The organism is Bacillus cihuensis (assembly GCF_000504145.1).
Classification (GTDB): Bacteria; Bacillota; Bacilli; order Bacillales; family DSM-1321; genus Peribacillus; species Peribacillus huizhouensis.
Genome location: NZ_KI632495.1, coordinates 659,765 through 775,107 on the forward strand (window position 1 = coordinate 659,765; position 115,343 = coordinate 775,107).

108 protein-coding genes, 14 pseudogenes and 2 riboswitches are annotated in these 115,343 nt (G+C 35.1%); of the genes and pseudogenes, 19 read left to right on the forward strand and 103 right to left on the reverse strand.

Going from position 1 to position 115,343, the window contains the following annotated elements; translation table 11 throughout:
- Positions 1 to 718: 718 nt before the first annotated feature.
- From V179_RS0109055 to V179_RS0109075, 5 genes are all read right to left on the reverse strand, one after another.
- Complete coding sequence (locus V179_RS0109055; RefSeq protein WP_028391163.1) at positions 719 to 1,879, reverse strand: MFS transporter; 1,161 nt, start codon at positions 1,877 to 1,879, stop codon at positions 719 to 721.
- A gap of 780 nt (positions 1,880 to 2,659) precedes the next feature.
- Positions 2,660 to 3,214, reverse strand: a complete 555-nt coding sequence (locus V179_RS0109060; RefSeq protein ID WP_028391164.1) for a GNAT family N-acetyltransferase — start codon at positions 3,212 to 3,214, stop codon at positions 2,660 to 2,662.
- A gap of 185 nt (positions 3,215 to 3,399) precedes the next feature.
- Positions 3,400 to 4,095 carry a hypothetical protein gene (locus V179_RS27575; RefSeq protein WP_051404901.1) on the reverse strand — a complete coding sequence of 232 codons (696 nt, stop codon included), beginning with the start codon at positions 4,093 to 4,095 and terminating at the stop codon, positions 3,400 to 3,402.
- 468 nt (positions 4,096 to 4,563) lie between these two features.
- Positions 4,564 to 5,586: a DUF2262 domain-containing protein gene (locus V179_RS0109070; protein ID WP_028391165.1), complete on the reverse strand. Its 1,023-nt coding sequence runs from the start codon at positions 5,584 to 5,586 to the stop codon at positions 4,564 to 4,566.
- 557 nt (positions 5,587 to 6,143) lie between these two features.
- Positions 6,144 to 6,638: a DinB family protein gene (locus tag V179_RS0109075; RefSeq protein ID WP_028391166.1), complete on the reverse strand. Its 495-nt coding sequence runs from the start codon at positions 6,636 to 6,638 to the stop codon at positions 6,144 to 6,146.
- 490 nt (positions 6,639 to 7,128) lie between these two features.
- Here V179_RS0109075 and V179_RS0109080 point away from each other — a divergent pair, with 490 nt between their 5' ends.
- On the forward strand, positions 7,129 to 8,322 hold the full coding sequence (locus V179_RS0109080; protein WP_028391167.1) for a cytochrome P450 family protein: 1,194 nt from the start codon (positions 7,129 to 7,131) through the stop codon (positions 8,320 to 8,322).
- Positions 8,323 to 8,830: 508 nt separating this feature from the next.
- On the opposite strand, the gene V179_RS0109085 is transcribed toward V179_RS0109080, so the two are convergent.
- From V179_RS0109085 to V179_RS0109115, 6 genes and pseudogenes are all read right to left on the reverse strand, one after another.
- Positions 8,831 to 10,003 carry an MFS transporter gene (locus tag V179_RS0109085; RefSeq protein ID WP_028391168.1) on the reverse strand — a complete coding sequence of 391 codons (1,173 nt, stop codon included), beginning with the start codon at positions 10,001 to 10,003 and terminating at the stop codon, positions 8,831 to 8,833.
- Positions 10,004 to 10,024: 21 nt separating this feature from the next.
- Positions 10,025 to 10,414: a MerR family transcriptional regulator gene (locus V179_RS0109090; protein WP_028391169.1), complete on the reverse strand. Its 390-nt coding sequence runs from the start codon at positions 10,412 to 10,414 to the stop codon at positions 10,025 to 10,027.
- Between the two features lie 384 nt (positions 10,415 to 10,798).
- On the reverse strand, positions 10,799 to 11,581 hold the full coding sequence (locus tag V179_RS0109095; RefSeq protein WP_028391170.1) for an alpha/beta fold hydrolase: 783 nt from the start codon (positions 11,579 to 11,581) through the stop codon (positions 10,799 to 10,801).
- 286 nt (positions 11,582 to 11,867) lie between these two features.
- A pseudogene (locus V179_RS29950) lies at positions 11,868 to 11,993 on the reverse strand (HU family DNA-binding protein); the annotation flags it as partial.
- A gap of 74 nt (positions 11,994 to 12,067) precedes the next feature.
- On the reverse strand, positions 12,068 to 12,958 hold the full coding sequence (locus V179_RS0109105; protein ID WP_028391171.1) for a hypothetical protein: 891 nt from the start codon (positions 12,956 to 12,958) through the stop codon (positions 12,068 to 12,070).
- Positions 12,959 to 13,593: 635 nt separating this feature from the next.
- On the reverse strand, positions 13,594 to 14,031 hold the full coding sequence (locus tag V179_RS0109115; protein WP_028391172.1) for a VOC family protein: 438 nt from the start codon (positions 14,029 to 14,031) through the stop codon (positions 13,594 to 13,596).
- Between the two features lie 529 nt (positions 14,032 to 14,560).
- Here V179_RS0109115 and V179_RS32390 point away from each other — a divergent pair.
- Together V179_RS32390 and V179_RS31670 are read left to right on the forward strand one after the other, a co-directional pair.
- Positions 14,561 to 14,687 (forward strand): annotated as a pseudogene (locus tag V179_RS32390) (IS110 family transposase); the annotation flags it as partial.
- A 3-nt stretch (positions 14,688 to 14,690) separates the two neighbouring features.
- On the forward strand, positions 14,691 to 14,981 hold the full coding sequence (locus V179_RS31670) for a hypothetical protein (RefSeq protein ID WP_028391174.1): 291 nt from the start codon (positions 14,691 to 14,693) through the stop codon (positions 14,979 to 14,981).
- Positions 14,982 to 15,123: 142 nt separating this feature from the next.
- Here V179_RS31670 and V179_RS0109130 read toward each other — a convergent pair whose 3' ends face one another.
- From V179_RS0109130 to V179_RS32395, 7 genes are all read right to left on the reverse strand, one after another.
- On the reverse strand, positions 15,124 to 15,333 hold the full coding sequence (locus V179_RS0109130) for a hypothetical protein (protein WP_028391175.1): 210 nt from the start codon (positions 15,331 to 15,333) through the stop codon (positions 15,124 to 15,126).
- A 109-nt stretch (positions 15,334 to 15,442) separates the two neighbouring features.
- Positions 15,443 to 15,940 carry a hypothetical protein gene (locus tag V179_RS0109135; RefSeq protein ID WP_028391176.1) on the reverse strand — a complete coding sequence of 166 codons (498 nt, stop codon included), beginning with the start codon at positions 15,938 to 15,940 and terminating at the stop codon, positions 15,443 to 15,445.
- Positions 15,941 to 16,135: 195 nt separating this feature from the next.
- Positions 16,136 to 16,450, reverse strand: a complete 315-nt coding sequence (locus tag V179_RS0109140; protein WP_028391177.1) for a hypothetical protein — start codon at positions 16,448 to 16,450, stop codon at positions 16,136 to 16,138.
- Between the two features lie 497 nt (positions 16,451 to 16,947).
- Entirely contained in the window at positions 16,948 to 17,838 is an 891-nt protein-coding gene (locus tag V179_RS0109145) for an alpha/beta fold hydrolase (protein ID WP_028391178.1), read from the reverse strand.
- An 18-nt stretch (positions 17,839 to 17,856) separates the two neighbouring features.
- Positions 17,857 to 18,060 (reverse strand): hypothetical protein, encoded by a 204-nt coding sequence (locus tag V179_RS31675; protein ID WP_235179003.1) that lies wholly within the window; start codon positions 18,058 to 18,060, stop codon positions 17,857 to 17,859.
- Between the two features lie 60 nt (positions 18,061 to 18,120).
- Positions 18,121 to 18,297, reverse strand: a complete 177-nt coding sequence (locus tag V179_RS31680) for a hypothetical protein (RefSeq protein WP_235179005.1) — start codon at positions 18,295 to 18,297, stop codon at positions 18,121 to 18,123.
- Positions 18,298 to 18,428: 131 nt separating this feature from the next.
- Positions 18,429 to 18,515: a hypothetical protein gene (locus V179_RS32395; RefSeq protein WP_376766780.1), complete on the reverse strand. Its 87-nt coding sequence runs from the start codon at positions 18,513 to 18,515 to the stop codon at positions 18,429 to 18,431.
- Positions 18,516 to 18,720: 205 nt separating this feature from the next.
- On the opposite strand from V179_RS32395, the pseudogene V179_RS0109155 reads away from it, so the two are divergent.
- A pseudogene (locus V179_RS0109155) lies at positions 18,721 to 18,978 on the forward strand (MATE family efflux transporter); the annotation flags it as partial.
- 561 nt (positions 18,979 to 19,539) lie between these two features.
- Here the strand turns inward: V179_RS0109155 and yeiL are convergent.
- Positions 19,540 to 20,211, reverse strand: a complete 672-nt coding sequence (gene yeiL / locus V179_RS27590; RefSeq protein WP_051404902.1) for a transcriptional regulator YeiL — start codon at positions 20,209 to 20,211, stop codon at positions 19,540 to 19,542.
- Positions 20,212 to 20,288: 77 nt separating this feature from the next.
- On the opposite strand from yeiL, the gene V179_RS0109165 reads away from it, so the two are divergent.
- Together V179_RS0109165 and V179_RS0109170 are read left to right on the forward strand one after the other, a co-directional pair.
- A complete protein-coding gene (locus tag V179_RS0109165; RefSeq protein ID WP_028391180.1) occupies positions 20,289 to 20,990 on the forward strand; it encodes a YjjG family noncanonical pyrimidine nucleotidase in 702 nt (233 codons plus the stop codon).
- Complete coding sequence (locus V179_RS0109170) at positions 20,987 to 21,601, forward strand: YczE/YyaS/YitT family protein (protein WP_028391181.1); 615 nt, start codon at positions 20,987 to 20,989, stop codon at positions 21,599 to 21,601. Before V179_RS0109165 ends, V179_RS0109170 begins: the two co-directional genes overlap by 4 nt.
- Before the next feature lie 318 nt (positions 21,602 to 21,919).
- Here the strand turns inward: V179_RS0109170 and V179_RS0109175 are convergent, their stop codons facing one another.
- Entirely contained in the window at positions 21,920 to 22,717 is a 798-nt protein-coding gene (locus V179_RS0109175) for a phosphotransferase (protein WP_028391182.1), read from the reverse strand.
- Positions 22,718 to 23,158: 441 nt separating this feature from the next.
- Here V179_RS0109175 and V179_RS32400 point away from each other — a divergent pair, with 441 nt between their 5' ends.
- Positions 23,159 to 23,254, forward strand: coding sequence for a histidine kinase dimerization/phospho-acceptor domain-containing protein (locus V179_RS32400; RefSeq protein WP_082527743.1), 96 nt, complete (start codon positions 23,159 to 23,161; stop codon positions 23,252 to 23,254).
- A 231-nt stretch (positions 23,255 to 23,485) separates the two neighbouring features.
- Here V179_RS32400 and V179_RS0109180 read toward each other — a convergent pair whose 3' ends face one another.
- From V179_RS0109180 to V179_RS32425, 20 genes and pseudogenes are all read right to left on the reverse strand, one after another.
- Positions 23,486 to 24,112 carry a cysteine hydrolase gene (locus V179_RS0109180; RefSeq protein WP_028391183.1) on the reverse strand — a complete coding sequence of 209 codons (627 nt, stop codon included), beginning with the start codon at positions 24,110 to 24,112 and terminating at the stop codon, positions 23,486 to 23,488.
- Positions 24,113 to 24,185: 73 nt separating this feature from the next.
- Positions 24,186 to 24,323: pseudogene (locus V179_RS31300) on the reverse strand (IS110 family transposase); the annotation flags it as partial.
- 362 nt (positions 24,324 to 24,685) lie between these two features.
- A complete protein-coding gene (locus V179_RS0109190; protein ID WP_028391184.1) occupies positions 24,686 to 25,105 on the reverse strand; it encodes a GNAT family N-acetyltransferase in 420 nt (139 codons plus the stop codon).
- 261 nt (positions 25,106 to 25,366) lie between these two features.
- Entirely contained in the window at positions 25,367 to 25,675 is a 309-nt protein-coding gene (locus tag V179_RS27600) for a DUF4190 domain-containing protein (RefSeq protein ID WP_051404903.1), read from the reverse strand.
- Positions 25,676 to 25,812: 137 nt separating this feature from the next.
- Entirely contained in the window at positions 25,813 to 26,217 is a 405-nt protein-coding gene (locus V179_RS0109200; protein ID WP_028391185.1) for a DUF3139 domain-containing protein, read from the reverse strand.
- 223 nt (positions 26,218 to 26,440) lie between these two features.
- A complete protein-coding gene (locus tag V179_RS27605; RefSeq protein WP_034300951.1) occupies positions 26,441 to 26,605 on the reverse strand; it encodes an aspartyl-phosphate phosphatase Spo0E family protein in 165 nt (54 codons plus the stop codon).
- 35 nt (positions 26,606 to 26,640) lie between these two features.
- Positions 26,641 to 26,723, reverse strand: a riboswitch (cyclic di-GMP riboswitch).
- A 97-nt stretch (positions 26,724 to 26,820) separates the two neighbouring features.
- A pseudogene (locus tag V179_RS32010) lies at positions 26,821 to 26,965 on the reverse strand (antibiotic biosynthesis monooxygenase family protein); the annotation flags it as partial.
- A 57-nt stretch (positions 26,966 to 27,022) separates the two neighbouring features.
- Positions 27,023 to 27,565 (reverse strand): annotated as a pseudogene (locus tag V179_RS27615) (GNAT family N-acetyltransferase).
- Positions 27,566 to 27,808: 243 nt separating this feature from the next.
- The gene (locus V179_RS0109220; protein ID WP_028391186.1) at positions 27,809 to 28,318 is read right to left on the reverse strand and encodes a DoxX family protein; all 510 of its coding nucleotides are present in this window, start codon (positions 28,316 to 28,318) and stop codon (positions 27,809 to 27,811) included.
- 365 nt (positions 28,319 to 28,683) lie between these two features.
- On the reverse strand, positions 28,684 to 29,097 hold the full coding sequence (locus V179_RS32405) for a CPBP family intramembrane glutamic endopeptidase (protein ID WP_407637248.1): 414 nt from the start codon (positions 29,095 to 29,097) through the stop codon (positions 28,684 to 28,686).
- Positions 29,098 to 29,611: 514 nt separating this feature from the next.
- Positions 29,612 to 30,127 (reverse strand): DUF6141 family protein, encoded by a 516-nt coding sequence (locus tag V179_RS0109230; RefSeq protein WP_028391188.1) that lies wholly within the window; start codon positions 30,125 to 30,127, stop codon positions 29,612 to 29,614.
- A gap of 342 nt (positions 30,128 to 30,469) precedes the next feature.
- The gene (locus tag V179_RS0109235) at positions 30,470 to 30,787 is read right to left on the reverse strand and encodes a hypothetical protein (RefSeq protein WP_028391189.1); all 318 of its coding nucleotides are present in this window, start codon (positions 30,785 to 30,787) and stop codon (positions 30,470 to 30,472) included.
- Positions 30,788 to 31,044: 257 nt separating this feature from the next.
- The gene (locus tag V179_RS0109240; protein ID WP_028391190.1) at positions 31,045 to 31,659 is read right to left on the reverse strand and encodes a YdhK family protein; all 615 of its coding nucleotides are present in this window, start codon (positions 31,657 to 31,659) and stop codon (positions 31,045 to 31,047) included.
- A 308-nt stretch (positions 31,660 to 31,967) separates the two neighbouring features.
- Positions 31,968 to 32,045, reverse strand: a pseudogene (locus V179_RS32640) (IS3 family transposase); the annotation flags it as partial.
- A gap of 17 nt (positions 32,046 to 32,062) precedes the next feature.
- Positions 32,063 to 32,226, reverse strand: a pseudogene (locus tag V179_RS32415) (DDE-type integrase/transposase/recombinase); the annotation flags it as partial.
- Positions 32,226 to 32,735 (reverse strand): IS3 family transposase, encoded by a 510-nt coding sequence (locus V179_RS30660; protein WP_161632341.1) that lies wholly within the window; start codon positions 32,733 to 32,735, stop codon positions 32,226 to 32,228. The pseudogene V179_RS32415 and the gene V179_RS30660, both read right to left, overlap by 1 nt.
- A 53-nt stretch (positions 32,736 to 32,788) precedes the next feature.
- Positions 32,789 to 33,118: a helix-turn-helix domain-containing protein gene (locus tag V179_RS0109250; protein WP_028391191.1), complete on the reverse strand. Its 330-nt coding sequence runs from the start codon at positions 33,116 to 33,118 to the stop codon at positions 32,789 to 32,791.
- A gap of 149 nt (positions 33,119 to 33,267) precedes the next feature.
- A pseudogene (locus tag V179_RS32420) lies at positions 33,268 to 33,657 on the reverse strand (SMI1/KNR4 family protein).
- The gene (locus V179_RS32015; RefSeq protein ID WP_268745185.1) at positions 33,596 to 33,727 is read right to left on the reverse strand and encodes a hypothetical protein; all 132 of its coding nucleotides are present in this window, start codon (positions 33,725 to 33,727) and stop codon (positions 33,596 to 33,598) included. Before V179_RS32015 ends, V179_RS32420 begins: the two are co-directional and overlap by 62 nt.
- Positions 33,728 to 34,221: 494 nt before the next feature.
- Complete coding sequence (locus tag V179_RS32425) at positions 34,222 to 34,395, reverse strand: spore germination protein (RefSeq protein WP_084552291.1); 174 nt, start codon at positions 34,393 to 34,395, stop codon at positions 34,222 to 34,224.
- 311 nt (positions 34,396 to 34,706) lie between these two features.
- Between V179_RS32425 and V179_RS0109265 the strand changes: the two genes are divergently transcribed.
- Positions 34,707 to 35,438 carry a DUF3888 domain-containing protein gene (locus tag V179_RS0109265; protein ID WP_028391192.1) on the forward strand — a complete coding sequence of 244 codons (732 nt, stop codon included), beginning with the start codon at positions 34,707 to 34,709 and terminating at the stop codon, positions 35,436 to 35,438.
- A gap of 406 nt (positions 35,439 to 35,844) precedes the next feature.
- Here V179_RS0109265 and V179_RS0109270 read toward each other — a convergent pair whose 3' ends face one another.
- Positions 35,845 to 36,924: an NAD(P)H-dependent flavin oxidoreductase gene (locus tag V179_RS0109270; RefSeq protein WP_028391193.1), complete on the reverse strand. Its 1,080-nt coding sequence runs from the start codon at positions 36,922 to 36,924 to the stop codon at positions 35,845 to 35,847.
- Positions 36,925 to 37,377: 453 nt separating this feature from the next.
- Between V179_RS0109270 and brnQ the strand changes: the two genes are divergently transcribed.
- Positions 37,378 to 38,718 carry a branched-chain amino acid transport system II carrier protein gene (gene brnQ, locus V179_RS0109275; protein WP_028391194.1) on the forward strand — a complete coding sequence of 447 codons (1,341 nt, stop codon included), beginning with the start codon at positions 37,378 to 37,380 and terminating at the stop codon, positions 38,716 to 38,718.
- A 618-nt stretch (positions 38,719 to 39,336) separates the two neighbouring features.
- Here brnQ and V179_RS0109280 read toward each other — a convergent pair.
- A complete protein-coding gene (locus V179_RS0109280) occupies positions 39,337 to 39,657 on the reverse strand; it encodes a 2Fe-2S iron-sulfur cluster-binding protein (RefSeq protein WP_028391195.1) in 321 nt (106 codons plus the stop codon).
- A gap of 238 nt (positions 39,658 to 39,895) precedes the next feature.
- Between V179_RS0109280 and V179_RS0109285 the strand changes: the two genes are divergently transcribed.
- Positions 39,896 to 41,158: a glycosyl hydrolase family 18 protein gene (locus tag V179_RS0109285; RefSeq protein ID WP_028391196.1), complete on the forward strand. Its 1,263-nt coding sequence runs from the start codon at positions 39,896 to 39,898 to the stop codon at positions 41,156 to 41,158.
- A gap of 683 nt (positions 41,159 to 41,841) precedes the next feature.
- Here V179_RS0109285 and V179_RS27630 read toward each other — a convergent pair.
- On the reverse strand, positions 41,842 to 42,483 hold the full coding sequence (locus tag V179_RS27630) for an isochorismatase family protein (protein WP_034300955.1): 642 nt from the start codon (positions 42,481 to 42,483) through the stop codon (positions 41,842 to 41,844).
- A 361-nt stretch (positions 42,484 to 42,844) separates the two neighbouring features.
- Positions 42,845 to 43,225 (reverse strand): annotated as a pseudogene (locus tag V179_RS29975) (DUF2179 domain-containing protein); the annotation flags it as partial.
- 332 nt (positions 43,226 to 43,557) lie between these two features.
- Here V179_RS29975 and cdaS point away from each other — a divergent pair.
- Positions 43,558 to 44,181 (forward strand): sporulation-specific diadenylate cyclase CdaS, encoded by a 624-nt coding sequence (gene cdaS, locus V179_RS0109305; RefSeq protein WP_028391197.1) that lies wholly within the window; start codon positions 43,558 to 43,560, stop codon positions 44,179 to 44,181.
- A gap of 185 nt (positions 44,182 to 44,366) precedes the next feature.
- Here cdaS and wrbA read toward each other — a convergent pair whose 3' ends face one another.
- Positions 44,367 to 44,978, reverse strand: coding sequence for an NAD(P)H:quinone oxidoreductase (gene wrbA / locus V179_RS0109310; RefSeq protein WP_028391198.1), 612 nt, complete (start codon positions 44,976 to 44,978; stop codon positions 44,367 to 44,369).
- Between the two features lie 258 nt (positions 44,979 to 45,236).
- A pseudogene (locus tag V179_RS27640) lies at positions 45,237 to 45,624 on the reverse strand (VOC family protein); the annotation flags it as partial.
- A gap of 188 nt (positions 45,625 to 45,812) precedes the next feature.
- Between V179_RS27640 and ycaC the strand changes: the two are divergent.
- Positions 45,813 to 46,439: an isochorismate family cysteine hydrolase YcaC gene (gene ycaC / locus V179_RS0109320; protein WP_028391200.1), complete on the forward strand. Its 627-nt coding sequence runs from the start codon at positions 45,813 to 45,815 to the stop codon at positions 46,437 to 46,439.
- Between the two features lie 576 nt (positions 46,440 to 47,015).
- On the opposite strand, the gene V179_RS27645 is transcribed toward ycaC, so the two are convergent.
- Positions 47,016 to 47,573 carry a L,D-transpeptidase gene (locus V179_RS27645; protein ID WP_051404905.1) on the reverse strand — a complete coding sequence of 186 codons (558 nt, stop codon included), beginning with the start codon at positions 47,571 to 47,573 and terminating at the stop codon, positions 47,016 to 47,018.
- A 76-nt stretch (positions 47,574 to 47,649) separates the two neighbouring features.
- The gene (locus tag V179_RS29090) at positions 47,650 to 48,375 is read right to left on the reverse strand and encodes a cell wall hydrolase (protein WP_051404906.1); all 726 of its coding nucleotides are present in this window, start codon (positions 48,373 to 48,375) and stop codon (positions 47,650 to 47,652) included.
- Between the two features lie 592 nt (positions 48,376 to 48,967).
- On the opposite strand from V179_RS29090, the gene V179_RS29095 reads away from it, so the two are divergent.
- Positions 48,968 to 49,177, forward strand: a complete 210-nt coding sequence (locus V179_RS29095) for a hypothetical protein (protein WP_028391201.1) — start codon at positions 48,968 to 48,970, stop codon at positions 49,175 to 49,177.
- A gap of 258 nt (positions 49,178 to 49,435) precedes the next feature.
- Here V179_RS29095 and V179_RS0109340 read toward each other — a convergent pair whose 3' ends face one another.
- From V179_RS0109340 to V179_RS32020, 13 genes and pseudogenes are all read right to left on the reverse strand, one after another.
- Positions 49,436 to 50,515, reverse strand: a complete 1,080-nt coding sequence (locus V179_RS0109340; protein WP_028391202.1) for a maleylacetate reductase — start codon at positions 50,513 to 50,515, stop codon at positions 49,436 to 49,438.
- Positions 50,516 to 50,690: 175 nt separating this feature from the next.
- On the reverse strand, positions 50,691 to 51,290 hold the full coding sequence (locus V179_RS0109345) for a nitroreductase family protein (protein WP_028391203.1): 600 nt from the start codon (positions 51,288 to 51,290) through the stop codon (positions 50,691 to 50,693).
- Positions 51,291 to 51,746: 456 nt separating this feature from the next.
- Positions 51,747 to 52,019: a hypothetical protein gene (locus tag V179_RS0109350; RefSeq protein WP_028391204.1), complete on the reverse strand. Its 273-nt coding sequence runs from the start codon at positions 52,017 to 52,019 to the stop codon at positions 51,747 to 51,749.
- A 1-nt stretch (position 52,020) separates the two neighbouring features.
- A complete protein-coding gene (locus tag V179_RS0109355; RefSeq protein WP_028391205.1) occupies positions 52,021 to 52,731 on the reverse strand; it encodes a pirin family protein in 711 nt (236 codons plus the stop codon).
- 111 nt (positions 52,732 to 52,842) lie between these two features.
- Entirely contained in the window at positions 52,843 to 53,397 is a 555-nt protein-coding gene (locus V179_RS27660; protein ID WP_235179007.1) for an alpha/beta hydrolase, read from the reverse strand.
- A 50-nt stretch (positions 53,398 to 53,447) separates the two neighbouring features.
- Positions 53,448 to 54,391: pseudogene (locus tag V179_RS27665) on the reverse strand (ring-cleaving dioxygenase).
- Positions 54,392 to 54,433: 42 nt separating this feature from the next.
- Entirely contained in the window at positions 54,434 to 55,372 is a 939-nt protein-coding gene (locus tag V179_RS0109370) for a ring-cleaving dioxygenase (protein ID WP_028391206.1), read from the reverse strand.
- Between the two features lie 35 nt (positions 55,373 to 55,407).
- On the reverse strand, positions 55,408 to 56,028 hold the full coding sequence (locus V179_RS0109375) for a nitroreductase family protein (protein WP_028391207.1): 621 nt from the start codon (positions 56,026 to 56,028) through the stop codon (positions 55,408 to 55,410).
- 45 nt (positions 56,029 to 56,073) lie between these two features.
- On the reverse strand, positions 56,074 to 56,472 hold the full coding sequence (locus tag V179_RS0109380) for a DoxX family protein (RefSeq protein WP_028391208.1): 399 nt from the start codon (positions 56,470 to 56,472) through the stop codon (positions 56,074 to 56,076).
- 54 nt (positions 56,473 to 56,526) lie between these two features.
- Positions 56,527 to 56,955: a MarR family winged helix-turn-helix transcriptional regulator gene (locus V179_RS0109385; RefSeq protein WP_028391209.1), complete on the reverse strand. Its 429-nt coding sequence runs from the start codon at positions 56,953 to 56,955 to the stop codon at positions 56,527 to 56,529.
- Positions 56,956 to 57,282: 327 nt separating this feature from the next.
- Positions 57,283 to 57,816 (reverse strand): sensor domain-containing diguanylate cyclase, encoded by a 534-nt coding sequence (locus V179_RS0109390; protein WP_028391210.1) that lies wholly within the window; start codon positions 57,814 to 57,816, stop codon positions 57,283 to 57,285.
- Positions 57,817 to 58,042: 226 nt separating this feature from the next.
- On the reverse strand, positions 58,043 to 58,441 hold the full coding sequence (spxA, locus tag V179_RS0109395; protein ID WP_028391211.1) for a transcriptional regulator SpxA: 399 nt from the start codon (positions 58,439 to 58,441) through the stop codon (positions 58,043 to 58,045).
- A 44-nt stretch (positions 58,442 to 58,485) separates the two neighbouring features.
- The gene (locus tag V179_RS32020) at positions 58,486 to 58,617 is read right to left on the reverse strand and encodes a hypothetical protein (protein WP_268745186.1); all 132 of its coding nucleotides are present in this window, start codon (positions 58,615 to 58,617) and stop codon (positions 58,486 to 58,488) included.
- Positions 58,618 to 59,091: 474 nt separating this feature from the next.
- On the opposite strand from V179_RS32020, the gene V179_RS0109405 reads away from it, so the two are divergent.
- Entirely contained in the window at positions 59,092 to 60,540 is a 1,449-nt protein-coding gene (locus V179_RS0109405) for a GMC oxidoreductase (RefSeq protein WP_034300959.1), read from the forward strand.
- A gap of 175 nt (positions 60,541 to 60,715) precedes the next feature.
- On the opposite strand, the gene V179_RS0109410 is transcribed toward V179_RS0109405, so the two are convergent.
- The 5 genes from V179_RS0109410 to V179_RS0109430 all read right to left on the reverse strand — a co-directional run bounded on the left by V179_RS0109410 (position 60,716) and on the right by V179_RS0109430 (position 65,046).
- On the reverse strand, positions 60,716 to 61,690 hold the full coding sequence (locus V179_RS0109410) for a Gfo/Idh/MocA family protein (RefSeq protein WP_028391213.1): 975 nt from the start codon (positions 61,688 to 61,690) through the stop codon (positions 60,716 to 60,718).
- 86 nt (positions 61,691 to 61,776) lie between these two features.
- Positions 61,777 to 62,115: a putative quinol monooxygenase gene (locus V179_RS0109415; protein ID WP_220478570.1), complete on the reverse strand. Its 339-nt coding sequence runs from the start codon at positions 62,113 to 62,115 to the stop codon at positions 61,777 to 61,779.
- Positions 62,116 to 62,120: 5 nt separating this feature from the next.
- A complete protein-coding gene (locus V179_RS0109420; RefSeq protein ID WP_028391215.1) occupies positions 62,121 to 62,513 on the reverse strand; it encodes a VOC family protein in 393 nt (130 codons plus the stop codon).
- Between the two features lie 59 nt (positions 62,514 to 62,572).
- Positions 62,573 to 63,769, reverse strand: a complete 1,197-nt coding sequence (locus tag V179_RS0109425; protein WP_028391216.1) for an MFS transporter — start codon at positions 63,767 to 63,769, stop codon at positions 62,573 to 62,575.
- Positions 63,770 to 63,882: 113 nt separating this feature from the next.
- Complete coding sequence (locus V179_RS0109430; RefSeq protein WP_028391217.1) at positions 63,883 to 65,046, reverse strand: Gfo/Idh/MocA family protein; 1,164 nt, start codon at positions 65,044 to 65,046, stop codon at positions 63,883 to 63,885.
- A 349-nt stretch (positions 65,047 to 65,395) separates the two neighbouring features.
- Between V179_RS0109430 and V179_RS27670 the strand changes: the two genes are divergently transcribed.
- On the forward strand, positions 65,396 to 66,169 hold the full coding sequence (locus V179_RS27670; RefSeq protein WP_051404907.1) for an IclR family transcriptional regulator: 774 nt from the start codon (positions 65,396 to 65,398) through the stop codon (positions 66,167 to 66,169).
- Positions 66,170 to 66,443: 274 nt separating this feature from the next.
- On the opposite strand, the pseudogene V179_RS27675 reads toward V179_RS27670, so the two are convergent.
- The 12 genes and pseudogenes from V179_RS27675 to V179_RS0109500 form a co-directional block, all read right to left on the reverse strand.
- Positions 66,444 to 67,862, reverse strand: a pseudogene (locus V179_RS27675) (MFS transporter).
- A 207-nt stretch (positions 67,863 to 68,069) separates the two neighbouring features.
- Positions 68,070 to 69,407: a glucose-6-phosphate isomerase gene (locus tag V179_RS0109445; RefSeq protein WP_028391218.1), complete on the reverse strand. Its 1,338-nt coding sequence runs from the start codon at positions 69,405 to 69,407 to the stop codon at positions 68,070 to 68,072.
- 105 nt (positions 69,408 to 69,512) lie between these two features.
- Positions 69,513 to 70,181: a fructose-6-phosphate aldolase gene (fsa, locus tag V179_RS0109450; RefSeq protein WP_028391219.1), complete on the reverse strand. Its 669-nt coding sequence runs from the start codon at positions 70,179 to 70,181 to the stop codon at positions 69,513 to 69,515.
- A 47-nt stretch (positions 70,182 to 70,228) separates the two neighbouring features.
- Positions 70,229 to 71,122, reverse strand: coding sequence for a phosphogluconate dehydrogenase (NAD(+)-dependent, decarboxylating) (gene gnd, locus V179_RS0109455; protein ID WP_028391220.1), 894 nt, complete (start codon positions 71,120 to 71,122; stop codon positions 70,229 to 70,231).
- A 70-nt stretch (positions 71,123 to 71,192) separates the two neighbouring features.
- Positions 71,193 to 73,187 carry a transketolase gene (gene tkt / locus V179_RS0109460; protein ID WP_028391221.1) on the reverse strand — a complete coding sequence of 665 codons (1,995 nt, stop codon included), beginning with the start codon at positions 73,185 to 73,187 and terminating at the stop codon, positions 71,193 to 71,195.
- A gap of 27 nt (positions 73,188 to 73,214) precedes the next feature.
- Positions 73,215 to 74,723, reverse strand: a complete 1,509-nt coding sequence (gene zwf, locus V179_RS0109465; protein ID WP_028391222.1) for a glucose-6-phosphate dehydrogenase — start codon at positions 74,721 to 74,723, stop codon at positions 73,215 to 73,217.
- Positions 74,724 to 75,190: 467 nt separating this feature from the next.
- Positions 75,191 to 76,144, reverse strand: a complete 954-nt coding sequence (glpX, locus tag V179_RS0109475) for a class II fructose-bisphosphatase (protein ID WP_028391223.1) — start codon at positions 76,142 to 76,144, stop codon at positions 75,191 to 75,193.
- A 36-nt stretch (positions 76,145 to 76,180) separates the two neighbouring features.
- Positions 76,181 to 76,315 carry a BA3454 family stress response protein gene (locus V179_RS0109480; protein WP_028391224.1) on the reverse strand — a complete coding sequence of 45 codons (135 nt, stop codon included), beginning with the start codon at positions 76,313 to 76,315 and terminating at the stop codon, positions 76,181 to 76,183.
- Between the two features lie 1,069 nt (positions 76,316 to 77,384).
- Positions 77,385 to 77,951, reverse strand: a complete 567-nt coding sequence (locus V179_RS0109485; protein WP_028391225.1) for an NADPH-dependent FMN reductase — start codon at positions 77,949 to 77,951, stop codon at positions 77,385 to 77,387.
- A gap of 12 nt (positions 77,952 to 77,963) precedes the next feature.
- Complete coding sequence (locus V179_RS0109490; protein ID WP_028391226.1) at positions 77,964 to 79,022, reverse strand: LLM class flavin-dependent oxidoreductase; 1,059 nt, start codon at positions 79,020 to 79,022, stop codon at positions 77,964 to 77,966.
- A 15-nt stretch (positions 79,023 to 79,037) separates the two neighbouring features.
- The gene (locus tag V179_RS0109495) at positions 79,038 to 79,979 is read right to left on the reverse strand and encodes a ring-cleaving dioxygenase (RefSeq protein ID WP_028391227.1); all 942 of its coding nucleotides are present in this window, start codon (positions 79,977 to 79,979) and stop codon (positions 79,038 to 79,040) included.
- Positions 79,980 to 80,030: 51 nt separating this feature from the next.
- Positions 80,031 to 80,474 (reverse strand): MarR family winged helix-turn-helix transcriptional regulator, encoded by a 444-nt coding sequence (locus tag V179_RS0109500; RefSeq protein ID WP_028391228.1) that lies wholly within the window; start codon positions 80,472 to 80,474, stop codon positions 80,031 to 80,033.
- A 325-nt stretch (positions 80,475 to 80,799) separates the two neighbouring features.
- Between V179_RS0109500 and V179_RS0109505 the strand changes: the two genes are divergently transcribed.
- Positions 80,800 to 82,056: a DUF445 domain-containing protein gene (locus V179_RS0109505; protein WP_028391229.1), complete on the forward strand. Its 1,257-nt coding sequence runs from the start codon at positions 80,800 to 80,802 to the stop codon at positions 82,054 to 82,056.
- A 122-nt stretch (positions 82,057 to 82,178) separates the two neighbouring features.
- Here the strand turns inward: V179_RS0109505 and V179_RS0109510 are convergent, their stop codons facing one another.
- The 8 genes from V179_RS0109510 to V179_RS0109545 all read right to left on the reverse strand — a co-directional run bounded on the left by V179_RS0109510 (position 82,179) and on the right by V179_RS0109545 (position 93,128).
- Positions 82,179 to 82,616, reverse strand: a complete 438-nt coding sequence (locus V179_RS0109510) for an SRPBCC family protein (protein WP_028391230.1) — start codon at positions 82,614 to 82,616, stop codon at positions 82,179 to 82,181.
- 107 nt (positions 82,617 to 82,723) lie between these two features.
- Entirely contained in the window at positions 82,724 to 83,668 is a 945-nt protein-coding gene (locus tag V179_RS0109515) for a DMT family transporter (protein ID WP_028391231.1), read from the reverse strand.
- A gap of 579 nt (positions 83,669 to 84,247) precedes the next feature.
- Positions 84,248 to 84,955, reverse strand: coding sequence for an FAD-dependent oxidoreductase (locus V179_RS0109520; protein WP_028391232.1), 708 nt, complete (start codon positions 84,953 to 84,955; stop codon positions 84,248 to 84,250).
- 746 nt (positions 84,956 to 85,701) lie between these two features.
- The gene (locus tag V179_RS0109525) at positions 85,702 to 86,154 is read right to left on the reverse strand and encodes a GNAT family N-acetyltransferase (RefSeq protein ID WP_028391233.1); all 453 of its coding nucleotides are present in this window, start codon (positions 86,152 to 86,154) and stop codon (positions 85,702 to 85,704) included.
- Positions 86,155 to 87,011: 857 nt separating this feature from the next.
- The gene (locus tag V179_RS0109530) at positions 87,012 to 88,211 is read right to left on the reverse strand and encodes a phosphoglycerate dehydrogenase (RefSeq protein WP_028391234.1); all 1,200 of its coding nucleotides are present in this window, start codon (positions 88,209 to 88,211) and stop codon (positions 87,012 to 87,014) included.
- Between the two features lie 129 nt (positions 88,212 to 88,340).
- Positions 88,341 to 88,419, reverse strand: a riboswitch (ZMP/ZTP riboswitch).
- A 375-nt stretch (positions 88,420 to 88,794) separates the two neighbouring features.
- Positions 88,795 to 90,195, reverse strand: coding sequence for an MFS transporter (locus V179_RS27680; protein WP_407637231.1), 1,401 nt, complete (start codon positions 90,193 to 90,195; stop codon positions 88,795 to 88,797).
- A gap of 460 nt (positions 90,196 to 90,655) precedes the next feature.
- Positions 90,656 to 91,645 (reverse strand): agmatinase, encoded by a 990-nt coding sequence (gene speB, locus V179_RS0109540; protein ID WP_028391235.1) that lies wholly within the window; start codon positions 91,643 to 91,645, stop codon positions 90,656 to 90,658.
- A gap of 136 nt (positions 91,646 to 91,781) precedes the next feature.
- Complete coding sequence (locus tag V179_RS0109545) at positions 91,782 to 93,128, reverse strand: sigma-54 interaction domain-containing protein (RefSeq protein ID WP_028391236.1); 1,347 nt, start codon at positions 93,126 to 93,128, stop codon at positions 91,782 to 91,784.
- A 259-nt stretch (positions 93,129 to 93,387) separates the two neighbouring features.
- Between V179_RS0109545 and V179_RS31170 the strand changes: the two are divergent.
- Positions 93,388 to 94,373: pseudogene (locus tag V179_RS31170) on the forward strand (IS1595 family transposase).
- A 471-nt stretch (positions 94,374 to 94,844) separates the two neighbouring features.
- Here the strand turns inward: V179_RS31170 and V179_RS0109555 are convergent.
- The 15 genes from V179_RS0109555 to purT form a co-directional block, all read right to left on the reverse strand.
- Positions 94,845 to 95,360: a DinB family protein gene (locus V179_RS0109555; RefSeq protein ID WP_028391237.1), complete on the reverse strand. Its 516-nt coding sequence runs from the start codon at positions 95,358 to 95,360 to the stop codon at positions 94,845 to 94,847.
- 583 nt (positions 95,361 to 95,943) lie between these two features.
- On the reverse strand, positions 95,944 to 96,249 hold the full coding sequence (locus tag V179_RS27690) for a hypothetical protein (RefSeq protein ID WP_034300973.1): 306 nt from the start codon (positions 96,247 to 96,249) through the stop codon (positions 95,944 to 95,946).
- Positions 96,250 to 97,428, reverse strand: a complete 1,179-nt coding sequence (locus V179_RS0109570) for a DMT family transporter (protein ID WP_235179009.1) — start codon at positions 97,426 to 97,428, stop codon at positions 96,250 to 96,252.
- Between the two features lie 211 nt (positions 97,429 to 97,639).
- The gene (locus V179_RS0109575) at positions 97,640 to 98,200 is read right to left on the reverse strand and encodes an NADPH-dependent FMN reductase (protein WP_028391239.1); all 561 of its coding nucleotides are present in this window, start codon (positions 98,198 to 98,200) and stop codon (positions 97,640 to 97,642) included.
- A 447-nt stretch (positions 98,201 to 98,647) separates the two neighbouring features.
- Positions 98,648 to 99,868: an acyl-CoA dehydrogenase family protein gene (locus V179_RS0109580; protein ID WP_028391240.1), complete on the reverse strand. Its 1,221-nt coding sequence runs from the start codon at positions 99,866 to 99,868 to the stop codon at positions 98,648 to 98,650.
- 91 nt (positions 99,869 to 99,959) lie between these two features.
- The gene (locus tag V179_RS0109585; RefSeq protein WP_028391241.1) at positions 99,960 to 100,727 is read right to left on the reverse strand and encodes a hypothetical protein; all 768 of its coding nucleotides are present in this window, start codon (positions 100,725 to 100,727) and stop codon (positions 99,960 to 99,962) included.
- A 98-nt stretch (positions 100,728 to 100,825) separates the two neighbouring features.
- Positions 100,826 to 101,239, reverse strand: a complete 414-nt coding sequence (locus V179_RS0109590; protein ID WP_028391242.1) for a cupin domain-containing protein — start codon at positions 101,237 to 101,239, stop codon at positions 100,826 to 100,828.
- 75 nt (positions 101,240 to 101,314) lie between these two features.
- Positions 101,315 to 101,728: a cupin domain-containing protein gene (locus V179_RS0109595; RefSeq protein WP_028391243.1), complete on the reverse strand. Its 414-nt coding sequence runs from the start codon at positions 101,726 to 101,728 to the stop codon at positions 101,315 to 101,317.
- 34 nt (positions 101,729 to 101,762) lie between these two features.
- Complete coding sequence (locus V179_RS27695; RefSeq protein ID WP_051404908.1) at positions 101,763 to 102,650, reverse strand: FAD synthetase family protein; 888 nt, start codon at positions 102,648 to 102,650, stop codon at positions 101,763 to 101,765.
- 719 nt (positions 102,651 to 103,369) lie between these two features.
- A complete protein-coding gene (locus V179_RS0109605) occupies positions 103,370 to 105,520 on the reverse strand; it encodes a HAMP domain-containing histidine kinase (protein WP_028391244.1) in 2,151 nt (716 codons plus the stop codon).
- Entirely contained in the window at positions 105,501 to 106,196 is a 696-nt protein-coding gene (locus V179_RS0109610; protein ID WP_028391245.1) for a response regulator transcription factor, read from the reverse strand. The genes V179_RS0109605 and V179_RS0109610 overlap by 20 nt, the downstream gene beginning before the upstream one ends.
- A 399-nt stretch (positions 106,197 to 106,595) precedes the next feature.
- Positions 106,596 to 107,342 (reverse strand): amino acid ABC transporter ATP-binding protein, encoded by a 747-nt coding sequence (locus tag V179_RS0109615; protein WP_028391246.1) that lies wholly within the window; start codon positions 107,340 to 107,342, stop codon positions 106,596 to 106,598.
- A 15-nt stretch (positions 107,343 to 107,357) separates the two neighbouring features.
- Entirely contained in the window at positions 107,358 to 108,014 is a 657-nt protein-coding gene (locus V179_RS0109620) for an amino acid ABC transporter permease (protein WP_028391247.1), read from the reverse strand.
- A gap of 114 nt (positions 108,015 to 108,128) precedes the next feature.
- Entirely contained in the window at positions 108,129 to 108,902 is a 774-nt protein-coding gene (locus V179_RS0109625; protein WP_028391248.1) for an amino acid ABC transporter substrate-binding protein, read from the reverse strand.
- Between the two features lie 256 nt (positions 108,903 to 109,158).
- On the reverse strand, positions 109,159 to 110,316 hold the full coding sequence (gene purT / locus V179_RS0109630; protein WP_028391249.1) for a phosphoribosylglycinamide formyltransferase 2: 1,158 nt from the start codon (positions 110,314 to 110,316) through the stop codon (positions 109,159 to 109,161).
- A gap of 381 nt (positions 110,317 to 110,697) precedes the next feature.
- Between purT and V179_RS0109635 the strand changes: the two genes are divergently transcribed.
- Positions 110,698 to 111,621 carry a MerR family transcriptional regulator gene (locus V179_RS0109635; RefSeq protein WP_028391250.1) on the forward strand — a complete coding sequence of 308 codons (924 nt, stop codon included), beginning with the start codon at positions 110,698 to 110,700 and terminating at the stop codon, positions 111,619 to 111,621.
- A gap of 742 nt (positions 111,622 to 112,363) precedes the next feature.
- A complete protein-coding gene (locus V179_RS0109640) occupies positions 112,364 to 113,530 on the forward strand; it encodes a glycoside hydrolase family 18 protein (RefSeq protein WP_028391251.1) in 1,167 nt (388 codons plus the stop codon).
- A 287-nt stretch (positions 113,531 to 113,817) separates the two neighbouring features.
- On the opposite strand, the gene V179_RS0109645 is transcribed toward V179_RS0109640, so the two are convergent.
- Positions 113,818 to 114,156: a hypothetical protein gene (locus V179_RS0109645; protein ID WP_028391252.1), complete on the reverse strand. Its 339-nt coding sequence runs from the start codon at positions 114,154 to 114,156 to the stop codon at positions 113,818 to 113,820.
- Between the two features lie 304 nt (positions 114,157 to 114,460).
- On the reverse strand, positions 114,461 to 114,703 hold the full coding sequence (locus V179_RS0109650) for an indolepyruvate ferredoxin oxidoreductase subunit alpha (protein ID WP_028391253.1): 243 nt from the start codon (positions 114,701 to 114,703) through the stop codon (positions 114,461 to 114,463).
- Between the last annotated feature and the right edge of the window lie 640 nt (positions 114,704 to 115,343).

Sequence of the window (115,343 nt, forward strand, 5' to 3'; positions counted from 1 at the left end):
ATCGGCATTTGGTTTCCTTGCTTATTATCACTTGTAGACCATACTCTTCTAAAAAAAGAAAAGACCGGTAGGGTCTCCCGAGTTTCCGTATCATATCAATATAAAACGTGCCAAGGTCTCTGACTCCAGAGAGGTTTTACCCTTCTTGCCATTAACGAAAGGTAAAATGTAGCTTTCTGCTGCAGGTAAAGCATCAGCCCTCTCGATTTACTAACATTATGGAGCTCAATCCCTTCAACCATTTGGCTTCCGGCCCGCTACCTAACTGTCTACGCTTAAAGACTAAAGTTACCTTTAGCCCTCCAAGACTCGCTACAAGCGAATGGCTGGTTCTTACTCGACGGGAATCCCACCCGCTATATGATACGACCTATGCTCGGCCGCACACCTGCCCCTTTAGTTGCATAAGAAAAAGCTGCCTTAAAGACAGCTCTGATCTTCAGCTAACGCACCCGTTAGTCTATTTTAAAGAAGTAACAATCAAAAAAAGTTCGTAAAAGTGTACATTTACAGACGTTTTAATCATGACAGAAAGGCTTCATTTTCCCTGAAGCCTTTCTTAGGAGTACATACATAGGGTTATATAAGCAAAATTGGATTTACTTTGCCTCTGGTTGCACGGACGCTGGTATTACCCGGCTGCCGCCAGCAAAAAGGAAAAAACCACGCTAAGACAATATTAATGGAAAAAGCTTTTTTCTCCCATGCTAAAGGGAAATCAGCTTTTTTTGAACTCTTGATGACCATAATTCATGACAGAAAGAGCAGCTGTTCCTAAGGATAACAAAACGAGCACACCACCTACTGTAGGGTTGAACTCGACAGAGGTTTGCTCAATAACAATTCCGCCAATAAATGAACCAAAAGCAATACCCATATGAACCGCCGAATTGTTTAAGGCTTGCTGGATATCCGAGGTTTCTGGTGACAGCTCGATCAGATAGCTTTGCATCGCTGGTGTGATCGCCCAGCTCAGCATACTCCATATTACCATCAAGATTAGGAAAAACGGTAAAGCAAAGGTTGTATAAGGGATTGATAACATTGAAACCGCAAAAAGGATAATGACAGATATTATAGTACGCTTGGGGCCGAAACGGTCAGCCAGAAAGCCTCCAATTCCCCCGCCAACTACAGCCGCAATTCCAAAAATTAAATAGACAATACTAACCCATGTTCCATCAAGGCCTAGTTTCATTTTTAAAAATGGAGTTAGGTATCCATATAGTGTTAAATGACCCGTCAACATGACAAAGGAAGTTACCTGGGCAAATAGAATTTTTCGATTTTTCAATGTACGTAATTGTCTTCCAATTGGAATAGAAGGCTTTGGTGCCATTCTTTCCAGAAAGAAAAACACCCCCGCCATCGATACTAAGGTTAGGATGGAGATCATGATAAAGGGTGCCCGCCATCCAAAAGCATTTCCAAGCATCAATCCAATTGGTATCCCTAGTACAAGAGAGGCACTGACTCCCATAAAAACAATTCCAATCGCCCTTGCACGGTATTGTTCAGTTACAATATTTGGCACCATCGTTAAACATAAAGCAATAAGCAATGAACCGCTAGAAGCTGTAATGATACGCCCAACTAGTAAAATACTATAAGAAGGGCTGAATACAGCAATGACATTTCCTATTAAGAAAATAAACAAAGTAATTAAAGTTAGCTGTTTTCGTTCCACTCTTTGAGTTACTGTTAACAATATGGGTGCAGCTAACGCGAATGCAATAGAAAAAACAGTGATAAGGAAACCCGCTTGCCCAAGACTCACATCTAAATCATTCGCGACAATATCTAGTAAACCGCCAATGATTAATTCAACCATCCCGACAATAAACGAGACAATCGCCAATATATACACACGTTTATCCAAAATTTAACTCCCTCTCTAAAAAGCAAAATAAATACTTGATAAAAAATAGCCCGCCATGTTTAGCTAGGTCTGTTCTCATTCATTCCAAACTTCTTCTAGTTTTTCTCTAAAGAGTTAGCCTAAGCACAAAAAAATAATTCGTGGACATGAATCGATAATGAATCCCGCTTAGGAATTTCAATTACATCCTCTTCTGATCAATGGATTGGTACCAACTCTTTTTATGAACATATATGAATCTTTCAATACTCCTTTGATTATGCATTCTGTAATAAATATTATAGCACAAGAATTATTTTCTATATATTTTAAAAATGTCATCCATCTGTTTGTCCCATTTTCGCTACAACATGTGGTTCATCGATAAAAGTAACTTCCTCACCTACTAAATTTTCATAAATCTCTTTAATATTTTCAACTTGAAAATAAATAACTGAGCTTGAATAAGCAAATTCCTCTTGAACTAACCTGCTGCGTTACTTTAAATACAAAGCTTCACAATCTCTTCTAAGCTCTAACATACATATCCTATTTTCTATAAAGGAGTTACTCCACAATCTGGCCCTATAACGGAAAAAAGCGATCTTCTTTATTGAAGAATCCCGCCCGATTGTGGAATATCAAGATAATGATGATTGCTGCCTTTAGCTTGTTGAACTAACACACCGGTTAGTTTAAGTATTATCCTTCACCGTAAACACTTAGTGAATTAATCAGTGCCATTTCACACTGCATAATTGGTTAACCCACCCATTAATTCGAATTTTCTAACATTTTCTACTACTTCGTAAAGTATGCCATTGAGATTAAATCATAATATATATCTTCATTGACTTTTATAGCTTTTACTTTACGACCTTCCTCAACAAAGCCAATCTTTGCGTATAAAGAGATTGCATTCGTATTTTCAGCAAATACTTCAAGGCAAACTTTTTCAATTAAAAGATTTTCTTTAGCCCAAGCCAACAATAAAGTTAGCATAGCTTTACCCACCCCTTGATTTCTAAATTTGTCTGCAATACTCATACCAAATGAACCTTGATGTTGTATTCGCTTTTTATGACCATTATGAAAGTCTAAAAACCCGATAATATTGCTTTGATATTCGGCTATTATCGCTAGCTTTCCATTGTCATCAAAAATCTGTTTTAAGAATTGTTTTTGTTGTTCATAGGATACTTTGAATTCAGTTTCCATAGTAAGTAAAAAAGGCGCTTCGCTAATAATGGTTTGATTAAACCTCAATACCTTCTCCGCATCTTCAGGTAATGCCGTTCTTATTGTGTATGGTTCACCATTTTTATTGACGAAGTGTTTCGGTTTAATGAACCCCATAGAAAACCACTCCCCCTTTTGTTTTATATATAATTTCTTTCGCACTAGATGATTTTCCTTTTTTCATTAACCTGCCCCGATAGTTGCATTAAGAAAAAGCTGCCTGTTAAAGACAGCTCCGCTCCTAAGCTAAAGCACTCTAAAGTTTAAGTACGTTCCTTCACAATCTTTAGTAATAAAGTATGTTATCCTTTCCCTAGTCCGAATTTGTTGACTATTTGTAACTTCTGATCAATATCCTGGTTACTTTGCCTCCATAAGCCTACCGCTATCCACAGACAACCTATGGCGACCAGAATTCCGTGGGCTATTCGTAGCGGATGTCCACCGTAAAATTGCGGAATATATAATCCCATCCCGAAGGCGAAAGGAATGCCACTCCATTTCGGGTACCTGCCAGACCGCCAAATTACGATAGCAAGTATAATCGCTGCAATGGCAAGTAGTAGGAGTCCTACAAGGAACATTGCGAGACCTGCACCAGATCGGACGACCGTTGCTAAACTAACAAGGGAGGCTGCCTGTTGCCTTATAGCCTCTTTCCCTATAGCGTGTAGACCGAACGTTTCCCCTCCGTAAAACGGCAAGGTTAGACCTATTCCTATCAAACACATTACAACCGCCCAAGACGCAAGTGAGTTTACGGCTGTCCCTTGTAAAGAGTGGTGAAGCCCAAGTAAACCTAATGGTAGAAGTGTAAAAGCGACAATGGCTAGTATATGTGCCAAAAGCCAATCGGTGGAGGCGAAAGCTGAGGCACCTTGCAAGGATGTTTCATCTGAAAAGGGTCGTATCGTTGGATAAAGTAGAAACAAGATTCCAGAGATCACAAGAGTTGAAGCACTAAGGCGCATTTGTAGCACCTGTCTAGGTACTTGCATAGGATCTTCCTCCTTGGTATTTATATTAGAATATTCCTTGTTTTTATATTAATTTAACTTTTCGCATAATTTGGTGGTTGTATGTAAAAGTTTAATTAAGTTTCTCTTTTGATGGATTAATTCAGAATTACCAATTGTTTTTGTCATATTATTCCACTATTCTACCCCTTTAGTTGCATAAGAAAAAGCTGCCTTAAAGACAGCTCTGATCTTCAGCTCAAGAAAGCATTAAAAATCTCCAAATTATCACCTCACCCTATTCCCAATAATATTTTTGAAAATCATACCATTTTCTTTCACTAAACTGCATCCTTAGCTTAATTAGAAAAGGAGTTGCTGTTGCAACTCCTGATATAATCGATATCTTACATTTAATTACCCATTATCAATAACTCTTTTTTACTTCTTGATTAACTACTATATTGTATGGAAGGTATTCCTCTTATATTCAACAATAATTTTACATAATCAACCAATTGCATCAACGTGTTCGAGCCTAAATTCTTTATTCAATCTTGCTAGAATTGTATGCCCCCAAAATAGATCTCCATCATCGTAATAAGTCTCAATACTTCCATCATCAAATAATGAAATGGTATTTAATCTTATTCTTTCAGCAAATTCTTTTGAAGTAATAACTTCCCCTTCGCTCCATTCATCATTATGTACGACTAATAATTCCTCAGCTATTTGATGTCTGAGGGTGTGTTCCATTTTAATAAGGTCATTTAAAACCCCTTCTACTTTAAGAATTGAATCTTCTTTATATCCTGCTTCGGTTGATATAATGAGGTTCACCCAATGGTCAGAAGCAATTTGAACCATTCCAGATAATTGTTCTGAATTGGGGTTATATAATAAATTCCCCAAAATAGCATGATTTATTATTCTATAACCACTATTTTCTTCAGATATTTTGTAAGAGAGCTTAAATTTATAAGGATAAAGGGATTCTTCCTCATATTTTACCATCCCAACTCCCATTAAAAGATACAATCTTTCAATCCTTTGTAATCTCCATCCAGAGTAAAATTTTTTTGTTACCAATAAACACAGCGTTTCTTTGTCATTTATAAACTGAGTTTCAAACGATTTAAATACGAAAACGTTGTTTGGATACAAGCCTTTTTTATATGTATCTATATAAACCATCGGTACTGGATGAACTGTTTGTTTTCCATTTCTGTATCGGCTATACTCAAAAACTTCACCTTTACTATTTCCAATAACAAGCTCATCTGAAAACAAAATAGAGCCTTCGTCATTTATATATGTTCGGTTCTGTAATATTGTATTCTTTCCTTCAAAATCTATCATTTTCATGTTTTCACTAAGGCATATAAAGGGAAAATTATCTTGTTTTGAAGTATAAATCCCTTTGTATTCCTTAAAATCATGAACTGTTAATGGAAAATATTCATTTACATCAATATCAAGTTTTTTCACTCTGGATAGTCGTACTGATAGATAATTAATCAATCTGCTAATCATTACTTGGTTCCCCTTTTATGATATAAACTCACTTTCCTACATAGGTAAATGTTTGATTTCTTAATACTATATAATTCGATCTTGTGATCTTGTCACATTAAATATCGGTCATTTATTTAAATGATTACTAAATCACAAAAGAAAAACAAGAGTTATATTATACAGTAGATGTTTTTAAGTCACAATACTTAAATCTTCTTTCACTATACTGCAACGATAGTTGAATAGTCTCTTCGGTTTCAAGACCGAGGATCAAGTCAATAATTCCTTTAAAAAAGAATTTTAGGGAGAGATGTATTTTGTTATTATCACAAGCATGGGAATCGGATAAGCGAATAGAAGGATTTTCGCCACAAACATTAAAAGCATATCACCTTCAAGTTAACTAAAAGTGAAACAACCCGAATAAATGCTGAGTTAAGTGGTCGGCTTAGGAAGGAGTTTTATCAGAAGTATTTCTAATAAACTAAATAGGAGCAACGTGTGTAGATAACGACGTTGCTTTGTCCAACTATCGCACCCCTTTAGTAGAATAACTATAAAGCTAATTAAGCTTTTTAAAAGCTGCGTTTCCCTGGCCAAGCTCCTTGCATTTTACTTAGGAATACAATTTGCCCAATATGATATGCGTCATGCAATGCTAAACTCTTCAGTTCAAGCACTAATGAATTATCTTCTCCTGGGATCTGTCTATACAAATCTTCATGTTCTGATTTTGCTAGTATTTTTTCAAGTTCACGATGAACATAAAAGTATTCTTGTTTTGTTTCCTTCCAATTTTCTAACGTCTCAGTTGGTAATCGAAATGTAGATTCATTATTTTCTGCCTGTGGTTCATTTGCTGTTTCACCAAGAAATCGTATCAGAAATCTCTTTTCATAGAAAAGTAAATGACAAACTAATTCCCAAATGGAATTCATTGCCCCATCAGCTGGTTTCCAAATTGCCTGTTCAAGAGTAATATCCTCTAGCACTTTTTCAAGTGGTGGAAACCAATCTTCTTCATCTAAGCAGCTTGCCCATTGCTGTAACAAAAGTGTCTTTACATCCATTTTCTATTCCCTCCAATTTAATCCTTTTAATAGATAATCCCTTTAGTCAAAACTTCATTTGCGGCATGTTGTTCTGGCATAACTTACAATTTCAAGATGAACCACCTGATTACCTCCCTTACTCCACAATCTGGCCCTATAATGGAAATAGCGCTGTTCCTTATTACAGAAAAGCGCCCGATTATTGAACAAGAAAACATATATATGGATGATCAAGGGTACAGACATTTCGCACCAGAACCAAAAAAATAGAAGGCATAATGGTAAAACTCATAAAGTATAAATATATTAGGTTTTTGTGTTTTTAGATTAGGTTAAAATAATTAAAAGTTTGGTGCCTAGTTATAATCAAAAGGGGGCAAATGCTTATCTAGAACATATCTAAACAATCATTTGAATAACATACTCACTAGTGAAGGCAAAATAAAATAAGTCAATTTCAAATGGATAGTGGAACGTTCATAAAAAAGTATTTGAGAGGAGATTTCAATTGAATTCAAATGAGTTAACTAATAACACTTTATTTACGAAGGAATTCACAAAGAATCCATACCCTACATATGCAAAATTGAGAGAAATGGAACCTGTTTACAGAATCCTCCTTCCGGATGGTCAGTACGGCTGGATGATTACACGATATGAAGATGCCATTGAAGCTCTGAAGGACTTAAGGCTTATTAAGAATTTTTCAAAGTTAACTGGCGAAAATGAGGGATACGATAGCATTTTTACCCACAATATGCTTTTTTCTGATCCACCAGATCATAAAAGATTACGGGGGCTTGTTCAAAAGGCATTTACGCCACGAATGATAGCAGAAATGAGGGATCGAATTCAGGAGATAACAGATGATCTTTTAGACGAAATTGCCAAAAAGGATAGTATGAATTTAATCGATGATCTTGCTTTTCCTTTACCGATTATCGTAATATGTGAGATTTTAGGTGTTCCATCAGAAGACCGTGACAAGTTTCGCATATGGTCAAATTCATTAATTGAAGGAACCAACGGTGAACATGCGAAAGATATGGCAGTTCATATGCAAGAATTCACCAAATATCTGGGAGACCGGTTTTCAAAGGTCCGGGAAAGTCCAGGGGAAGATTTAATTAGCCAACTGATTATGGCCGAAGAGGAGGGTGACAAATTAACAGAGAAAGAGTTATATGGGGTGGTCTCACTTTTGATTATCGCAGGACATGAAACGACGGTAAATCTGATTGGCAATAGTATTCTCTCTTTCTTGGAACACCCTGATCAGTTGCAGCTCTTGCAGGATCATCCTGAAATGATTCATACAGCACTTGAAGAATCACTCCGGTATAATGGCCCAGTCGAATTTAGCACATCCCGATGGGCACGTGAAGATTTTGAATTCAAAGGGAAAGAAATAAGTAAGGGAGATTTAGTGATTATCGCTCTGAATTCCGCTAACCATGATCCTAATCAATTTACAGACCCGGAGGTTTTTGATATTACCCGTGAGAAAAGTCCTCATCTTGCTTTCGGGAAAGGAATTCATCTTTGCCTGGGTGCCCCACTTGCCCGTCTAGAAGGCGAAATTGCTATCAGCAGTCTCTTGCAGCGCTTTCCACAAATCAAATTAAGAGTTGATACGAATGAACTTGAATGGAGACCCGGTATGGTTGTAAGAGGGGTAAAAGAAATACCTCTTTCCTTTTAAATTTTTAATCCTATTAAAGCTGTAAAATTATAATTTAAATGAGGCCATGTTATTCCATTAAAGGGCGCGATTATAGGCAACACAGGTAGAAAATGATCAAACTTTTTAAAAACCACATTTGAAATGATAAAGAAAGAATCCATTTTGAACAAACTTTTTTCAAAATGGATTCTTTTGATTTGCCGTAAAATGCAGGCTCATAAGATATTTTTGATCAAACTTTATTATAAAGTTACAAAATGCTTCTATAGTTGAGGAAGCGTAAATAACCAGTTTTAATATCCACAGTATATTTACCGTAGCAAAATAATAGGAATTTAATTAATCAACAAAATGGCCCTTTAATTGAACAAGTCCTTAAAGGATTACATGAATACTCTATACAAATCTAGTTTACATAAAATTGCTTATAGGTACTGAAAAAGGATCTTCGATGGAAGATCCTTTTTGCTACTTGTTCAATTAAAGCAAGTTTAAATACAAATGTTCACAAACTTACCTTTACTTCTTAGCTAGCAAGTTGTTTTGTTGTAGGGCTATACATATAGTTTCTTAGCAAAATAGATACCAAGCTCATTAATAAGAATAGTAATCCCCCTAATACGATATATTGAGTACCCATTCCTGATATAAATAATCCACCTACTGCGGTTCCAATCGTTATCCCTAAGTTACCACACGATAAGAATAATCCATTAGCGAAATCAGGAGCTTCTGGAGCCGAAGAAGTAATCCAATATTGATTAATATTATTTCCTATAGCAAATAATATCCCCCATAACATAATCGTTATCAACATAGGTCCAGTGGACTTCCCTGTAAGGAATGACAATAGAAGAATGATTCCTAATATGATTGGAAAAAGGGTTGCAGTTTTCATAGCATTTTTAGTAAGTAACCTTCCTCCTACTAAATTTCCAAAAAGACTTGCTAAGCCTAATAAAAATAATGCTAAAGTTAAGGTTCCCCCCGATATATTTGTTACGGTTCCAAGATATTCTGCAATGAAACTATTAATACTCGAAGTTGCAGAACCTATAAATATGACAGTAGTAATAGCTAACCAAACAATGGGCTTTTTTAATACACTAATTTGTGTTCCGTAAGAAAGCCTTTCTTTAACAGGTAAGGATGGAATAAATATCAATGTAGCTATGAAGGCAATTGCATTAACGATAGCAAAGAATAACATTGCCATTTCTATGGAGGTTTCACCAGCAATGTAATTAGTGATTGGTACACCAAGTATCATACCTGCGGTTACTCCCATAATTACTTTAGAAACAGCCTTTGGAGCTTCTTCCTTGCTAACAGATGTGGCAGCTACTGTCAAAGCCATTGAACAATAAATCGGATGAAAAATAGCTGGAATAACACGAGCAATTAGCAAAACGGTAAAGTTTGATGCAAATATTGAGACAATGTTACCTAAAACGAAAATACCAAGTACGAGTAGCATTATCTTCTTACGATTTATTCCCGAAAACAATATCGGCATAATAGGAGCAGATATTGCGACAGTAAGTGCAAAGAGACTCACTAGCAGACCTGCTTTGGCTACACTGATATCAAAGTGCTCAGCAATTGAAGGTAATATCCCAATTACGCCCATCTCAGTAGTTAGGATACCGAAAACTCCTATGGTCAAAATAACTATAAGTAAACTATTCTGTTTAGACATAAGTTTTATCTCCTCTGTTTATTACTTATTCTTTTGTTTTTTCAGTTTTTTTTCATTCGGAACTACAGACTTTTCATAATTTTCAATTTTACCGTTCAAAAGTGCCAAGGTTTTTTGTAGTTCCTCAATTCTTGCAACCAACTGGTTTCGTTGTTCAATTAACAGTTCCTTTCTTGTTTGCATAGTCTCATCGCCTTGATGAACCATTTTTACATACTCTAGCAACAACTCTATAGACATACCTGCGTCACGCATAAACAAAATTACTTGAATCCAATGACAGTCCTGTTCTGTGTATTCCCTTAGCCCACTTTTGTTACGGTTAATAGGGGGAATCAGACCTATTCGTTCATAATAGCGTAGGGTATCAGGTGAGATACCAAATTTTTCGCTTACTTCTGAAATTATCATAACAATGTCCTCCTTAACTTTTGAAAGCATAACAGCTGGAGTTAACTCCAGGTCAAGGGTATTTATAAATTTTTCGATCTAAATTCTTTTTCAACTATCCTTCCCCTTTTAGTTCAATAAGATCGCACAGAATCAAATGTATACTCTATACAAAACTAGTTAACATAAAGTCACTTATCGGTATTGAAAAAGGATCTTCCAATCGAAGATCCTTTTAGCTACTTGTTAAATTAAAGCGCCCGTTTGAAGAAAGCTAGTCCGTTCATGGGGGATAAAAAGAACGCCTCCTTATTTAAGAAATGCGCTCTATTCTGGAATTATTCAGGACGTTGAAAAGAGTTCACACTTATTGAACATTAGAAATCCGTTAGCTCAAGAGGACTATCAACCAATAAATTGCCTCAATAGCTGGTTAAACTTGTCACGTTCTTCCCAGAAAGGACCATGACCGCTGTAATGAAACGGAACAAGCTGTGAATTTTTTATTTTTTGATTTAATTCCTGAGCTTGTGCAAATGGAATAACTTTGTCGTGAACGCCGTGGACGATTAAGGTCGAGACAAGGATTTTTTGCAAATCCTCATAAAGCTTCTCATCTCTTAGCGTAATTATGATTGCTGCTGTTGACCAACCTGCTGCTTGTAACCCCAATAGAAAAAACCAATCCGAGAATGGTTTAGTTATATACTGAAAGAAAAAGCCATCTATTACATCCTGCATCATTTTAGGGCGGTCATTTAAGGTTTCTTTAAGAAAGTTATTAGCAGTTTCTTTAGTAAAGCCTATAGGAGCTGCAGCGTCTACAAGGACAAGCTTGGAAACTCCGTAACCATTATATCGGGACATATAGCGAATAGCGATAGCTCCACCTGTAGAATGACCTACAAGAGTGAAGTTGTCTAATTGAAGTACACCAACTACTGTACGAATATCATCTGCCAATCGGTTATAATTGTAGCCACTCATTGGTTTATCCGACTTTCCGAACCCTCTCCAGTCAATTCCGATACAGCGGTATCCCATTGCGGGAAGAACATCAAACTGATACTCAAACTGTTTATGGTTTAACGGCCAACCATGTAAAAACACTATCGTCTTACTGCCCTTGGGATTTATATCTTCCACATATAATTTTACGTCTGATTCTACACTAACATAGTATCCCACACCAATTCCCCCGAATACTAAAATGACGTCAACAATAAGATACTCACTTAGGCAAACATAGGTGAGTACCTATTCCTTGTAAGCAAGCCGTGTCGGTGGAAATGGACGGTGCTTACTGAACTTTACTCTCCGTTTGCTCAATAAGCCTTCCTCCATTAAATGGCACGATTGTTGAATAGAATAGCTCTCATTTTTTTACTACTTTATTGTCACTTAACAAAAAGCAAATTATATATGATCAAATTGTATATAAAATTCACATCCGTTGAATAGAACAGAAAGAATACTAATTTAACAGCCCTTTTAATTCCTTACCTGGTTTAAAAGCAGGTACTTTAGATGCTGCAATTTGTATCTCTTCTCCTGTTTATGGGTTTCTACCTGTTCAGGCTGCTCGTTCACGTACTTCAAATAGTATTATTTGGAATTTATATCTATACAACAAACCAAAGCATCTCAATCTGATGCTTTGGTTGTTGTATTACTTTATAAATTATTCTCTAAAAGATACCCTTTTTTTGCAGAAGTAATTAACAAAATACTATCATCGGAACTAAAAGTTGCATTTAAAACAAAATACAAAAAGTCACTCCTAAGTAGATTATAATTAGATGTCTCAAAAATCATAATATGAGAACTGTAGCTTACGATTAAGTATTTCCCATTATTAGATATATTCATCTGGGTAAAATATCCGCTCTCTTGATTGATAGGCAAATTAATTTCTTTCGTATTCCTTTCGCTATCCATAATCAACAAAGTGTCTAAAGAAAGAATTATATAATTATTATTAAGATGATCAAATAGTACACTTGACCATATACCAATAGTAATCTCTTCCATAATTGGATAATTGCATATATCCTCAACTTTAAGAATTTTATTACCTTTTACATTATTAAATAATGTAAAAATATGTGTGTTAGTAGCTTTAATATATTGATTTAAAATAATACGTGTCTCATCATTATGTGAAAAATAATCAATTTTACCCTTATTAATGTTTAATAAAACAATTTGATCTCCATTATCAGTTGAGACAATGTCTACCAATACATCATTTTCACTCGTCAAACAAATATTACCTTCTTTTAACTGATTTTTCTTAGAAGTTATAAACTTTTTTACCAATTCAAAATCAGATGTCTCAAATATCCATGACGTTCCACTTGTGTTTTTTAAAATTAAATATTTATCGTCATCACTAAATAGCACATTTCCGACGTTTTTAAAATTAATTACCTTTATTTCTTGATTTGTCTTTGAATCATATATAACAGTTTTTGAAGCAATGCTACTCACTGTCCACTTTTTATTATTTGATATTCCTAAGACATATGACTTTTTATATTCTTTCAGGATCTCCATTCCAAACATTTTATTACCCCTAATATTAAAATGGTGATGAATTACTAAGATTAGCTAACCAAATTTTTACGAATAATAATGTATTTACTACCCAACTTTTATGACTAGATTCTTTTTTGTATTTACAGCATACAACATTAATGAGTTGATAGTTGCATAATATAAGTTAGTATGAAGTCTTCTATGAACCCCGGTTTTAATAGCTATTTTATTTTCCGGATTCTCTGCTGTCATAGTAAAATATATTACACTGCTTTACTTCCTGTTCAACAATCGCGCCCTTGATGGAATAACAATGACTGACGTTTTTAAATAACTTTATTGTTCCTTAAAACCTACTCCTTATTGAAGTAAAGCTACCCGTTATTCATCCATGCAGCACAAAATCAGTGCTGCACCACAGAGTATGAAAATAGTTAGGAAGCGCCAATACTGATACTGACCTTAATCCAGTCAACCCATTCCATAGATCAAGGGAATGTAACTCTTTCCATTTTATTAAACGGTGGATAAGGGGTCTCTATGGTATTGCCTTTTTTCGAAGTTAGAGAAGTTTATTTTCATGGTAGTTTAAGTACATATCTTCACAAACTAAAAAAATAGAAAGTAACAAAGAGTCGTACTTTCATTTTAATTAACATTATTTATTTGATTTCCTCAGCCAACTCCAAAATAATTCCCTCTGGACCACGAACGTAGCATAATTTATAACTTTCTTCATATTGCTGTATCTCACTAAAGATTTCCGTACCCTTCTTTTTCAATTTGGCAACAACAGCTTCAATATCTTCAACAGTAAATGCAATATGTCGGATACCCAGTGTATTTGCAAAGGGTTGCTGAATATCTTTTTCATCTGACGGCGAATAAAATTTGATTAGCTCTATCCATGTCTGACCTTCTGGCGTTCCCAATCCTACACACGCTACTTTAACGTCATTAAGCCCAACTGCATATCCCATCAACTCTCCTTCCATTTCCCATTCCCCTTTCACCTCAAGTCCAAAATCGAGAAAAAACTCTTTAGCGGCAGAGAGATCATTTACGATTACACCCACATGATCTATTCTTTGGATATTCAAATTTTATACCTCCTATGTTCCTGTTATTTTGCAATATCATGTATTCAAATTCTAGTATTAACAAAGGGACGATTAATATAATAATAAGATACCAGCATTGCCAGTGAAAAAAAGAATCACTTCACTAATTTTGTATTAAATTATTGTTAAATTCCTTCCTCATTTCCCTAACGGTGTCAATTGGGGATAATTATTCATATACATTCCACTTATTTTTTCTCAATGTTCCCCTTTGATTATTGAACATCAGCGCTTCACCACAGAGAATGAAAATGGTGAAAAACCGTAAATACTGATTCTACGACTGGAGAGGAAGGTCGATGAACTATGGTGCGTGATAGCTTATCCGTTAGTCTGACTCCAACGACCACGGTGCACCACTGACTGTCGCTCCCTTACGGGAAGCACACATGGTAGAGATTTTTTGACTGAGCAAATCGAGATGTTGGATCAAGAAGTTGCGGAAAGAGTAAGTAGCCATCAAGAAGATATCGAACGGTTAGATTCCATTCCTGGGATAGCTACTAGAATGGCTGAGCAAATTTTATCCGAAATCGGGACTAATGTTAAGGAACAATTCCCAAGTGCGGCTCATATGTGTTCCTGGGCACAGTGCTGGAAAAAGGAAATCTGCTAATACAAAAAAAGGAAACAAGTATTTGAGATCCGCATTAACAGTAGCAGCTCATTCTGTAAGTGGATCTAAAAATTATCTCGGAGCACTGTATAGACATACAGCCTCACGAAAAGGTAAGAAAAGAGCAGGATTTGTGGTCGCTCATGCCATGTTACGTATCTCTTATTATCTTTTAACCCGAAAAGAAATGTATGTAGATCTAGGCGAAGACTACTTTGATAAACAGAGGCAACAATCCATTGTACGACATTCACTACGAAGACTTGAAAGTTTAGGCTCCTCAGTTACGTTACAAGCACCTGAAGCATCTTAATCCAGTCCATATTCCTAAAATAGATCAATGAATCAGGCGCTCTCCCCTTTTTTAAAAAATGAATGAGCTGCGTCTTATTAAGTATTGCCTTTTATACTAAATTATAGAAGTTTATTTTCATGGTTGTTGAACAAGATAATCCCTATTTTTTCGAAAAAATCCTTCGAATAAAAGCCCCTATTAAAGAATAGATCAAAGATATTACTATTGCTCTTACAATCCCATTAAAATCTAAATCAAAAGCCTCTTTTCGTACTATTCCTTGAAATGGTAAATCCGAAGGTTCAAATATTATACCAATCACTATTATCCCAATAAAAAGGATAAAAAAATCTATTACAAACTGCTTCATATAAATTCATCTCATTCCTTTGGAATTAGAGGACTATCCTCAAGTAACTGCCCCGTTAGTGAAACAAGAAGGGGTAAATGTATACTAACAAAAGACAAAGAAAAATCACTTACTTCTGGATTTCCCCCTTCTTTTCCCAATGGTCCCAAAGAGTATACACAATAGCAACGAAAATCGAAAAGGTCACAAACATAAAATAAGTATTTATATTAAAATACTGGTTGTTCACATGAAAACTTAATCCTGAAGTAATGCTTTGAATATATTCCGCATCTGCAACACCGTTTCTTTTTATTAATGCATCTTTTATGACTTGGCGATATTCATTTAATTCATTTTTTTGATAAAAAAAGGCAACAGTTAAGTGAACGAGAATGCCGACTATGCTAATGATAAAAACAGTGTTCCTAATCGAATGCACACGAAAAATTCGAACCCATAATATTACCATAAAGATGAGTAGTGGAATTGGAATCCAAGCTATCAACAAAGCTGGATTACCGTTTCCAGATGAAGTTCCTGGGAATGGAGTCATTTGGTTAACTAGTAGGAAGACTCCCAATGCTAAGATGCTAACAACGAATAGAGTAATCTTTGCAATTTTCACTGTATCCCCCTCTTTTTTCCCCATATCCTTTTATGTTTCAATTATTATATAAATTGTAACTCTTGTTCCACTATACTGCCCAGTTACTTTAAGTACACCCTTTCACAATCTTCGATACATAATAAGAAAAGTGTGAATTAATCCTTTTGCATTATGAATTAATTATTTTAACCTTACAAACTGGAATTTGACACCCTACTTTGCTGTTCTGTCACGATATACAATCAGAGTAATTGCATTTAATATGATGGTAACGATGAGAAGAACTGCTGCGACGAACGCCACAGCACCCGTTGTGTCCATAAGAGCAGACCAATCCTCAATCTTTACCAGATGATAGTTATAGAGAATTTGGAAGCATAGCGAAATAGCACATGCACCGATGCTTATAATAGAAGGAACGACCCAATTCCAATGGACATGCTTTTTATATCGCATGAGATTAACAACAGGAAGTATCCAAGCAATTAATCCAAGAATGAGGCTGCCAAGATTAAACAAACCAATCATATCTACTCCCCCTTTATATTTTTTTATTCTTGTTCAACAATCCTTCTACGTCAGTCGAAAAAGAAAAAGCTGCCGAAGCAGTCTTTCCTACCTAAACTAAAGCATCCGTTAGTTTAAGTATATTCCTTCACATACTTTATTTATTTTACATAATTGATTATATTTTAAAGGAATACTGCCCGACAGCCGCATAATGAAAAAGACTGCTAATAACAGTCTTTTTCAGCTCTTGTATCTGGTAGTTTGCATTGTATGTTCCGGCTGCTTATAACAATATCTTTATATCAAACTAGTCAACAAAACCATAATTCCATTAGTTAATAATAACTGATGACCAGATCGAATTAGTTCGTTCATACGCTAAAGCAAAAATGAACAGCTCAACAATCTTCTAGCAAAGCCCCCGTTAGCCATTCATGTAGCGTTGTGCCCCCGGGCCTACTCAGCCCCATTGGACACCGCGGAACTCCGGCTGGTTGCTATTCAGGAAGCGCGAGTCAATTGCGATGAGCCGTTCGCTCTATACCATCAACGATTACTCTGTACAGTTGGTGTGGCAGGTCATGGCCCATGCCGTCAACCAACATTAGCTCGGCTCCTGGGATGGCAGAAGCCGTGTCCTCGCCACACGCCGGGACAAACAGGGGATCGTCCACCCCATGGATGACAAGTGCTGGTACTTTTATGGTCGCCAGCCTTGGACGACGGTCACCGGAGACAGCGATAGCAGCAATTTGTCGTCCGACACTGCCTCGATCGTATGCTCGCTGGGCCTCCTCCAGAATGAGCGTCCGATATGCATCCTCTTCAAACGGATAGCCGGTTCCGGCGATGCGTTTGGCAAAAGAGAGACTGTGCGCCAAAAATCCTGCTTCATCCTCAAATGGGTTCGGCGCCGGTTTAGTCATCATCGCCATGACATCTGGGGCAGTATGCGGAAGGGCGGGATTACCGGAACTGGACATAATGGATGTGAGTGATAAAACCCGTTCAGGGTACTCGCTGGCTGCAATCTGGGCGATCATTCCGCCCATCGACCTGCCAACGAAATGTGCCCGGTCAATTGATAGGGCGTCGAGCAGTCCGATAGCGTCGTTGGACATGTCATCGAGAGTGTAAGGGATGTCCGGTCGCTGTCCTGACATGAGAGCAGTCGCCAGTGCATCAAAATCCAGCGTCGGATAATGGCTAAAGTGCGTCGAGCAACCTACGTCGCGATTGTCAAAGCGGATTACGCGAAAGCCCCGCGCTGCTAATATCCGACAAAACGAATCCGTCCATCGGATCATCTGGGTTCCAAGCCCGGCGATTAGGATAATAGCCTCGTCATTTTCGTTACCGAAACTGTCATAGGCCAATTCGACGTCGTTGACTTTTAGAATATTCATAATCATGTTCTCCTCCTTTTATTTTGATGTCGAAAGTTCTGTCATAGGCAGAACGCGTGAATCTTCGATTGCTGCAGTCCAATGCCCGATACCAGCTATGTAGTCTTGATGACTTGAAAAAGCAAGAAACGACTCCGAGCTGCTTTGGCGGATCATCATGACAAGATCCCATCTTTCCTCTTCGGGTCCGATAAGAAACTCTCCGCCATCGCCAAGAAACATCACCTCACCTCCGCTTTCACGGAGAAATGGTAGGGTGTGCTCAATATAGCGTTTGAAAGCTTAGGCACCACGGATTGGGTCCTCCGGTGATAGCTCAGAATGGGCCGTGTAATCGCCAACTTCACGAAAACGCATGAGGTTCAACATGACGATGCTGCGCTCAATGCCTCGCTGTATGAACCTCATGCCCGCGCGTTGTGTTGGTTCGATGTAACGATTAAATTCAAATTCTGTCATAGCAGCTCCTTTCGTAGATCCTTTTTTATTCCAAATTCTTTACGCCTCCACATGCTTTCATTCATAAGTTCCCCTCCGGGAATGCATTAGCGGCTAATCTTTTGATATGGTTTCTGATATCAGGTGCCCAGTCATCGGTAAAAATGATCCAAATCACCAGCATACAGTTCCCGCAGAGCTACTTCGTATTGATGGGAGTTCCCTGCCATAGCTTTCATTATAAATGAATAGTATTCGTTTCAAAACGATCGACCTAACACAAACATTATATTACTACGTTTGTTATAAAACAAACATTTTTAATTTACGTTTGCTTTTTTATTCAGAAACAATGCGGTGATGCATAAAAAATAAGCAATTGAAACAAATTCAATCGCTTAGCGGAACGAGAAAATAAAATTTATAAATTTAGCTAAAATGTAAATGAATACATCAATTATTGAAAATAGTAAAATGGCTATCAAACCAATGATTGCGTTTCTCATACCAATCATGTTAGCGAGTGTCCTACAATCTATAAGACAAGTTTTTGGTATGATGATTGTTGGTCAAAAACTTGGGGTAGATGCACTAGTCGCAATCTCTGCTTTCTTTCCATTATACTTTTTCCTTATATCTTTTGCGGTAGGGATTGGTTCGGGAAGTTCGATATTGATAGGGCCGTCTTTTGGTGGAGGAAATCTTTTAAAAACGAAGGATTTCTTCCTCAACTAACCTGCTTCGTTACTTGAATAAGAAAAAGGTGCTCTACCCTTGTTGAGGTAAAGCACAAGTTAGTTGATTAACATCTCCCCTTTTATTTCAAACCAAATAATTTCTACTATCACTAAACATATGATTGCTAAAATAAAAGCTGTTATAGAGAGTAAGACCTTGTTTCGTAACCTGGTATTGAAACGTATGTATAACTTACCTATCAGGCTGATAAGCAGTATAAAGATAGGAGCTGTTATACATATTGCTATTAAATCAACAAGAGAAAATGGTTTGCTGATGTATGGGTCAGAATAGACATTGAGAAGAAGAAGTGCGATAAATAAGATGAATTGATAAATAAAAAATCTTACAGGGCTCATAAATAATGGGTTCCCTTCTATGCAGTGTTATGTAAAGTATAAATCCTCAAAGAAAAAATAAATATACTTTTAAGCCAATTTGTCTTCCTGTTACTAACATAAGGGCCTGTAATATGAAAAAAGTGAAACAACTTGTTTATATTTCAAGTTATCAAATCAAACTAAATTAACCCTTTTTTGAACTCAATCTTACTAACTTTTCTTTATTAATGATAAAATATTTTCTTCCTTTTTTATCTAACAATCCATCTTCATGGAATTGGTTAAGTGTGTATAATAAATGTCGATAGCTTACCCCCACGTATTCTGCTGTTTCGGTAAGCTTCTCTTGAAAGCATCCATTGTTTTCTATTTGAAGAATATATTTCGCCAATCGATTTTTGAATTCGTAATCCTGCATATCTGTGTAATGATCCGTTCTTTTAAGTAATTTATCACCTAAATATTTTGATAAATTATGGAGAAAAAGATTGTCATTTAACAGATGCTCTTTTGATGAAGCCAATGGAAACGCTAAGCAAGTGCAGTCATCTATAGCCACAACATCTTTTAAATTCTTTTCCACCTCAATCAAGGATAATTCACCAATAAAATCATTTTTCTTTAGAAACTGAATCAGTGCACGTTTTCCATTTTCGTGTACTATATATATTTTTGCCCGCCCATCTAATAATAAAAATAAGTACTGAATATCTTCATCAAAGCGCACTATATATTCATTAGAAGAAAACTTACATATAAAAGCCTGATTTAAAACTGCTTTCGGAAAAGTTTCTTGAATATCATTATATATATCTACAAAATTTTCAGCGTAATCCTTCAAATTGATTTTTTCCATTTTATCACCTCAATATGAGATATCTCCTATTATTATATTCTTACTTTCGATATATTACTACCAAGAGGTGGATAGGAATGAACAAATACAAACATATTATTTTTGACTTAGATGATACGATACTTGATTTTCAAGATTCAGAAGAAAAGGCTTTAAAACAAATTATTACGCGATACGAGCTGCCCTATAACAAACAAACCATTGCATGTTATAAGCGCATTAATGATGGTTTATGGCATCAATTAGAGGAAGGCTTGATTTCTCGTGAAGAAGTGCTGACAACGCGTTTTTCACTTTTTTTGAAGGAATTTCATATAGATGGAAACGGAGCAAAAGTTGAAGCAATGTACCGTGAGCATTTAAACCAAGGACATAAGACCGTTACCCATGCACATGAATTATTAAATGCTTTAACTAAACAAGAATATAAATTATATATTGGAACAAACGGTGTAGGAAAGACTCAAAGAAAAAGATTAGTAGATGCCAAGCTACAAGGATATTTTGAACAACTTTTTATCTCTGAAGAAATTGGTTATGAAAAACCGAATCCCCATTTCTTTTACTATATTTTTGATGCCCTGCATACAAGCCGTAAAGAAGAATTTTTAATGATAGGTGATCGTTTAACATCGGATATTCAGGGAGCTATCAATGTCGGAATTGATTGTGTATGGTTTAACCCTAATAGAAGCATGCCTAAATCAGGTTCTCCTAAGAGCACATATACGATACCAAATTTAATGCAAATAATGGACTTATTAGAGGAAAATTCATGAAAAAAGTCATTCAATCGATTCTACTCTATATAGTAAGTGCTATTGGCATTAGTCTTACATTAAAAGCAGATGTTGGAGTAAGCAGTTTTAATGCGATGAATTTATCCATATCAGAATGGACTTCCATCAAAGTTGGTACAATTACATTCATTGCAAATCTTATTTTTCTAATCGGTTATATCTGCTTATGCGAAAAAAAGGATTTTAAAAAATTTACTTTGATGTTCATTTCCATCTTGTTCTTTGGAATGGTTATTAATTTTTTCCTCTATACTATTTTCGGTACGATTCACATAGAGAATTATTTTGTAAGAATCGGACTATTTATTTTCGGTGCGATACTAGCCGGTGGAACTACAGGCATTATTTTATCATTAGATATTATTCCTTTTCCTATTGAAAGTTTATGTTTACGAATAGCCGAATTAACAAAACGCTCTTTCTCTCAATACAGATATTGTGTCGATTTATTCTCCATTATTCTATCAATAACAATATCACTACTTTACAATTTACCAATCAATATTCGAGAAGGAACGATTATCAGCTTCTTCTTATTGTCCGGCATTATTTCTTATACACGATTGAAATTTGAAAACTATCAGCTGTAACCAAATACTCAACAAAAAGCATGACTAAAAAATAACCTCTTACGGATAAGAATCCAAAGAGGTTATTTTTATCAAACTTTAATATAAATTACGAACTTTATTCTAAATGATCAATCTTTTTTGTAAAACTACAAAGGCCGCCAATTGGCGGCCTTCTTAATGAACTAACGCACCCTATAGTTTAAGTACAACACTTCACAAACTTGCCTTTTCAACTTTATTTATTACAGGAATTTTGTCCCTTAGAAGAACATTAACAAAAATAGCGTCAAACCTGCTAGGCCTAACGCTATTACTATTCATTTAGTTCAAAACCTTTTAAATCCATTCTTTTCCGTTTTTGCGAATGAATTGAAGTTCCTTTTGATAATGTTCAAAATGTCCCTCATCAATCATTTTTTGAAACGCCGAATCTCCTTCTTCGGCTTTCCTTTGCATGGTTTTACATAATCCTTCTACTCGTAGCAACACCATCTCTAAAAAACCTTTTTCCATTCCCTCAATACCATACGATTCAAAAAATAATTTAACCCTTTGTTTTATACGGTCGGCATCCTTTAATGGTTCATAATAAACTGCCTCACCTGTTTCAGTATGATAAAGTCTACTTAAAGGAACGCAAGTGTAAAGAGTATAGGCTATATCCCAAAGTCTTGGACCAGGAGCAGCAAGATCAAAATCAATAATACCTACTGGCTTTTCGTGATTAAAAATAATGTTATAGATGGCAAAATCATTGTGACATAGCACTTCAAATGGCTGAGGGGTGTTATCGATTGGTCGCCAACTTTCTTCGATTGGAAAATCACTCACAGCATTATGATAGAGACGAAGCATTTTAGCTATCTCTTTTAAAGCATCATTTGACCACATATATTTTTTTAAAGGATAATTACCAGCTTCTCCTTCAATAAATGATAATATCTCTCTATCTTTTTCATCAACACCTAAAAACTTCGGTGCGTATTCAAAACCTTCACTTTCCAAATACTTAAATAACTTATGAATTTTAATGCCATTTGCCTTTAAGTCTCGTCGCACAGTGTCACCCGAGCGATATACGTTTGAGATATTTCCTCCTGTTAGCATTTCTTCCTTTTCGTACTGACTTGTCATTAAAATTCCCCCCATTTAGGGACGCTATGATTGTGCCAATAGAGATGTATTTTTACCCATAAATAAAAGCAGATATACAAAGGTATCTGCTTGGTAATGGGAATTTAATTGTCCACACCATGAATCCCTTGAATGATTTCAGATAGACAAATAAACGTATCCTTAAAATCAAGAACCGCCATCGTCTCTCTATTCAATTAACAAATCATTTCAAATTATTCCACATGTGTAATATAGATTCCCCTTTCTTTACATCTCCATTTTAGATATTACTAAATATTTCTAAAAAACAAAGAGAGTTTTATGTATTTATTAAACTATTCTGTCTATTACAACACCCCAAAAGAATACATCATTTCCTCTGAGTTCAATACCATTAAAAGTATCTTGTTCAAGTAAAATCAAAGTTATTGGTGATATTGAACTAGCTAATAAAGAAGTATGAATAAAAGTGAATTTGTTGCTATTATATCGCATGAGCTTAAATCACCCATAACTGCTGTGATGTTTAAGTTGGAAGCAGTCATCGAAAAGTAGGTCTGTCTCAAGATCATTTAGATATTTGAAAAAGTGCTACAAGATGATGGAGAGATTCAAGAACTAGTAATGGATATGGTGGAAATCGATCTAATGAAACACACTGTAATTGAATCTAAATTTTATAAGAATGGACTTATTGGATATCGTTAATGAAAGCACCTAAAGGCTGCAACATTACAATTAATCAAAGAATAATCTCTTCTTTAGTATGCCTTTTTAAGAGTATCATTACATATTTGAAATGGCTTCACTTGTTGTCCATGTAGCACTACTGAAAGCTCGGTAGTTCGTAACAGCAGCATGAAAATCGTTTTCACTAATCGTGGCAGTTGCATCGTAAACAACAGCTGTCTTGAAGCCATTTTCGATTAAATCTCTCATATGCGATTCAACACATACGTTTGATAATACCCCAGCCAAAATTACTTGTTCTTTTCTGCGTTGCCTTAGTTGATAGACCAGATCATTTGTCTGAGGACTGGCCACCTTGTGCGGTGTTGCAATGACGGATGTTTTATCCCAGATATACGGAGCTAAAGTTGGAACATAATCGGCTTCCGGAGTTGGAGGACTATATTGATTTAATTTCTGATAAACACGCAAACTAATCAACATCTCTTGTTCGTTCCCTGTAAACTGCCAATCATAGTCATGTGGATATAAAAAGTGCGGGGAAACAAAGAGCTGATAACCTTTACTACGGGCAGTGCTTAATAGTAGTTCCAAGTTAGCTAAAGTATTATTCTGTTTAATGTTAGCCTTTGTCAAATGATATCCTCTTCCGCCTGGAGACAAAAAGTCATTTTGAGGGTCAGTAATAACTATTGCAGTATTCGCGGGATTTGGTTTAAACATAGAATTTTCCCCACCTTTAATATGTTTTCACTTATCCATTATATGAACTACATTGATTAAAAATTCCTTAGGAAAATGAAATTTTGAAGTTAAGCTCCATTCCTCTAAAATCTTGCGCTCGCGCAAAGTGGTTATGTTTGGCTATATCTACTCCGATAATTAAGGTTTCAGAAGTAATTTGAGAGATTTTATGATTTTGGTTATAATTCATTGTAAGGCCTCCAATTAGATGTTTTGTCCATTTTAGCTGGCCAGCTCAGGACACATTCATCTTATCAAGAGGTCTTTTTTCGTTCAAATCTCATTTTCAGTTATTACAGGAATGCTGCTTCGTTACTTTAAGTACATTTCTTCACAAGCTCTTCTAATTATTAACATAGATACCCATTTTTCTTAAAAGGTATTGTTCAACAATCTGGCCCTATAACGGAAAAAAAGCGATCTTCTTTATTGAAGAATCGCGCCCGATTGTGGAATATCAAGATAATGATGATGATTGTTGCCTTTAGCTTGTAGAACTAACGCACCAGTTAGCTTAACATCAAAAAAATAAATCAGCCTCAATTATTTATTTTATTCATATTCCATAACCCAATATTTTTCTTCTGGTTTACCTTCTTCAACAACTTTCTTCCAACCATTATTTTCATAAAACTTCATCGCTTTTTGATTTTCAGATACACATTTCAATCTTAATGGTTTATTCATTTTTTCTATGGCGGCATTAACCAATTGACCACCAACACCTTTACCCGAGAAATCAGGGTGAACAAATAAGTTATGTATAAAATTATCTGGCAAGTACAAAGAAGCAAATCCAAGGATATGAGTATCTTCCTCTGCTAATATTATATACTCTCCTACAGTATGCTTATCAAAGTCTTCTAAAGTCATTTCTTCTATATCTGCCCAATGAAAACTTTTACGACGAGATTCTAGGTATATAAGTCTTAAATCAGGGTAATCTAATTCACTTGCTACTCTGATATTCATATTTTCACTCTCACTTTCTTTTATATAAATAATAATAACATAATTTTCATTCTATATAATATAGGTTTAAATCAAGGTTTTCCTTCTTACACTAAACTACTTCGTTAGTTTAAGTACATTTCTTCACAATCTACGCTTTACAATTTAACGCGCTATTCAACAATCTAGCGGAAATAGGGCTGTTCCTTATTACAGAAACGCGCCCGATTGCTGAAGACTAAAATTTCTGAACCAAGTTCCATCAGTGTAGTTCAGCAACTATTATCCAAATAAAAATTGGGTTGAGATGAATTGTAATTCAAACTCCACATTAGAGTATGAGAAGTAAGATACAATAGCTAACAATATCCATAACGTCTGAATTACGATTCCAACGATACTGCAAACAAATCCAGAGGTTGCCAATCCCCTTCCATTCTCGTTCGTTTTCTCAATTTCCCTTTTTCCCATTCTAGAAAATACAATTCCGATAATACCAAGTATTATTCCAATTATTGGTATTATAATGGAAAGAATCCCAAGGGTTAAAGAAGCCACCGATTTACTATTTGTTTGAGCTTTTTCAACCATTCATAAACACCTCCTAACATTGACATTGCTATACAACATGACCCAATTCATTAATATGGGCGCATATCTTGCTACATAATAGCTCCCTTTTATTGAATAGCTGCTCTTTATTGCCCATTAGAATCGGACTAGAAAAATTACATTGAAAAGAGTGTATTTATACAGTCTCTCACCATGTGTTTCCTTTTTTCGGTATATTCATTTTCGTAAGCATTAGTGTCTGTGTTAAAGTAACTACAACCTTGTTGAATTTCTCTGTTTTTTTCGTACTGGATGTATACATATTTTTCTTCCGGTTCATCTTTAAAGATGACACGGGCGCGCGTTCTTTTTATACCTGTATCTTTCTTCATTGAATAGAATGTTTTAACTTCTAACAATTCATCGGAATTATATCCAAGCTTAAGAAGGTGTTTTTTTGTTGCATTTTCCATTAATAAGGAGCGACTAGGATTACCATAAAATATATCATAAACGAGAAAAGGCCCTCCTATAATAACTCCGATGAATAATAAAAGAATCAAACGTTTAGTTTTTTTCAAAATTCCCCCGCCTTTTTTAGAACTTTAAAAAATAACGCTTTTATCATCCATTATTCATTAATGAATCCATTGTTATTTAGGATTTAACATAAATATCCAATTATATCAGAAATTATTATTCTATTAAATGGCCCTATAATGGAAATAGCGCTGTTCCCTATTACAAAAAAGCACCCTATAATTGAAAAGTGGATTTTTATACTAATACGGGGATGATATTAGTTTAATTTTGTAGGTGTTTTTGGTAATCCACGATAAGCTGATCTAATTTTTGACTGCAATTAATGGTGTCGTGGCTATTTAAGCCTGTTTCCTTTGCAATCAGGATTAATTCCTTTTTCAATTCATTGATCCTGTTTTCTAAATCGTCCATTTCTGTAAGTACCATTCAACAAGGTATCCTCCTAAAATATGTACGTTATTTTAGGCAACTCAGCCATCATAGTTAAAACTTTAGATCTGTAGTTTTGCGTCCTTATTTTTCAATAAGTTTGCCTTTTCTCGTTATATATTACTGTATTTAGATTCCGAAATTTGTCGCATTTTGTTGTTGCTATCAGAATAATTGTCAAGAGGGTGGATTCATGGATCTTTACCAATATTTCCCTTAGTTTCAATGCAACTTTCCCAATTCGTGAGGTAAGTACCCTTTCTTTGAAGAAATGATATGTGACGCCCTACTGAAAGCCTCTTCAAATTCCACCTCCATTCCCTCTTTTACTTGTAACATTGCGCCTTCAAGAATCATTGTAAAACCTCCCGTTTTTCTATTTGCATCACCGATCAGTATTCCAAATAACTAGCCCTATAACGGAATATTAGATGATCTTCTATTGGTCATAAATTCATATTCTAAAATGCTCATTTCCCATAAACTCCAGTATTCATCACCGTTTTTTCTAGAGTCTCTATGTAATCCTTCTTTTGTAAAACCAGCCTTTTCATAACAAGCAATTGCAGATACATTGAAATCAAACACACCAAGACTAACTCTATGTAAATTAAGATCTTCAAATGCTACTTTGAGAATTTCTTTCATCATTTGCTGACCAATTCCTTTTCCTCTTACATTTTTATCACCTACCAAGACTTTTCCAACTCTTGCAGACTTATTTTTTCGATCAATTTTCTCCAAAGAGATATGATCAATAACACTACCGGTTTCTTTACCTTATATACTAAGGTATCCAAGTTATCTCTATTGGCATTCTCAATATACTTTTCTAATTGATTCTCTGATAAGGGATATTGGAATGCAGGCCCACCCCAATGAGTAAGAATTGAGGTGAATTGACCCACTTGATAAGTTGTTTAAATCCGTGCGTTCAAAATACTTTAATTCAATCATTAAAACATTTCTCCTCTATGTTTTTTTCTTTATTCAATTTTATTATGTGACCTATTTCTTCCTCAACAAAATGGCCCTATAATGAAAAAAGCGATCCTCTTTATTGAAGAATCGCGCCCGTTTGTAGGCTGTTGATTACCACTTTTTCTAGTATACATATACATAAAGGTTAAAGGTGCTTTCTATTTTTTTCGATGATACTTAATATAAGCGCAAGTTAGTTCAACACCAAACTACTTATAACTAAACAGCTGCTCTTTTCTCTCTTGTTTTGTTGGCAAATAGTTTTTCATTAAGAGTTGGCATAATCATACCATCAATCCCATATTTTCCTGCATTCACAGCAGAAACGAGAATAAACATAGATAATAAAACAAGTTGTGGATTGGTACTTGTCGTACCGCTAAACAGATAAGAGTAGTTCATAATCAGTCCAAATAATACTGCTATTTTAGTGAAACAACCCACCAATAAACCTATTCCCACTAGTAATTCTCCCCAAGGTACTAAAGTATTGAATATCTCTACATTAGGAATGGCTACGTTTTCTAGAAAAACAACCCACCAACCCTGAACAGCCGGGTGTTCTCCTGTTGCTTTAGCTAACGCACCCTGTAAGAAACCAGAAGCATCAAAATGTCCGCTTGCTATCTTCCCCCAACCAGCCATAATCCACGTATATCCGAGATATACACGTAGCACAGCTAAAAGTATAGAGATCTTTTTATTTTCTCTTAGAAAATCAATAAACATACTTTTCCTCCTAAATATTAAAAATTAATCACTAATTGATATAATACTATAAACGATAACGATTATCATTATCGTTTATATGAAAAATATGTAACAGATATGTTACAAAAACCTCCTGTTGCAATAAGAGGTAACAATTAAAGATATATAGAAAGAGATGAATAGTTTATACAACTTTTTTAACTCCTCTTGGGCATCTAGGGGAATCAACTTGTCACAATTTATTTTTTATGTAGGATTGAATTATATGTAACCTTAATTCAATAAAATGGCCCTATAATGAAAAAAAGCGATCTTCTTTATAGAAGAACCTCGCCCGATTGTTGAAGATCGTTATTAAAGTATAGTGCTCGTTAGTTTAATAGTTAAAGAATTAAACCGCTAAAAACCATTCCAATATTTATTACAAAATGAAATATTATTGCAGTGTATATACTATTGGTTTTTATTACGACAAAAGCATAAAAAAATCCAACAAAAGAAAAAAGTAAACTTATTATGAAAGGTATTCCAACAGCAAGATGTAGTAAACCAAAACCGATGCCTGTCATGATAATTGCACTTGTAGTGGAAACATACTTTTTCAAACTTGATAACATAAAACCACGCCATATAAGTTCTTCAAGAGTTGCGTTGATGATTGAAAACAATAAACAAAAGATTAACATTGATTTAATATAACTAAATTCTTGCTGGAGAATAAATGGGATGAATGATATACCAGATATAATTATTCCAATTAGTAGAAAGTAAGATAATTTTATGGAATGAAAAGGCATAACAATACGACTATTCAAATTAGGTTTATTGTTAAAGAACGATATTTTCTTCTTGTTAAAGAGGTGAACAACGCACAGTCCAACAACAATAATAAAAATTGAGCCTCTATTTAACAGAATCCTTAACTCTCTGGAAATTTCATAGGTGGCTAAGAATATATTTGTAAGTTGATAAAGTAAAAAACTCACTAGAAAAGCTGTAAAGAGTGAGGATAAAAAACGATATTCAACATTTATAATGCAGATAATTAGAAGGAAGAAAACTATAAACCCTATACTTATCCAACTTTTATAAGAGATAACAATAATACCCCAAAAAAATAGCACAGTTAATAAAGCTAAAAGTATATTTTGTTTAATAAAGACATCTTTAACTGCTTCTTTAGTTTAGTCTGCACAATCTCACTTAAATATCCATTTTTGTTTGAAGGTCTTATTCCATTAAATGTCCCTATAGCTAAAGAAGGCACAATTCTTTTTCAAGAAATGCGCCCGATTATGGAACATTACTATCTCATTGAGTCTCTTGCGCCGAATCCAGAGCTTTTACCAACCCATCCGGATCTTGAGATCCTATCACCACAGTATTGTTTGTTAATTGTAATTCTATTCCTTGATTCCCATTCATATTATAGGCTGTTTCGCCTTTGGCATTAAAACGTATGCCCCAACCTCCAAACCGTCCAAGTGGACGGTATGTAATGGCCTTATAACGAACCATATCCTTAAATAAAAATGACTTATAGTGAATATGAAACGGCACATAACGGACATAAAGACCATCCCTACGCACCTCAGTTATTAATTTCATGAATCCTAGCAGACACAGTGGAAATACAATTCCGAAAACAAGCCAGAGAAGCACCAAAATTACATCCGGAGCTGGATTATCACCTACTGGAATGCCAAAGATGACTTGTTGTATGAAGTTAAACCACATGAATGCTGCAATCAGTAAAATTAAAACCCATACCCAAATTTGCCGAGGGCGCTGAACTTCACGAAAAATAACGTGTTCTTGTCGTTCCATTTAAGCCTATCGCTCCCTTAACGGTTTATTTTTCTGCTTCAATTTTAACATACGTTGTTCAACAATTTGGCCCTATACATGAAGAAAGAGCGTAATTCTTATTCTGGAATTGCGCCCAATTGTTGAAGACCGATTAATTTATTTCAACTGTTGTTTATTGCAGAACTTTTTAGAATCAGATGTTTAAATAACTTCTAATTTTTTAGTTAACATAATTGAGTGTTATCGGTATCAAAAAGATCTTCGTTTAATGTTTTATAACCACATCAAGGACAAGTGTATTTCACCTCTAATCTCACTACTTCTCTAGAAATGTCCCTTTTATCTTAACAAAGGCGTTTTCTAATTATTTATTTCAAGAGTTATCCTATAAAGGTTTGGAACATAAATTTCACAGCCATTCATAGTTTTTGATGCTAAAAATTCGTCGGGAAGTACCATCCACTTAGATGCAATATTATTTAGCAATGGTTTTACATTAAATTCAAATGCTTTATCTATATCAAGAAAAACTTTGTACATATCATCAATATTCCAATACTTTTCTATTTTAGAAACTAACATCAAGACCTTATAATTAGCAGCAAACTTCTTAAAACTATCTAAGTGTTTGTTTACTTCTGCTGAGTTACTTGCCTCAAGAAATAAGATAATTTTCATAAACAAAACTCCATATTAAAGTAAATCCCTTCTTTAACTAACCTATTAAGCTCATATTATAAGGTCTTAACGGATTAAATGAATACTCTATGCAAACCTAGTTAACATAAAATCTCTTATAGGCAATAAAAAAGGATCTTCAATTGAAGATCCTTTTGTGATGATTGTTCAATTTAATCGCTCGATTATGAAGAAATACTTATTTCGAATTAACAATTAATCACGAATAACAATAGGGTTATATTGTTTCTTAGTATTTATTCAACTGGAGAAAGTTCACTTTCTATTACCCATTTATGATAGGTTACCTTTTCTCCTGTTTCAGTATCAGTGTAATCTACCATATATACGGTTGTTTTTTCTGCTGTATCTATGACAGCCGTAGCACCATCCATACCTTCCATATGTTTAGCGTTCAATACAACTTCATCACCTGGTTGAAATGGTTCATCACCAGCATTTTCAATTTCTTCGTGAATCACCCATTTATGATCCTCCTCTGGTTCACCACCAGTTGTTGGAGTATATGTAACAGCATAAACTGTTGTATCAAAGGCACCGGATATTGTAGCTTCAGCACCATTCATTCCAGACATATGTTCAGCATTGATAATAGCTTGGCTTCCAACAGGATAGGTAGGATTTTCTGCTTCTTTTAAGCCTTCTGGTACATCACTTGAACCCGAATGATTCATTCCTTCGTGACCTGAATGGGCATTAGAATCTTTTTCATTTATATCCATATTTTCGTGAAATTTAGTCTCTGTATTGGTGTCATCATTTGGAGCCGATTCTTCATTTCCACTACAAGCTGCTAAGACCATAGTTGTCACTAAAACAAGCAACCCAATTATTAATTGCTTTCTTTTCATCGTTACAACCTCCACTCAAATATTTTAGATTTTTTCTTACAAACCATTCCCCTTAAAATATACCCCCATACGGTATTATAGCATTACCAAAAATTTAGATATACTTTATTTTATTAATTGGCTCTTTAGTTGAATAAGGTTTTTAAGGAAAACATGATTACTCTATACATTTTTAGTTTACATAATCGGATGTTATCGGCATTCAAAAAGGACCTTCAAAATGGTCTTATCCCCGTCAAGTAGACAATTAATAAGAAGGTTCACTTATTAGGCAGCCTTAGCTCTATATTTAGTAGGGCTGAGGTTATTTAATTTTTTTGAAAACGTTTATTGTTATAAAACTTAATATAATTTTTTACTGCTGCCTTAACCTCTTTTGAGGTCTCAAATTGGTAACGGTAAAAACATTCAGTTTTAAAGTGACTAAAAAAACTCTCCATTTCATGAGTTATCTAAACAATTTCCTTTTCTAGACATACTTTGCTTAATATTGTATCTTTTTAATAGTTGGTTATATCTTATTGAGGTGTACTGGAATCCTTGATCGCTATGTAATAGGAGCCCTTTTACATCTCTTTTTTTACGGCCACTTTTACTTTATCAGCTATTAGTTTAAGGTCATTTCTTTCACTTGTTTTATATGAAATAATCTCATTGCTGTATAGGTCTAGTATCGTAGATAAATAGATTTTCTTTCCGTTAAATAGGAGATAGGTTTTACCTGTTACCCATTTTTCATTTGGGCGTGTAGCTGAAAATTCTCTGTTTAAATGGTTCTCTGAAACGGCATATTTTTCTTTTCGTCCAAAGTGCTTCCACTTATTTTTCCGTATCTTCGCTTTAATTCCATTCCCTTTCATTAAACGATAAATTCTCTTATGATTAACATTCAAACCATACGTCTTTTTAAGCCAAGTTTTAACTCTTGGGTAACCGTAGCTCCAATTAATATCAGGATCTTGTTGGCATTCCAAAATCTTAGTTACGATTGATTGATCATCCAAATCCTTATCTGTTGGGTTTTCTTGGCGTTTTAGCCATTTGTAATAGCCACTCTTTGAAACACCTGCTATCATACATAACATGATGATTGTAAATTGATTTTTAAGTTCATGAATTATTTTGTATTCTATTGATTTTTCTTTTCCGGTATCATCCCCCTTTTCGCAGTTAAGAGCTTTTTTAAATAGGCATTCTCTGCTTCTAATCGACTTATTTTTTCTGTATCACTTTTATAGTCTTTTTTAAGTCCACCTTTCAGTGGGCTACGATATGTTCCTCTCTTTTCCTCTAACCCCTGAATTCCTTCTCTTTTATAGTGAGCTATCCACCTTTGCACAGTTGTATATCCAATCCCTAACTCTTTGGAAATTGATCTAATACCCATATCTTTCTTTTGGTATAAATTAATCGCTTTTAGCTTAATTTCTTTTCTATAGGTTGTTCTAATTTTTCCCATAAAAAATCCCCTCCATAGAAGACAGTACAATCCTTTCTTTTTACTGTCTACTATAGGGGGATAATAACAAAACAACGAAGATCCTTTTATGCTACTTATTGAATTAAAGCACTTATCAATAAATATATGCAGTCCCTCTTATAAAGCAGTTAATCCTCTAGAGAATTGATTATTAGGTCCGATAAAAAATCTCTAAAGTTCTTTGCAATCATTTCAAATGGTTGTTCCTTTATTGGAAGTCCACTGTTATACGAAACAACAGGTGCATCGTCATCATTATTACTTTGTACTTTGGAGCAATCTAGACAGAAATATTCACCATTATCAGCGAAATAAAAGCAAATTAGATTATTAGGCAAATTTTCTTTTTTACTTTATTCTTTGCTAATCCAAATCATATTCGGGATTCCCGTTTCATCTAGACCATAAATTTCTTGTCCAAAAATATCTCCCAAACCATATTTTTTTAGAAACTCTCTATAACTTATAGAAAATTTCACCCTTAAATTTATTTTCTGCATCAATAATTGTTTGTTCATCAATTTCACCAATAAAATCAGCTACTTTTTGGTTCTCTTCTATAATTTCTAGAGCTTTATTTATCGACATTTATTTTCCTCCGAACAATCCATTTTTACATTTATTTTACCACTATTCCTTCTTCAACCAACCTGTCTGTTAGTTGAAGAAGATCCAAAGGGTTACATGTATACTGTATACATTTTTAGTTAGCATTAGGTAAATTTTAAGAAGTACTTAAAATTGAAAAATCCATGCGTATCAAGGATTTGGTGTTTGTTCATTTTTTATCATTTATGCATGAATTTATACAATGTTGATATATAGAGTTTTTATGCTTTTTAATAAGCCCAGCAGCTGCCTAAAAATGTGATATTTTTATGCAACCTCTTATTCAATATAATGGCCCTTTAATGAAAATAGGCGCTGTTCCTTGTTACAGAAAAACGCCCGATTATTAAAGATCTTCATTACTAAGTCTTGTTGAACTAACGCACCCGTTTGTTCAATAATGAGTTTTTCTTCAGCCATTTTAATTGTTGATTTTCAACTTGAGGCTGACCAGAGCATGTGTATTTATAGTATCAAGACCATTCATAATTGAAGATAAGAGCTCCCTTATTTGAAGAACCCGAGCCTTCTATAGTTTTCTCTACTGACTTGGGAGAAATAAACGCTACAGGACCAAAATGAACAATTGCTGAACCATTAATATTGTTAATATTAATTGGTGCTAAGAATATAGACATACATAACATTCCTTTTCTGTTTACTTGATAGTGTATTCTATTCGGACAAGCACTTTATTGCTTATACTTTGTAATTGTTTTTATCATTCACCGTAGCAATTTTTACAAAAACTGAGTCTTTATGGAATTAGCTCATTATATTTGAAGAATTAACCCCCACTTTATTTTTGCATTGACCTGCTCCGTTAGTTTGAGTACAGTTCTTCACAATCTCCATTTTCTTGTTCAACAATATGGCCCTTTTCTTGAACAAGGTTTTTGCCTTGAGTAAAAAATAAATTGACCTCCGTTGTCACAATATATATTTGAGGTGATTGAATTTGAGAGTGAAATTGGCCGAAATTTCTGTGATTATTTTAGTTCTTTTGAGTATCTTAGTTCCTTACACAGCCCATGCAACTGTACAAAGAAGCAATAATGGTAATATGGATTTCGATATTGACTTAACGGGTTATCGACTCTATGGATTTGGTGATTTTAATCAGCTGGGTTATAAAATAACACCACTTGCCCAATTATTTTTTACAATTATTCAGTTGGAAGAAGAGTGGATTGATGAACCACGATTATATATCAAGGGAAACAAAGGTTTTGTTCACCTTTGGAAAAAAGATGGAACAAATGTACTTTATACTGTTGAAAAACAAACAAGTGGTCCGTTAAAAGATATGTGGGAAATTGTTGATGTTAAAAGAAAAAAAATTAACAGAATACCGGTTCCAAAACAATTACTTAAAGAAGCATTGATTGAACGCTTAGTAGACCCAATAAGCAAAGCTATTGAAACGTATTATAAACCTAAGCTGTGGGATCGGGGATTCGAGAAAATCCTTAAAATAGAGAAGGATGAGACAAATTTCAGTTTGTATGTAACTGTTCAAGTTCAAACTTTTGAGGGGGCACATAATCCGCCTTATGGTGAAGAAACAATTACTTTTCAAATAAAAGGAAGCCAAATTGAGGTTGTTGAATTTAAACATAGAGACATTCCAAAAGAAGAATGGACTAAGATAGAATTAAGAAATTCAAATAAGGAAACTAAACATGAATAAAAAATTTTGGGAAATCAAGACTTGTCACTTTGCCTGATAATTTGCACTTATTTTAAGTCCTAATTTGCACATGCAGCTTTAAAATCAAGCTACATTACCTTTACATGTGAAGATTAACTGGGTTTCTTCAGTATGGGATAACGCCATGGGTACCAACAGCAAACGCGCATTTACAACGTTAAGAGAATTTAAAAGGATTGAGTCCGGTACAATACCGAATTCAATCCTCCGTAGCTGCTTAACTTAATATCGTGCCTAAATTTTGGGGGTCACTTCATTTTCAGAATAGCGCCCTTTTCTGGAATATCTAAAATAGGATCTCAATCTTAAAATCCATTAATTCTTGTTGCACTAATGCTCCTTTAGTTCAAGAGGTCCTCTGCCCCTAAATAATAAATACTTTCACTTATCCCAAGATTTTCTCAGCCTCGTCCATAAGTTCCTTTATGATCATTTCAGCATGATTCTCATGATGAATTAATCGAAGACCTTGACCAGCCCACAGGGCCATATACTCAACTTGATTTTGTTTGAAGGCTTCTTTTCTAATGTTACTGGTTGCTGTATTTTGAATAGGATAAGCTAAAGGATGAACACCTGTCCGATCAAATTCTCCGATAAATTTATTTTTTATTCCTCTCGCAGGCCTTCCTGAAAAGTTTTTCGTAATGACGGTATTTTCTTCTGTACTATTAAACAGAGCCTTCTTGTAGAGAGGATGAATGCCTGACTCTTTTGACCCCAAGAACTTTGTCCCCATCTGAACACCTTGAGCACCTAAAGCAAGTGCTGCCACTAATCCCCTTCCATTCATGACCCCTCCAGCAGCTACAACTGGTATATTGACATTTTCAACTACCTGCGGAATGAGTGAAAAAGTTCCTATATTTGCTCCCTGTGGGTGCTCTTTTATATCAAATGTACTTCGATGACCACCAGCATCACTACCTTGAGCTACAATGACATTAGCTCCTGCTTTTTCTGCAATCATTGCTTCCTTAACTGTAGTAACCATCGAGATTACCTTTATTTTTCTTTGTTTTGCAGCTTCCATTTTATCAACTGGTAAAATTCCAAAAGCCGTGCTTATGATTGGTACTTCTTCTTCTATTAAAACTTGAAACCTCTCGTTAAACAGGTCAGGCGTTTGGAACTGTATATGATCTTCCTTAATGCCTAGATTCTTTCCGAGGCTTAATAACACCTCTTTTACCTCGTGTTCGTGTTTCTTTTCATTTGGATTGATGATGTTCTCTACACAAAACAAATTGACCGCAAATGGGCGATCTGTATGCTGCTTAATGTTCCTAATTGTCTTCCTTATGTCGTCTGGCATCATGTACGCAGCACCCAAGCTTCCCAATCCTCCGGCATTACATACATTCGCTATTAGTTCCACTGTCGTAGAGCCTCCAGCCATGCCAGCTTGTATAATAGGATATTTAATATTTAATACATCACATAAAGGTGTTTGTAAAGTAATCATCTTTCTTCCCCTTTCCTGTCTTTATCATTTTAAAATTATAAAGAGAATTAAAGTTCAGAATTATAAAGATGTATTTATTATATTACTTTTTTACGGAAGATTCTACATCCAATTAAAAAATGCCCAATCCTAGTCACATCAAGGGTTTAAGGCGTTTATCTCGAAATCGAAAATTCAGGTTAATTTTCATATTTTTACTCGTCATCAAACTTCCTCAGTTTAAGAGATATTGTGCGTATACTTGTATTTTCGAAGGATTACAAACTACATAGCTAGACAGATTTAAATTAAGGTTCTAATAATTAGGGTATAAAATAAAAAATATATTGAAATATTAAGTTTATCTGGTTATAATACGATACGGTCTTATATATTTAATCTTTGTGAAATTTTTAGAAAAATTAATATTTTTTCTAAATAGTAAATTTCAGATATTTTTATGGAGGTTTTAGTTTGTCTAATAAAGTACCATTTTCATTTATAGTGGTTATTGGTTTAATGCTATTTGCTCTATTCTTTGGGGCGGGGAATTTAATTTTTCCACCAATGCTTGGTCAATCAGCAGGAATAAATATTTGGTCAGCTAATGCAGGATTTTTAGTAACAGGAGTTGGATTACCATTACTTGGTGTATTAGCACTTGGTTTTTCAGGGAAAGATGATTTACAATCATTAGCCAGTCGTGTACATCCTGTGTTTGCGATTGTATTTACAACTGTTCTTTATTTAGCAATTGGTCCTTTATTCGCTATTCCGAGAACAGGAAACGTTTCTTTTGAGATAGGTGTCAAACCTTTTTTGTCCGAAAACTCAGGTCCTATACCTTTACTTCTTTTTACAATCGTATTTTTTAGCATTACGTGTCTTTTTTCACTTAATCCCGCGAAAATTGTCGAAATTGTTGGTAAGGTATTAACACCAATCAAGTTAACGTTTATTGGAGTCCTAGTAGTAGTTGCTTTAATTCATCCAATTGGTGATTTTCAAGCACCTGTTAAGAATTACTCAGTTCAACCATTTTTTAATGGGTTTAGAGAAGGCTATTTAACAATGGATACCCTTGCATCTTTTGTTTTTGGTATCATGATTATTAATGCTATTAAAGAAAAAGGTGCAAAAACAAAAAAACAAATAATGATTGTTTGTGGAAAAGCAACTGGAATTGCGGCCATTATCCTAGCAACCTTTTATACTTCTCTATCTTATATGGGTGCCTCAAGTGTAGAAAAACTTGGACATTTAGATAATGGAGGTATAATCTTAGCAAAAGTCTCGGAGTATTATTTTGGTTCTTATGGTGGGATATTATTAGGATTAATGATAACAGTAGCTTGTTTAACAACGAGCGTAGGACTAGTTTCATCATGTTCTACATACTTCCATAAGCTATTTCCTAGGCTATCTTACAAAACAATCGCTATTAGTTTATCTATTTTTAGTGCAATAGTTGCTAATATTGGACTTACACAGTTAATTGCTATTTCTATACCTGTATTAACAGCTATTTACCCATTAGCCATTGTATTAATTTTCTTAACATTTTTTCATTCTTTATTTAAAGGGAAAGCTGAAGTTTATCAAGGTAGCTTACTTTTTACATTTATTATTAGTTTATTTGATGGTTTAAATCAGGCTGGTATTCACTTATTATTAATTAATAATATCTTTAATGAAATTCTGCCATTGTACGAGTTAGGCCTAGGATGGATAATTCCTGCTATTGTTGGCGGGTTCATAGGGTATGGCAGTAGCGTATTACGAGCGAAATTCGGATTAAATCACCAATTAGATTAATAAAGTAATTCAGTCTAAAAGGCGGTCTAGGACCGAACTGTAACCCTTTTTTTACATTTAAAAAGACTTCTAAAAGCACCCTAAAGATAGACACTTAAAATGTCCATCTTTAGGGTGCTTTATTTTATTATTTTATTTAAAGAATATATATTATTTTTTGAAATTTTATGTATCATTGAGATGTGTGTTGCAGTAGATTTATGTTAAAGTTCAAATTTATTAATCCCTTATTATTTAACACATATAAACCTTTATGTTATAAGTAAAAAGACAATCTGTGAATACTCTTACAAGCTACCTACCTTAATGGATTCTGATAAAAGTTTTATTAATTGCACAATGCTGTCTGTTCCCTCTCATACCTAATTCAACGATCTTCTTGGTATATTTATTAAATTAGTCTGCGTCTTGCCCAACACCTAGAAGGTATAAAATTTTTATATCTAGTTGACTCTGAAAAAAAATTTCAGTACTTTCATTACCAATTGTTCTTTTGTAATCGTAATATGATTCTCACCATACTTAATAATAGTAGTCTCACGGATACATGATCACGACAATCGTTTAAAACGAAATAAATTGATATGTTGTTTTCTTTATTTTCAATACAGAATTCATTTATTCGGCTGGTCTTGGGCCAGCATTCATTTTAGAATCTTTAACTGTCATGATGGGGCGAACGGTCACGTCTCCATTCACACGAATTTGACAGGATAAACGCAAATGATCTTCAATTCCTTTTTCCGAAAAGGCGTTTTTTTCTACATTGCTTAAATCACAAAACTCACCAGCCAATACTTCTACTCTGCATGTCGTACATTTTGCATTCCCTCCACAACGATGAAGAATATCTACACCATTATCCTCTAGAGCTAATACTAACTTTTTCCCTTTTTCCACTTCAAAAGATCCATGATCTGAAACAGTTACGATTGGCATAATAATACATCCCCTTATTAATTGATGAATACCGAAAAACCTTTACATAGTATTCACTTATCTCGATAATAAAAAACACAAAATTCAACGAATTTGCATTTTATGTAATTCATAGTGGTATCGGATTTGAAATTTGAGGATCTTTTGATTGTCAATAAAATAATGATTACTCGACATTCTTAATTGACAGTTACATATAATTGAATCAATAACTAAATATTGAAAAAGAGGTGAATTTATGTTTATCTATGTAGTTAAAACAGGTGAGTCCTTGTTTTCCATTGCAACAAAATATCAAATTTCTGTGGATAGTATTCGCATACTGAACGGATTAAAAACCGATAGATTAGTACCCGGACAAGATTTACTCATTCCAACAAATATGTATATTGTTCAGTCTGGGGATTCACTATATACCATTTCCCAAATGAGTTTCACTTCAGTTGAAACTCTACGTCTATATAACGGTTTACATTCGGATATTTTATCGGTGGGAATGAGGTTATATTTGCCTCCTAGACCTAAGTATGAAGCAGAAGGTTTTAGTTATATAACACCATCTACACCTGAAAAGAATCAATTGATAGTTCAGACCTTTGCACCGATTAATACTTACTTTGGAATTTTCGAGTACCATGTTCTTGAAGATGGAAGTTTGAGTACTTTAAATGATCAACAACTTATTAGTATAACAAGAGAGAATAAGGTAGCCCCCCTTGCAGTTATTACGAATTTGACACCGACTGGATTTAGTCCTGAATTAACAAAAAGAGTATTAAGTTCTCCTGAAATTAGAGAGCGACTAATTAATAATATCTATAACCTAGTCAAGACAAAAAACTATGCTGGGGTGAATATTGATTTTGAACGGATACGTGAAGGTGAAAGGGATTTGTATAGTGGGTTCTTACGTTCGTTAAGTGAACGATTGAGGCCAGAAGGATTTTATACATCCGTTGCTGTACCGGCTAAAACAAGTGATGATATTTCTTGGTTAAAGGGATATGATTACGGAGGAATTGGTGCAGCCGTTGATTTTGTCTTTATTATGGCCTATGACTGGCATGAAGCAAGTAGCCCCCCTGGACCTGTTGCACCTATTAGTTTGGTAAGACAAACTATCGAGTATGCTCTTAATCATATGAGAGGAAATAAAATTATCCTTGGCGTTCCCCGCTATGGGTACGACTGGACAATGTCTGATGGAGCTGTGACTAGTGCCCGTGCTGTTTCTGTTTCTAGTGCATTAGAAACTGCATTGAAATATCAAGTACCAATCCAATATTCTACGGAATATCAGCAGCCTTTTTATCAATACCGAGATGAAACGGGGAAGCGACACATTGTGTGGTTTGAAAACGCTAGAGCGCGTGCTCAAAAGCTCCAATTGGTGGTTACCTATCGTTTAGGAGGCGTTGGGGCTTGGCAATTAGGATTACAATTTATTCAATCTGCTATTTTAGTGAATGAATTTATGATTCCAAAAAAAATCATTGGATAACCCAAATGCCTATAATTATAGACACGGTTTAGTAATAATTAGATAATACGGAGTTTTTGAAACCTTTAGAAATAACTAGTTCGATGAAAAAACGGTTTTACGCGGGTCTTTTTCTTGACCATTTATTAATAAAATTTAATCTACTGACGTACCCGGAATATAAATTTTTATAGTAAAAAAATAATCAATGTCTCCGGACATATAAGATGTGTATCGATTAAAAGAAAAGTGTAAGTTGAGCTTTCTAAACTTTATGAAGAGCCAAGGGAGAAAGGCTTTTGTATTCCAAAAGCCTTTCTCCCTATTGTGGGGGCTCAGAATATTCTAAGTATTGATATTCTAAGATTGTGCCAAATAGGAGTTTATTATCAGAATATATAGTGTAATGGTAAATTTGAGATAAGTAAATCAGTCATATATAGACCGATTTACTGCATCATCTACTGATGTGATTAGCCAGCTGTGTTAACTTTTTTTGCTTCGCCTATATTCTCTGAGCACCAACCAATGAGCTCTGGTGAAATCAATCGCCATCTTAATCGCATTATCCGCTTCCTCTTGTAAGAAACATTAGCAGCCAAATTACAGGGATCACCTCAGCCAAATCATAAGCTAAAAGGCTAAATCTTGTGCGATGATGATTTCATCGATGAACGTATCCGTTACAATTAACATTTCAGGAATCAAACGCCCCCCTTTTTGCTTCCGTCAGATGTCTGACCCTCACTTAATGCTCTTTGGTAACTTTCTATGAGTAGACCATAGTTTGGCATTAGATCCCCAAAGATCGCAGCGAACTCCATTGCATCTGGACGGTTCCAGGTTTTCTGAACTTCGGATATCACTGCCACAGTATCAATTGGAATTGCTCCTGCTTGCACCACGCGGGCAAGTGTAACATCTGTAGCCAACTTGCTCCAGTTACCCGATGCGTCAACAACCGTATACACCTTATAGCCTTCAGAAAGTGCGGATAATGTGGGAAATGCCATACAAACGCTGGTAAGGGTGCCTGCAATAATCAAAGTTTTTTTACCGGTTGCTTCCACTGCTTTCACAAAATTAGGATTGTCCCAAGCATTGATTTCCCCATTGCGCGGTACATACACCAACTCTGGCAAAATTTCTTTGATTTCAGGAATCAATGGGCCATTCGGTCCACTTGGGACAGAATCGGTAGTAATGGTGGGAATATTGGTTACTTTCGCCAATCTTGCGAGGGCGATCGCATTCCTACGCAGCGTGGGCACATCGAGATCTTTAACGGTTTGAAACAGACCACTTTGGTGGTCGATCAATAAAAGAGCAGCATCATTCGGGATCAATAAACACGTTGTTCTGTTGCTTTGTCATATATTATGTCTCCTAATTTTCAGTGGTCTTGCTCATTGCGAAACATAGTTTTTGGTTGTCCTAAGCTATTAAGAGATGCAGTTATGTAATGTTTCCTGCTGTCAGTCACAACATTCGTACCAACAAATCCGATCATAATTGATGTACTCACTTGTTATTTTGAAAGTAGGATGCTTGCAGTCATTATAAATGTTGCCCAGAATTTTGTTTCAGAAAATCACGCTGATTGCATACTATACCGCACTACTAATAGAATCGATAGAACTTACTGCTTGAGGATGACTGTACAAATAACCCCATAAAAAAGAATAACTTTATCATGTCGGTATCTTACTAATCTTTTCGAAAGAAACCAAATATAGCAGTTGTTTGAATGATATTTGTAAATGCTTGCGGATAAACTTCCTTAATTACCTTTTCCAAATCATACGATTCATACCAAGTGATGACAATTATGAACATGTCCTATGATTCATTCGTGAATGCTCCTTTTGCTGGGACAATAGTTATACCTCGAACAAGTTTTGAGTGAATGGCTTTTTTTAAAATCATCAGTTTTTTACGTAACAATCATTGCTTAGCTTCTCATGCTTGTAAGGAATGCATCAATAACCCCCTTGTTGATGCGTATAGAGTAACAAGCGTGTAAAGAGCTTTTTCGCACCCATTAAAAAGACCGGCAGTTAAAATAATGATTGCATTTAATAGAAAAAAGTTGATGCACCCCATTTCAGAGTCAAACCAACCCCGACTGCTAAATTGTGATATACCGGGATTGATACCCTAAAAGCTAGTCAGCCCATACCCCTACAATGTGCATACAACGAATCGAGTTGGGTTTTTATTTTTATAATATACACTTTGTAAAATACTCAAAAGTAAATTAAGAATTAGGTATTTAAAGATTCTAATACCAGTTAAAAAGTGGATTAATTTTTGAAAAAATTACCTGCTTTGTAAAGATGAAAACTAGCCGATACTATCCTTAAAGATGCTAAAAAGAGTATGTTCATATTAAAAAAGATTATTGATTGGAGTTGGTAACAGTGAGCGTTACTAATTGCGATTTTTCACCAATGAAAAAGAAAATGTCAGAAGGGTTACAACAGATCACTAATGAACTCCAAAACAGTTTGGAAATACTTGGTAACGAAAACTATTGTCTCTTAGGGAAGCTGGAAGAAATCAGGGATCAATTTATTCAAACGGAATCAATCGCTGCTTCTTTTTATCTTAACTGTTATTTATCTTCTTATACGGATAAATATGTAGATCTATCTATCTGTGTTCAAAGATTGTCCGATCGCCAGCATGGTGCATTAATCGTTGTGCAACGACGCGATCCTCTCGATTCTTTCATCCAAAAAGGAACAGCCATAGGAGCTACATTAAACCCTGCATTGTTAGAAGCCATCTTTTATCCTGGAAACCCTCTTCATGATGGAGCTGTAATGATTTGTGGTAATCAAATCATTTCAGCAGCAAATGTACTTCCCTTAACAACTGAGGTTATAAGTGGGAAAAAGCTCGGCACACGGCACCGAGCCGCCTTAGGTTTAACAGAGAAAAGTGATGCCCTTGTTCTGGTTGTGTCAGAGGAGACAGGCAGAGTTTCCTTTGCAATGGATGGAAAGCTTCATCCCATTACTACTGCCCAATCCCTACATTAAAGAGTAAAACCATCCTCTTATGGGGTGGTTTTACTCTTAATGTAGGGACATGACTTATAGATAGAAATAATAAATTACTTTTTCTTCATTATTTCTTAAATTTCTAATTTGAGGTTCTGTAAGAATCATATGTATAATTAAAATAAGAGCTAATCGAACTATGTCGATTAGCCCATTCCTTTTATTTATTGATTCCCTTTTCTAACCCATTCTGCAACTGTAACCGTACGTTTTGCTTGATGTTTAACAGTAGCTTGAACATCTTCAACCATTTTCCCTTCTTGGTTAACTGTTACACTTGTTCCATATGGATTGCCACCAGATCCGAAAATCACTGGATCCGTATAACCAGGGGATGCTACGATCGCACCCCAGTGATGCATAGTTGTATATAATGCTAAAATTGTTTGCTCTTGCCCACCGTGAGGATTTTGTGCAGAAGTCATCGCACTAACTACTTTATTCGCAAGTTTTCCGTGGAACCAAAGACCACCAGTTGTATCTAAAAATTGCTTTACTTGACCAGGTACATTACCAAAACGAGTTGGTATACTGAAAATGATAGCATCTGCCCATTCTAAATCTGCAAGAGTCACCTCTGGAACACAAGCTGTATCTATTAAATGAGCTTTCCATACTGGATTTGAATCAATTGCTGCTTGTGGGGCTGTTTCTGGCACTTTCAATACTTTGACTTCAGCACCTATTTCTTTAGCTCCCGCTTCTGCCCATTGTGCTAATTGATAGTTAGTACCACCTGAACTGTAATAAATAACTGCTAATTTTACATTTGTCATTTCTTTGTCCCCTTTTTTAAGTTAATCCTCAAATAGTTTGTCTATATATTTCCTTGTTTATTCCACTCGCATTTTCTTTCAAAAGAATGAAACCATCTCCTGATTAGTCGCTTCTTTTAAGATTACCATCCATTACCCAAATTCAAACATTCAGGTAATATTTCCCCATTTGTAGTTTAGACATAAATGTTTTTTCAGGCGTGTTTCCCCTACAAATCCTATATCAAGATAAAACTTGATTTAGCCGAGGTTTAATGGTCATAATTTTACTTCAATCTCTTTTCGATTTGGTTCAAAAAATGGTGGAAGTGCAAGATTTTCACCCATCGTTTCCATAGGTTCGGCTGTTGCAAATCCTGGTGTATTTGTGGACAATTCAAACAAAATCCCATTCGGTTCTCTGAAATATATTGCTTTGAAATAATAACGTTCAAATTTACCCGAATTCGGCAACCCAATTCAATTAAATGTTGTGCCCACTTATCATATTCTTCTTCATTGGGAACACGGTAGACAACATAATGAACTCCACCACGACCTATACGAGATGGTGGTAAATCTGGTCTTGTTTCAATATGTACTTCTGCCCCACTACCATCTATACTTGGATAACAGGGTAATCTCCTTCAAGAGATGGATAAGAACCGTTTTAACGGAATCTCATTACCTCAATTAATACCTTTTATTTCTGAGTTTGAATTTTTGTTACTTTCTCAAATTACTAATTAAAATACCCCATTTAAAATAAATCGATGTACAATCCAATGAATAATAATTATTAGATTAGACAAAGCTATTTATGTTTCTTATTTATTTGGAAAGGAGGACTACAAAATGACCGATCTTTATTCCCGAATTTCCAAAGATAATGCCGCGGTTATTCTAGTGGACCATCAGACTGGCCTTATATCTGGCCTTGTTCGTGACTACGGTGTAGACGAGTTCAAGAACAATGTCCTAGCTTTGGCGAAAACTGCTAAATTTTTTAATCTACCCGTCATTCTATCTACGAGTTTTGAGAATGGTCCAAATGGTCCACTCATGCAGGAGCTTGTCGATCTCTTCCCAAATGCGCCAAAGATTTCTCGTCCAGGCCAAATTAATGCATGGGACAACGAAGATTTTGTTAAGGCGATCGAGGCTACTGGCAAAAAGCAACTTATCATAGCGGGTGTGGTTACCGATGTCTGTGTCGCATTTCCGGCACTTTCCGCTCTAAAGGCGGGTTATGAAGCTTTCGTTGTAACCGATGCTTCTGGAACCTTTAGCCAACAGGTGGCGAACGCCGCGCTGATGCGCATGGCCCATGCTGGAGCGCAGCTCATGAACTGGTTTAGCGTGGCGAGCGAATTACAACGCGATTGGCGTAACGACAGCGAAGGTTTCGGCGCACTTCTTGCTAGCCAACTTCCAGGTTATCAAAATGTAATCGGGAGTTATATGGGTGGGGGCTCAGAGTGATCTTGGTGAGCAGAACAACTAAATCAACAGTGGTTAACCAATACATATAGATCTTGTTTTCCTTTAAATCTAGTAAAAGGGCTACTGCCGACAAACGCGGATTTACAACGTTAAGGGTCTTCCAATATTAGGATTATCTACTCCTCAATTGCAGCCTGTAATTGAAAAAAATAATTATCAAATTGATACTTTTAACCCATCATGAAGGAAGACCTCACCTCGGTAAAATTCTGGCTCCATGATCCGCAGTGTAATCTCGGCTTGCTTTTTCTTATTTCACTCTGTTGTGGGGTAACGCCTATTACATCAAGACTTATTTGCCGATTTTGGTCTGCGAAGTTTGAGTAATTAGATAACAACCCCACTTTTTTTCTAACGAAGAGAGACTAGATGGACAAGCTCAATCTAAAAACCATTGTTAAAAACGCTTAGAAAAATTCCAAGCGTTTTTATGTGTTATTTCATTGTAATATGTGAATTAAGCTGTTTTTTAGTTTTCTTGACTTTATCACATCGTGTCCTGTATTGTATATTCTTTAAAAAAATAGCTCTGTTAGTGGTTCAAGAAAATAGTTCTTATCTCTGGGAAACTTGGTTTTCTATTTCGGAAAAATTGTTTGCAGCCATTTTTTCAAAAGATTGGTTGCTAGCTACGACCCATACTTTTGTGTTATTTTCTACCTCTTCAAACAACCATTCGATTTCACTGTTTTTCATTCTTATACAACCTGCAGTTACATATTTTCCAATTAAACTTTCATTATTATTCCCATGTATCGCGTAGGTGGTGCCAGGAGTCCCATAAACGTTCAACCCAAGCCATCTACGTCCTAAGGGATTCTCTGGAACACCACCTGGAATATTTTTTTTATAATAAGGACGATCTATTATTTTATTTACAATTCTATATTCCCCTACTGGAGTCAGGTTCTTTGATTTTCCAGTAGCGACAGAAAAAGTATACATTTCATTTTGACTATTAATATAGGCTAACGTATTAGTATTCTTATTAATAATGATTAATTTTTCCTCATTAATTGTTGCGGCGTCAGTATAAGTAGTTGTAATTAATAAACCTCCCACAAATAAAGAAAAAATCATTACCGGCTTAATATATTTACTTAGTCTATTCATCTTATTTCCTTCTTTCTATAAAATTTCATTTACTAGCCCAGCTTCAAAAAACAGCTGGGCTTGAATGTTAAACTATTTATCTAGTAAATACAGTTTGTCCATAGGTAACTACAGCTGTCTCTGATATTGAAATGCTGCTAGTTGCTGTGTTGAAACTCTTATTTTGAACATGTAGAGCTTTTCGAGTAGGGTCAACACCCTGAATCGCTTTATATGCTGCACGATAATATCTAGCATCAGGTGTCATATCAGCATATCTACCAAATGTTACTTGTTTAAAATAGCGGTCATTTTGAATGACTCCATGTATCGTATTAGGAAATTGACTGTGTTGCAAACGATTTAATATAACAGCTCCTACACCAATTTGGGCATTGAATGGTTGATTGTAGGATTGCATATAAATCGTACGTGCTAACAGGTCAACTTCATATTGGCTGTATGTTAGCATCATTAATTTAGTTATTGTGGCTCTACCAAGAATTCCATCTGCCTGTAAATGATAATGCTTTTGAAAATTCTTAATAGAGTACTGGTCATAAATGTTATAGCCTAATTGTTTGAAACGTAGTTCATACTGTTTAATTTGTGCTTGGGTATAACTTCTTAAATGATAATAATGGTGATTGTAACTATTCATGTCGTGATTTTGGAAGTTTTCTTGATTATACACTTTCACTATTTTGTTTTTGATATTATGGTAAGGAGCAGCTTCCGCACCTGATATGGACGCAAATGTTGATCCTAAAATCGCTACTGTTGTTGCCCCTGTTAAAATTGTTTTTTTCACTGATTGAATCATGATCTATTCCCCCTATTATTTGAGATGTAAACTAGAATTTTATAATATGTGTGACGCTTAGTTCCCGGGAACAAAGCTCAAAAAGTCCGGTATATAAAAGTAGGTTCATCGGAGTTTCTCTACTTTTTATTTACTGGTTACCTTTTGTAACTCATAAACATATCTTAAACCCAATCAGTTGAAATCTCAACTTAAAAAGTCTTGAATTGAAGATAATTGTTTTTCCATTAATGGGATTTTTTATTTTGAATTCATAATGGGTTGATACTCCCCCACTCCTGTAATGTTTATTTTAAAGTTCCAGTTCGTTCAACAATAATTAATATCCTTTATTACCAGCACACCTTGGCAAATCCCTCATTTTATATCCCAAAAAATGAAAGTATATAGAGCTTATAGGCATCATCATATGTGCCATTAAAAGAAAAGTCTTTCGTCAACTGATCAATTACCGACATCCAAAACATGAATGAATGAAATGGGCTTAAAATGTCTGGTACGTATGAAGAAATATCGTTCTTATAAAGGAAACTAAAGATAAATTACCCAAACATATTACAACGCAATTTAAGAAAGAGAAGATGAATCAAAAATGGGTTACAGACGTCAAAGAATTCCACATATATGGAGAGAAGCGCTATCTTTCGCCAGTACTCGATTGTGCAATGGTGAATTCATCGCGTATACGGTTATGAAACGACCAGTTTATAAACTCGTTGGCGATAAGTTAGACAAGACGAGTGAGCGTCTTCAACCACGAGATCAAGTGATTCTTCATCATGATCAGGGCTGGCATTATTAAATGAAACAGTATCAAAAAACATTAGAACAGCACAAAATTACGCAGAGTATGTCTCGTAAAGCTTCTACAAAGATAGAAAACTGGAATTTTTGGTATCTTCACTAACGTTGAATACAGTGGAAGATCATACTGTATGTAAGCACCAGTTCTTTTAACAAGAAAATTATACTTCTTGTTGAAGTGTTTTCAGAGTTGTAAAAAGTCAACATTTTTTCTTTATCTTAACCTGTATAAATCCATTGTATAATATGTTTCTGACTAAATCTCGATTCCTTTTTCAGGCCGTTTACCTTTAAAAGCATACTCAAGTAATTGTCGAATCGATTGTTGATCAATTGATCGAGGATTATAATAAGCATTCTTGGTAGCTAGTTCTGCTGCCTGATCTAAATCTGTCTCCTTCATTCCAATTTTAGCTAATGAGGTTGGACCACCTAAGGAAGTATTCAGATCAAAAAGAGCCTCAGCCACGGCATCCTTTTCCGTTCCAAGTGACCTTGCAATTGCTTGAACTGCATCAGGTGCATAGGCAGCATTGTACCAGAGTGCATAGGGTAAAATGACAGAGTGAGTGTCTGCATGCGGCAGGTTATAACTTCCCCCTAATACATGACATAACTTGTGGTGAAGCGCCATACCTACAGACCCTAAGACCGTACCGGCTAACCAACACCCGTAAAGAGCCTTGGAGCATGCCACAACATCATTCTTGTCAACTAAAATGGACGGTAAACTTGAATGAAGTGCACGAATTCCCTCTTCAGCAAGAAGCGAAATAATCGGATTGGTGTTTTCTGCGTACAGTCCTTCCACACAATGAGCCATTGCGTTCAATCCGCTTGTTACCGAAACTCGAACGGGCAAATTAACAGAAAGTTCAGGATCATAGATGACCGACTTTGGCTTAACGACCACATCTTTCCCTGTTTTCTTTATTCCATTTTCCGTAATCCCCCAAATTGGCGTCATTTCCGATCCTGCGTATGTGGTAGGAATAGCTACAATTGGAAGAGAAGTATATAAAGCTATGGCTTTGGCTAAACCGATGGAGGATCCCCCGCCAACTGGAACAAGACTGTCTATATTCAGCTCACTTACCAATTTCACTGATTTCTGAACAGTTTCCATTGGCACATGCTGAACTGCTTTTACATGAATACCCGTACATAAGTCTCCGAGTAAGCTTGAAATTTTAATAGCTAGCTCTTCTTGTCCAGGTGTAGAGATAACAAGTGCTCGTTTGACACTGATATTTTTCAGTTCAGATTGCACTTTTCTTATTTCCCCTGCCCCGAAAATGACCCTAGTAGCTAAAGCTTCATAAATAAAATTTTTCATATTAGCTCCTCCTCTTTTCTTTCACTCTCAAAACTCTAAAAGACGCTTACTACAATCTATGTATTTAACTGTTACGGATAAATTTATACCTTTTTCCTACTATTAAAGCCTATTGTAAAAAACCAGTTCCGATATAGAAACTGGTTTAGTAGATCCTTCTATATAAAGCTATAGATTACTTGTAAAACTTCACACGATCTTCAAGCGGTTGGAATTCTTTTTCACCTGGTGTAGCTGTTGGATTACCAAATGGCATTTGTGCAATTAGTTTCCAATTCTCAGGGATATTCCATTCTTTTTTCACTTCATCATCAATTAGCGGATTATAGTGTTGTAAAGATGCTCCTAGTCCCTCTGCTTCTAATGCTGTCCATACAACTAATTGGTGCATACCTGATGCTTGGTTTGACCAAATTGGGAAGTTATCAGCATAAGGGGTAAATTGTTCTTGAAGTGATTTAACTACCGCTTCATCTTCAAAGAATAATACGGTTCCATATCCTGCTTTAAAAGAATTCATTTTTTGTTGAGTTGCTGAAAAATCTCCATCACCAACCACTTTTTTTAATGTTTCAGTTGTAATGTCCCATAATTTATTATGAGCTTCGCCCGATAATACAACAAGACGCGCAGTTTGAGAATTGAAAGCTGAAGGCGTATATTTCACAGCAAATTCTACAATTTCTTTAATTCTATCATCTGATACTTGTACATCTTTATTGATTCCGTAAATTGAACGTCTTTCTTTAAGTGCAGTGTAAAAATCTGTTGTCAGTGTTTTTGTCATAACAAGTATTCCTCCAATCCGTAATCTCGAATTCATATATCTTTATATAACATGTCTTGAATTCAATGTAATTTTATAACAATGAGAACTTATTGTCAAATAACTTGCTTTGGTATCAGCTTCTCCTCGGATCTTATGCCATAATTTTAGTAAGTGTTATCTTACCATTAATAAAATACCCTTATTTCCTAATAAGAATGCTTTATTATCTTAATTTTTTTCTACTTTGCTTGTTACCAAATACTTATATATAGGTCTTTAAATTGAAAATCGGTAATGTAACGAATAGCCAAATTTATTTTTAACAACAATATTATTTAACTCAGCCTTAAAATAAAAACTAATACTATCCTCTTGAAAATAATTATTATAAGTCTTCTTGGCTGAATAACTGATCCTTCGATCGGAGCTGACTGATACTAATCGATCGAGGACTTAACTCATTTAAACCGGGTACACAGTTTTATGGTCTGTGGAAATAATAAACTGATCCTTAGCCTTGTTAAAAACAACATGATCATCTGAAGAGTAATACCACGTCTTTTGGTTTTCCTCTACATCAAATAAATTTAATTCCTCTTTAAATTTCAAAATCTCTTTTGCATGAATCTCTGGGATAGAAATAGAAATGATCCATTTATCTTCATGAGGCTGAATTTTATAATCATCTGTTTGATAAAATAAACGACTTCCAATCGCATGACGAATCATTAACATTTTATTCACCACCTGCTAAATCCATAAATAAAATGAATGATTCTTGATTTGATTTCATTGTAAGTTCCTGTTCATTAGAAATACGTGCACTGTCTTTTTGGCTTACAACAAATTCCTGATTTAAAACAAGTTCACCTTCAATAACAAAGACATACATCTTTCTGCCCCGATCTTGTTTGAAGTAAAGCTCTTGTCCATTATCTAACCTCGATAAGTATAAGGTAACATCACTATGAATTTTTGCCGTTCCTTCGGTTGGATTTGAAGAAAGAATTGGTAATAGCTCATTATGCATTGCATCTATATTAAATGTAATATCCTGATAAGAAGGAGTTAATTGTTTTTGGTCAGGGAAAAACCATAACTGTAAAAAGCTTGATTCCTCTTCCGTTGAAGGATTCATTTCAGAATGCAACAAACCAGTACCTGCACTCATTAGCTGAACATTTCCAAATTTAAGATGTCCACTGCTCCCCAAACTGTCCTCATGCTTTAGTTGACCTTTTAATACAATCGAAACAATTTCCATTTCCCTGTGGGGATGAATGCCAAATCCTCTTCCAGGTTGGATCGTATCATCATTAAAAACACGAAGGGGACCAAATTGAATATTCGTTTCATCATAATACTCACCAAATGAAAAACTTAAATTGCTCTCCAACCACTCATTTTTAACAGAGAATCGAGATGTTGCTGGAATAATTTGAATCATTACTTTCACCTCTATGCGTCAGCTAGTATTTAATCTATTTCAAATTTTATTACTACTCCAAATCAATGAATATTACCTACTAAACCTCAAGAGAATTTATAATATGAAAGATTAATAGACCTTACGATACCAGAGTGCCGCAGCCTCAACTTCATTAGCGGTCAATTGATGACCTCTATTTTCCCAATGAAGTTCAACGTTTGCATTCGCCTTTTCCAATAAGGATTGGAGTAAAGTAGATTCCATTGGTGAACAAATCGGATCATTTGTCCCAGCAGCAATAAACACGGACTTCCCTGACAAAACAGGAAGCTCAATTCCTCTTCTCGGTACCATCGGGTGATGAAGAATCGCACCCTTTAATGCATTTTGATAATGAAACAATAAACTAGCAGCTATATTGGCTCCATTTGAGTAACCAATCGCAATCATATTGCCTCTGTCAAATTCATATTTTTCAGCTGCTTCATCAAGAAACTGATTTAATTCTTTTGTACGGAAAATGAGATCTTCTTCATCAAATATACCTTCTGCTAATCGTCTAAAGAAACGAGGCATTCCATTTTCAAGTATATTTCCACGTACACTTAATATCGAAGCCTCATCGTCAATTCTCCCTGCAAGTGGAAATAAATCTAATTCATTTCCGCCGGTTCCATGAAGCAATTATAAAGTTGGTTTTGCTGGATCATTCCCTTTTTGAAAAATATGTTTCATCATTTATCCCCTTCCAAAACTCTAACCTCAATAAGAGGTAAGATCTCTTCTAATTCTTTTCGTTTTCCCTCGAACCATGAAGGTAACATGAGTTTCTGTCCAAGTTGATTTATAGGTTCATCAACAGTAAATCCTGGTGGGTCAGTCGCTATTTCAAAAAGAATGCCACCTTCTTCATGGAAATAAACAGCTTTAAAGTAATTTCTATCACGAATCTCTGTTGGAAAATACCCCTTACTTTGAAGGAGTTTTCTCCATCTTAGAAGATCTTCTTCATCCTTAGCTCTCCAAGCGATATGGTGAACAGTTCCCGCACCCATGAGTCCCCTAATGAAGGAGTTAGCTTAATATCAATTGTATTTCCAAGCTGTGCTTCCGATTTGAATCTTAGGAAGTCATCTTCTTGACCAATGCATTCGAATCCGAATACATTTTCAAGCACATCTGCCGTTTTATTAGGTTGTGCTGAAATTAACATCGCACCGCCGAAACCTTTAATAGCAATGTCAGAATGAATTTCACCCAAAAGCCAATTATTTATTGGCCCCTCTTGGCGTTCGACTAGTTCTAGTTCAATACCGTCTGGGTCTTGAAATTTTAAATACTTTTCTCCAAAACGTACTGATTGAAAAGACTTTACTTTAAATTTTTTTAAGCGATTTTCCCAAAATGTAATGGAATTGTTTGGTATGATAAAACTAATTACTCCAACTTGCCCTGTACCGACACGGCCTTTTAACTGTTTAGTCCATGGAAAGAATGTAATGACAGTTCCTGGTTGACCAGTATCATTTCCAAAATAAAGATGATACACCTCTGGTCGATCGAAATTTATTGTTTTTTTAATAAGTCTTAATCCAAGCACCCCTGCGTAGAAATCAATATTCTTTTGGGCATCGTTAACCATTGCGGTTATATGGTGAATACCTGCTGTTTTCTGCATTCTTTACCCTCCATTTCACCTCAGATTAGGTCCTTAAGTTAATTAATCTAACTCTCTAACTTCAAATGGAAGGACCAATCGTTCAATCTGATCTCGACTTGGTTCATATTGATCCGGCAACATCAATTTTCCCCCCATTGTCTCTTGAGTTTCATCATGAGCGAACCCTGGTGGATCCGTTGCGATTTCAAAAAGAATTTCACCATGCTCTCTAAAGTAAATCGCATTAAAATAGTTTCGATCCTGAACAGGTGTGACACCATAACCATAACCTTCAATATACTTTTTCCAATCTAATTGATCTTGATCATCATGAGCTCGCCACGCAATATGATGGACAGTTCCTACACCCATTCGTCCACTGACGGTTGTTGTTAATTTTAAATCAATGATATTTCCTATATCACTAGAAGAACGGAAACGAATAAAATCTCCTTCTTTACCAACTTGCTCAAGCCCCATGACTTTTTCTAACAGTTCAGCTGTTTTTTCTGGTTGTTTTGATAATAATGTCGCTCCGCCAAACCCCTTTATGGCTACGTCAGGTGTGACATCTCCAAAATGCCAAGTGTTCACTTCACCTTCTTCTCTTTCAACGATTTCCAAATGAAGTCCATGAGGATCATCGAATTCCAAATACTGCTCTCCAAAACGTTCGTTTTTTGTAAAAGGAACATTGAACTTTTCTAATCTTTTTTCCCAAAATCCCATAGCTCCATTCGGAACAACATATGAAGTAACCCCTACTTGTCCGTCACCGATTTTCCCTTGATATGCATCAGCCCAAGGGAAAAATGTTATAATCGTTCCTGGTTTTCCACCTTGATTCCCAAAATAGAGGTGATAAGTACCAGGGTCATCAAAATTTACCGTTTTTTTCACTAAACGTAATCCTAAAACACCCGCATAAAAATCTACATTCTCTTGTGGATGACCGACGATTGCCGTGATATGATGAATTCCCATTGTTTTTTTACTCATTTGTTTTTCACTCCGATTCAATTAACAGTTAATTCCTAAATATAAGTGACAAATTCGCTAACTGGCTTGCGATATCCACGAGGTTTTCTACTTTCAACCTTTTCTTTTCCTATTGTAATCATCATCACTACTTCGTAATGCTCATCGATGTTCAAAATCTGTTTGACCGATTCAGAATCAAAACCAATCATAGGGCAGGTATCCCACCCTTTCTCCTTGGCAGCCATCATGAACATCATCGCTGATAACGAAGCATTTCTTATAGCCTCATCTCGTTGAAAGTCTAACCCTCTCGATTCATAGAGGGAAATGGTGTCATTAACCATAAAATCATATTCCTGTTTATTCACAATCCCTAGCATCTTCAAACCTTCGTAAATGTCAGGAGCCTGCCAAAAGGCATTTTTATCACCTAAAACTAGGATAACCGCAGAAGCACTGGATACTTTATATTGCCCATTTGCAGCCTTCTTTAATTTCTCTTTGATTACTGGGTCCATAACTGTTAGATAATTTGTATGTTGGAGATTAAACGCTGAAGGTCCTAGTTTAACCAACTCAAAAATTTCATTCAACTCTTCTTTTGTAATCATGTGATCTGGAAGAAAATTGCTTGCAGACCGTCTCTCTTTTACTAACTGTATAAAGTCAGCCATAACAACACATCCCTTTGCTATCAAATATCTTCAAACCCAGATATATTAGAATAAAAAAGCATCCAACGCATATTGACCAGGCCCTATTAAAGCAATCCCTATTGCTACCACTAGCAGGGTCAAATTATACTCATAGCCATTTCGTGTTGACCATAACCCATTCGGACCGTGCACCTTTACAATTGCCATTACCATTGTTGCTGCAATCATTAGACCAGCAAGCGGTGTGAGTAGCCCTGAAGCAAATAAAATTCCTCCAATTAATTCGGCTAATCCCGCAATGAGTGCCATCGTCACACCAGGCTTTAAACCAAGTGAATCCATCCAACCTCCTGTACCTTTTAATCCATAACCGCCATACCAACCAAATAGTTTCTGTACACCGTGACCGATGAATAAGAGACCAATTACCAATCTAATCAATAATAAACCAATATCTATCATTTTTTTCATCCTCCTCGATTTTTACCTCGAATTCGAGATATTAGTGTGAAAAAATTATGTTTCTACTCTTTTACTTACTTTTTTCAAAAGTTTTATCATTGTTTGTGACTCTTGATCAGTTAAATCACCAAGCATGTTATTAATCAAATCTCGATGTTTAGGCATGATTTTCTCCATTAAGTTCATTCCATTTTCCGTTAAAACTACATGTATGACACGACGATCATTAGGACAGTCAATTCTTTTTATGAAGCCCTTCTGTTCCAATTTGTCTATTACATAAGTCATAGACCCACTAGAAATGAGTATGCTTTTACCAATCTGCTGAATCGTTTGCTTCTCCTTAAAATAAAGCACCTCTAATACAGAGAACTCAGTAATATTGATCTTATGATTCATCATTTCCATCTTAATGCAATCCTGAATGGCTTTGGATGTTTGCATCAGTTCCAGATAAGCCTGGTTTGTACATTTCTCTTCCATTTAAACACCTCCTGACAAATGAAATTATATTATATATCTTTCATTAAAATATCTCGAATATGAGATAATTCTAAAACTTTTATTCTCTTCTGTCAATAACCTTAGGGATTTTTTAAAAATATAATGCAGAATCTCTTCATATCCTACACTTTTCCTTACATTCATTAAGACGTTATTTGGTTAAATACACATAGAAAGCCACAATTTTTACAGAAAATGCGCACTTTTTTTGATAGATAATATTTTCAAAATACCCTAACCTATTTAAACAATGACGTGAGCGAACTTCATTATTAAAAATTTCCATGACGTAGGAAATAAAGATGATTACTTATCTTGCAAATAAATAACAAATCGGTTTCTGCTTTCTTTTGCTCTATATAACGCCTGATCTGCATGAGAAATTAAAACTTCTCCCCTTGATCCATGCTCAGGATAAACCGATATGCCAATACTTAGAGTAACATTAAATGTATGTCCATTTATCTGATAAGGAGCTATACATATGGTGTGCATTCTTTCAACAATTTTTTCAACTTGTTCATAACTCATACCAACCGCAAGGACATCTTGATTATTGATTGATCGATACGAAGCGATAACATCTAACACCTTTCCATCTTTATGCTTCCTTTTTGAAACAACATATGGATAGGTTCGTCCCTCTCGAAGATGCTTCAAAAAAATTTGATGTTCTGCTTTTGTTATGTGGGAGAAGAATGGAGGAAACGTTAACCCTTTTAATTCTTTAACACTCCAACCAAAAAGGTCCACAAAGGCCGGATTCGCATCAATAATTGCACCGTTATGATCGATTGTAAAAATGGCATCTGTTGTATTATTCCAAATAAGGTCAAACACCTGACTTTACCTTGCTTATTCGGAATTTGTACTGTTCTGAATCATCACTGCCCCAACTCCATTTAAATCATTTTAGGCAATAAATTTGTTGACTTGTAGTTTTATGACTATTTTAAATGAACTTTCTATGGAAGACGTAATATAGGATTGTAATCCGTTTAATACGTTATCCTATGTGGGCTTATTAGTTAATCCATCTCCTTCCAATAAATTGAACAGTTCTGAGTCAATTAATCGACCATTTTTTAGTTTCACGACGCTGGAAGCAACGAACTTTTCGAGGTAAGAATCTGCGAATTTCTTCTTTATTAAATCCCACTTGTAACCTTTTTTCATCAAGGATTAGAGGTCTTCTTAATAACCCTGGATGATCTATGATTGTTTGATATAATTCTCGAAGCGAAAGAGAATCCATATCAATCTTCAATTCTTGAAATGTATTCGATCTTTCTGAAATAATTTCATCTGTTCCATCTTCTGTCAAACGAAGAATTCCCTTAATATCCTCAATTGTCAACTGTTCAGAAATAATATTCTTTTCTATATAAGCAATTTCATATTTCTCAAACCACGCTTTTGCTTTACGACAAGAAGTACAACTTGGCGATGTATATAAGGTAACCATATTGACAATCACACTCCCTAAACAAAGGATCTTCTGAATTTTGTCTACTTACTAATATATGCCGCTCCTAAAAATTCTCTAATGTTCTGAATAGATATACCCATTTCTTTGGTTATTCGCATTAGCTCAACACATTCATGATCTACTTCTTCTACCTTCTGAGGTCTCTTTAACATTTATCATTCCTCCAGGTTCAATATTAATCCGTCTATCATATTTATTCTTATATACATGTCTTTTTACTGTACTATTTAATTAGAGTTTTCTAACTATATATTTTTACAGTGATAGATAAAAATATAAGAGTGAAAAATAACCCCTATCTTTTTGATAGGATGGTCTTTTTCATATCAAAAACCTTTAATTATTATATCTATAATTAATATATCTCGAATATGAGATAAATACATCGCATTGTTATATTGATGTCAATTATATTCAAATAAATTATCTTTAATTAAATGTAATTATTAATGCCATTTATTTGTTAACGTATAGAGTTTGAACTTTAATAACATGGCTATATCCTATAAACTTGAGTAAATCAATTTAAGTAATAAAACTAAAAAGTAAATGACAATGTTATATTTCATATTTGATAACCAAAGAACATACCTTTAAAAGAAAATATCTTTAAAGGAGTGAGGACTATGGTGGTGAAATATAAAAATAATTGGATCCCTACAAAATCGCTTGACGAAATGTCACAGACCAATTACGACGTCCTCATTGTGGGAAGCGGTCCTGGTGGAGGAGCAACCTTACAGAGGCTCTGTGAGCTATGGAAAAATCAAGGTGCTAAAAAGATTGGAATTCTTGAAAAGGGAGATAAGTTATTTCATTCTCATTCTCTTAATATACCTACGCAGAATGTAAATACGGCTCGGGATGCACTGCTTGGAGATAATTCAACGACTTTCGAAGATCGTCTACCCCAATTTTCAGGAGCCAGAATGGTATACGCACTTGGGGGAAGGTCACTGTTTTGGAATGCAGCTACTCCGAGGCCGATTAGTTCTGAGCTTAATAAATGGCCTATCCATCCTAGAGAGTTAAATGTGTATTATGGAATGGCAGAGAAATTATTGCATGTCACAACAGATTATGCTAAAGGTTCCTCGATGCAAAATGTTTTTTTAAAGAGACTCCATGCAGCTGGGATACTTGAAGCAGATGACATGCCAGTTGCTTTTGACATGACACCTTCCCGCCAAGGAGAAGTTCATTCGAATCCATGGTATAGCTCGATTAATGCTTTAGCGGCCGCACAATTTGATCGACCATATGATCTGGCTGTAAATGCTTATGTCTCTAAAGTCACGACACAGGGTGGGAGAGTTTCTGGCGTTGAGGTCCTTTCAGCAGATATGAGACCTCACAGAATACGGGCAAAAAATGTAGTCGTATCGGCAAGTACATTGGAGACACCACGTCTATTGCTTAATTCAGGAATCCCAGGTCAAGCTATTGGGCGTTATTTAACTGGTCATGTGTCCTTCATCGCAGTTGGTACGATCCCCCGTAGACAGTTCTCTGATAAACTTGGAAATTTTTCTATTTTGAAATTTGAGACGAAAGAATCCCCTTATCATATTCAAATTCTTGGACCGGATCAATATTTTTCTTACCAGCAATTTGAAGATAAAGTACTCAAAGACCAGTTAATGGTTGCTTACGCATCCTTTGGGAGAGTTGAGCCTCGAGCTGAAAATAGAGTATATGTTGATCCGTCTGTAAAGGATGAATTCGGTGTACCGCTACAGCAAGTTCAATATTCTTTAAGCAACAAAGATCGTCAAACAGCCGACCAAGTTGCACAAGGTATTAGACAATCTGCAGCTGCTATGGGAGTAACTCTTGATGAGTCTACCTTGGTGCTCAGACCGCCTGGATCAGATATGCATGAAGCTTCTACTTGTAGAATGGGGGATGATCCTGCAACTTCAGGGACAAACCGTCACGGTCAAATACATGGTGTTCAAGGTTTGTATGTAGCGGATAATAGTGTTCTTCCTACCCTGACAGCCGCTGGACCAGTGCTTTCTAACACTGCTTTGGCTATTAGACTTGCCGATCATCTTGTTCGCCAGTCCGGATAGAAGTTTGATCATTAAATTTTGTATGCTAAGGATATTAAAGAATTTCTTTAGGGTTTTCGATAGCTTTGCCAAAAAAAAGATTGGGTGCAATTTAAGCACCCAATCTTTTTTTGGAAAATCATTAACTTTAATATTCACTTCCTTCTTTTTCCCATCCTAATCAAAGATCTCTTACCTAGCTTATTTCACCCATAACCCAGTTTGTTCTCGCACCGGTCACTCCAGTACTTGGGCACTGACTGCTATCTCCCGTTAAGTCAGCTACAATCGTTTCTATAAGGGGTTGATGAACATGCTGCGGCGCTTCAAAATTCCATTGCTCTGTTCCGCTAGTAGTCGTCAAAACGATGGGCTCATTTCCGAAAGTGGAAAAGGTAATTTTCCCTTTACTGCCGACGATTTCATTCACATCCACATCTTCAAAAGCAGAAAAACACCAATTTCCTACGCCGTGAATTCCAGATTCAAATCGATAAGTACCTGTAGCGATATCTTCCGCACGATAATAGCCTGCTTGATTTGAAGTAAAACCTTGAACATCTTTAATAGGTCCCAGTAAAAAATCTAATAAGTCAAGCGTATGACTGGCTAAATCAAAAAACAGTCCGCCTCCAGACAATTCAGGTTGAACCCTCCACGGGAGATTTTGTGAGTCCAACACATCTTCTGAAGCTTTTTGATACTGTATTGTCGATACGAAACGAACGTCTCCGATCGCTTTATTTTCTAGTAACTCTTTTATTTTTACAAATCGAGGCAGTGCCCTACGGTAGTAAGCAACATATAAAGGAACGCGAGCCGCCTTGCAAACAGCGATCATTTCATTACATTCAGCAAAATTGAGTGCCATTGGCTTTTCTACATAAACAGGTTTTCCAGCCTTTGCAACTTTAATTGTATATTCTTTATGTGAACTAGGTGGTGTTGCAATATAAACAGCATCGACATCTGGATCGTTAATAAGTGCGTCGGCATCATCGTACCATTTCGGAACATTATGTCTTTGTGCATAGTCTTTTGCTAGTTCACCAGTTCTTCGCATAACGGCAACCAACTCTGAATTTTTATTTTTTTGGAATGCTGGTCCACTTTTCACTTCCGTCACATCACCGCATCCAATAATGCCCCAACAAATTTTTTCAAATTTCATGATTTTCCCCCTTCTTATGTAATCATATTTAATGCGTTTCGATGACATCTAATGTAATGTTCAGTAGAAACAACCGATTATGAAAATTATTTTACTTCTTTATAAAGGTTGATTTCTGTACTTTCTCGAAGTTTTCTAAGCTCTGGAACCATTCTCAAAACATGTTCACTTTTATTGTGTTGATTAATAGACTCTTCATCTTCCCATTCTTCGAGCGTAGTTAGGATGGACGGGTCATTAATATCTTCATGAAGAGTGTACATTATACACCCTTTTTCTTTTCTAGTTTCTAAAACAACTTCTCTAGCAATTTCTAAATATTCCTCAATGTATACACCCGGTTTTAATTTAGCCTTACAAACAACTCTAATCACTTTATTAACTCCCTCTCTCTTTATAATTGTCGTATTATATGAAGTTCCCATCATTATTAGCTCCTCATATGTAATGAATCTGGGTGCATCTCCATAAACTCAATCCAATTCCCATCGGGGTCTACTACCCAGAATTGGTAGTTTAAACTCACCCCTTGGGCAATTTCTACTGCTAGTGTTACTCCTTTTTTCTTTAAATTTTCCGCTGTTTCGTGGATATCCTCTACTTCGAAACAAATATGATTTTCTCTTTCTTTAACACCTTCGATACCATGGTAAAATAATTCAATGAAGCACCCTTCAGCAACTTTCACGTATTCAATCCACGGTTCACCATTTGGCTGATTCAATTCAAACGCTTTCTTAAAACCGAGTTTATTACAATAAAAATCCAATGAACGTTCCATATCTACTACTTTTAATCCTACGTGATTAATCCCTTTAATCATCTGCAAGCCCACCTCATTATATTGAATTATTTATAACTTCCCTCAAATCCCCATACATACTAGCTCGCTTGTAGGATATTGTTTTCTGTAAGTTTCTTTTTTCCATGGAGGACATAATACAAAAAAATACTCGCAAATACGACCACTGCCAAGGTTAAATACAAGCCACGAAAACCAACAACTGGAATGATAAACCCTATTAGAAAAGGGCCAATTCCTACTCCTGAATCCATAAACACGTAAAAGGTTGAGGTTGCAAGCCCCACTCGGTGCCGGGGTGATTCCTTTATGGCAATAGCTTGACAGCAAGAATTCATTGTTCCAAATCCAAGACCAATTAGCGCACCTGCTAAAAGGAGAGTGAATCCTTGGTTGGCTTGACTAAGAGTGACTAATCCGATCACAAATAATAGTAACGCTGGATACATCACAATGTTATCCCCTTTTTTATCTAATAGCCGTCCAGTAAATGGTCTTGAAATCAAGATGAAGACAGCATATACAAGAAAGAAGAAACTTGCAGCCTCCATTAAATTAATTTCTTTTGCATATGAAGTCATAAATGACAGGATACCTGAGTAAGCAAAACCCATAATTGCAATAATGATAGCGATAGGAACAGCCTTTATTTCGAAAAAATCTTTCAACTTAAAGCCTTTCATCGCATCAATCTGTTCTTTTGTGATGTTTCCTTCAGGGATATGCACAAATAATAAGATAATAGTACTAACGAGAGTGAAAAGTGTACAAGCTACAAATATTATCGTAAAACTTCCTTGTTCGCTGATATAAAGACCTAGAAAGGGGCCAACTGCCATTGCAAGGGTTATACTTAATGAAAAATAGCTTATTCCTTCTCCTCGACGTTCATTCGGAATAATATCCATGATAACTGTTGCTATAACTGTGGTAAACAACCCAAACGCTGCTCCATGAATAAAACGAATAAATAATAATACGTTCATGTTTTCTACAATAAAATATAACAACATCATAATCAAAAATAAAAATAATCCGCCATAAAGCATCTTTTTGCGTCCAATGATCTCAATATATTTTCCAGCAAAAATACGTGAAACTAGTGCACCCACTACAAATATACTAGACGCAAGACCCGCCATGCTTTGTGAAGCGTTAAATTCTTCAATCGCATAAACGGTTAAAGTTGTTATTAATAAATAAAAGGTTAAACTCCCAAAAAATGTAGATACGGACATGATGATAAAATCTTTTGTCCATAATTTCGATGTATTCACCTCAATGCCTCCTATTTCCAAAACAATAAAGTATATTGTCCAATATTTTACTAAACTGATTATTTTGTATTTGCAAAAGCCTCGTTTCCGATTCTAACCAATAATTAAAAATATTAATGAGTCCCCTTTACATCTAATATTGTGTTTGTTACATTCTTTTTCTCAAATGCAGAAGTACTGATTTTTTCTTGTAATTTTTCAAAATAATCGTTTGGGTCGATGGGTAATTCTACTGTTTCATTTAACCAAGAAGATAAGTACATGGCATTTGCAATTTCTAATGCCTTTACCCCGTCTTCTCCTGGCGCTACTAAAGATGAACCTTTTCTGATCGAATCAATCCAGTTTTGAATAATTTTTGCATGATTCGCATTTTCACTTTTTACAGGAATATCAATTTTCTTCCATTCAGGCTTACCGAAACCACCCTTGTATGTCTGATTAAATTCACGCTCTGATTGTGTTAATTGGTAAAAGGTAAGTTCTTCATTTTCAACAACGATTTTCCCGCGATCTCCAATAATCTCAAAGCGATTCGTTCCTGGAACTTCCCCTGTTGAAGTAATAAATACACCGGTCGCCCCATTTTCATATTCGACATAGGCTGTTACATCATCTTCAACCTCAATATCATGGTACTTTCCTACACTAGCCACTGCACGAATCCGTTTTGGCATATCCCCTATTGTCCACTGCCAAATATCTAATTGATGAAGTGCCTGATTTAATAGAACACCGCCACCTTCACCTTTCCATGTGGCTCTCCATTTACTTGAATCATAATAACTTTGTGAACGGTAAATATCAGTCACAATCAAATTGGTTCGTTTAATCTCACCAAGTTCCCCTGAATGAATAAGATCCCGTAATGTTTGATAAAGGGGATTCGCCCTTTGGTTATACATGATACCAAATACTTTACCACTAGCTTTAGCTGCTTCATTCATTTCCAACACATTTTTTGTATAAACCCCTGCTGGTTTCTCAATGAGGACATGTATCCCATTCGCAAAGGCTTTTTTTGCTAGTTCTGGATGACTGTAATGGGGCGTCGCAATTAGAACGGCATCAATTCCTGATTCGCTAAAAAAGGTCTCTTCATCCCGGAAAATTTGCACATATCCTTGTGTATTATTTTTCACCCATTCAATTCGACTTTCATTACGACTACAAATGGCCGTTAATGTTGCCCCTTCGATTTGTCCTTTATCCAGTAATCGAACATGTGAACTGCCCATGTTCCCTACTCCAATGATACCAACTTTTACTAAACTCATATCTATCCACCTCTAATTTAAATGTTTTTAAAATCTTGATAACAAATTAATAGTATGAAACAATCTAAATGAACAATAACCACTATGTGGTACACGTGTATCGTTATTTGGTTAAATTGAGTATAATGAATTTATAACATCTTTGTCAATCATATTGTTTTTCTTCATACAATCATCAGTTATAATAGAAAATAATGAGTAAAAACATTGATGCGATTGGGTAATTTTTTCTGTCAAAAAACTTGAAAGTTAATTTCTAGATATTTGATCAATGACAGAAATTCTCTATGAAAGATCAAAATTTCAGATATAATTGAATGGGTATAGAAAGTGGAAGGAGTACATACTTTTGAATAACGATAAACAAGATCAAAATAAGACATCTAACGTGCAAGTTATTTCTCGAGCGGCTAGCATACTGAGGACCCTTAGGGATCATCCAAAAGGATTAAGCCTGTCACAAATTGCAAAAGAAGTGGGATTAGCACGATCCACGGTGCAAAGAATTGTTTCTACACTAGAACAAGAAAATTTTATCGCACAAGCCTCTACTAACGGCGGGATCCGTCTTGGACCTGAAATTTCGATGCTTGCTGCTGCTGTCCATAGTGACCTTAGAGAAGAAATTAGACCATTTTTAATTCAACTATCTAATGAAGTGAATGAAACTGTCGACCTCTCAGTTTTAGATAACGGAAAGGTCCTTTTTGTGGATCAAATTATCGCTCCGCATCCATTACAAGCAACCTCACAACCTGGAGCAGCCTTTCCATTACATTGCACGGCAAATGGAAAGGCTATACTCGGCTCATTACCTATAACTGAGGTTGAAAATCTGCTACCCGATCAATTAACAAAGTACACAGATAAAACGTTTACAAATCGTAATGAACTGTTAAAAGAGTTAGAAATAGTTCGAAAAGAAGGTGTTGCTTTTACCAGAGAAGAACACATTCATGGAATTTGTGCGGTAGGCGCAGTTGTTTTTGATCGTATGAAAAATATCAGTGCTGTCTCTATACCACTCCCAGCAACTCGATTTTATGGTAATGAGCAAAAACTAGCGACTGCTCTTCTTAAAACTTGTCAAAAGATCATTCAACACTTTGATATAAAACAATAAAGTGACCCCATTGCTCAATAGTGGAGTCCTGCGATCTTTTAATGAATAATTTTGATCCATGCCTATTACTTTTATTTTTGATTGCATTTTTTCCTTAGTCCTTATTGAATTTGAGCACGTTCTATTTCCAACAAAAATATAGATTCCTCCAAATAGATCATGACGCTTACTCAAAACAAAAGGAGACCCCACTAAACTCAAATAGTATGAACTTTCACAAATTAAACGTTCATACTATTGATGTTTATTAGTGTGGTCTGTCCTTTTTTACTTTTTACTTTTTATTTTTTCTTTTTTCAGCTAAATCAATTTTTAACTGATTCATACGTTGTTTATTTAATGGATAGAAAAATACGATAATGAAAAAGATAATTAAATAGATAGCTCCAGGCACGATGGTAGCTAGTGCATAGATTCCATCAAGTGCATTCTGTGATTGTACTTCACGAGTGGCATCATAACCAATAGCTGTAATGGCAAAACCGCCTATCCCACCAGCAAGTGCTTGACCTATTTTACGAGCGAAGGAATAGAAAGAATAAACAGTGCCATCTTCTCGTATTCCAGTTAATAATTCATGATAATCGATGACATCAGTGACAAAAGCCCATATCATTGTATTAAAGAATGCATACCCAAACATTCCAATAGCTGAAACAGCAATAAATTGGGAAATAGATAAGTTCGTTAAGAAGAATAAAAGAATATACACAGCGGCTGCAAGGATCATTCCTACTGTTGTTATTTCTTTTTTACCAAATTTAGCAACCAATATTTTTACCAATGGAATCGCGATAAATACAGTAACTGTTTGGATAATTCCTACCATGCTTAATGCTGCTGTATTACTAAAGTATTCTTTAAACAGATAAACGTTAACGGCACCGATGAGCATCGTACTCATCATAAAAATTAGAGATGCACCAAGAATAGCAATTAATGGTTTGTTTTTTAATAAAGCTTTTAATGTATGACCTAAATTAGGTTTGATCCCGTTATTTTCAGGCATCGCTACACGCTCAGTTGATAGTTAATAACACGCCATGTAACAAGCAAAAGAAAGTACACCAAAAATTACAGCTGCCATGAGAAAACCATCAGCGTCTGCCTTATTGTCTACAAATACAATCAATGGTCCAACCGCATTAATGATTAAACTGGCCGACATGGCTCCCATCGTTCTGAATGTAGATAAAGAAGTACGTTCAATATGGTTATCTGTAATCAAAGAAGCCATGGAACCGTAAGGAATATTGACTGTACTATACAAAGTTCCCCATAATATGTAGGTGACAAAAGCATATGCTTCGTAAAAACCATTCGACATCCCTGGAATATGAACGAACATTAATACACCTGAAATCACGAGTGGAAAAGACATTCTGAAAATCCATGGTTTAAATTTGCCATGTTTACTTGGGGTTCTAGTATCGATAAAACGCCCCCAAGTCACATCAGCAACAGCATCCCAAAGCCTAGCAATTAAAAATAGAATTCCAACAAAGGCAGCACTAAGTCCATAAACATCTGTATAGTAAACCATCAAGAAGGAACTGACTAAAATAAAGAAAAAGTCGTTTCCAAAGTCGCCAAACATATAACCAAGCTTATCTCTTAGACCAAACGCTCTTACTGTTCCATTTGAATGAATTGATTCTGTATTAATCTCTTTTTTACTAATGCTTTGACTCATTTTATTTCACCCTTCACTTGTCGCTTAATTTCAAAGTCGTTAGAAAGCACTTTCAGTAATGAAAATAAATATAAATCTTTCATCTATTAATCAGTAAAAATTTTGAATTTTATTATCTCTATTTCGAGATAAAGTATTAAAAAATGATTCTATACTCTTATTAGAGCTTTCATTTTCAGCTCTAATAAGAGTATATTTTTTACTAAATTATTTTGATAAGCGTTGAAGTAAAGCTTCTTTTTCCTTTTCAAAACCTGGTTTACCAAGTAAAGCAAACATATTTTTCTTATATGCCTCAACACCTGGTTGATCAAACGGATTTACGCCAAGCAAGTGGCCGCTTATTGCAGTAGCTTTTTCAAAGAAGTAAACCATTTCACCAAATGTAAACTCCGTTAATTCATCCAATTCGATGACTAAATTTGGTACTCCGCCATCCACATGTGCCAGAACAGTCCCTTGAAAAGCCTTTTTATTGACTTCATCCATTGTTTTTCCAGCTAAAAAGTTCAAACCATCAATATTATCTGGATCTTCTTGAATAGTTAGTTCAATCTGAGGCTTTTTAATCTGAAGGACAGTTTCAATTAAGTCACGGCGACCTTCTTGTACATATTGTCCCATCGAGTGTAAATCAGTTGAAAAATCAACGGAAGCAGGAAACAGTCCTTTTTGATTTTTCCCTTCACTCTCACCATTTAATTGTTTCCACCATTCAGATACATAATGTAGTGAAGGTTCATAGTTTACTAACAGCTCAATCGTTTTTCCTTTACGGTAAAGAGCGTTTCGTACTGCTGCATATTGGTAACTTTCATTTGTTGCAAGCTCTGAGTTATTGTATTTTTGTGCGGCAGATTGAGCACCTTCCATCATGCGGTCAATATCAAGTCCAGCAGTAGCAATTGGTAAGAGTCCTACTGCAGTTAATATCGAATATCTTCCACCTACATCATCAGGAATAACGAATGTTTCATATCCTTCTGCGTCTGCTAGTTTTTTTAGTGCCCCATTTGCTTTATCAGTGGTAGCATAAATACGTTTTTTCGCTTCTTCCTTCCCGTATTTTTTCTCCAAATGGTCTCGGAAGATACGGAAAGCTACGGCAGGTTCAGTTGTTGTTCCAGATTTAGAGATAACATTCACAGATATATCTTTACCCTCAAGCAACTCTAGCAAATGCGTTACATATGTAGAGCTAATATTTTGACCAGCAAAATATACTTGAGTTGCATCACTCATCTGGTTATGGAATGTATGAGAAAGTGCTTCAATTGCAGCTATTGCTCCTAAATATGAACCACCGATACCGATCACAACTAACGCATCAGAATTACCACGAATTCTTTCAGAAGCTTTTTTTATTCTTGAAAATTCTTCTCTATCATAGGTATTCGGTAAATCCACCCAACCAAGAAAGTCAGAACCTGGTCCTTTTTTTTCGTGAAGTCGATTATGTGCAACTTTTACAAATTCATCAAGATAATCAACTTCAGTTTGTTGCATGAATGATAATGCGTTTGAGTAATCAAAAGAAATAGTCATGTAAATCCTCCTAAATTAAATGTAAGATTAGGAGCAATCAGGGATGAACTGATTGCTATTTTATTAAACGTCTATGAAATGTTTCAAGCTACTTAATCTGAATGCTTAGTTTTTAGGTGCTTTTTCCCAATCAGCTGCGAATTTTTCGATACCTTGATCTGTAAGTGGGTGTTTAGTAAGTTGCTCAATGACACTGTAAGGAATCGTCGCGATGTGAGCACCCGCCATAGCTACACGAGTTACATGGTCTGGATGTCGAACAGAAGCTGCAATGATTTGTGATTCTAGTTGATGAACACGGAATAATTCAGCAATTTTCGCTACCAATTGAACACCATCTTCAGAAATATCATCTAAACGACCTAAGAATGGTGATACATAAGCAGCACCTGCACGAGCTGCTAAAAGTGCTTGGTTCACAGTGAAAATAAGAGTCACATTGACTTTAACACCTTTTGCTGCAAGATATCGTGTTGTTTCTAGGCCAGCTAAAGTCATCGGTACTTTGATTGTTACCTTTTTATCTCCACCATTGATTTTAATTAATTCCTCTGCTTCTGCTATCATTTCTTCAGCTGAAACGGCAGCAGGAGTTACTTCTGCAGATACAGACTCAACAACTGGTACAGCTTTTAGAATTTCTTCAATACGATCTTCGAATTTAACCCCTTCTTTAGCCACTAATGAAGGATTTGTCGTTACACCAGAAAGAACGCCAATTTTATACGCTTTTTTAATATCCTCTAGATTTGCAGTATCGATAAAAAATTTCATTATAAATTACCCCCATATTTTCATAAAAAATTTTTTTTGTTATTTTCTTACTTTTTCTCTACAGCATGCCCACCAAACTCATTGCGAAGTGCTGAAACAACTTTCCCTGTAAACGTATCCTCTTCCAATGAGCGATAACGCATTAACAAGGACATCGCAATTACTGGAGTTGCCATTTGAAGGTCTAAAGCTGTTTCGAGCGTCCATTTCCCTTCGCCTGAAGAATGCATGACCCCTTTGATTTCGTCTAGTTTTGCATCTTTAGAGAAAGCACTTTCTGTTAATTCCATCAACCATGAGCGAATAACAGATCCGTTGTTCCAAACCTTTGCAACTTTTTCATAATCATAGTCAAATTCACTTTTTTCTAGGAGTTCAAAACCTTCACCAATGGCAGCCATCATTCCGTATTCAATACCATTATGAACCATTTTCAGGAAATGCCCACCACCTGCTTTACCTGTAAAGATATAGCCATTTTCTACAGCAGTATCACGGAAAATAGGTTCTACAACCATCCAAGCTTCAGAGTCTCCACCTACCATATAGTTTGCTCCATTTCGAGCACCTTCCATCCCACCAGAAGTTCCAGCGTCCATATAATGAACACCAATTTCTTTTAGTTGGTTATAACGGCGAATGGATTCTTTGTAATGGGAATTTCCAGCTTCAATCACAATATCTTCTTTTTCCAACAATGGTGTGATTTCACTAAGAACTGAATCAACAACAGAGTGTGGCACCATAATCCAAAGAACTCTTGGTTTGTCTAATGATAGGAAAAGTTCGCTTAAATTCGTTGTACCTTTCGCACCGTACTTTTGTATGTCTGCTATTGCATTTGGGTTTAGATCAAATGCTACTACTTGATGTTTGTGGTCAATTAAGTTTTTACCAAGATTTAATCCCATTTTTCCTAATCCAATTAATCCGACTTGCATGTTTTTTCCCCCTCAATTTAACTTTTCATAGATGTTTAAAGATATTTCGTAATGTCCTTACGTTTTTACTTTAAGAATTTAATAATTTTTTTGTAGTTTCAACAACATTTGCTGTTGTAAATCCAAATAACTCCATTACGGCTGCTCCAGTACCAGAAGCACCAAATGTAGCAATGGATACAATTTTCCCTTCATTTCCTACATAACGATCCCAACCAAGGGAAATACCCATTTCTATTGCTATTCGTTTAGTAATTGTAGATGGTAGTACCAGCTCTTTATATGCTTCAGATTGACGATCGAATAGTTCCCAACTCGGCATTGCCACAACACGTACTGATACGTGGTCTTTTTCAAGTTCCGTTTTTGCGTTGACAGCTAAGGAAACCTCAGAACCTGTAGCTAGGAGAATAACATTTGGATTTTCATTTGTTTGAGTTAACACATAAGCACCTTTAGTAAGGTTCTCAATATTGGCTTGCGTTTCATCAAACACAGGTAAGTTTTGACGGCTTAATACTAATACAACCGGCCCTTCTGTTTGACTTAAAGCATATGCCCAAGCACTTGCTGTTTCATTTGCGTCTGAGGGACGAATGACTGTCAGTCCTGGAATCGCACGAAGAGCTGCAAGTTGTTCAACTGGTTCATGCGTTGGACCATCTTCTCCTACTGCAATTGAATCATGAGTAAACACATACGTAACAGGGAGCTTTTGTAAAGCTGCTAAACGAATAGATGGACGTAAATAATCATTGAAGACAAAGAATGTACTAACAAATGGTTTTACTCCGCCGTGAAGTGCCATCCCATTACCAGCAGCACCCATTGCATGTTCCCTAACACCAAAGTACACATTGCGACCAGCAAATGATTCGACAGCAAATTTCGCTTCGCCTTTAATATCTGTCATCGTAGAGCCTGAAAGGTCAGCACTTCCGCCAAAAATTGCTGGAACAGTCTTAACAAAGTGGTTAATGGCTTGTCCACTTGCCACTCGAGTTGAAACCTCTTTATCCGTGTCGAAAGTTAAAATGTCTTGTGCTTCAATTAAAACCTTACCATCTATGGCATTAGAAAGTTCATTTGCCATTTCAGGAAAAGCTTCTTTGTAAGCGTCAAACAATTTATTCCATTGACCTTCTTTTTCACGGCCAACTTGTTTTAACTCCTCAAAGTGGGCTTTGACTTCTACAGGTACATAGAAATCTTCTTTGTAATTCCAGTCATAAGCTAATTTTGTTGCTTTCGCTTCATCAGCCCCAAGTGGATTACCGTGCGCTTTATTCGTTCCAGAAACTTTCGGGCTACCAAAACCTATAATCGTTCTAATTTCGATAAGAGTTGGTTGATCTAGATTTAGTTTCGCTTCTTCAATCGCCTTTGTTATGGCTGTAACGTCGTTTCCGTCTTCAACTCGTAAATATTGCCAATTAGCAGATTCCGTACGTTTTTTTGTATCTTCACCATATGAAAGGTTTAATTCTCCATCTAGAGAAATATCATTTGAATCATATAAAGCGATTAATTTTCCTAGCTTCATATGACCTGCCATAGACATTGCTTCATAAGCAATACCTTCCATTAAATCACCGTCACCAACTAATGCATACGTAAAGTGATCAACTACTGGGAATTCTTTTTTATTAAATTTTGCTGCTAAGTGTGCTTCTGCCATAGCCATTCCTACTGCATTTGCAATCCCTTGACCTAATGGACCTGTTGTAGCTTCAACACCATCAGTATGACCAAATTCCGGGTGACCTGGTGTTTTGCTATTTAATTTACGAAAACTTTTTAAATCCTCAATGGAAACATCATAACCAGTTAGATGTAATAAGCTATACAATAAGCTAGAGCCATGTCCTGCTGAAAGAACAAAACGATCACGGTCAAACCATTTTGCATTTTCAGGATTATGGTTTAAATGATTAGCCCATAATGCATAAGCCATAGGTGCGGCTCCCATTGGTAGACCAGGATGACCAGAATTGGCGCTATTTATGGCATCAATTGATAATGTTCGAATCGTATTTACAGCCATTGTTTCTATTGTTTTACTCATCAGATTTATATCCTCCTAGATATTTCGTTATTGTGTTACTAATTCACGAACGGTTTCAACTGGATCTTCGTCTTCCAACGAAACATCATCCAGCCACCATGTGAATCCATCTTCTTTAAGTAACCGATTAGCTGCCTTAGGACCATTAGAACCTGCATTATACAGATAAAGTGGTAATAGGTTTTCTTTAAAAGCATCAAGAATTGGTTGTACCCATTCCCATGACAATTCAACTTCTTTCCAATGAGCAAAGAAAGTTGAATCTCCATGAATAGCATCAAAAATCAAACGCTCATAAGCTTCAGGTACGCCTACTTGCTCTGTTGAAAAACTAAACTTTAAGGGTTCAATTTCTCCGTTTATCGGATTTCTACTATTTAATTGTAAAGAAACATTTTCATTCGGATTGATTTCGATTATCAATAAGTTAGGAGCTACTTTTATTGTAGAACTCTCACTTGATGAATCTTTGAATTCAAAGACAATGCGGGTAGATTTTCCAGCCATTCTTTTTCCTGTTCGAATATAGAATGGGACCCCTTGCCAAATTGGATTATCGATCCAAAGCCGCGCTGCCACATAAGTATCATTTGGGGAGGAATCTTCAATTCCAGGCTCATTTGTATAAGAAACAACTGGCTTATCTAATATTTCACCTGCCCGATATTGGCCACGAACTACATCTATGCTTACATCTTCTTTTTTTAATTGACGAACCGATTCCATCACTTTTTTCTTTTCATTTCGAATTTCATCTGGGCTTATTGTATTTGGCTTGTGCATAGCAGTCATCATCAATATTTGTAACATATGGTTTTGTACCATATCACGAATAGCCCCTGCTCGGTCATAATAACCAGCTCTCTCCTCGACTCCTACAGTTTCACTAGCAGTAATTTGGACATTAGCTATATGCTGATTGTTGAATAGGGTCTGAAGGACTGGATTTGTAAACGCTAGTGTTTCTAAATTTTGTACCATAGACTTTCCAAGGTAATGATCAATTCGATAGATTTCATTTTCTGCAAAAGCTTGGCTTAATTTTGCATTTAGCTCTCGTGCTGACTGCAAATCGCGTCCAAATGGTTTTTCAATGATTAGTCGTTTCCATCCTTTTGTGGAACCTAAGCCACTTTCTTGAATATTTAAGGCAATGAGATCAAAAAACTCTGGTCCAACGGATAGGTAAAACATACGGTTTTCCGGTATATTTAATTCATTTTCACGTTGTTGGACAAGATTTAAAAGTCTTCCATAATCTTCTGAGTCTGCTGCATTTAGTGCACTATAACGAAATGCATCGAGAAACTTATTCATTTTGTCGCGTTCAAAGATCATGCGTCTAGAAAATGTTCTTACCGATTGTTCCACATGATTTTGAAAATCTTTATCAGACATTTCACGTCTACCTAATCCAATTATTGAAATAGATTGAGGCATTTTTTGATCAAGATATAGATTATATAAGGCAGGGTATATTTTTCTTTTTGCTAGATCCCCAGTTGCACCATATAAGACGAATGTCATTGATTCCAATTTCAAATCCTCTTCTCCTTCTATCATTCTTTAAATGATATTTTTAAATACATCGTATCGGCTAGTAGTTTTCAACTTCATGTTACTTGCCTTTCGATGTTAGCTAACTACGAACAAAGCACCTAAAATTCCATTTATAATAACAAGGTTACTTTATATAACCATAATAATTAAGGTATTATGCTACTTCAATTAAAATGTGTCGAAATTGTGAACGAAAATAACTTAACTATAAATAAAAAGTAATCACTGGTAAAACCTTGTCTTCGTTCTATTAAGAAAGCATTATTTTTTTGATCTAATGAAATGACAATATCGGACATCCCAATAAATAAACCATTTTCAATTACACCCGGAATCATATTAAGCTTTTTTCTATTTTTATGGCTAAGATAGATCCATTAAACTTGGTGGCCATATTACAAAATCATGATTTAACGGATGGGAATTTCCGGTATCATCTTTGTCTAATTATTTTTATTGATCATACTATGCTGTCCTTCAATAAAACGTACTGTACCCGTTTTAGCGCGCATAACAATTGAATGTGTAGTACCAATATTTCCTTTATATTGAACTCCTCTTAGAAGCTCACCATTCGTAACGCCTGTTGCTACAAAGTAGGCATCATCGCCTTTCACAATGTCATCCATTAATAAAACTTTATTAAAATCGAGAATGCCCATTTTCTTCAAACGATTTTTTTCTTCTTCAGTTTGTGGAAGAAGCTTTCCTTGAAACTCCCCTCCTAGGCTTTTCAATGCGGTAGCAGCTAATACACCTTCTGGGGCACCTCCAGAGCCAAGCATAATATCAACACCTGTATTATCAAAAGCAGTATTTATTGCAGCTGCCACATCCCCATCTTGCATGAGTTTAATTCTTGCACCTGAATCACGAATCTCCTGAATCATTTTTTCATGTCTTTCTCGATCTAATATGGCTACTACTAAATCTTCAATATTTTTATTTTTTGCAGTCGCGACAGCTGTTAAATTCTTAATGACCGGCGCATTAATATCGATTTTCCCAACGGATTCGGGACCTACAGCTATTTTTTCCATATACATATCCGGTGCGTGTAAAAGGTTACCACGGTCTGCAACTGCTATTGTGGCGAGAGCGTTCGATGTCCCCGCAGCAACAATATTCGTTCCCTCTAATGGGTCCACAGCAATATCAATTTCAGATCCAGTCCCTGTTCCTAGTTTTTCGCCAATAAATAACATTGGAGCCTCATCCATCTCACCTTCCCCAATAACAACAGTGCCTTTCATCTGAATGGAATTAAACATGTCCCTCATGGCTTGTGTTGCTGCTTCATCTGCTTCTTCTTTCTTCCCTCTTCCCATCCATTGTCCAGCAGCTAAAGCTGCGGCTTCAGTCACTCTAACAAGTTCCATTGATAAATTTCTGTTCATTTTAATATCTCCCCTTTGTTATATAAATTTAATTACTTATTTACTCAATTGTTTAATGACTTGTTTTTCAGCTATAAGCTTAATTTCTTCTCCTGTTATTCCTTTATGGGCAATAACATTTGTTTGATAATTTTTTCCTTTACATTTAACTGTAACAAATATTTCAATCATTAATTACTCATCCTTTCAACTTGTAAACTTAGTTACTTTAAATTTATTATTCTCGATTTCAAGATATTTTAGTATAAAAAAACTAGTGGTAATTTTAACTGAATCTTTGCTTGCGATTAGTTTTCACTACGTTGTAACTGATCATTCATGGCTATAGTTTAAAATCGATTCTTCCCTTTTGTTTTATTTTATTTAACATGCTTATCATCATATATAATACTTCGGTTTTCACGGCCATCTATCCAGTCGAGCTGCTCTATTTTATCGATGACATATGTCTTTGAAGTGCTTAATTTGAAAACGCTATTTGCCGATTTGTTAGATAGTTTGTTCCCAAATTGTGATACAGAGTGTCTAATGCAGATATCGATGAATGTCCAAAGTTATAATTCCTCAAATCGTATTTGATTATTTCTTGTGCAGATTTAGCAAATTCAATAGTAAGTTCTTTTTTTACACTATCCACCTCCAGTCCAATGAACTAGTATAAGTTTACCTCGTATTAATATATATTTAATTTAAATATCTTTAATACGAGATAATTTTAAGTTATTACCTTCTTAGTGTCAAATACATTGCTCATTTATGATGTTAGTCCTTATATTCAAGAACTTTGTCATTCTTTCTATTAGATAGGTTTTGAGTTAACGAGAATAATTTGCTTCCATTTATAATTAGATTTAATGACATTGCAAAAAAGAAAATTCTATCTCGTAGCTATTCATTTGCCAGTTACCTAAGAAACCAACAATCATCTTTACTTTAAGTGTTTCCAAAATCACCAGTAATGCAAACTAAGAAGAAATTAGTTTTGTTTTGAATCCAATAAGTAAAGCAAACCCACTAATAAAACTTCCGATTTTCTTGTGATTAATGGTTTGTAATAGCCTCTCCACATGTTTCAGGTATGTTCTATCAGTTTCGCAACTTTTAAACAAGCATCCCATCCAAGATGATTAAAGCCAACATAAGGCACTTGCGCAAATCATTAGGCATTATAAATCGCGCCTACTTTTAAAAATGCATATCACATTTCTTGTAAGACTTTGCATTTTCAATCTTATCCTCATTAAAAGTCATATTCCGCATCTTTCGCTCGGCGAATATCTGAGTAAGCATGATCGAGCAACACTGTGTCTTCCACTAAACGCTCCATACGGAAAATGATATCATCGTTGATTATTTCTTTTCTATGGAAATCCTTTTCTTCGATAAATACGTAGGTTTGAACAATATGCGCCTTCATATAAGCTAAAATCGGTTTTAACTGTTGTTCCACCATTAAATAATGCTTAGCTGTACCAGCTGTAACAACTATACTCACCACTTTATCTCGGAAAGCGTTGACTGGTAATAAATCGAAAATGTTTTTTAATGTCGCTGGAATAGATGCTTGAAATACAGGTGTACCAATAATAATAGCATCTGCTGCCATGATGGTTTCCGTTACATACTTAGTATCTCCTTCATATTCCCAATAATTTCGTCCATCACTAAACACCAGTTCATATTCTGCAAGATCTAATAATGTGATTTCTGCATCAGGATATTTCTCATTTGCTAATCTTATCGTATTATCCATTGCTGTTCGAGTCTTAGAGCCTACATTAGAACCTGAGATTCCTACAATTTTCATCCTAATCACTCCTTATTTTTTAGCAGTATATTTCTTAATCGCTGGCAAAATTTCTGCTGCAATCAGTTCAATATTTTTTGCAACCTTTTCGAATGGCACGCCACCAAAATCGATCTGTGCCATAAAGCGTTGTTGACCAAATAATTCATTTTGGTAGAGCATTTTTTCAATAATTTGTTGGGGACTACCAATCATTAACGCATCACGATAATCTGTAGATTGCGCAAATTGTTGTTTTGGATAGCCGCCGCCACGTAATGCCTGCATACCAGAATTAGCGTGTGGATAGTACTCACGAAGTGCATCCTGTGAATTTTCTGCAGTATAAAATAAACTCGTTGTTGCGATTGGTAATGTTGCTGGATCAAAACCGCTTCGCTCCGCTGCCTCACGATACGCCTCAACCGAAACTTTAAAGTTAATAGCAGGACCACCAAGTGTTGTCAACATCATCGGCACACCTGCATAACCAGCCTTAATTGCACTTGCAGGTGGGCCACCTACTGCACGCCAAATTGGCATTTGACCATTTTGAGGTTGCGGCAAAATGGATGCATTGTTTAACGGCGCACGGAATTGACCTTCCCACGTTACTTTTTCCTCGTTATTTAACTTCATAAGAAGCTCCATTTTTTCTTCAAACAATTCTTCATAATCACGGACATCAAACCCTAGTAAACTATATGCTCCAACACGTGAACCCCGACCCGCAACAATTTCTGCTCGACCTTTTGAAATCAAATCAAGTGTGGAAAAATCTTCATACACTCGAACAGGATCGGATGTACTTAACACCGTTGCTGAGCTGGCAATTTTAATATTTGTTGTTGCTTGTGCGATGGCCCCTAAAATGACCGTATGCGCTTGTGTTGTAAAAAACGTTTGATGGCTTTCACCAACAGCAAATACGTCAAGTCCTGCTTGATCAGCTAGCTTACTTGCCTCAATTAATTCCTGAATCCGCTGTTCAGCACTAATTTTTGAGCCTGTATGTGGATTAGGTAAATGATCCCCAATTGAATATAAACCGAATTCAAGTCCTTTATCTGTATCAATACGATATTGCTTCATATTTTCTCTCTCCTTTTAATCAAGTGGTGTCAATTTTGCTTCAATTTCAGCACGTCGTTCTTCTAAAAATGGTGGTAAATCTAAAGTTTTACCAAGTTCTTCGACCGTCGAATCGGCGGTAAATCCAGGACCATCTGTCGCAATTTCAAATAAAATACCGTTTGCTTCACGGAAATAGAGGCTTTGGAAATAGAAACGATCCACAACCCCAGTTGATTGGAAACCACGTTCTTTAACGATCTCGTCCCAATAGCGTAGCTCTTCTTCATCTTTCACACGAATGGCTAAATGATGAATACTTCCTCTTCCGGGCTTCTCACTTGGCCCTTCTTTCTGTTTGACGACAATCTCTCCGAATGACTGTCCAGCAACAGCTTGATAAATGGCTTCTGTGTCAGACCGAGTCACTTCTACATAACCAAACATGTCCTTTAATGTTTTCGCTAATCGTTCTAAGTAACGCACTGTGATTTCGATTGTTCCGATTCCTAAAATGCGATGTTGTTGCTCGATGATGGAGCCTTCCCATCCTGACCATTGTTCAGGAACCTTCTCGCCGTTATTATTTAACAAAACCATTCGCAAGCCTTCTGAATCTTCAAAATGTAAAGCATCTCGACCGGCATATGTCGTTAATTCACCGTGCTTTACATCTAATGACTCGAAACGCTTTTTCCAAAATATAAGACTGTCAAATGACGGAACTAGTAAACCAATTTGTGTAATTGCGTTTGTGCCGCGAACTGTTCTTCCTGCAATCGGCATTTCAAAAAACGACAGCTCTGTTCCCGCACTACCTGTTAAATCTCCATAAAATAAGTGATACATAGTAGGGTTATCTTGATTCACAGTTTTTTTCACTCGGCGAAGCCCTAATACATTTTGATAAAAATCATGATTCATTTGAGCATTTTTTGTAAGCATCGAAACATGATGATGGCCAGAAATTGTATACATGTTTGTTCCTCCTTTTATAACTTGACTAATCAAATGATGTTGCAAAAAAAATTACTCAGGCGGTAATTCTCTTTTTTGACTATATTTATGGACACGTGTCATTAGTGTATATAGCGTTTTTTGTTCTTCTTCGTTTAATACATCTTCAAAAAATGACGATTGAAAGGCAAGTTGTTCAGGCATTGCTTGTTTTAAAATAGATTCCGCCTTATCTGTAAGGCTAATCGTTTTCGTTTTCCAATCTTGCTTACGAACAATATAACCTTCTTTTTCAAGACGTACGAGCATACGCGATATACCACCTTGCGTTACTGTCACTTTCTCGGCTAACTCCATTTGCGTGAGTGGCTGATAAATGCGGATTTGCATGAGAACATCAAATTGAGCAGTCGTCATATCAAATCGTTTTAAGAAGTCATTCGACATTTGGTTACTTTGATTCGTAAATCGCATTAAACGTAACCAAATTAATGAACCTAGCGTATTATTCCGCATTTTATTTCCCTCCTCTTTGTTAATCTTGTTATCACTTTACTACTCAAATGAATGAATAGCAAGTAATAAATCTTAAAAAGAGTAATGTCAAGAACATTAAAAATGATGGCTGCAATGGTTGATGTATCATTTACTTAACAAGAATTAACCGAAAACATTAGATGTCTAAAAGAAATATAGTTATTTTTTATTAGTCTACCTGTTATACTACTAAATAGTACTAATACATATTTCGATTTAAAGTATTATTAACATAAGTACTATTTAAAAATTGCTAATGATATCGTTTAAGTACTTGTATATTTTTTAAGAATGAGGGAATTTAATGACAACAAAAACAAAATCTTCGAGAAAAATTGCTAGGTATTCACTTATTATTATGGGGGTAGGATTTATTGCAACTACCCCATTCCAAGGTTCATTTTGGATCGAATTATTACATGGAGGGTTCGAAGCAGGGCTTGTTGGTGGATTAGCCGATTGGTTTGCAGTTACTGCGCTATTTCGCCATCCACTTGGAATACCAATTCCACATACAGCACTTCTACCCAATAATCGAAAAAGAATGACAAATGGGCTTGTTTCGATGTTGAAAAATGACTGGCTTTCCAAGGAAAGTATTCAGGAAAAAGTAAAACAAATTCCTTTAACAGAAAAGCTGATCGCCATTTTAGTCAAGCAGATACACACTGAAAAGTTTAGAAAAGGTATTATTAGGCTGATCACGCAAATGATTAAATATATAGAAATCGAAAAGATTACACCCTTCGTAAAAAAACAAATCATATCGACTCTATCTAAAATGGAAATGAGCAAATTTCTTCAACTCGTAAGTTCACAACTGCTTAACGAACAGTTTGATAAAAAAGCATTGGATCATATTTTGAATAAAGCTGAGACTTGGTTAAGAAAAGAACAAACTAGTCAACGATTAGGAACAGTTTCCATGAATGTACTTAGCAAAATTGAAGCAGATGGTATGCTTCAATTTGCACTTAAATCCATTCAAAGTCTGCTTACCGAGGAGAAACTCGGCAATATCGTGCAAAATCTATTATTAAGTGTGATAAAGAGTTTGCAATTTGAGAACGAACCGAATCGAGAAGCTTTAATCTTATATATCCGGAACGAGATACAAGGTATTAACGATAATAAGGACGTATTAGTAAGTATTGAAAAATGGAAAGGTCAACTTCTAGAGAAATGGGAACCTGATCAAACAATAACCGAGAGTCTTCAACAAATTCAAAAAAATGTAATAGATCTCGTAGAAGATCATGAGTTTATTGATATGTATCTTATTCCATTAATGAACCACATACTAGACAATATAAAAGAAAATAGCACGAATATTGATAATTGGATACAGAAACAAATAATAGTTCTCGTTGAAAATAATCATGAACAAATTGGCAATCTTGTGCAGGAGAATTTAGATAAGTTAGACAATGATACACTGATTGATATGATGGAAAATAATATCGGAAAAGATTTACAGTGGATTCGTGTTAACGGAGCAGTTTGCGGTTTTATAATAGGGATCTTACTAACAGTTGTACAAGCTTTGTCTAAGCTAGCATAATTTCCTTTAAAACCAAATAAATCAATTGTTACTCTCGCTTAAAATGGCATTTAATCGGTTGTTATAAGAATATATAGGGTAATATCCCATACAAAAAAAGAGCCAATTGGCTCTTTTTTAGGTTAATTCTTCACGATTCCAGTTCTCAAATTATTTACACCAAATTCTAAATAACCTTTTAAACAAGTTAACATAAAAACCCAACCTTCTTTATTGTCAACTAATTTATGTAATAATTCTCCATCACTTTCATTAAATCCTTGTTCATTCACTTCAATAATTGTATTAGATTGATCCAATTCATTTAGTGTTATCGTAACAATATGTTCTTCCTCATATCCCCCCCATTTGAATACTATTTTTTTATTTTGCTCGACATCTATTACTTTAATATCCACTTGTGCATCATATTCATCATATTTCAATGTAACCGTCTTACCTTGTTCCCACCGTTCAGAGCTTGACGTAAACCAAAAATTGCCGATTTTTGAAGGGTCTACGAACGCTTCAAATACTTCATAAGCTGGTTTTAATATTTTAAATGTTGTTATGTTATTCATATTCGATTTCATCCCACTTTCGATTTATTTAATACTTTAAGGTCTCACATTAACTATACATTATGCAGTTGATTAATGATAAAATCGCGTTCTTAAAGTGACTAATTTTAAGAACCCAATTCTTCTGTTCGAATAATTTGTAAACTTTCTTCGGGTTTATCTTTGAATATCGATAAATATAGAACCATAAATAGTATAAGGCTAGTACCTAAAAATTGATAAATTCCGAATGAGATGTGAAGCCACAAAACTGAAGTGATAATGGCTGTTAATGGTTCTAAACTACCTAATAAAGTAGTTTCTTGCGGTTTTAAGTATTTAAGACTTTCAATGTAAAACCAAAAAGCAATCATCGTTCCAAACAAAATTACAAACCCTAGAAATAGATACGTGTCAATGGACCAATTACTAGAGTCAACCGACCAAGGAGGCTGTATTATGCTCATACCAATTCCACCAATAATCATTGCCCAGCCAATAACGTTTAGTGAGCCCCACTTTTTCAGCAATACACCTGCATATAAAGTATAAAATGCAAGAGCAATTGCTGAAATTATTCCCCATATTACAGAAGATGCAGGCACTGAAAGACCAGCCAATGATCCATTCGTTAACAATAAAAATGTACCGGATAAAGCTAATACCACAGCAAATATATCTCTAGCTTTCAATTTGCTTACTTTAGTCAAAACTAAATATATAATAATAAAAACAGGAGCTAAATACTGTAATAATGTTGCAACGGCTGCATTCCCCAACTGAATGGAAGCCATATACGTGTATTGAACGGCTAGCATCCCTAATAAGCTGTATATCACGATCTGTATCCTTGCTTTTTTATCTGACCATATCTTTAAAACTTGTTTTCGATCTCTTATAAATGATAAAACAAGTAGTAGAATGCCTGCAATTAATAAACGAGTGGATACAAGCCATTCAACTGTTATACCATCTTCTTGAAATAAGCGCTGTGCTACCGTACCTCCTATTCCCCAAAAACTTGCACCGAGTATAACAAATATAAACCCGGGCCATCGCGGTTGGTTACCCATATATATCCCTCACAATCTATTTAATTTGTGAAAATAGAGTTCTAAAATGAACTAATATTCAAAACAACATAAATTATAATAATATGTCGATTGATAAAGCTATTATTAACCCGTCTTGCATCGACATATAAAAAAGAACGTAAGTCATGTTCAATTATATACTGATAGAGAGTACCTAGCTACCAATTCTGTAACAAAATATGGGATATTTCACAAGGTCATCCAATATAAATTATTATCAATATACCTAAATACTGCAATTATGCAATAATACACGAGGTATTAGATGTAATATATTATATGGAAATAATATTTTCAGTAAGGAAGGATATCTATTTTTAACTTACATTATTGTTGCTAACTGAACACTAGATTTAAGAAGTTTGGAACTAAGGACAATTTGAACCAGCCGTTGAAAATTCGAAAAAAGACATTAATTCAATTCGCCTCATTCCTTCAGCTAAATTGTTTTTTCTGTAAATTTCAAAAATTTTTTTAAAAAAAAAGAAGATGAACTGCAGCAGATTTTATCTAAAACAGCTCTACTTCTTTTCTTAAACCATTCGTACTCATTTAAAACTAATACCCAAAAAAGGCATCTTTTTTGATATTCTGTTTTGAAATCTTTTGATTTTGTAAATAAGTAGACATAGAATCTACCATTGACTTCGGTCCTGCAATAAAGTATTTCCCATTATTTTGATATAAGGTTGTAAACTTATCGATCTCCTGATGTAATTCATCCCTTGAATCAAGATAAGTAATATTTATTGAAGTATTATTAGCCATTTCATCAAGTTCATCTTTAAATAGATATGACTTTTTGCTATCCATATAGAGTAGATTTATTGGATTCTCTCCACCATCCTCTTCTGCCTCTATTTGTTTTAGTATCGACCGAAATGGTGTAATTCCAATTCCGCCTGCAATCAGGAGAGAAGGACTGTTATTTTTAAAATTAAAAGATCCTACAGGCCCACTCATACTCACTTTCATTCCCTGTTTTAATTCTAACATCGCTTTCTTAAAATCACTGGGGTCATCACTAATTCCTATTGTTAGCCTCACAATATTTTCTGTGGGAGCAGATGCCACAGTGAATGGTCGTGTCGGCTTTTTTATCGATTTATGAGTAATTTTAAACAAACCATATTGCCCTGCTACCCAGGTTAAATCTTTCTCTTTTTCAAAAAGAAAGGTATAGACATCATCTGATTCTTTATAGCTTTCTAAAAATAATAATTCTCTCTTTTTGAATATTTGTAACATATCTTGAAAAAAACCCATTTCCTTCTCTCCTTTTTTAAATTAGCTACCTATACTTTTTATGAAAAAGTTTACACTTGTTATTTGCGAATTCTTCGAATGAACATGATATTCTCTCTTGTAAAATGCAATTAGGATTGTTTCAAGTTTCAAATCATAAAGTCATGAATTGCAATTACAGGATCAGACGAGTTTTGTAAAACTTACACAATAATATTATCAGTAACGAACTTAGCTGTCATTTGTAACGATTCAAGGGCAAGTTGTTCTTTTCCGTTTGGAAAGAGGTAAAACAAATGACCTTTTGAGTTCTCCAAACTCTTTCGGAATTTGATTTAAACTCGTTGCGTGAAAATCTTGCATTTATTAAATATATGAGAGTACGAAATAATAGTCAATGCATTATTAATATGAGCTTTTTATTTGCTTTCCGAATACTTTTCAACATTCCTGCCAGTACCAAGGATTATTTTGAGAACAAAAATGCTCATTTAGTTACCAGCTTTAATGTTTAGTTAGACCCAAAAGTTCACACCACATTTTTATGTTGCTATAGTACAATGTTTGAGCAATTTGATTCAAATAAACCTTGATAAAAGAACAAAGGAAAGAGAGTGTTTCGAAACTTAGATTGATCAAAACACTCTCTTAATATATTTAAATGGATCATAGTTTTATAAAAAAGTTTGGTCATTTTAGGATATGTTTTGTTGTAAATTAGCACCCGTTTTTTGAAGTAAAAATAGATAAACTCAAAAATGTTTATTTTAGTTATTACTCGTATAAATTCTTGACGTACTCCCCCATGGATGATATCCGTCACCTATATAAGTGAATCCATATTTTTCATAGTATCCAATATGGTCAGTGCAAAGAAAAACTTGATTGAATCCTGCTTTTTCTGCATCATCTTTAGCACGTATAAGTAGCTCTTTACCTAAAGATTTACCACGATAGCTTTTTTCAATGTAAATAGCACATATCCAAGGCCATAAATCCATACGACTAATAAAATCATTACTAATAAGACCTGCACAGCCAATAATCCGACCTAAATCCTCCATTATATACCAAATAGGAAGGGGACTGTCCGTTGTTATGCTATGTGTAATAGAATCCTCATAAACTTTCATACTATTTTCGTTAGCCCATTTGCTTTGAAAATATTTAATTGCTTTTTCTTTATACTCTGGATGTTCCTTAACGCTAATAATTCGCATAATGACTTTCCCTTCATTGTGACGTTTTTTCGTATGTTAACTAACTGATTTTGAAGATAAAAATAAAATCTAGTCACCTTAGTAATAACAGTAGTATTGTTATGTAAGTGCATGTGCAGCATTTCCAACAAATGCAAATGTTCTTTCACAAGATTGTCAGGAACGCATTCGGCAATCGATATTCCTGTAAGATTACGGGTTTGAATGCTATGAAGAGTCGCGGCTACCATAGTTGAGGCCTTCTAACATAAGCTTATTCAACTATCATAGACTACTTGTACTTTGTTTTGCTTGGTGATTTTACCTTGTTTCTAACTAAGGCATTCAACTTTTTTAACATGTATACTCTATTCACAATCTTCATTTTCCGCCAGTAATGCCTCAATTGAACTTTCAGCTGGCATTTGTTATTCCGGTGTTTTTTTATATTTCATAGATGGACGTCACTTATTCTTTAGTTTTAGGCATCTAATCCTTATATTTCAAGTAAGTGTTGCTAATACCAAAGAGTAGAGTCGGAAACCAAATTAATATTGCAACCGTTACAAAGATAGATGTCCCATTTACATTCATCTAGTTTAGTATGTCTAGTTTATATTGGACTGAATAATTTGTATTGTACTTTAAAAAAGCCTTTTTTCCATGGTGATTATCCCTTTTCACCCTAATATCCTCTGCGATGACCTCGTAACCTTCATTACCCTCTAAATAACGTTTTACTGTTCTTATTTGTCATTGCTAATAAATTTAGCCTATAGAAAAGCACCTCCGAATATTAGACCATGTCTAATATTCAGGGTGCAGTTTAGAATTGAGACTCTTGCTTATTAATTTTAATCACAATCAGATTACCATTATTAGATGATGCGAGTTGTTATGATACCTTCAATTTGATTGATTTTTTCTTTTAAGTCAGGTATGATATCGCCATTTACTTTATTATCAATATCAATCATCGTATATGCGTATTCCCCACGGCTTCTGTTTACCATGTCAGCAATGTTTAAATTATGACCTGATATTGCTTGTGTGATCTGACCAACCATGTTAGGAACGTTTCTGTGGAAAGCTGCCACACGTTGTTTTCCTGTATAAGGAAGGATTGTATTTGGAAAATTCACAGAGTTTTTGATGTTTCCTGTTTCTAAGAAATCCTTAACTTGACGAGCGGCCATAATCGCACAGTTTTCTTCTGATTCCTGTGTAGAAGCACCAAGATGTGGAATTGGAACTGTATTTTTCATTTGTAACACATTTTCATTTGGGAAGTCTGTAATATACATGCCAACTTTTCCGCTTTCAAGTGCTGCTTCCATATCTGTTTCATTTACAAGCTCACCACGTGAGAAATTCAGAATATGAACACCTGGCTTCATAATACTAAATATTTCTTGGTTAAACATTCCTGCAGTCTCATCAGTTAACGGAACGTGTACAGTAACATAATCAGAGTTAGCGAACAATTGTTCAATCGTCATAGCACGTTGTACATTTCGAGACAAATTCCAAGCTGTATCAACAGAGATGAATGGGTCAAAACCAATAACATCCATGTCTAAATCAAGCGCATCATTCGCTACTAGTGCACCGATTGCCCCTAAACCAATAACTCCTAGCGTTTTTCCTTTGATTTCTTTACCGACAAATTGTTTCTTTCCTGTTTCTACAAGCTTAGGAATTTTGTCTCCTTCACCTTCTAAAGTCTTTGTCCAAGCTACACCAGCAAAAAGGTTACGGGATGAAGCCATTAATGTTGTTAGGACCATTTCTTTTACAGCATTAGCATTAGCTCCTGGAGTATTAAATACGACAATTCCTTGTTCCGAACATTTGTCTACGGGGATATTATTAACACCGGCTCCGGCACGTGCAATTGCTTTTAAATTATTGCCGAATTCGATTGTATGCATGTTAAAGCTACGAACTACAATAGCATCGGGATTTTCGCTATCATTGTCAATCGTATATGTATCGTTATTGAATACATTTAGTCCGCTTTCTGTAATATTATTTAGAGTTTTGATTGTTTTTACTTTGTCTAAAATTAATGTGCTCATTTTTTTTGCCCCTCTTTTTAATATTCAAATTTTATGAAAATCTGTATTTTCTAAAAAATGGAATAAGAAAGTAGTATTGACTTTTATATTCTCTCCTAATATACAGAAAGAGGCAAGGGAAGTTTCCCTTACCTCTGCCCAGGCGAACGGCTACGACATTATGTGCTCCCTCACGGTGATCCGTGTTTCGCCAGTCACACATAGTCTTTTCATTTCTTACATTTTAACAAAATCTCTTTAAAGCTACAACCCTAATATTTAAAATTTTCATGTCTTTTTATCCGGATCACATCAGTTATTTTTATTGTGAAATGATTTCTGTGTAGATGCATTTTTTTAGACATTCTTTGAATTGTTATTTCAGAATTAGAAGTCTATGATTTTAATAGATTCTCCAAAGTTAAAAAAAACGTTATTCTTTCAGTTTAAGTCTCTAAAAGAATGACGTTTTTGATTGGACAGCTGTTTTCTATAGAAAATAACACTTAGAATGTCACATATTAGCTTAATTGACTATTCTTTAAATGGATAAGAAGCGCCAAGAATTCAGTGGAAATCACTTGTTTCAAGGCAATCAAGATTTTTACGCTGAAAGCTTGGAAATAATTTTTCCTTCTTTGTCTGTAATTGTTAACATGATTAAGATTAGTGCAGGGATCGCAAATGCCATATTTACCATGATACCTGCAGAAGCTGCAAATTCTAGATTCCCTGTAGATACAAGTACACCATATACCGCTGTTGAAATGGCTATTCCAAATGAAAAGCCTAGAGAGCTGGACATTTTATAAATACCTGAAGCAACGCCAACTTTATCTTCTGGAATATTGGCTACTGCAGTATCAGTTGATGGTGTCGCATATAAGCCAAGGCCAACACCGGAAAGCATGAAGCCGATAAAAAAGGTGATAATATACGCTAAGTCAGGTAAGAAAGTTAATGCTGTCATACTAAGCCCAACAGTTGATATTATTGAAGCGGCTATCATTGGTTTCCTTGCGCCAACTTTTTGCATTATTTTCTCGCCGACACGAATCATCACTAGTACAGCCACTAAGTTACCGAGCGTTAATAATCCGCTTTGAAATGGTGTAAAACCTCTTGCTACTTGTACATACGTATTCGCAACGACAACCGTTCCAGCAACACCATTTAGTAAAAAGTTAGAAGTGACAGCACCGGTATAAGCTTTCGTTTTAAATAAAGAAAATTCAATAAATTGATTGCGCTTTTTACTTTCTAGAGTAAAGAAGATCACACTACCAAAAAGAATGACACCTATTAATGCGATAGTAATCGGGCTTGTCCAACCAAAATCGTGTCCTCGTGTAACGACTAGGTTGATTGCCAGCATAATAATGACAAAGATGAAGAGCCCACTAAAATTAAATTTCGATTTGGTTGATTTTTCAGCAGCCTTACTTTCTGGTGCATCTTTTAATAAGTACATCGCTACCAAAGAAAGAGCAATTGAAAAGATGAAAATCCATTTCCAACCCATATATGTAGCAATTGCACCACCTATAAAAGCACAACTTCCGCCACCTCCCCATGAGCCAAATGACCAATAACTAAGCGCCCGCTGTCTATTTTCCCCCTCGAAGTACGCTTTAACTAAGGCAATGGTTGAGGGCATAATACATGCGGCAGAAAAACCTTGGATTATACGCCCCGCAATTAAAAGTGTAGCATTTTGCGCTAATATAATGCATAAGCAGCCTATTATGCTTAAAATAAGCCCTATAAAAGTCATTTTCTTACGGCCAACTTGATCTGAAATCCCACCAGCTGCAACGATAAACATTCCTGAAAATAAGGAAGTTAAACTAATTGCAATATTTAGCGTACCTAATGAGATACCTAAATCCCCTTGGACGACTGGAATGATATTTACCATAGACTGAGCAAATAGCCAAAATGTAAGTACAGCAAATACGATACCAGTAATCATTTTATTTGAACTGTAGGCACTTGTTTCCATCATGTTCCTCCTATAAATCTAGTCTAGGTCCTTGATCTTTTATTTATTCGCAGATTCCCAACAGTGAAGCGCTTACAAAATTTCGGAAGATTATTTCTTTGTTTCGCTTGTCCATACTAGAGATTAAGAATAGGCATTACTCAATCATATAATACATTTATGAATAGAATAGATGAAATAGAGAAAAGAATTTATATCTTTCTCTATTTCATCTCACTTACTTTTATCCCGCATTAACGGGCAGTAGGCCACCATCTCAAGGCTTGAAAGAATCTCGAAGAAGCGTATGTGGGGGTTAACTGCCCGTAAAAGCCCTATTGGTGAGATACAGTGAACTTGCCGCAGAGGTTTAGTTGAACCAATCGGGTTCGTAGTATCGCTTTATCTACGCGGTAGCGGGGATATTAGCGATACTAGAACGGGACTAACAATCAGTGAAAAACCCACTGATTGCAGTTTCACTTTATCGATTTACTGCGCTAGTTGATGCTAACTGAAATTTATTTTCTTTTTCCTTTAATATGAAACTGATAAAATCGAGGATAATTCTTGCTCCTGCTTGACTTGTAATTCCAGTAGGATCGTATGGTGGAGATACTTCTACTAAATCAAAGCCAATTACATTTCCTCTTTTCGCGATTCCTTCTAACAGTTCATTTACCTCATCATAATATAGACCACCAGGTGAAGGTGTACCCGTTCCAGGTGCTAAAGAAGGATCTAGTCCATCGATATCGATGGTTACATAATAATTTTCTCCTTCAGGGATTAGTTCTAATAGTGATTCGATACCCATTTTTCGCATTTGACGTGGGGATAGGATTTGGCTGCCATATTCTCTAGCCGCATCTACATCTTCCTTTTTACTACTACTAATACCACGGATTCCAAATTGGAACATTTGTTCAACATGATCCATTTCAGCTAAACGGCGTAGTGAGCTTCCATGACCAAATCTTTGTCCTGAGCGATGGTCTGCCCAATCCAAGTGAGCATCTATTTGGATGACGTGGAAAGGACCGATAGAATCTAGTGCTCTACCAACTGGTATGGTAATGGAATGATCCCCGCCCAATACGACAGGCATTGCTCCTTTTGCAATGATTTTTCGAAGCGATTCTTCAACATTGTCGAAGCTTTGTTCCAGATCACCATGTACCATATCTACATCTCCACAATCAACTACTTTGCAGTCTGGACCTAGATACATAATATCTTTTTCAATATCATAAGCGCCATCTAAACCGAAACTATATAAAGTAGAACCTTCTCTGAGTCCACGAGGTCCCATCCTTGTTCCAGATTTCCATTGTGTCCCCATATCATATGGCACTCCAATAACAGCCACATCTGCATCTAGCTCATCAAGGTTTGTACAAATAGGATATTTGCCAAAAGAGCAAATTCCTGTAAACGGAAGGTTTAGAATTTGTTTTTCATTTTGATTAGTCATTGTGCATCCCCCACTATAGTAAAAGTTTCAAGAAAACGAGCTTTGTAAGCGCTGTTTTACTTGTTGACTTAATATAATGCAAGTTCCGTGCCAACTGAAGAATAAAGGTTTTTCATAAAAACTTAGTCAAAATTGACTAAGTGTTTCGAACATATTGATTGATTTTCCGATTTGCTGTGGATTGGCTAATCCCTAATTTCTTAGCTAGCTTAATACTGCTTGGATATTTTTCAAACATCCTAACAATATAGTCTCTTTCCATCAACTCGATATATTGATCTAAAGTCAGATCATCTTTATTTGAAGGTGTGATGCCCACTTGGTCAACGTCAATAAAGTTATCATTTGAAGTAATTAATATGCGCTCTATAAAATTTCTAAGCTCTCTTATATTCCCGAGCCAATCTTGTCTATTGATCCAGGCAATTAGATTACTAGACAAATCTTTGTTCATTTTATGTTTATCATTAAACTCATCTAATAGATCAGTTACTAATTGATTGATTTCTTCTCTTCTTTCACGCAAAGGTGGAATGTCAATTTTAATCACATTAATTCTATAGTAGAGATCTTCGCGGAATTTTTTTTCAGCAATTAATTTTTGTAAATCTTGGTTAGTAGCGCAGATTATTCTACAATTTACATGATTTATTGATTGGCCACCTACACGTTGAATCGTTCGATTTTGGAGAACAGATAATAAATTAACTTGGAGATTAAGTGGTAGCTCAGCTATTTCGTCAAGAAAAATAGTACCGTTTCCAGCAGCTTCAAAATATCCTTTCTTCCCACCTTTTCTTGCGCCAGTAAACGCTCCTTCCTCATAGCCAAACAGCTCTGATTCAATTAATGATTCTGGGATTGCTCCACAATTTACTTCAATAAAAGGTTCATTTTTTCGATTCGATTGCTGATGAATTTTTTGAGCGAAATAGTTTTTCCCAACACCTGATTCTCCTACTAATAATACAGTGACATCTAAGCTAGAGACTTTTTCAACAATATGAAATACTTGCCCCATTTTTCCGTTATTAATCGGCGATGCGTACATTTGATTATTTTTCATTTTTTCAATTTCTTTTTCATATAAAAGCATTGTTTTAGCCACTTGATCATTTGATTTTTTGAGATAATCAAGTTCAGTAATATCTCTCGAAAAGCTAAGAGCCCCCAAAATCTTTTGTTCTTCATCAAAAATGGGATAACCAGACACAACTAGTTTTCTACCCAGTGCAGTTTCTTGAATAATTGTTTCGGTTTTTTTTGTCTGTAGTACTTTTCCAGTAACGGAAGGTGATAATATGCCATTCTTCTCTAATGTATATACATTTTGATGGAGCATTTTCTCGGTTTCTATTCCAAACATATTTTTAAATTTTTCACTTATAAATATTATGTCACCAGCTGCATCAGTTACAAAGATTTCGTCAAATGAATACTTAATAATATGATCTAAAAGTAGGTGAATTTGTTGTATAAGCATGAATTTCCCCCTTAGTCAGTAATGACTACATAATATTCCAAATTGACTATATATTTAAATAATATCAACTTATAACTAAAAAAGCTAGATTCAGTTGTTTATTCTTTACCATATCCTAATAAATAAAAAAGGCTGTTTTCGCAAAGACTGTTGCTTCCTCGACCAATTCCATATAATGGTTGATAGAATGAGGTTCAGGAGGCGTTCAATTATGTGTGAAGGTGTGTATTAAGGTTCAGAGTTAACGAAATCATAGCGATTGGCTTTGTTTGAAGCAATGAAACAAGACTTGTTTTCAGAAGTACCCAACAAAATCACAAAATTACTCAAAACTATTCGTGAAGCCCGATTTTCTTCGGGTATGGCTTGTGTTCATTGCGTAAGTACTTCTGTTAAGCCCAATGGCAGCACACGACAACGCTATTTTTGTAATGATTGCAACAAAACATTTAATGATATGACAAATATACCATTTTCAGGATCTCGCAACCCTGAAAAATGGGTAAGAATATTGAGCTAATGTTAGAAGGATTCACTCTACCTAAAATTGCAGAACGACTAAAAATCATCTCTACTGTCTTTTACTGGAGGCGTAAAATTTTGAACGCATTAAGCATTAGTAGGTCTTGTGTTTAATCAACTGCAAGGTATCGTTGAAAGTGATGAAACCTTCTTTCGTGAGTCTTTAAAAGGTCTTCGTAATATTTCTCATAGAATACCCAAGAAACGTGGTGAAAAAAATACGTAAGAGGGGCATTTCAATCCAAAAAATTATTGTCGTATTTGCACAAGACCGCGATGGTAAGATGATTGCCCGAAAAGCAGGACAGGTCGTGTTAAAGAGGAAGAAATTCACAAAGAAGATGGGTGAATTTCTTCACCCATCTTCTTTGTCATTTACATATACTGCTACAAATTACAAGAAGTTCGCTACACTGATAGGCTTACTACACGAAACCGTAAATGAACGCCAAAAACTAAGAGTTAAGAAAGGGATATATCATATCCAACACTTCAACAACTTCCACAATCGTTTAAAAGGTTGGATGGATCGATTTCCAAGGTGTAGGAACTCATTATTTAGACAACTATTTACATTGGTTTCTTCGGCTTGGAATAAGGAAAAATTCAGCATTTGATATATGTGTTGAGCAAATGCTAAATACAGCCTGTCAAAAATCCAAATATTCAAAGGTTGAGATATTGCGATGTGCATTAAAGAGACATCAAATTAGGCGTCAATAAATTACTTTTCTACTGTGATATATTCATCATCTTTTAGTCTCGTAATTTCACATCTTCCCACCGTTGATGTAAATGACATCTTTATGTGTAAGACTTTCTGGATTATCGAACTCTAAATCAATAAAATCAATGTTTTAAACCCCGTTTCTCTAAAGTCTCCTTTTGCGTCCGATCCAGTGGTGATAATAGCAACGTCCAGTTCGTTAGTAGCGCCGTTAATGAGCTTTAAAAATTGTTCTTTAATCGCATCAGTGTAAAACCGTTCGAGGTTAGTAACAATTTCAATTTAATCACCCCTATGTAACATTAGAATAAAGTTTGATTAAAAAGTTCCCTTCATTCCTTATTTAACGGCAAACGTAAATATCTCCAATTTGAATAAAAATTGGTCAAATTGGCGTTACTTACTTTAGCTAAGTTTTAGATTTTTATAAAAAAGTTTGATCACAAGAATCGTTTATCCCCCTAAGTTTAGTGCTTTATATCTAAAAGTAATTTTATCTCTATTATTTGTTCTATGTGTCGCTGTTCATGCAAATATATCTGTTCAATCCATTGATCAAGAGGTAATTCACCTAAAGAAGGATGCTTCACTGATTTTTCCTCCAATATGGATTTATCTTCTATAGTACTAAGAAAAGCCATCAATTTTTTTCTCGAATCGTTTAACAAATCAATTATTTGCGGAACTTCAAATGATTCTACATCTGGTTCAACTATTTTTGGAGCTTTAATCTTTTTCGTTCTATCCAATAATATAAAGTGTATATTTTTACGTTCTTTTTGAGTACGATCACTTTCTTTTAAACCCCATGCAATAGCCTTTATAGAAGCCTCTTCCACTAAAACCAAGTGATGGCAAACTTGTGCTATACTCCACATATTCATATCAGGTTTACTATTAAGTTGATCATCACTTAATAAAACAATTTCCTTTACTAGGTTATTTCTCGTTTCATAAAGATTATCATTTACAAATTTATTCATGAGATTTCCCCCTTTACCAGAAAATGCGTACTTTGATTCCTATTCTGTTTTCTTTCATATTATAAGTTTAGTTGAATATAAAAATTGCCCTAGATAAATATATTTAAAGAGAAACATCTTGACTTTATTATATATTTACACCCTATTCTCTACTCGATTTCGTGTTAGATATATCCTTATTTTAACAGAAAATATAAGAAGTCAGGAATTGCACTTTAAAAAACAACAATCTTTTAGAAAACAGCCATAAAAAAAGCAAAACGAGGATGTCCCATAAGAAAAGAGGAACTCTCATATACAACATAATATCTAGATTAATAAAAAGCGAATAATACTAGATATTATGTTGTATAGTCTGACCCCTTTGCTTTTGCGACACACTCGTTTTAGAATTTCATATTATTTTTCCTATTATTATCTATTTGTACAATTATTCAAACTTCTTATAATTTCTTTACATATGTTCTAGCTATAAACAGGCAAAATAGTGCTAAGATAGTAATTCCAACGATTGAAATATATGGTGCTAAGCTAAATCCCCAAAACTCGCTCATTTCAGGCATATCATTCACTCCTTTTTTAGTTAAATAATCCCTGTATCACGCATCCTGTCTTCACCGAAACTAGTAAGTGAATATTTAAATAATAACTTACCTTCACTAAAGTGCTCACCTTTGTCTATCTTTTCATCAATGGTTTCTATAAGCGCCCCTGAAAATAAATCAGTTAATGTTACTCGAACATTACCTAAGGCATATGCTCCTGCCAACCCATACTCTTTAAGAATTTGCTTTGCAATTTCATAATCCCATATTCCTTTATCGGGTCTTTCCTTGGTGTGCTCGCGGATGATTTGTAGAATCCTACCTTTTATATGAATTTTAGGCATTTACATTGCCTCCTCTTTTTCTTTATTGTCTGAAGGCACAGAACGGATAACATCTAGGACGTCCCTCTTTTCAGTAAACATAACAAATCCGCCGATAATTACAACCAAAGCTCCCAAAACGAAATTCCATTCTGGCGGAGTAAGTGTGAAGATACTTATAAAAATGATGGCGAAGATTCCATATAAGTCCCCGATTGCTTGACCTCTTCCAACACCAATCAATGGGAAAGACTTGTACCATGACACGTAGCAAAAACCAAATGTAATTCCAGCTAAAAGTAGCCAAGTTACCGGTAACAATGTCATTGTTTGCGCAATCATTGGTACAATAGGTACATCTCCAAATAGGATAAACAGCGGAAAGATTACAGCTACCCACCAGAAAACTTCACCCGTGAACCTAAGAGTTAACCCAATATCAGGATCTGTAACATCCAGTGCCCGTCCAGCAATGGCACCTTCAATTCCCCAGCCAACGGCAGCCATTAATCCACCCAAGTATCCTAACCAAGCGCCAGAGCTGTCCTTGAGCTCACCTAAAATACCGGGTGCAAATACGACGATCCCACCGATAATAATCATTGCGATCCCGATAGCAGCCCTACGAGTTATCTTTTCACCGTACCATTTGTACGCTAATATTGATCCTACTATGGGATACATTAATGCTGCCACTGCGGCAAAAACACCGCCTATAAAGCCGATTGCTAAAAAACTTCCAAAAATAGCCATTGGTCCGCCGAAAATTGCGGCTACAAAATACCATTTCGTCACTTTTTTAAACTGAACAATCGTCCGTCCGTAATCTTTCCATTTACCTAAAACGCCTGTCCACACAAACATAAACAATAATACAGCGATTGCATTTAAACCGGCTATTACGGCTGCCGCTGTCACATATTCAGAATTTGTATGAAAAGGCATGGAAACGAAAGGAAACTCATACCAAATCGCTGATCCAGGTACATACCATGCTCCCCACAATATGGCTGCCCATAAAGCCCACATAAAGCCCAAACGTACTGTCTTCTCTTTGTGTTTAGTTCTAGCAATATCCACTAAACTCATAATTGCCCCTCCTAATGTAATGATTACAGCTTCATTTTCATATCCTAATGTTCGCTGAAATTCATTACCGTTATCATCTAAGAAACTATACGTATATTCAACAACTTCCATAGGCTAAGTTCAGTCGAGAAGAATTGCACATTTAACACTTTAATAATCAAGAAAATCATTGTTTCGGCTATTCCTAAATAGTTAATGTTTCTAAAAAGAAAAACTCTCTTTTCCCTAGTTGAATTCTTAGAAAAAAGAGGTTATTCTACACGTTGTTCATTCTTTTTTTCATTAATGCTTCGTTTAATGAACGATCACCTCAATTTGCCATTCAATTAAATTGAATAGCGCTCTTTGAAGCTTTTAGTGCTTTCTGCATAAGCACGACTTCTTCACTTAAAGCGGTCACCCGTTCTAATACTTCTTTATCAACTAGTTCATTTTGAGGGCTAAAATGATCATTATGAGCATAAACAAATCCTGGTGCAACAAATGCACGGAAATATCCTGCAATTGGTTTCAGTTGATTTTCAATGACTAAATAGTGTTGATATGTTCCCCCAGTAGCAATAAACCCCATAACTTTATTGCGTAAATCTTTTGGATGAATTAAGTCGAATAAGTTTTTTAGAGCCCCAGTAATAGAACCTTGGAAAATTGGAGTACCAATAATATAAAAATCTGCTGTGGAAACAATATCGATCACTTTCTTCGTATCCCCCGTATAAGTTGACGGATTACGGCCATCACAGAACTGAATATTATAATCCTTCAAATCAAGTAATTCTACTTCAATTTCCGGGTTGTTTCTCTTCACTTCGTCTAATACTTGTTGAACGACAACCCGTGGTTTCGATCCAGTAATTGTTCCTGATATCCCTAGTAACTTCATGCTAAATATCCTCCTTATACTAATAAAATCTTGTTGGCATATGCCGAGTTTGAGGAAACAAGGATTTACTTGTACCATCTTTCGACTTTTATAACTAAATGTTCTAGATATTTTTTGGTTATTCAAAAGGTGAAATGACGCAATATTCAGAAAATTTCATTCGAAAGTATTTGACTCATAATAACATCATAGAAGAGGGGTTGCTTCCTTTCTCCTATTATTGAAGGGAGTCCATATAGGATTTATTAAGTGTGCCCCTATAACAAATAAATGAAGTGCCACTCCAAATAAGATAAACTTACGGAATCCCAGTGCCCTTTTCACCGTGAAGATGTTAATTATTTTAGGATGAAATGTGCCATACCCTTTCAATAGAGGTATATACCAGAACCAAACCACTTTGTTTTGGCTCTGGTATATAAATAGAAATTTAATATCTTCTATAATTTACTCAAACCATGGAACATCGATTAATGTATTGCCAATCCACTCACGTAAAATTTCATTTGTAGGTCCCATAATTGCACCAGCGCGACCATCACGTAAATATTTTTCTACTTGACCTGTCAAATATCCTCTTCCGCCGGAAACTTGTAGCGCTTGGTTTGTTACTTGAATAACGATATCAGCAGCATGAGTTTTTAATTCCCAAATTGGGTATAGCAATTCTCCAAGCGGCGTTCCATTTGCAGCAGCTCTGTCTAGATTTTCAGCTGTTCGATAAAGCATACTTCTTGCACTGTCCACCATAATTTGAGCTTTCGCTAATTCATGACGAATGACTTGATAACTAGCAACTGATTTACCTGTATCAGCATGAACCTTTTTCTTCGCACCATTAATTGCTGCGTTTAGAGCGCCTTGTGCAATACCAGTCCAACAAGCGGCTGTGCCTAATAAAAATAGTGGATCGATTGTATTATCATTGTGATAATTCATCCCGCCTTCACTACCTATACGGTTTTCTGCAGGGACATATACATCTCTAAATTTCATTGGTCCACTTGAATTCCCACGAAGACCCATTGCGGAGAACGGAAATTGGGTGATCCCCTCTTGTCCATTTTCTACAAGTAAATACATTAACTTATCGGATTCTGTACTTTCTGGATACGTCGTTGCCACGATATACCAATCAGCTTCTCCAGCACTTGTAACAAACGATTTATCAGCATTCAATGAGTAGCCATTTCCAAGACGGGGAGCTGTACTCACAACATTCCAAAAGTGACTACCAGTTGCTGGTTCACTAAATGCTAACCCGCCGATTTTTCCACGAAGAACATCAGGAATAAAACGCTGACGCTGTTCTTCGTTACCAGCTGAAAATAGTGTTTGAAGTGCAGTTGTATGCATTACCCAGCACATCGTTGAAGATGCACAATATTGAGCAAAACTTTCAGCTAATACGGCAAATCCAGTAAGTCCAGCTCCAAGTCCGCCATATTCTTTCGGAAGGGTAACAGCGCCAAATCCTGCTTCAGCAATTTTACCTAAACTCTCACGCGGATAGATGCCTTGCTGATCAGAAATAGAGGCTCTTTCTAGCAATTCACTTTTTCCAAGTGCGTGTGCCTTCGCTTGTAATTCTTCATAACCTGGAGGGCAAGTCCACCAGCTTGGAACTTGCATAATACCTTCATTTAATACTGTGTTAGAAACTGACATGATTCTTCACTCCTCAGCAATTTTTATTTAAATTAATAGGATATCTATATGATTTAATATTGATATCCTATTAATATAGGTATAGTTTCAATTAAATGACTTTGTCTTTCGTAATCTCATCTTCCATTTCAAGCATTTTAAAATAGCTTCGGGTAGTAGGACCCGGTTCAGTATTTTGAGTAAGCATGTTCAAAGCATTGGATACTTCGATGCGGCGATATGTTTCAGTTACACGCCCATTCGTTTTAAGAGAGTTCCTTCGTTCTAGTAATAGCGCCTTTTCTTCAATCGTAAGGTCTTCTGAAATTTTGATAGTGTCAAGTACATTTTTTTCTGCAGCTTCACAACTGGTGATCTGGACATCGCTATTTTCAACACGGCCTGTCGGAGAATAAGCCAATGCGCTAACAATTCGATGTTTCGCACTATTTAATGTTTCTTTTAAAAAAATAGGTTGGATAGGCGTAATGTCTTCCACGAGCAACCGTGTAATGCCGCGGTCATTAATCGCTTCTAAAATTTGTTCAGGGTCATCCTCAACGACAATCTCTTTATGCGGCGGCCAAATATCCATCCAATAATGGGTCATATGCTGCTTCCCTACATGGAAGATAAAGAACTCGGGATAAATAAACTGTTGCCCAGGCTCAACACCAAGATTAGGTCGAAAAAAATCATAAAATCTTGTAAGTGCCGACATTAGTAAACTACTTGCACCAGTACCTCCACCTGTTTCTCTTACGACCACTCCAATACGGTCGAATTCATTGAAATTTGGGAAAATATCTTCTAACAGAACGTTCTTTCCTTCTAATTCAAAGTCAAAGTCCTGATAGCTCATGGCATTGACTGTATGCATTGCTAGATCCCCCTTTTTTCTATTGCGGAAAATTAGAATAAATTAAACTCAGCCGGGGTCATTCTTGTTATTTATTTATTTATACGTACAAGCAAGATTTACAAAAATGATGGTTCAGGTATACGATGGGCTGTATAGAAAGCTTCTCCATCGCTTTCTGCGTCAAAAATGACTGGAACATTAGGCGTGAAGATGATGACATCTCCTGCTTTTGCTACATGTTTTTGTCCTTGCTGATCACGTAAGACAAACTGACCTTTAATGACGAATTTTACTTCTAAAAATTCATACACAAATTCAAATTCTTCCCCTGGTTGCATATCGAAGTATCCCATTGAAATGGCATTTTCCTTTGATGTAACTGGAACATCAATGATTTGGCTTTTTAGTGCTGGGATTCCTAGCAATCCATTTAATTCTTTCTTTTGGTATGTGCCTGCTTTAATAATTTGGAAACCAGGTGCTTTACTTAAATAATCATAGTTTTTTGCTTCTGTTATTGATTGACTCATATATATCCACTCCTACCAGTTTATTTTTCTTTTATTATTATTTAATCTAATTTCATAGCTTTCTATTTTTAAAGATTACATAAATGAAGATTCAGGCTGACGATGGGCTGTATAGAAAGCGTCACCGTCGCTTTCACCGTCAAATATAACGGTTGTAGTCGGACTGAATACGAATACATCACCTTCATTAGCGATATACTTTTTCCCTTGATCGTCACGAACGATGATTTGTCCTCTATAGACGATTTTGATTTCTAAAAATGTATAAGTGAATTCGAAATCCTCAGAATTTTGCATTGAGAAATATCCCATTTGTAACGCATGTTTATCTGTACAAACTGGAACATCAATAATTTGACTGTCAAGATTAGGAATACCAAGAATTGTATTTAATTCCTTCTTTTTATATGTTCCTGCTTTAATAAGTTTTACACCTGGCTTATCGTTTAAATACGTCAATTCATCTAACCATGTAGTTTCTGTACTCATTTTTGTTGTACCTCCATTATTTTTAATTTTTGTTTTATAATAGCCCGGAAGTAAAAACCGGTTTATTCATTACGTTATGCTTAGGTTGCTTTTCCAAAATCGTGAACAATCCAGGTGACAGACGTTTCTTCCAACTGATATGAATCTCTTCTTGGTTCACTAATATTCGCTTGTTATGAGCAGGAAAAATGATTTTAGTAGCATCTTGTGTGATTAATACAACTTGGTCGTCTGATTCATTCCCTTTAGAAACAGTTACTTCATATACTCCTGGGGGAGGAAGTAAATAATAAGGGCTCGGTACTACTTCAACAGTTTTTGTATTTGAATAAACCTGACCCTTTATTTGATAATGCTCGCCTAAATAACGGTGAACGATGTCCATTTTTCCAGTAGAAATTAATTTTCTAATTAGAGTAGAACTTATCTTTTCGCCATTAATATCGACTTTGTTTACTTTAACTCCTTCAATACTGTTATTAGAATCGGTTTTTATGCGATCCATATTCCCCTCGCCAAATTGTCCATACGTAAAGTCAAATCCAGCAACTGCATATTTTACTCCAAATTCTAAGAGATATTTCTGGACAAATTGCTTTGGAGTTAAGGAAGCAAAATCTTGATCGAATTGCACGATGTAAAACTTTTGAACACCTAATTTTTTTAAAATTCGTTGTTTAGTATTCATCGGCATTAAATATTGAATTTTTTTCTTATCTCGTTTAAGTACTTCTTTGGGGTGGGGGAAAAAGCTCATACATGCAAGTTGCAGCTTCTTTTCATCAGCAATTCTTATAGCTTCGTTGATGACTTGTCGATGACCTAGATGAACTCCATCAAAAAATCCTAAAGCAATCACACTTGGTTCGCTTTCTGAAAGAAACAAATGTCGGTTGCTTTTATTTACATAAATGACATCCACATATCCGCCTCCTAACCGTTAAATTATAGAATTGATGGGTAATTCAGACGAATTGCTAACAATAAATAGCTCCATCGCTTTTACCATCAAGTATAACTTTGTACTCGGTTTTTAATTGAATCGTTCAACTGCTTAGGCATCATGTTGTCTTATGTACAATGAATAGTTCATCGTTGTATACAAGATTTGTTCTTATGCTTCTACGGTGCGATCATGTTGTCTAAATCTGACAACGCTTTCATCACTTTCAATACAAGTGATCGTACTACAAGAAATACATACTATCATTTGATTTATTCTAGCTGTGTCATACTTCTTGGTTCGTATGTTTTTCTATATATGTATCATATTATTTATTTATAAAGTTATCCTAAAGTCAATCTAAACTAACGATAAATTTTCAATAAATTCCAAAAATAAATAAAATTCCACTTATTTTTCACTTATTTAACAGGTTTCTGTCGATGGATGAAATAAAAAAAGAAGGAGCCCAAAAAGTCAAACTTCACATACTATCAAACCGTTTATTATGATAGCTACTGCCAATAAACGATAATAATATATGTTAAGTGAGCTTTTCGGGACACCTTCTAGCTTTGAAACATATTACATATTCATATGTATTATATATGTCAGTATGAAGTTACCATTGAGCTTCAAAATTTCCTCCAATACGAGATATCGCCAAGTATGAAATAAAACAACGGCATCTTTTGTGTTTAGATGTCTAATGTTTCAACGGACGGCAACATAATCGTAATCGTTGTACCTACACTTACTTTACTTTCTACTAAAATATGTCCATCATGTGCAGCAATAATTTTTTGAACAATAGACAGTCCTAATCCATTCCCTTGAATTTTTTCGGTTCTGGTCCTTTTTTCTCTAAAGAATGGAAGAAATATTTTTTCTTTATTTTTTTGCGAGATACCTATACCATAATCTTGGAACTTTATGATCAGGTTTTTATTTTGTTGATAGGCGAAAATATCTATTTTTATTTTCTCACCATTATTTGATTTTGAATACTTAATGGCATTTTCTAAAATGTTAATAAAAACGCGATTCATTTTCTTAGGATCAACAAAAATGAACATTGAGTCTTTTTTATAGTTTTTAGTAATTTCTATTTCGGAGCCTTCTGATCGGATGGCAATTATGTTTAATGATTGTTCGATTAAGAAATCAAATGGAATAACTTCTTTTACGTAATCTCCATCATCATCCGTATTCATTTCAAATAAGTCATTAATTAATTGGATTATATGGTTACTGCGTAATAATATGGAATTCATTATTTCCTTTTTCTGGGTTTCAGGAAGTGACTGATGATTAACTAAGATTTCTGTGTATTCTCTTACGGACGTTAATGGCGTTTTTAAATCGTGAGAAATCTGTGACATAAATTCTTTTCTCCGTTTCTCCGATTCTTGAAGTTGTTGGTTTGTGTTAACTAACCGTTCATTGGCACTTTCCAACTCTTTCGTCCGCTCTAGCACTTTATCTTCAAGTTGATGGGCTTTTAAGTTTAATTCCCCAATTAACTCTTGGATTTTTTGATTCATAAAATTAAATGCTACCGCCAAGTTGCCAATTTCATCTTCTTGCTCAATTTGAAGTTCTTTGACAAAATTTCCGGCAGCGCTTTCTCTTAATGCATCAGTTAACTGATCAATTGGTTGAGTAATCGTTCGTGAAAAACGATAAGTCATATACAGCAGAACAATAATTCCAAAAAGTAAAAATACTAATAGATGTGATAAAAAAAGAAGCATATGCTTGTTTGTTTGCGCCTTTGTACTTTTTACAATCGGTCCAACAATATCGGACTCTGAAATGATAAAGTTGAGACGCCATCCGTTATTTAATGATGAAGATAAAAGATAAGCTTCTGAATTGGAATAGGTTATTGGCAATATACCTTCTTTATTTTTTATAGCGCTATTCATTATAGATGAGTTCTCTTGAATTTTTTCGGCTTTTGTTTGTCCCGAGATAAAATTTCCTTTATCATCGATTAAAAAGGCAAAGGCGTTTGGTTCACTGAATTTAACGTCCATTAATTTGTTTGTAATGTTTTCAATAGGGACATCTAGTCCTACCATCCCTTTGAATTCGCCCGTTGTCAAATAAACAGGTGCTCCAGCAGAAATAAGCCAATCCTCTTTCGTTACATCACCCATCGGTTTTGCCGACCATATATATGGTTTCGTCCATTCCACTTTCCGTTGTGGATTTAAAGCAACTGTATAAAATTCATAATCTTGAAAACGTAGATTAGGTGCAAATTTTTTCGAAGAAATGGCTTCCTCTACGTCTAGAAATGGGTAATACAGCCAAGCAGAACTTGGTAACGATAAATAAACGGCATTGATCATCGTTTCATTTTTCATCGTTTGAACGAACAATGGTTCAAGTTGCTTTGCTATTTTTAAATCATTTATAGTTTTATTAGCCACATTACTAGATATTGAACTAATAAAAATATTTGTTTTTTCATGTTTAATGTCAAACGTTTCCCACAAGTAACCTTCTTTTCCTTTTTTTACATGTAATTCATTTGAAAGAGTTAAGTTAGGCCGACTATATATGGTTTCAGCTTGTTTTTGAATTAATCTTAATGTGTTTTCTAGATTGTGCAAATCTGTATTCAAATTTTGAGTTTCTTTTTGTAAATACAACAGTTTTTGCGATAAAACTTCTTTTTTTGTATTGGCAATTTGATCTTTCATTATTTGATTGGATAGATTGCTCCCTTGATACATACTGTATGTAGCAATCATGACAAAGGGAATAAAAGAGATCATTGTTGTAAATGCTAATATTTTAAAATAGTAAGATTTTTTAATCTTAAATAGACGTTTGAACAAACTTGTAGCCGACTCCCCTCATTGTAATGATGTAGGATGGGTTTACTGGATAATCCTCAATCTTTTTTCTCAAGTTTGAAATATGAACGATTATCGTACTTTTCTCACTAAATGAGTCATATCCCCATATTTGATTTAAAAGCTGTTCTGCTGAAAATACTTGATTTGGATGTTTAGCAAAAAAAGTAAGTAATTCAAATTCCTTTGCTGTTAATTCAATCACTTGGCCGTTTCGCTTAACTTCTCGAGCTGTTAGATCGATGACGATATCATCAAAAGTGATTTGTTTTTTTAATGTGCTTTGATTGTGATTAATAGAATTTCGTCTTAAGTGGGCTTTGATGCGGGCGATTAGAACTCTTGAGTTGAAGGGTTTTTCAATATAATCATCACCCCCACATGCAAAAGCTAGAATTTTTTCCTTATCTTCATTATTACAGGTTACATACAGGATGGGTACGGCTGTCATTTCTCTCAGTTGCTGACATAGATCAATTCCATTCATATCGGGTAATTGTATATCCAAAAGAATAAGATCCGGTGTTTTTTCCCGTACCTTTTTTATTGCGTCCATGCCAGTTGAAGCAATCGTATAGGCAAACCCTTCAAGAGATAAATTCATCGATAAAATCTTCTGAATATCAGCATCGTCTTCAACAATTAATATTTCATCCAAGTATGATGACCTCCAGCTATATAATTTTTTGTATTATCTGAATTTTCACTCTACACACTTTTAATAAAGATTACCAAAAAATAAAAGCGCTTTCAATCATTTTTAAAGAAAACTATGTTTTATAAGTTAATTCAATGTACCTTTCCTTTTAATGTAGTACACAAAATAGAATCTATCATTTTCCTTTATTTATATATTTTAACATAACACACTATTAATTTATCACGAAAAAAACGTTTTATAGGCAATATTAAATAAAAAAGCAGAATTTCTCCATTGGAGAGATTCTGCTTTTCTTAAGAATGTATTATTCATTTTATTCATCTAATGACAAACGTATCGATTGTTGATTTTACTAAAATTTCAATAATAGCAAAGTTAGTTGATAAAGTTACGCCATTATTTCAAACTACGATTTAAGAAAGCTTTCGTTCGGTCGTACTGAGGATTTGTAAACAAATTGTCTGGGTGACCAGATTCGATAATTTCCCCGTTATCCATAAATATCGCTCGGTTGGCTACTTCTTTCGCGAACCCCATTTCGTGGGTAACCACAATCATCGTCATGTGCTCTTCAGCTAGGTGCTTCATTACTTGAAGTACTTCCCCTGTCAATTCCGGATCTAAAGCGGAAGTTGGTTCATCAAACAGTAGAATATCAGGGTTCATCATAAGAGCTCGGGCAATGGCGACTCTTTGTTTTTGACCACCTGAGAGATTTGCTGGGTACGCTGTCGCCCGATCTGATAACCCAACTTTCTCCAGAAGGTCTGCACTTTGTTGCTGGATCAAATGAGCCGGCTGTTTTTTTAACATTCTAGGGGCGACTTCTAAATTTTCTTTGACCGTCATGTGTGGGAAAAGATTAAAATGTTGAAAGACCATACCCATTTTGGAGGTGATCTTCTTGATTTCCTGTGATTTCGAATACACGCCATCCTTTACTAAATAATCACCAGATACACAGATACTACCGCTGTTTATTTCTTCAAGATGGACCAGACTACGGAGCATTGTGCTTTTCCCAGATCCAGAAGGTCCTATCACGGCAACCACGTCGTTTTTATTTACATCGAATGTAATTTGTTTTAGTACTTCTAAATCGCCATATGATTTTTTGAGGTTGGAAACTTCAATGATAGACATATTCACGACTCCTTCTTATTCAAATTTGAACCTTTTTTCTAGCCATTTAAAGAGTATAGTTAATAAAAGCGTTATGATTAGATAAATGATACCAGCTATGAAGAAAGGCACAATCGTAAAGTCACGGTTCACCGCTGTTTGAGCAAAGTGTAGTAATTCTGGTACGGCAACAGCATAAAGCAATGCGGTATCTTTAACCAAAGTAACAGATTCGTTAGAAACCGCAGGAAGTGCAATGCGAAACATTTGAGGTAGTATAATTCGAGTCATGGTCTGCCATTTATTTAACCCGAGCACTTGGGAAGCTTCGTATTGACCTTTATCAATTGCTAGAAGTCCACCGCGGAAAATTTCCGCAAAATAGGCTGCATAATTCAAAATAAAGCCTAAACAAGCCGCTACAAAGCGATCTAGAACTAAATAATCACCGATTATTGGCAGCAATGGTAGTCCAAAGCATATAAATAGAAGCTGCAACAATAAGGGTGTGCCACGCATTAAATATATGTAAGTTTGAGCAAGCCAAGATATGGGCTTAATCCTGCTTTTTGCCGCTAGAGTTAATAAGAAGCCCAACGGAATCGATGCTAGTATAGCAATTAAAAACAAGAGAATCGTAATCTGAGCTCCTTCTAGCATCGGTTTAATCATTGTATTGATATAATCTGCCATAAAATAAATCCTCCAAAAACAAAACAGGGTTTCCTAAGGAAATCCTGTTTGCCTCATATTTGTTCGCTATGTTTATCCCATTATTACAGCATGTAAATCCCCGATTTGTTCAACTTATTTTAATACTTTATCTTCGCCAAACCACTTTTGTGAGATTTTTGCAGCAGTGCCGTCTTGATTCATCTCATCAAGTGCTTTTTGAAGCTTTTCTAAGAGTGCTTCATTCCCCTTTTTTACCCCTACTCCATATTCTTCCGGTGCAAGAGATTCATCGAGAATCTTAAATGTACCTTCCTCTTTAGACATATAATAATTAATGACCACTTCATCAATGACCACCGCATCCAGACGACCAGTCTTTAAATCACTCAGAGCCAATACATTGTCGGCGAACTCCGTAATTGTCTTGATCTTAGATTTGATTGGATTATCATTCAAGGCATCGGCTGCGGAAGAAAGAGACTGAAGGCCAACGACTTTGTCTGCTAAATCATCTAGTTTAGTAATATTTGAATTAGCCAGGGTGACAACTACTTGTGCATTTTTTAAATAAGGCTTTGTAAAAAGTACCTTCTCTTTACGTTCATCTGTAATTGTATATCCATTCCAAATGAGGTCAATCCTTCCACTGCTTAGTTCAGATTCTTTTGTTTTCCAGTCGATTGGTTGAAATTTAGGCGTTGCTCCCATTTTTTCAACAGCAGCTTTAGCATAGTCAATATCAAAACCAGTAATATCATTATTTTTATCTCGGAATCCCATTGGAGCAAATTTATCATCGATCCCAATTACTAGCGTGTTATCTTCTTTTTCTGCTGATTTGGAGCATGCTGTAAGTAGAGAGAATACCGCTGTGATAGCTAGAATAATAGTTACGATCCGTTTCATTGAAAAACCACCTTTGACTAAGTAATATTCGACATACTTTAATTCATTAAAATATTAGAGTGATAAATTATTATAAGATAAAGTTAACACAAAATTTAAACGAATGTCAACGAATTTTTTAGTGTATTAGCACACTAAAGTGTCTGTTCATAATAACTGCTTCAGCGATTAATTAATCAATGAAGCAGTTAAATCTAAACACTCCATTATTCCCTTGCTTTTCTATATAGCACGTTTTCCTATGTTCTTTCTAAAATTATTTTTGGATATTCAATTTATCTAAGGCATGTTTCGCATTTTCACGCGCTTTACTCGTGCTATCAGAAGCAGCTAAGACCACTGCAACTCTACGCCCAACGGTTGTTACAGGTTTTCCGAATACCCGAACCTCTGTGTTAGGTACAGTTAGTGCCTCTTCTAATCCGCCAATTTTGTAATTATCTAATTCTTCTTCTACTTTTAAAGGACGGCTGGCACCTGAAGTATTCTGAATAATTTCAGGGATTGCGTATCCTAAAATAGCACGAACGTGCAGAGAAAATTCTGATAGATTTTGGGTGATAAGTGTTACTAAACCGGTATCGTGTGGTCGAGGAGATACCTCACTGAAATAGACATGATCACCCGAAAGGAAAAGTTCTACCCCAAAAATTCCATATCCTCCAAGCTCATCTGTAATTGTTTTGGCAATTTTCTTTGCTTCTTGGATTTGTTGTTCCGTCATTTCATGTGGTTGCCAAGACACTATATAGTCCCCATCTTTCTGAATATGGCCAATCGGAGCACAATACATTGTTCCATTTATAGCACGTACAGTCAGAAGGGTGATCTCCGAATCAAATTGAATAAACTCTTCAATAATCACTCTTCCGTTTTGTACCCTTCCGTTATTTTGTGCAATTTCCCAGCAAGTCTCTAATTCTATTACAGAGCGACAAATACTTTGTCCTTTACCTGAAGAACTCATAAGAGGCTTTATCACACACGGAAATCCAATTTTTTGTACTCCTTGTACAAATTCTTTATATGTGTCGGCAAATGCATATTTAGCAGTGGGAAGATTTAGAGTTTCAGCAGCTAAGCGGCGAATTCCTTCGCGATCCATAGTAAGCATTGTCGCTCGTGCTGTAGGAATCACATGATACCCCTCATTTTCCAATTTAATAAGTTCAGATGTCGCAATGGCTTCGATTTCCGGTACAATTAAATCTGGTTTTTCAGTTTCGACAATCTTTCGAATTTGTTGTGGATCTAACATATCAACTACGTAGCTTCGATCGGCTACTTGCATTGCAGGAGCGTGTTCATATCGGTCAACGGCAATTGTTTCAACGCCAAGTCTTTGCGCTTCAATAATGACTTCTTTCCCTAATTCGCCAGACCCTAATAATAGAATTTTTCTTGATTGATACATATAAATCCCCCCCCACTTTCTAGTCAAAAGAATTATACACGAATTTTATCAGCTAATAAATATAATTCATTCGTCTTTTTTAACTAAAAGATAGAATTTCTAGTTATTTTCCGCATAAAAACTCATTAATCCCGTATATTCATTAAACTTTTTTATTTTCACATGAGCCCTCTTTGCTTATTTACGAAAAAGATCATTCATTAAATTAAATAGCAAACACTCAGTTTTTGGTACGACGAATTTCGCATTAAAATAACAGTTTTTGTTGAATCTACCCTTCTTTTGAAAGCTTTTGTCTAGTAGCAGGAAAAAGTGAACCTCAATAAAGAATATTACTTAAATTAACCCCATTTAAGTTTCCAAATAGAAAGGAATGGAGATATGAACAATAGCCAGATTTTAAGAGCCTATTCAATTAATGAAGTTTCTAAGCAAATAAATATTCCAACAGGTACAATTAGACAGTGGGAAAGGGATTTACAAGGTCTTCTTATTATTCCTCGTACAAAGCAAGGTGCAAGATATTATACAGAGAAAGAGATCACACTGCTTAATAAAATAAAAGAGATGCGTGAACAAGATATAAGTAAAGGGATGATTCGTTCATTATTAAAAAAACATATGAAAATCGATTCAGAACCTACTTCCGAAACATTCGAAATGACGATTCCGCCAGTAGAAGAGATATCCATTCAGACATCTAAGGGGCAGCAGACAGACAATATGTTAGAGTTTAATACCGCTTTGGAAACATTTAAGGAGAATCTTTTATCAGAAATCAAAAATGAGATGGACGTAAGCCGTAATGTACTCATTGAAGAGATCAAAAATGAGTTTATAAACGTCTCTTTCCAAACAGTTGATGAAATCTCTAAATCTATTCAGAGATCAGATGATAAAAGAAAAGTGGATGTTCATGAAATTTCGGAGATGGTTATGAAAGCTTCGGAACGTACCTCTGAAACATTCGCAGCCCTATCTGTTGACATTGTGAAGGATTCGAAAGCTACTTTCGAAAAGCTTTCGAAGCGAATGGATCTGACTGTTAAAGTTACTGAAATAGAGAATCAAAATGTACTAGAGAAAGTCTCTAACACAGTTCAGGAAACAAAGGATGAAATAAGACATATTACGCAATCATTTGATACTAGGCAGGATGATTTAATTGAATCACTTAACGATTTAAAACAATCGACCGGTGAAATAAAAAAAATAGAAGAGGTGTTTAAAGTTATGATATCAACCTATCGTGACGCCGCAGCAGCTAAAGAAAAGAAGAAAAAATGGTGGCAGTTAAAGTCTTGAGAAAAAACAAAGGATCTTACTTAATTTGAATGAAATTATTTATTTAGGCTATGTAATTCATGATTTGTTTTTTTGACAACAATATTTGTTTACATAGCCTAATTTTATTATCCATACCAAATTTCTTTATTATTAGTATCATGTTAATAAATTTGGGAACACAATGAGAATTTTATTATAGTTAATACTTATTACCGTAGCAAACTGATTAAACATCTCCTGTTTGTTGGTGATGAGAGATGTTGAATTTAATTTAACTTATCTGCATTATCCCATTTTATAATTCATTAATAAATATTCCTACATCAATCAAAAATCTGCTAAATCTATTGAATGTGAACCCTGCGTTAACTATAATACAGTCTAAAGTTTATTATATTTCTAGAGTTTTACACATGATTCTTTTGGTAGATTGAGGCTAAGTAAGCTCTCCAATTTTTTGAGTCAGGTACATCTACTTCAATAATTCGGTATTATTTATCATTTTCATCACTAGAAATACTTTAAACTCATAGAAATTGAGTTCTAGAATCTCAATCTTCACACTCCGTGAGCGATCGTTTTGCTTAAATTATTTAAAAGATTAAAAGGTGTTTTTTATAGTAGGATTCGTCTCCTTTCCCATCTACACCCACTTCCCCTTCTTCCTTAATATTATGATATGTTTGATTTTACCACCCCCTTCTTATCTATTTTATTGATACAATTCTTATGTTGAATAAGTATGGGGAGGAATACATCTATGAAAAATCTTAAATTCCTTCTACCTCTAATATTGGCGATAACTTTCACAGGTGGATTTTTTGCAGGTAAATTATTTTCTACTAATAGTCAGCAAGAAGGGTTAATAATGGAACAAGCATCCGAATCATTTATAAAGCCTGTTCCTAAGCAACTGCCAAAGTTAGAATCGGCAAAAGACAAAGTATTAATTGGCTACATTCAGGATTTTCGTGATCCCAATCTGGTTGATTACGATAATTTGACACATATTATCTTTTCCTTTGCACACCCTACAAAGGATGGTGGACTTTTGCTTAATGGAGAAACCGCTTTGAATAATTTACGGCTAATGGTTTCAAAAGCACATGAGCATGATACAAAAGTTATACTTGCTGTAGGCGGGTGGTATCATATCCAGGGTGGCGAATCCTATGAGTATTTTAAGTCGGCAATAGCCAATTCAACATCGAGATCTAAGCTTGTCAATGAGCTTATAAGTATAGTAGAACGGGAAAAGCTTGATGGCATAGATATTGATTTTGAACATCCTCGATCATGGGAGGATGCTCAAAATTTAACTAGTTTTATCAAATTACTAAGTGAAAAGCTTCATGATAAAAACAAAGAATTGTCAATTGCAGTTCAAGCTAAAATTAATAGTGTTACAGGTACTCAAAGTAATTATGTCCTATATGAACCATCGATGTTCCAATATGTCGACCATGTAAATATAATGGCGTATGACGGTCAGTGGGATGGTGGATATAACGCTGCTAACTTGTCCCCATATCCGTTTAACGAGAAAATCGTAAACTATTGGACTAGGCTGTTTGATTCTCATAATCTTTCAAAAGAAAAACTAGTATTGGGTATTCCGTTTTATGCACAGCCAGAAGATCCTTCCATTAAGCAGATTTCCTACGCGGCAATAATAAAAAATAATCCAGAAAATGCTGAACATGATACTGTGAACATGAATGGAACAACATATTATTACAACGGTGCCAAGACCATTCTAAAGAAAACAAAGTTAGCACTAGATCATGGATTTGGTGGGATGATGCTTTGGGAGGCCGGTCATGACGCAGAAGGATTATACAGTTTGACGGGTGTTATTTCCAAAGCATTACAGGCTGAAGATAGTTATGTATTTAAAGAAGATGATACACAAAGAGGAACAGATTAAACCTTAAATAGTTGCACAAAATAAATGTTCTTCTAATAATGTAAAAAAGCTCAAGTGTGAAAATGAGCAGAATAACCGCTCATTTTCACATTTAACTAAATGATCTGATGAAGTGACACTGTTTATTCCGCATTAACGGCAAGTAATCCCTCACTTTAGGGCTTAGAGGAATCAAGAAAGCGTAAGTGGGAGATAAAGAACGTTGTGTATTTAGTCTGTGATTCATTGAAATTGTACTTTATCAATTTTTAGTTAATAAGCAGAATTCACGTTACCTATTATGTTTCTTATATGACAGAAACATAAGGCTTTCCTTCTTCTTTTTCACTTACCCTTTCAATTTTATCAACAAACATTTGAAAAACTTTTTTCTTTTCTTCAAGCTCTTTTATTGATTCTTTCAATTGGCTTACTTTTTGTTCAAAAGGCTTATGGTAAAGATCCCGAATGTCTCGAATTATTTCATCATTTATTGTAGATTGTACTACTTGTTTAGTAATATTGAATTTATAGGAATAAACTTGAAGTTCACGTTTAACTTCTTCGTATTCTTTTTCAATCACATTTAATTCTTCACTAATTTCTTCTTTCCACTCGTCTAAAGCTTTTTTTATATGTGTTTCCATCTTTCTCCCCCTCGACTATACTCAATATGTCCCATAAAAAAAACACTTCTTAAAATATTACCAATGATTCTTTTCAGTTTTATTTCCATGAAGTTACATAACAAATAAGTTTTATTACAAAGGGATAACATCTTAATTGGACCATAAAAAGAATAAGGTTTAATTGGTACAGACCAAATATATAAAAAAACTGATCCGAAAAAATATTCCTTTTCGAAACAGCTACTTTCTTATTAATATTTACTATTTGATCTTCAAATTATAGTCAATTTTTTATGATTGGTGTTAAGCGACAATACACTTATCATGATTTAGTTCCAAAGAATGATTTGGCTTTTTGAATATATTCACTTTCTTCTTCAGGTACCTCATCTTCATAAAATATAGCCTTTACAGGGCAAACTGGTTCACAAGCACCACAATCAATACATATATCTGGATCAATAAAATATTGGTTATCACCTTTTGAAATACAATCTACTGGACAAACATCTACACATTCCGCTGCAAGCTCTTTTATGCATGGTGAAGTTATTACAAATGTCATTTTAAATTACCTCCAAGTTTGAGTATTTGGTTCCGTAAGTATGCCTTTGTGTCGGAATATATCGCTTGTACTTCAATTTAATGTGCTAACATAAATAATTATAAAAAATTTTTTCACGGTATCGCGCCATTTATTCTTTAAACCCTTCAATATTATTATTATATAAATCTGACAAATATACCCAATACATACTGTACACCTTTTTATATTTTGGAAGTTCATTGTTAAAATTCACAAAGATTTATCTCATCGTATAATTAAGATTCTTTGATTGTACTATTTATAGTTTATTGATAAATGGATAGTAAATGTCATAAAGGAATGATGGGGATTTGAAATTGAATGTATAGTTGATTTATCTAAAATAGAGCAGGACCATGGGAGGTATACCATTCGTTTTATCTCGAAAACGAATTACGTTAAAAAGATTTAATAACAGATTAAAGACTTAGATTTATTGTGAGTGATATGAGTTTGTGGATTTTAAGTGAGATAGAAAGCATTTTGAAATCTTTTGAAGTAACAGTTATGCTCTAATATTGTTTAGATAAATGCAATCGTTGAGAAATATGACCTTATATTAGTGAATGGGGGAAAATCTCCGTAAAAGCTAATGTAGAATCTATCGAGTTAATTAAAT

Coding starts and splice junctions, on each gene's coding strand:
- V179_RS0109105 (WP_028391171.1), bottom strand. CDS start 12,958: ATGTTTGGAATGGAGATCCTGAAAGAATATAAAAAGTCATATGTCTTA.
- V179_RS0109485 (WP_028391225.1), bottom strand. CDS start 77,951: ATGAAAATTGTAGGAATCTCAGGTTCTAATGTAGGCTCTAAGACTCGA.
- V179_RS29095 (WP_028391201.1), top strand. CDS start 48,968: ATGGGTTACAGACGTCAAAGAATTCCACATATATGGAGAGAAGCGCTA.
- purT (WP_028391249.1), bottom strand. CDS start 110,316: ATGTATCAATCAAGAAAAATTCTATTATTAGGGTCTGGCGAATTAGGG.
- V179_RS0109505 (WP_028391229.1), top strand. CDS start 80,800: ATGACAACAAAAACAAAATCTTCGAGAAAAATTGCTAGGTATTCACTT.
- V179_RS0109430 (WP_028391217.1), bottom strand. CDS start 65,046: ATGAGTTTAGTAAAAGTTGGTATCATTGGAGTAGGGAACATGGGCAGT.
- V179_RS0109480 (WP_028391224.1), bottom strand. CDS start 76,315: ATGATTGAAATATTTGTTACAGTTAAATGTAAAGGAAAAAATTATCAA.
- V179_RS0109545 (WP_028391236.1), bottom strand. CDS start 93,128: ATGCTTATACAACAAATTCACCTACTTTTAGATCATATTATTAAGTAT.
- V179_RS27575 (WP_051404901.1), bottom strand. CDS start 4,095: ATGCAAGTACCTAGACAGGTGCTACAAATGCGCCTTAGTGCTTCAACT.
- V179_RS0109500 (WP_028391228.1), bottom strand. CDS start 80,474: ATGCGGAATAATACGCTAGGTTCATTAATTTGGTTACGTTTAATGCGA.
- V179_RS0109415 (WP_220478570.1), bottom strand. CDS start 62,115: ATGGGAACTTCATATAATACGACAATTATAAAGAGAGAGGGAGTTAAT.
- V179_RS0109490 (WP_028391226.1), bottom strand. CDS start 79,022: ATGAAGCAATATCGTATTGATACAGATAAAGGACTTGAATTCGGTTTA.
- V179_RS0109280 (WP_028391195.1), bottom strand. CDS start 39,657: ATGCCAATCGTAACTGTTTCAGATCATGGATCTTTTGAAGTGGAAAAA.
- V179_RS27680 (WP_407637231.1), bottom strand. CDS start 90,195: ATGATGGAAACAAGTGCCTACAGTTCAAATAAAATGATTACTGGTATC.
- V179_RS0109635 (WP_028391250.1), top strand. CDS start 110,698: ATGAACAATAGCCAGATTTTAAGAGCCTATTCAATTAATGAAGTTTCT.
- V179_RS0109250 (WP_028391191.1), bottom strand. CDS start 33,118: ATGGGAAAAATTAGAACAACCTATAGAAAAGAAATTAAGCTAAAAGCG.
- V179_RS0109445 (WP_028391218.1), bottom strand. CDS start 69,407: ATGACTATTTCTTTTGATTACTCAAACGCATTATCATTCATGCAACAA.
- yeiL (WP_051404902.1), bottom strand. CDS start 20,211: ATGGAAAAAATCAATTTGAAGGATTACGCTGAAAATTTTGTAGATATA.
- V179_RS0109615 (WP_028391246.1), bottom strand. CDS start 107,342: ATGTCTATCATTGAAGTTTCCAACCTCAAAAAATCATATGGCGATTTA.
- V179_RS0109590 (WP_028391242.1), bottom strand. CDS start 101,239: ATGAGTCAATCAATAACAGAAGCAAAAAACTATGATTATTTAAGTAAA.
- V179_RS0109340 (WP_028391202.1), bottom strand. CDS start 50,515: ATGAAAAATTTTATTTATGAAGCTTTAGCTACTAGGGTCATTTTCGGG.
- V179_RS30660 (WP_161632341.1), bottom strand. CDS start 32,735: ATGATAGCAGGTGTTTCAAAGAGTGGCTATTACAAATGGCTAAAACGC.
- ycaC (WP_028391200.1), top strand. CDS start 45,813: ATGACCGATCTTTATTCCCGAATTTCCAAAGATAATGCCGCGGTTATT.
- V179_RS0109555 (WP_028391237.1), bottom strand. CDS start 95,360: ATGAATAAATTTGTAAATGATAATCTTTATGAAACGAGAAATAACCTA.
- V179_RS0109380 (WP_028391208.1), bottom strand. CDS start 56,472: ATGATAGATATTGGTTTATTATTGATTAGATTGGTAATTGGTCTCTTA.
- V179_RS0109510 (WP_028391230.1), bottom strand. CDS start 82,616: ATGAATAACATAACAACATTTAAAATATTAAAACCAGCTTATGAAGTA.
- glpX (WP_028391223.1), bottom strand. CDS start 76,144: ATGAACAGAAATTTATCAATGGAACTTGTTAGAGTGACTGAAGCCGCA.
- V179_RS0109385 (WP_028391209.1), bottom strand. CDS start 56,955: ATGGAAGAGAAATGTACAAACCAGGCTTATCTGGAACTGATGCAAACA.
- V179_RS0109130 (WP_028391175.1), bottom strand. CDS start 15,333: ATGAAGCAGTTTGTAATAGATTTTTTTATCCTTTTTATTGGGATAATA.
- spxA (WP_028391211.1), bottom strand. CDS start 58,441: ATGGTTACCTTATATACATCGCCAAGTTGTACTTCTTGTCGTAAAGCA.
- V179_RS0109165 (WP_028391180.1), top strand. CDS start 20,289: ATGAACAAATACAAACATATTATTTTTGACTTAGATGATACGATACTT.
- V179_RS0109220 (WP_028391186.1), bottom strand. CDS start 28,318: ATGTTTATTGATTTTCTAAGAGAAAATAAAAAGATCTCTATACTTTTA.
- V179_RS0109350 (WP_028391204.1), bottom strand. CDS start 52,019: ATGTTAATGATTCGTCATGCGATTGGAAGTCGTTTATTTTATCAAACA.
- V179_RS0109370 (WP_028391206.1), bottom strand. CDS start 55,372: ATGAGTAAAAAAACAATGGGAATTCATCATATCACGGCAATCGTCGGT.
- V179_RS32015 (WP_268745185.1), bottom strand. CDS start 33,727: ATGTCGATAAATAAAGCTCTAGAAATTATAGAAGAGAACCAAAAAGTA.
- V179_RS0109520 (WP_028391232.1), bottom strand. CDS start 84,955: ATGGGTTTTTTTCAAGATATGTTACAAATATTCAAAAAGAGAGAATTA.
- V179_RS0109525 (WP_028391233.1), bottom strand. CDS start 86,154: ATGCGAATTATTAGCGTTAAGGAACATCCAGAGTATAAAGAAAAAGCA.
- tkt (WP_028391221.1), bottom strand. CDS start 73,187: ATGAGTAAAACAATAGAAACAATGGCTGTAAATACGATTCGAACATTA.
- V179_RS0109640 (WP_028391251.1), top strand. CDS start 112,364: ATGAAAAATCTTAAATTCCTTCTACCTCTAATATTGGCGATAACTTTC.
- V179_RS0109580 (WP_028391240.1), bottom strand. CDS start 99,868: ATGTCAGTTTCTAACACAGTATTAAATGAAGGTATTATGCAAGTTCCA.
- V179_RS32425 (WP_084552291.1), bottom strand. CDS start 34,395: ATGTTATGTATGTCTATATTCTTAGCACCAATTAATATTAACAATATT.
- V179_RS31675 (WP_235179003.1), bottom strand. CDS start 18,060: ATGTTTCTTGGCGATGGCGGAGAGTTTCTTATCGGACCCGAAGAGGAA.
- V179_RS0109190 (WP_028391184.1), bottom strand. CDS start 25,105: ATGAATATCAGAGTAGCAAGTGAATTAGATTACCCTGATTTAAGACTT.
- V179_RS0109230 (WP_028391188.1), bottom strand. CDS start 30,127: ATGGAACGACAAGAACACGTTATTTTTCGTGAAGTTCAGCGCCCTCGG.
- V179_RS32405 (WP_407637248.1), bottom strand. CDS start 29,097: ATGCCTTTTCATTCCATAAAATTATCTTACTTTCTACTAATTGGAATA.
- V179_RS0109170 (WP_028391181.1), top strand. CDS start 20,987: ATGAAAAAAGTCATTCAATCGATTCTACTCTATATAGTAAGTGCTATT.
- V179_RS0109060 (WP_028391164.1), bottom strand. CDS start 3,214: ATGGGGTTCATTAAACCGAAACACTTCGTCAATAAAAATGGTGAACCA.
- V179_RS0109240 (WP_028391190.1), bottom strand. CDS start 31,659: ATGAAAAGAAAGCAATTAATAATTGGGTTGCTTGTTTTAGTGACAACT.
- V179_RS0109235 (WP_028391189.1), bottom strand. CDS start 30,787: ATGAAAATTATCTTATTTCTTGAGGCAAGTAACTCAGCAGAAGTAAAC.
- V179_RS27690 (WP_034300973.1), bottom strand. CDS start 96,249: ATGCCTAAAATTCATATAAAAGGTAGGATTCTACAAATCATCCGCGAG.
- V179_RS0109355 (WP_028391205.1), bottom strand. CDS start 52,731: ATGATTCAAATTATTCCAGCAACATCTCGATTCTCTGTTAAAAATGAG.
- V179_RS0109405 (WP_034300959.1), top strand. CDS start 59,092: ATGGTGGTGAAATATAAAAATAATTGGATCCCTACAAAATCGCTTGAC.
- V179_RS0109495 (WP_028391227.1), bottom strand. CDS start 79,979: ATGTATACAATTTCTGGCCATCATCATGTTTCGATGCTTACAAAAAAT.
- V179_RS0109595 (WP_028391243.1), bottom strand. CDS start 101,728: ATGAGTACAGAAACTACATGGTTAGATGAATTGACGTATTTAAACGAT.
- gnd (WP_028391220.1), bottom strand. CDS start 71,122: ATGCAAGTCGGATTAATTGGATTAGGAAAAATGGGATTAAATCTTGGT.
- V179_RS32400 (WP_082527743.1), top strand. CDS start 23,159: ATGAATAAAAGTGAATTTGTTGCTATTATATCGCATGAGCTTAAATCA.
- V179_RS32395 (WP_376766780.1), bottom strand. CDS start 18,515: ATGAAAGCTATGGCAGGGAACTCCCATCAATACGAAGTAGCTCTGCGG.
- V179_RS0109645 (WP_028391252.1), bottom strand. CDS start 114,156: ATGGAAACACATATAAAAAAAGCTTTAGACGAGTGGAAAGAAGAAATT.
- V179_RS0109375 (WP_028391207.1), bottom strand. CDS start 56,028: ATGGCTGACTTTATACAGTTAGTAAAAGAGAGACGGTCTGCAAGCAAT.
- V179_RS0109090 (WP_028391169.1), bottom strand. CDS start 10,414: ATGATAATTTCAGAAGTAAGCGAAAAATTTGGTATCTCACCTGATACC.
- V179_RS0109285 (WP_028391196.1), top strand. CDS start 39,896: ATGTTTATCTATGTAGTTAAAACAGGTGAGTCCTTGTTTTCCATTGCA.
- V179_RS0109570 (WP_235179009.1), bottom strand. CDS start 97,428: ATGGAAGTTGTTGAATATACGTATAGTTTCTTAGATGATAACGGTAAT.
- V179_RS0109620 (WP_028391247.1), bottom strand. CDS start 108,014: ATGGCAGATTATATCAATACAATGATTAAACCGATGCTAGAAGGAGCT.
- V179_RS0109145 (WP_028391178.1), bottom strand. CDS start 17,838: ATGAATATTCTAAAAGTCAACGACGTCGAATTGGCCTATGACAGTTTC.
- speB (WP_028391235.1), bottom strand. CDS start 91,645: ATGACTAATCAAAATGAAAAACAAATTCTAAACCTTCCGTTTACAGGA.
- V179_RS0109085 (WP_028391168.1), bottom strand. CDS start 10,003: ATGTCTAAACAGAATAGTTTACTTATAGTTATTTTGACCATAGGAGTT.
- V179_RS0109515 (WP_028391231.1), bottom strand. CDS start 83,668: ATGGGTAACCAACCGCGATGGCCCGGGTTTATATTTGTTATACTCGGT.
- V179_RS0109625 (WP_028391248.1), bottom strand. CDS start 108,902: ATGAAACGGATCGTAACTATTATTCTAGCTATCACAGCGGTATTCTCT.
- V179_RS0109575 (WP_028391239.1), bottom strand. CDS start 98,200: ATGAAGTTACTAGGGATATCAGGAACAATTACTGGATCGAAACCACGG.
- V179_RS0109140 (WP_028391177.1), bottom strand. CDS start 16,450: ATGATTGGTTTGTTTAATCTTGGCAGCCTCATTCTTGGATTAATTGCT.
- V179_RS0109420 (WP_028391215.1), bottom strand. CDS start 62,513: ATGATTAAAGGGATTAATCACGTAGGATTAAAAGTAGTAGATATGGAA.
- V179_RS0109180 (WP_028391183.1), bottom strand. CDS start 24,112: ATGTTTAAACCAAATCCCGCGAATACTGCAATAGTTATTACTGACCCT.
- V179_RS0109070 (WP_028391165.1), bottom strand. CDS start 5,586: ATGATTAGCAGATTGATTAATTATCTATCAGTACGACTATCCAGAGTG.
- V179_RS0109410 (WP_028391213.1), bottom strand. CDS start 61,690: ATGAAATTTGAAAAAATTTGTTGGGGCATTATTGGATGCGGTGATGTG.
- wrbA (WP_028391198.1), bottom strand. CDS start 44,978: ATGACAAATGTAAAATTAGCAGTTATTTATTACAGTTCAGGTGGTACT.
- V179_RS0109585 (WP_028391241.1), bottom strand. CDS start 100,727: ATGCATACAGTCAATGCCATGAGCTATCAGGACTTTGACTTTGAATTA.
- V179_RS0109175 (WP_028391182.1), bottom strand. CDS start 22,717: ATGACAAGTCAGTACGAAAAGGAAGAAATGCTAACAGGAGGAAATATC.
- V179_RS32020 (WP_268745186.1), bottom strand. CDS start 58,617: ATGTTAAAGAGACCTCAGAAGGTAGAAGAAGTAGATCATGAATGTGTT.
- V179_RS27645 (WP_051404905.1), bottom strand. CDS start 47,573: ATGAATAGACTAAGTAAATATATTAAGCCGGTAATGATTTTTTCTTTA.
- V179_RS0109270 (WP_028391193.1), bottom strand. CDS start 36,924: ATGATTACTTTACAAACACCTTTATGTGATGTATTAAATATTAAATAT.
- V179_RS27605 (WP_034300951.1), bottom strand. CDS start 26,605: ATGGTACTTACAGAAATGGACGATTTAGAAAACAGGATCAATGAATTG.
- V179_RS0109530 (WP_028391234.1), bottom strand. CDS start 88,211: ATGAGCACATTAATTTTAGACAAAGTAAAAACAATCAAAACTCTAAAT.
- V179_RS31680 (WP_235179005.1), bottom strand. CDS start 18,297: ATGACAGAATTTGAATTTAATCGTTACATCGAACCAACACAACGCGCG.
- V179_RS0109650 (WP_028391253.1), bottom strand. CDS start 114,703: ATGACATTTGTAATAACTTCACCATGCATAAAAGAGCTTGCAGCGGAA.
- V179_RS27600 (WP_051404903.1), bottom strand. CDS start 25,675: ATGGTTGAAAAAGCTCAAACAAATAGTAAATCGGTGGCTTCTTTAACC.
- V179_RS0109075 (WP_028391166.1), bottom strand. CDS start 6,638: ATGGATGTAAAGACACTTTTGTTACAGCAATGGGCAAGCTGCTTAGAT.
- V179_RS29090 (WP_051404906.1), bottom strand. CDS start 48,375: ATGATTCAATCAGTGAAAAAAACAATTTTAACAGGGGCAACAACAGTA.
- fsa (WP_028391219.1), bottom strand. CDS start 70,181: ATGAAATTTTTTATCGATACTGCAAATCTAGAGGATATTAAAAAAGCG.